Source organism: Pseudomonas sp. NFACC04-2 (assembly GCF_900119265.1).
Classification (GTDB): domain Bacteria; phylum Pseudomonadota; class Gammaproteobacteria; order Pseudomonadales; family Pseudomonadaceae; genus Aquipseudomonas; species Aquipseudomonas fluorescens_AA.
Map to the genome: position 1 here is coordinate 55,374 of NZ_FPJC01000014.1, position 109,227 is coordinate 164,600.

91 protein-coding genes and 1 pseudogene are annotated in these 109,227 nt (G+C 61.8%); 45 read left to right on the forward strand and 47 right to left on the reverse strand.

The annotated features are described in order from the left end of the window. The first annotated feature begins 254 nt into the window (after positions 1-254). Positions 255-734 (forward strand): glycine zipper domain-containing protein, encoded by a 480-nt coding sequence (locus tag BT125_RS18775; protein ID WP_072409178.1) that lies wholly within the window; start codon positions 255-257, stop codon positions 732-734. Positions 735-812: 78 nt separating this feature from the next. Here the strand turns inward: BT125_RS18775 and BT125_RS18780 are convergent, their stop codons facing one another. The 3 genes from BT125_RS18780 to BT125_RS18790 all read right to left on the reverse strand — a co-directional run bounded on the left by BT125_RS18780 (position 813) and on the right by BT125_RS18790 (position 4,540). Then, positions 813-1,232 (reverse strand): acyl-CoA thioesterase, encoded by a 420-nt coding sequence (locus BT125_RS18780; RefSeq protein WP_072409180.1) that lies wholly within the window; start codon positions 1,230-1,232, stop codon positions 813-815. Between the two features lie 45 nt (positions 1,233-1,277). Then, on the reverse strand, positions 1,278-2,504 hold the full coding sequence (locus tag BT125_RS18785; RefSeq protein ID WP_072409182.1) for a 3-hydroxyacyl-CoA dehydrogenase: 1,227 nt from the start codon (positions 2,502-2,504) through the stop codon (positions 1,278-1,280). Between the two features lie 107 nt (positions 2,505-2,611). After that, entirely contained in the window at positions 2,612-4,540 is a 1,929-nt protein-coding gene (locus BT125_RS18790; protein WP_072409184.1) for a RecQ family ATP-dependent DNA helicase, read from the reverse strand. Positions 4,541-4,797: 257 nt separating this feature from the next. Here BT125_RS18790 and BT125_RS18795 point away from each other — a divergent pair, with 257 nt between their 5' ends. From BT125_RS18795 to BT125_RS18800, 3 genes are read left to right on the forward strand one after another with little or no spacing between them, the layout of a single operon-like run. Then, positions 4,798-5,862 carry a S8 family peptidase gene (locus BT125_RS18795; protein WP_072409186.1) on the forward strand — a complete coding sequence of 355 codons (1,065 nt, stop codon included), beginning with the start codon at positions 4,798-4,800 and terminating at the stop codon, positions 5,860-5,862. A gap of 51 nt (positions 5,863-5,913) precedes the next feature. Next, positions 5,914-6,159, forward strand: coding sequence for a hypothetical protein (locus BT125_RS28970; RefSeq protein WP_139271758.1), 246 nt, complete (start codon positions 5,914-5,916; stop codon positions 6,157-6,159). A gap of 47 nt (positions 6,160-6,206) precedes the next feature. Then, on the forward strand, positions 6,207-6,560 hold the full coding sequence (locus BT125_RS18800; RefSeq protein ID WP_072409188.1) for a DUF1493 family protein: 354 nt from the start codon (positions 6,207-6,209) through the stop codon (positions 6,558-6,560). 76 nt (positions 6,561-6,636) lie between these two features. Here the strand turns inward: BT125_RS18800 and BT125_RS18805 are convergent, their stop codons facing one another. The 3 genes from BT125_RS18805 to BT125_RS18820 form a co-directional block, all read right to left on the reverse strand. Continuing rightward, complete coding sequence (locus BT125_RS18805; protein ID WP_060739668.1) at positions 6,637-8,181, reverse strand: phosphoenolpyruvate carboxykinase; 1,545 nt, start codon at positions 8,179-8,181, stop codon at positions 6,637-6,639. Positions 8,182-8,359: 178 nt separating this feature from the next. Continuing rightward, positions 8,360-9,262, reverse strand: a complete 903-nt coding sequence (gene hslO, locus BT125_RS18815) for an Hsp33 family molecular chaperone HslO (protein WP_072409190.1) — start codon at positions 9,260-9,262, stop codon at positions 8,360-8,362. A 236-nt stretch (positions 9,263-9,498) separates the two neighbouring features. Then, on the reverse strand, positions 9,499-9,903 hold the full coding sequence (locus BT125_RS18820; RefSeq protein WP_060739670.1) for an RNA-binding S4 domain-containing protein: 405 nt from the start codon (positions 9,901-9,903) through the stop codon (positions 9,499-9,501). Positions 9,904-10,157: 254 nt separating this feature from the next. Between BT125_RS18820 and BT125_RS18825 the strand changes: the two genes are divergently transcribed. Both BT125_RS18825 and rimK read left to right on the forward strand, forming a co-directional pair. Further along, complete coding sequence (locus tag BT125_RS18825; RefSeq protein ID WP_170847591.1) at positions 10,158-10,622, forward strand: retropepsin-like aspartic endopeptidase RimB; 465 nt, start codon at positions 10,158-10,160, stop codon at positions 10,620-10,622. Further along, on the forward strand, positions 10,619-11,524 hold the full coding sequence (gene rimK, locus BT125_RS18830) for a 30S ribosomal protein S6--L-glutamate ligase (protein WP_003196697.1): 906 nt from the start codon (positions 10,619-10,621) through the stop codon (positions 11,522-11,524). The genes BT125_RS18825 and rimK overlap by 4 nt, the downstream gene beginning before the upstream one ends. A gap of 125 nt (positions 11,525-11,649) precedes the next feature. Here rimK and BT125_RS18835 read toward each other — a convergent pair whose 3' ends face one another. Together BT125_RS18835 and ompR are read right to left on the reverse strand one after the other, a co-directional pair. Continuing rightward, on the reverse strand, positions 11,650-12,963 hold the full coding sequence (locus tag BT125_RS18835) for an ATP-binding protein (RefSeq protein WP_060739672.1): 1,314 nt from the start codon (positions 12,961-12,963) through the stop codon (positions 11,650-11,652). Positions 12,964-13,080: 117 nt separating this feature from the next. Beyond that, a complete protein-coding gene (gene ompR, locus BT125_RS18840) occupies positions 13,081-13,821 on the reverse strand; it encodes an osmolarity response regulator transcription factor OmpR (protein WP_003196691.1) in 741 nt (246 codons plus the stop codon). Positions 13,822-14,177: 356 nt separating this feature from the next. On the opposite strand from ompR, the gene BT125_RS18845 reads away from it, so the two are divergent. From BT125_RS18845 to tauD, 7 genes are all read left to right on the forward strand, one after another. Beyond that, a complete protein-coding gene (locus BT125_RS18845) occupies positions 14,178-16,502 on the forward strand; it encodes a Tex family protein (protein WP_072409192.1) in 2,325 nt (774 codons plus the stop codon). Beyond that, positions 16,502-16,885 carry a PaaI family thioesterase gene (locus BT125_RS18850; protein WP_060739674.1) on the forward strand — a complete coding sequence of 128 codons (384 nt, stop codon included), beginning with the start codon at positions 16,502-16,504 and terminating at the stop codon, positions 16,883-16,885. Before BT125_RS18845 ends, BT125_RS18850 begins: the two co-directional genes overlap by 1 nt. Before the next feature lie 270 nt (positions 16,886-17,155). Further along, entirely contained in the window at positions 17,156-18,739 is a 1,584-nt protein-coding gene (gene gshA, locus BT125_RS18855) for a glutamate--cysteine ligase (protein ID WP_072409194.1), read from the forward strand. A 300-nt stretch (positions 18,740-19,039) separates the two neighbouring features. Further along, on the forward strand, positions 19,040-20,017 hold the full coding sequence (tauA, locus tag BT125_RS18860; protein ID WP_072409196.1) for a taurine ABC transporter substrate-binding protein: 978 nt from the start codon (positions 19,040-19,042) through the stop codon (positions 20,015-20,017). 20 nt (positions 20,018-20,037) lie between these two features. After that, the gene (gene tauB / locus BT125_RS18865; protein WP_072409198.1) at positions 20,038-20,832 is read left to right on the forward strand and encodes a taurine ABC transporter ATP-binding subunit; all 795 of its coding nucleotides are present in this window, start codon (positions 20,038-20,040) and stop codon (positions 20,830-20,832) included. Then, the gene (tauC, locus tag BT125_RS18870; protein ID WP_072409200.1) at positions 20,829-21,668 is read left to right on the forward strand and encodes a taurine ABC transporter permease TauC; all 840 of its coding nucleotides are present in this window, start codon (positions 20,829-20,831) and stop codon (positions 21,666-21,668) included. The genes tauB and tauC overlap by 4 nt, the downstream gene beginning before the upstream one ends. Positions 21,669-21,718: 50 nt before the next feature. Next, positions 21,719-22,561 carry a taurine dioxygenase gene (gene tauD / locus BT125_RS18875; RefSeq protein ID WP_072409202.1) on the forward strand — a complete coding sequence of 281 codons (843 nt, stop codon included), beginning with the start codon at positions 21,719-21,721 and terminating at the stop codon, positions 22,559-22,561. Between the two features lie 161 nt (positions 22,562-22,722). Here tauD and mgrA read toward each other — a convergent pair whose 3' ends face one another. Both mgrA and BT125_RS18885 read right to left on the reverse strand, forming a co-directional pair. Then, positions 22,723-23,760 (reverse strand): L-glyceraldehyde 3-phosphate reductase, encoded by a 1,038-nt coding sequence (mgrA, locus tag BT125_RS18880; RefSeq protein ID WP_072409204.1) that lies wholly within the window; start codon positions 23,758-23,760, stop codon positions 22,723-22,725. 197 nt (positions 23,761-23,957) lie between these two features. Further along, positions 23,958-24,848 carry a LysR family transcriptional regulator gene (locus BT125_RS18885; RefSeq protein ID WP_072409206.1) on the reverse strand — a complete coding sequence of 297 codons (891 nt, stop codon included), beginning with the start codon at positions 24,846-24,848 and terminating at the stop codon, positions 23,958-23,960. Between the two features lie 130 nt (positions 24,849-24,978). Between BT125_RS18885 and BT125_RS18890 the strand changes: the two genes are divergently transcribed. Then, complete coding sequence (locus BT125_RS18890; RefSeq protein WP_072409208.1) at positions 24,979-25,719, forward strand: SDR family oxidoreductase; 741 nt, start codon at positions 24,979-24,981, stop codon at positions 25,717-25,719. Positions 25,720-25,870: 151 nt separating this feature from the next. On the opposite strand, the gene betT is transcribed toward BT125_RS18890, so the two are convergent. Continuing rightward, positions 25,871-27,832, reverse strand: a complete 1,962-nt coding sequence (gene betT / locus BT125_RS18895) for a choline transporter BetT (protein WP_170866853.1) — start codon at positions 27,830-27,832, stop codon at positions 25,871-25,873. 505 nt (positions 27,833-28,337) lie between these two features. Between betT and BT125_RS18900 the strand changes: the two genes are divergently transcribed. The 12 genes from BT125_RS18900 to BT125_RS18955 all read left to right on the forward strand — a co-directional run bounded on the left by BT125_RS18900 (position 28,338) and on the right by BT125_RS18955 (position 40,707). After that, positions 28,338-29,330: a D-cysteine desulfhydrase gene (locus tag BT125_RS18900; RefSeq protein ID WP_072409212.1), complete on the forward strand. Its 993-nt coding sequence runs from the start codon at positions 28,338-28,340 to the stop codon at positions 29,328-29,330. A gap of 307 nt (positions 29,331-29,637) precedes the next feature. Further along, positions 29,638-30,438 (forward strand): cystine ABC transporter substrate-binding protein, encoded by an 801-nt coding sequence (tcyJ, locus tag BT125_RS18905; RefSeq protein WP_060739685.1) that lies wholly within the window; start codon positions 29,638-29,640, stop codon positions 30,436-30,438. Then, on the forward strand, positions 30,438-31,103 hold the full coding sequence (gene tcyL, locus BT125_RS18910; RefSeq protein WP_072409214.1) for a cystine ABC transporter permease: 666 nt from the start codon (positions 30,438-30,440) through the stop codon (positions 31,101-31,103). The genes tcyJ and tcyL overlap by 1 nt, the downstream gene beginning before the upstream one ends. Positions 31,104-31,106: 3 nt before the next feature. Further along, a complete protein-coding gene (tcyN, locus tag BT125_RS18915) occupies positions 31,107-31,868 on the forward strand; it encodes an L-cystine ABC transporter ATP-binding protein TcyN (protein ID WP_072409216.1) in 762 nt (253 codons plus the stop codon). A gap of 502 nt (positions 31,869-32,370) precedes the next feature. Next, the gene (locus BT125_RS18920; protein WP_072409218.1) at positions 32,371-33,141 is read left to right on the forward strand and encodes a hypothetical protein; all 771 of its coding nucleotides are present in this window, start codon (positions 32,371-32,373) and stop codon (positions 33,139-33,141) included. Between the two features lie 429 nt (positions 33,142-33,570). Further along, a complete protein-coding gene (locus BT125_RS18925; RefSeq protein WP_072409220.1) occupies positions 33,571-34,812 on the forward strand; it encodes an SfnB family sulfur acquisition oxidoreductase in 1,242 nt (413 codons plus the stop codon). A 23-nt stretch (positions 34,813-34,835) separates the two neighbouring features. After that, positions 34,836-36,029 (forward strand): SfnB family sulfur acquisition oxidoreductase, encoded by a 1,194-nt coding sequence (locus BT125_RS18930; protein ID WP_072409222.1) that lies wholly within the window; start codon positions 34,836-34,838, stop codon positions 36,027-36,029. Further along, positions 36,029-37,411: an LLM class flavin-dependent oxidoreductase gene (locus BT125_RS18935; protein WP_072409223.1), complete on the forward strand. Its 1,383-nt coding sequence runs from the start codon at positions 36,029-36,031 to the stop codon at positions 37,409-37,411. Before BT125_RS18930 ends, BT125_RS18935 begins: the two co-directional genes overlap by 1 nt. A gap of 14 nt (positions 37,412-37,425) precedes the next feature. Beyond that, on the forward strand, positions 37,426-38,235 hold the full coding sequence (locus BT125_RS18940; protein ID WP_072409225.1) for a MetQ/NlpA family ABC transporter substrate-binding protein: 810 nt from the start codon (positions 37,426-37,428) through the stop codon (positions 38,233-38,235). A 2-nt stretch (positions 38,236-38,237) separates the two neighbouring features. Beyond that, positions 38,238-39,362 (forward strand): methionine ABC transporter ATP-binding protein, encoded by a 1,125-nt coding sequence (locus BT125_RS18945; RefSeq protein WP_072409227.1) that lies wholly within the window; start codon positions 38,238-38,240, stop codon positions 39,360-39,362. Beyond that, a complete protein-coding gene (locus BT125_RS18950) occupies positions 39,352-39,996 on the forward strand; it encodes a methionine ABC transporter permease (protein WP_025211262.1) in 645 nt (214 codons plus the stop codon). Before BT125_RS18945 ends, BT125_RS18950 begins: the two co-directional genes overlap by 11 nt. An 81-nt stretch (positions 39,997-40,077) precedes the next feature. After that, positions 40,078-40,707, forward strand: a complete 630-nt coding sequence (locus tag BT125_RS18955) for a class I SAM-dependent methyltransferase (RefSeq protein ID WP_072409229.1) — start codon at positions 40,078-40,080, stop codon at positions 40,705-40,707. 160 nt (positions 40,708-40,867) lie between these two features. On the opposite strand, the gene BT125_RS18960 is transcribed toward BT125_RS18955, so the two are convergent. Beyond that, complete coding sequence (locus BT125_RS18960) at positions 40,868-41,434, reverse strand: transporter substrate-binding domain-containing protein (protein WP_072409231.1); 567 nt, start codon at positions 41,432-41,434, stop codon at positions 40,868-40,870. A 133-nt stretch (positions 41,435-41,567) separates the two neighbouring features. Here BT125_RS18960 and BT125_RS18965 point away from each other — a divergent pair, with 133 nt between their 5' ends. Continuing rightward, positions 41,568-41,993, forward strand: coding sequence for a DUF4399 domain-containing protein (locus BT125_RS18965; protein ID WP_072409324.1), 426 nt, complete (start codon positions 41,568-41,570; stop codon positions 41,991-41,993). 91 nt (positions 41,994-42,084) lie between these two features. Here the strand turns inward: BT125_RS18965 and serA are convergent, their stop codons facing one another. Then, a complete protein-coding gene (gene serA / locus BT125_RS18970; RefSeq protein WP_072409233.1) occupies positions 42,085-43,314 on the reverse strand; it encodes a phosphoglycerate dehydrogenase in 1,230 nt (409 codons plus the stop codon). Positions 43,315-43,519: 205 nt separating this feature from the next. On the opposite strand from serA, the gene BT125_RS18980 reads away from it, so the two are divergent. The 4 genes from BT125_RS18980 to BT125_RS18995 all read left to right on the forward strand — a co-directional run bounded on the left by BT125_RS18980 (position 43,520) and on the right by BT125_RS18995 (position 47,821). Next, positions 43,520-44,914 (forward strand): FAD-binding oxidoreductase, encoded by a 1,395-nt coding sequence (locus BT125_RS18980; protein WP_072409237.1) that lies wholly within the window; start codon positions 43,520-43,522, stop codon positions 44,912-44,914. A 41-nt stretch (positions 44,915-44,955) separates the two neighbouring features. Continuing rightward, on the forward strand, positions 44,956-45,621 hold the full coding sequence (locus BT125_RS18985) for a fumarylacetoacetate hydrolase family protein (RefSeq protein WP_060739697.1): 666 nt from the start codon (positions 44,956-44,958) through the stop codon (positions 45,619-45,621). Positions 45,622-45,852: 231 nt separating this feature from the next. Beyond that, complete coding sequence (locus BT125_RS18990; protein WP_072409239.1) at positions 45,853-46,785, forward strand: SdiA-regulated domain-containing protein; 933 nt, start codon at positions 45,853-45,855, stop codon at positions 46,783-46,785. A gap of 121 nt (positions 46,786-46,906) precedes the next feature. Further along, on the forward strand, positions 46,907-47,821 hold the full coding sequence (locus BT125_RS18995; protein WP_072409241.1) for an SdiA-regulated domain-containing protein: 915 nt from the start codon (positions 46,907-46,909) through the stop codon (positions 47,819-47,821). 141 nt (positions 47,822-47,962) lie between these two features. Here the strand turns inward: BT125_RS18995 and rpiA are convergent, their stop codons facing one another. Further along, on the reverse strand, positions 47,963-48,637 hold the full coding sequence (gene rpiA / locus BT125_RS19000) for a ribose-5-phosphate isomerase RpiA (protein WP_060739700.1): 675 nt from the start codon (positions 48,635-48,637) through the stop codon (positions 47,963-47,965). A gap of 159 nt (positions 48,638-48,796) precedes the next feature. Here rpiA and ilvA point away from each other — a divergent pair, with 159 nt between their 5' ends. Together ilvA and BT125_RS19010 are read left to right on the forward strand one after the other, a co-directional pair. Continuing rightward, entirely contained in the window at positions 48,797-50,311 is a 1,515-nt protein-coding gene (gene ilvA, locus BT125_RS19005; RefSeq protein WP_072409243.1) for a threonine ammonia-lyase, biosynthetic, read from the forward strand. 48 nt (positions 50,312-50,359) lie between these two features. Continuing rightward, positions 50,360-50,785: a DUF2269 family protein gene (locus tag BT125_RS19010; protein ID WP_072409245.1), complete on the forward strand. Its 426-nt coding sequence runs from the start codon at positions 50,360-50,362 to the stop codon at positions 50,783-50,785. A gap of 98 nt (positions 50,786-50,883) precedes the next feature. Here BT125_RS19010 and BT125_RS19015 read toward each other — a convergent pair whose 3' ends face one another. Next, positions 50,884-51,540: a histidinol-phosphatase gene (locus BT125_RS19015; protein WP_072409247.1), complete on the reverse strand. Its 657-nt coding sequence runs from the start codon at positions 51,538-51,540 to the stop codon at positions 50,884-50,886. A gap of 143 nt (positions 51,541-51,683) precedes the next feature. On the opposite strand from BT125_RS19015, the gene BT125_RS19020 reads away from it, so the two are divergent. Continuing rightward, the gene (locus BT125_RS19020) at positions 51,684-52,163 is read left to right on the forward strand and encodes an RNA pyrophosphohydrolase (protein WP_003186867.1); all 480 of its coding nucleotides are present in this window, start codon (positions 51,684-51,686) and stop codon (positions 52,161-52,163) included. 22 nt (positions 52,164-52,185) lie between these two features. Further along, entirely contained in the window at positions 52,186-54,465 is a 2,280-nt protein-coding gene (gene ptsP / locus BT125_RS19025; RefSeq protein ID WP_053180992.1) for a phosphoenolpyruvate--protein phosphotransferase, read from the forward strand. Positions 54,466-54,620: 155 nt separating this feature from the next. Here the strand turns inward: ptsP and BT125_RS19030 are convergent, their stop codons facing one another. Next, the gene (locus BT125_RS19030; RefSeq protein ID WP_072409249.1) at positions 54,621-55,367 is read right to left on the reverse strand and encodes an NRDE family protein; all 747 of its coding nucleotides are present in this window, start codon (positions 55,365-55,367) and stop codon (positions 54,621-54,623) included. A gap of 307 nt (positions 55,368-55,674) precedes the next feature. On the opposite strand from BT125_RS19030, the gene BT125_RS19035 reads away from it, so the two are divergent. From BT125_RS19035 to BT125_RS19045, 3 genes are all read left to right on the forward strand, one after another. Then, positions 55,675-56,457 (forward strand): sulfite exporter TauE/SafE family protein, encoded by a 783-nt coding sequence (locus BT125_RS19035; protein WP_072409325.1) that lies wholly within the window; start codon positions 55,675-55,677, stop codon positions 56,455-56,457. Between the two features lie 68 nt (positions 56,458-56,525). Continuing rightward, positions 56,526-57,335 carry a prolipoprotein diacylglyceryl transferase gene (lgt, locus tag BT125_RS19040; protein WP_039592606.1) on the forward strand — a complete coding sequence of 270 codons (810 nt, stop codon included), beginning with the start codon at positions 56,526-56,528 and terminating at the stop codon, positions 57,333-57,335. 49 nt (positions 57,336-57,384) lie between these two features. Further along, the gene (locus BT125_RS19045; protein WP_072409251.1) at positions 57,385-58,356 is read left to right on the forward strand and encodes a thymidylate synthase; all 972 of its coding nucleotides are present in this window, start codon (positions 57,385-57,387) and stop codon (positions 58,354-58,356) included. 133 nt (positions 58,357-58,489) lie between these two features. Here the strand turns inward: BT125_RS19045 and cadR are convergent, their stop codons facing one another. Then, on the reverse strand, positions 58,490-58,936 hold the full coding sequence (gene cadR / locus BT125_RS19050) for a Cd(II)/Pb(II)-responsive transcriptional regulator (RefSeq protein WP_072409253.1): 447 nt from the start codon (positions 58,934-58,936) through the stop codon (positions 58,490-58,492). 86 nt (positions 58,937-59,022) lie between these two features. Here cadR and BT125_RS19055 point away from each other — a divergent pair, with 86 nt between their 5' ends. Further along, complete coding sequence (locus BT125_RS19055) at positions 59,023-61,242, forward strand: heavy metal translocating P-type ATPase (RefSeq protein ID WP_072409255.1); 2,220 nt, start codon at positions 59,023-59,025, stop codon at positions 61,240-61,242. Between the two features lie 124 nt (positions 61,243-61,366). On the opposite strand, the gene BT125_RS19060 is transcribed toward BT125_RS19055, so the two are convergent. Genes BT125_RS19060 through BT125_RS19070 form a run of 3 tightly spaced genes read right to left on the reverse strand, consistent with a single transcriptional unit; the run spans position 61,367 to position 66,575 of the window. Further along, a complete protein-coding gene (locus BT125_RS19060) occupies positions 61,367-64,414 on the reverse strand; it encodes an efflux RND transporter permease subunit (RefSeq protein WP_072409257.1) in 3,048 nt (1,015 codons plus the stop codon). Further along, positions 64,411-65,475, reverse strand: coding sequence for an efflux RND transporter periplasmic adaptor subunit (locus BT125_RS19065; protein ID WP_072409259.1), 1,065 nt, complete (start codon positions 65,473-65,475; stop codon positions 64,411-64,413). The genes BT125_RS19060 and BT125_RS19065 overlap by 4 nt, the downstream gene beginning before the upstream one ends. Further along, positions 65,472-66,575, reverse strand: a complete 1,104-nt coding sequence (locus BT125_RS19070; protein WP_072409261.1) for an efflux RND transporter periplasmic adaptor subunit — start codon at positions 66,573-66,575, stop codon at positions 65,472-65,474. The genes BT125_RS19065 and BT125_RS19070 overlap by 4 nt, the downstream gene beginning before the upstream one ends. A gap of 123 nt (positions 66,576-66,698) precedes the next feature. On the opposite strand from BT125_RS19070, the gene BT125_RS19075 reads away from it, so the two are divergent. Continuing rightward, entirely contained in the window at positions 66,699-67,859 is a 1,161-nt protein-coding gene (locus BT125_RS19075) for an AAA family ATPase (protein ID WP_072409263.1), read from the forward strand. A 110-nt stretch (positions 67,860-67,969) separates the two neighbouring features. On the opposite strand, the gene BT125_RS19080 is transcribed toward BT125_RS19075, so the two are convergent. From BT125_RS19080 to BT125_RS19140, 13 genes are all read right to left on the reverse strand, one after another. Continuing rightward, positions 67,970-68,851 carry a transporter substrate-binding domain-containing protein gene (locus BT125_RS19080; protein WP_072409265.1) on the reverse strand — a complete coding sequence of 294 codons (882 nt, stop codon included), beginning with the start codon at positions 68,849-68,851 and terminating at the stop codon, positions 67,970-67,972. Further along, a complete protein-coding gene (locus BT125_RS19085) occupies positions 68,848-69,630 on the reverse strand; it encodes an amino acid ABC transporter ATP-binding protein (RefSeq protein ID WP_072409267.1) in 783 nt (260 codons plus the stop codon). Before BT125_RS19085 ends, BT125_RS19080 begins: the two co-directional genes overlap by 4 nt. After that, entirely contained in the window at positions 69,627-70,286 is a 660-nt protein-coding gene (locus BT125_RS19090; protein ID WP_072409268.1) for an amino acid ABC transporter permease, read from the reverse strand. Before BT125_RS19090 ends, BT125_RS19085 begins: the two co-directional genes overlap by 4 nt. Next, positions 70,267-70,932 (reverse strand): amino acid ABC transporter permease, encoded by a 666-nt coding sequence (locus tag BT125_RS19095; protein WP_072409270.1) that lies wholly within the window; start codon positions 70,930-70,932, stop codon positions 70,267-70,269. Before BT125_RS19095 ends, BT125_RS19090 begins: the two co-directional genes overlap by 20 nt. Positions 70,933-71,427: 495 nt before the next feature. Next, positions 71,428-72,210, reverse strand: a complete 783-nt coding sequence (locus tag BT125_RS19100; RefSeq protein WP_072409272.1) for a MetQ/NlpA family ABC transporter substrate-binding protein — start codon at positions 72,208-72,210, stop codon at positions 71,428-71,430. A 281-nt stretch (positions 72,211-72,491) separates the two neighbouring features. Then, the gene (locus BT125_RS19105) at positions 72,492-73,427 is read right to left on the reverse strand and encodes a sigma 54-interacting transcriptional regulator (protein WP_072409273.1); all 936 of its coding nucleotides are present in this window, start codon (positions 73,425-73,427) and stop codon (positions 72,492-72,494) included. Positions 73,428-73,474: 47 nt separating this feature from the next. Then, positions 73,475-74,056, reverse strand: a complete 582-nt coding sequence (locus BT125_RS19110; RefSeq protein ID WP_072409275.1) for an alpha/beta hydrolase — start codon at positions 74,054-74,056, stop codon at positions 73,475-73,477. A gap of 210 nt (positions 74,057-74,266) precedes the next feature. Further along, positions 74,267-74,512 (reverse strand): DUF2789 domain-containing protein, encoded by a 246-nt coding sequence (locus BT125_RS19115; protein ID WP_072409277.1) that lies wholly within the window; start codon positions 74,510-74,512, stop codon positions 74,267-74,269. Positions 74,513-74,789: 277 nt separating this feature from the next. Further along, positions 74,790-75,731, reverse strand: coding sequence for a sulfotransferase family protein (locus tag BT125_RS19120; protein ID WP_072409279.1), 942 nt, complete (start codon positions 75,729-75,731; stop codon positions 74,790-74,792). Beyond that, entirely contained in the window at positions 75,719-76,504 is a 786-nt protein-coding gene (locus tag BT125_RS19125) for an aspartyl/asparaginyl beta-hydroxylase domain-containing protein (RefSeq protein ID WP_072409281.1), read from the reverse strand. Before BT125_RS19125 ends, BT125_RS19120 begins: the two co-directional genes overlap by 13 nt. 12 nt (positions 76,505-76,516) lie before the next feature. Then, positions 76,517-78,031 (reverse strand): TolC family protein, encoded by a 1,515-nt coding sequence (locus BT125_RS19130; RefSeq protein WP_072409283.1) that lies wholly within the window; start codon positions 78,029-78,031, stop codon positions 76,517-76,519. Positions 78,032-78,071: 40 nt separating this feature from the next. Next, positions 78,072-85,247 carry an Ig-like domain-containing protein gene (locus tag BT125_RS19135; protein ID WP_072409327.1) on the reverse strand — a complete coding sequence of 2,392 codons (7,176 nt, stop codon included), beginning with the start codon at positions 85,245-85,247 and terminating at the stop codon, positions 78,072-78,074. A 106-nt stretch (positions 85,248-85,353) separates the two neighbouring features. After that, positions 85,354-86,199 (reverse strand): sulfotransferase family protein, encoded by an 846-nt coding sequence (locus tag BT125_RS19140; protein WP_072409285.1) that lies wholly within the window; start codon positions 86,197-86,199, stop codon positions 85,354-85,356. Between the two features lie 304 nt (positions 86,200-86,503). Between BT125_RS19140 and BT125_RS19145 the strand changes: the two genes are divergently transcribed. Further along, positions 86,504-87,091: a phage tail protein gene (locus BT125_RS19145; RefSeq protein WP_072409287.1), complete on the forward strand. Its 588-nt coding sequence runs from the start codon at positions 86,504-86,506 to the stop codon at positions 87,089-87,091. 46 nt (positions 87,092-87,137) lie between these two features. Next, positions 87,138-87,449, forward strand: coding sequence for a DUF6916 family protein (locus BT125_RS19150; RefSeq protein WP_072409289.1), 312 nt, complete (start codon positions 87,138-87,140; stop codon positions 87,447-87,449). 149 nt (positions 87,450-87,598) lie between these two features. Here BT125_RS19150 and BT125_RS19155 read toward each other — a convergent pair whose 3' ends face one another. The 4 genes from BT125_RS19155 to BT125_RS19170 are packed head-to-tail and all read right to left on the reverse strand — an operon-like array spanning position 87,599 to position 92,299. Further along, positions 87,599-88,090 carry a GNAT family N-acetyltransferase gene (locus BT125_RS19155; RefSeq protein ID WP_072409291.1) on the reverse strand — a complete coding sequence of 164 codons (492 nt, stop codon included), beginning with the start codon at positions 88,088-88,090 and terminating at the stop codon, positions 87,599-87,601. 15 nt (positions 88,091-88,105) lie between these two features. After that, positions 88,106-90,202, reverse strand: coding sequence for a site-2 protease family protein (locus tag BT125_RS19160; RefSeq protein ID WP_072409293.1), 2,097 nt, complete (start codon positions 90,200-90,202; stop codon positions 88,106-88,108). Position 90,203: 1 nt separating this feature from the next. Beyond that, positions 90,204-91,523 carry an efflux RND transporter periplasmic adaptor subunit gene (locus tag BT125_RS19165; protein WP_072409295.1) on the reverse strand — a complete coding sequence of 440 codons (1,320 nt, stop codon included), beginning with the start codon at positions 91,521-91,523 and terminating at the stop codon, positions 90,204-90,206. Continuing rightward, entirely contained in the window at positions 91,520-92,299 is a 780-nt protein-coding gene (locus tag BT125_RS19170; protein ID WP_072409297.1) for an efflux RND transporter periplasmic adaptor subunit, read from the reverse strand. Before BT125_RS19170 ends, BT125_RS19165 begins: the two co-directional genes overlap by 4 nt. A gap of 466 nt (positions 92,300-92,765) precedes the next feature. On the opposite strand from BT125_RS19170, the pseudogene BT125_RS19175 reads away from it, so the two are divergent. Next, positions 92,766-93,454, forward strand: a pseudogene (locus BT125_RS19175) (NYN domain-containing protein). Here the strand turns inward: BT125_RS19175 and BT125_RS19180 are convergent. The 3 genes from BT125_RS19180 to BT125_RS19190 are packed head-to-tail and all read right to left on the reverse strand — an operon-like array spanning position 93,435 to position 97,818. After that, positions 93,435-95,885, reverse strand: coding sequence for an alpha/beta hydrolase (locus BT125_RS19180; protein ID WP_072409299.1), 2,451 nt, complete (start codon positions 95,883-95,885; stop codon positions 93,435-93,437). The pseudogene BT125_RS19175 and the gene BT125_RS19180 overlap by 20 nt on opposite strands. Positions 95,886-95,894: 9 nt before the next feature. Next, on the reverse strand, positions 95,895-97,337 hold the full coding sequence (locus BT125_RS19185; RefSeq protein ID WP_072409300.1) for a TIGR01777 family oxidoreductase: 1,443 nt from the start codon (positions 97,335-97,337) through the stop codon (positions 95,895-95,897). After that, positions 97,330-97,818: a cell division protein gene (locus BT125_RS19190; RefSeq protein ID WP_072409302.1), complete on the reverse strand. Its 489-nt coding sequence runs from the start codon at positions 97,816-97,818 to the stop codon at positions 97,330-97,332. Before BT125_RS19190 ends, BT125_RS19185 begins: the two co-directional genes overlap by 8 nt. Positions 97,819-98,231: 413 nt before the next feature. On the opposite strand from BT125_RS19190, the gene BT125_RS19195 reads away from it, so the two are divergent. Further along, positions 98,232-98,603 (forward strand): DUF6124 family protein, encoded by a 372-nt coding sequence (locus BT125_RS19195; protein ID WP_072409304.1) that lies wholly within the window; start codon positions 98,232-98,234, stop codon positions 98,601-98,603. Positions 98,604-98,769: 166 nt separating this feature from the next. Here the strand turns inward: BT125_RS19195 and BT125_RS19200 are convergent, their stop codons facing one another. The 7 genes from BT125_RS19200 to BT125_RS19230 all read right to left on the reverse strand — a co-directional run bounded on the left by BT125_RS19200 (position 98,770) and on the right by BT125_RS19230 (position 107,744). Then, positions 98,770-99,636, reverse strand: a complete 867-nt coding sequence (locus BT125_RS19200) for an ABC transporter permease (protein ID WP_072409306.1) — start codon at positions 99,634-99,636, stop codon at positions 98,770-98,772. Positions 99,637-99,648: 12 nt separating this feature from the next. Then, on the reverse strand, positions 99,649-100,509 hold the full coding sequence (locus BT125_RS19205; protein ID WP_072409308.1) for an ABC transporter ATP-binding protein: 861 nt from the start codon (positions 100,507-100,509) through the stop codon (positions 99,649-99,651). A gap of 5 nt (positions 100,510-100,514) precedes the next feature. Beyond that, entirely contained in the window at positions 100,515-101,540 is a 1,026-nt protein-coding gene (locus BT125_RS19210; RefSeq protein ID WP_072409310.1) for an ABC transporter substrate-binding protein, read from the reverse strand. 37 nt (positions 101,541-101,577) lie between these two features. Then, on the reverse strand, positions 101,578-102,480 hold the full coding sequence (locus tag BT125_RS19215; protein ID WP_072409312.1) for a TauD/TfdA dioxygenase family protein: 903 nt from the start codon (positions 102,478-102,480) through the stop codon (positions 101,578-101,580). A gap of 363 nt (positions 102,481-102,843) precedes the next feature. Then, a complete protein-coding gene (locus tag BT125_RS19220) occupies positions 102,844-104,211 on the reverse strand; it encodes an HlyD family type I secretion periplasmic adaptor subunit (RefSeq protein WP_072409314.1) in 1,368 nt (455 codons plus the stop codon). Then, entirely contained in the window at positions 104,201-106,357 is a 2,157-nt protein-coding gene (locus tag BT125_RS19225) for a type I secretion system permease/ATPase (protein ID WP_072409329.1), read from the reverse strand. The genes BT125_RS19220 and BT125_RS19225 overlap by 11 nt, the downstream gene beginning before the upstream one ends. A gap of 37 nt (positions 106,358-106,394) precedes the next feature. Beyond that, positions 106,395-107,744 carry a TolC family outer membrane protein gene (locus BT125_RS19230; RefSeq protein ID WP_072409316.1) on the reverse strand — a complete coding sequence of 450 codons (1,350 nt, stop codon included), beginning with the start codon at positions 107,742-107,744 and terminating at the stop codon, positions 106,395-106,397. A gap of 359 nt (positions 107,745-108,103) precedes the next feature. Here BT125_RS19230 and BT125_RS19235 point away from each other — a divergent pair. Next, the coding region (locus BT125_RS19235) for a retention module-containing protein (RefSeq protein WP_139271760.1) at positions 108,104-109,227 on the forward strand (1,124 nt) is incomplete at its 3' end.

Sequence of the window (109,227 nt, forward strand, 5' to 3'; positions counted from 1 at the left end):
GTTGTGCAGCAAAGGGAGTCGCAGCCCAGCGATACCCCCTCGCTACAGAGTACTTTCCAGCGCCCACAAAAAAGGCCGTTTTCCCTAGAAACGGCCTGTCCGAAGTAGCTAAAGACCGGCCAATTCCCGTTAAGTTCCGACCGTAAAACAATAACTTAGAGAATTGTGCACAAGTCGTGTTACTCGTCGGATTTCGATTGTAAGCAAGCGAAGCGAGCCTCAGGATCGCGCCGTCATCCCTTTGAGGCTCCTCTATGAAGTTCTCCTCCATTCTCTTGTTGTCCCTTAGCCTGGCCAGTGGCATCGCTTGCGCCGGTGGTACTGCCGAAGCAGGTGTGGGCGGCGCATTGGGCGGGGTTTTGGGTTCGGTCGTCGGCCAGTCCCTGGGCGGCAACACCGGTTCCACTATCGGCGCGGCGCTGGGCGGTGCGGGCGGTAGTGCGGTCGGCGCAGACAAACACAGTCGCGGCGAAGCGGCGATCGGCGGCGCACTGGGCGCGGCCGGCGGTAACGTGGTCGGCCGAAGCGTCGGTGGCAGCACCGGCAGCCTGATCGGTGCGGCGGCGGGCGGTGGCGCGGGTGGCGCCCTGGGTAACTACATGGGCAAGGACGATGACGATGACCGTCGTTATGACGATCGCCGTGGTGATCGCCGCTACTACCGTGACGGCCACCCAGGTCGCGGCCATGCCTACGGGCACCGCAAAAAACATCATCGCCACTACCGCGACTAACGGTTGATCGATACTAGCCGTTGAAGATCGCAGCCTCCGACAGCGCCCAGCGCTGGCAGGAGGCTGCGATTTTTTGCTTCAAACCACCAACCGCTCCAACGCCCCACGTAACCGATCCGGAATCGCCACCGGCCGATTCGATGCCCGATCCACGAATACGTGAACAAAACGCCCCGCCGCACAAGCCTCCTCCTCGCCCGCCTTGAACACCGCCAGCTCATACTGCACTGAACTGCTGCCCAACTTGCCAACCCGCAGGCCGATTTCAATCCGGTCTGGAAAGGCAATCGAGGCGAAGTAGTCGCAGGCCGAACTCACCACGAATCCCACCACGTCTCCATCATGGATATCCAGGCCGCCGACTTCGATCAGGTAGGCATTCACAGCGGTATCGAAAAAGCTGTAGTAGGTGACGTTGTTGACGTGACCGTACACATCGTTGTCGTGCCAGCGCGTGGTGATGGGCTGCAAGTGTGGGTACTCGTTGCGTTGGGGCATCAGCTGTCCTTTACGGTTGTTCAATGGTCTTGAGTGGCATGGAGCTCAGGCCTGCGCGAATCCCTTGCCCTGCGCCGCCAGCTCGCCAATCACACGCGCGGGCTTCCACTGGTCGCCCTGCTTCGTTTCGAGTTCCAGCAGGCGTGCGTGGATGGCTTCCAGCCCCTGCCCGTCAGCCCAGGCCATCGGCCCGCCCTTGTCCACAGGGAAGCCGTAGCCGTTGAGGTAGACCAGGTCGATAGCGTGGGCCGACTCGGCAATGCCTTCCTGCAGGATCTTCGCCCCCTCGTTGACCAGCGCCAGCAAGCAGCGCTCGAGGATTTCCTCCGGGCCGATCTCGCGACGCTGGAAACCCAGCGCCTCACTGACCCGCAACACCAGCGCATCGACCTCGACATCATGCTCGGCCTGCCGACTGCCCGGCTCGTAGTGATAATACCCATTGCCGCTTTTCTGGCCGAACCGCCCCAGCTCGCACAGACGATTGTCCACCTGCACCTCGGGCGCATCCTGGCCCTTGCCCGCCAGCTCACGGGCGCGCCACTCCAGGTCGATGCCAACGACGTCGTACATGCGAAACGGCCCCATGGCGAAACCGAAGCCTTGCAACGCCGCATCCACCTGATGAGGGAACGCCCCCTCCAGCAACATCTTGCGCGCTTCCAGCACATAAGGATGGAGCATCCGGTTGCCGATGAAGCCATGGCAGTTGCCCGATATCACGCTGACCTTGGCCATGCGCTGGCCCAGCACCAGGGCCGCATCCAGCACCGCTTTGGAGGTTTGTGCGCCGCGAACGATCTCCAGCAGCTTCATGATGTGCGCCGGACTGAAGAAATGCAGGCCCAGGACCTGGGCTGGCCTGCGGGTGACGGCGGCGATGGCATCGATGTCCAGCGCTGACGTGTTGCTCGCCAGGATGGCCTCTGGCTTGAGCAGGCCGTCCAGCTCGCGAAAGATGGTCTGTTTGAGCGCCAGGTTTTCGTAGACCGCTTCGATCACCAGATCCACCTCACGGATCGCCGCGTAACCATCCGCCCGTGTCACCCGGGCGATCCGCGCATCTGCCTCACCCTGGTCGATACGGCCCTGGCGCACACCATGGGCATAGGTCTCGGCCACGGCAACCAGTGCCTGCTCGAGCATCTGCGGATTGTTGTCGACCCACTGCACCGCTACGCCGGCGTTGGCCAGGCACATCACGATGCCCCGCCCCATGGTGCCGGCACCGACTACCGCGGCGCGCTGAATATCGAAAGGTGTCTGGCTCATGTTGGCTCTCTTGTTGGCGATCCGAAGACAGCCTTCACCTTAGTCAGCCACCGAATGTTTTTGAAATTTATTCGTGTGATGAAGGGCATTCAGCGGATGGATGCAGCTCACAGGTGCGCTTGAGTCCACTGGCGAACCTCCGCGTATGGATACGCTTCCAGTGCCGCATAGCCAGGGATCTGTCGCGCCTTCAATCGGGTAAACAGCGGCACGCTGATCCCGCACAGGAAGCGGGTGAGGCGCTCGGCAGACGGCACGCTGCCGCTGTGCTGCTCATGCTTGTGGATAAACTCGCCACACAGCGCCTCGAAGTTTTTATCCACAAGCGCCGGCAGCGCAGGCGGCTCCGGCAGGCGAGCGATATGCCCATGGCACACCGAACAATGGCCACACGGGTGGGGCGCACTGTCGTCGCCGAAATACTGCGCCAAGCGATGGCCCAGGCAACGGTCGGTGGCGAACAATTCGAGCATGGCGTGGATCCGCGCGATTTCACCGTGTTCGTGCCGGGTGAAATAGGCATGCAACTCGGCACTTAAGGCGTGCACATCCAGATCCGCTTCCAGCGCGCTGTACACCTCGGTCATCTGCTTGCTTTCCAGCTCGATCCAGCCCTTCTCCTGGAAATAATCCAGCGCCTTGACCACCCGATTACGCTCAGCCTGGTACTGCCGGTGCATCCCGTCGAAATCCACCGTGGCCCAGCTCCGGGCGCGACTGGATGTCTGGATGATGGCCGCGACGAAGTCCCTGCGCTCACCTTCGAAGCGCTCCAGCAGCTCGTGCGGCTCGGTCAGGAACTTGAAGCGATACTCCGCGAAATAGGCATAGCGCGACGCGATCAGCCGGCGCAGCTCCAACTGGACCAACAACGTCTTGAGTGGCAGTTGCCGGATGTTGCTCTGGTCCGCCAGCGGGCCCAGCAAGAACTCCCATTGCCCATCGGGGGCGGCGGCCTTCAGTTCGTCGAGCACGCAACGAATACCTGCGAGCTCCGGCGTATCGCCATACACAAAGTTCTCCAGCACGTTGAGGCTGTCGCGGTTGGCCAACACCAGGCAATCCGATGGCTGTCCGTCCCGTCCGGCACGGCCGATTTCCTGGCTGTAGTTTTCGATGGACTTGGGCAGGTCGAAATGCACGACGTTGCGAATGTCGCTCTTGTCGATGCCCATGCCGAAAGCGATGGTGGCGACGATGCAATTGGATTGCCCCCCCATGAATCGCCGCTGGATGGCTTCGCGTTGCTCATGGGGCAAACCGGCGTGATAGGCCTCGGCCTCGATACCGTTCCAGCCCAGGTGTTCGGCGATCTGCTCGGCGGTTCGCTGCAAGGTGACGTAGACGATGCTCGGCTGCCCGGCACGCTCGCCCAACCACTGCACCAAACGTGCGCGTTTGTGAGCACCCGGCACGGGCTCGACCAGCAGATTGAGGTTCGGCCGGTAGAAACCGGTCGTCACCACATCGGCGGCGGCAATGGCGAATTTCGCCTGCATGTCGGCGATGACCTTGGGTGTGGCGGTGGCCGTCAGCAGCAATACCTGGGGAATATTGAACTGGTGCTGATAATCGGGAAGCTTGAGGTAGTCAGGTCGAAAGTTATGCCCCCATTCCGAAATACAGTGGGCCTCGTCCACCACCAGCAACGAGATCGGCACCTGCTGCAGGAAGTTGCGAAAGCGCTCGTTCTTCAGGCGCTCCACGGAAATCATCAGGATCTTCAACTCGCCCGAACGGGCCCGCGCCATGGTGTCGTTGGCTTCCTCACGGCTCTGGGCCGAATCGATACTGGCCGCCGCGATGCCGTGGCGCTTGAGGAACGCCAACTGGTCCTGCATCAACGCCAGCAGTGGCGAAACCACCAGGGTCAGGTGCGGCAAGAGCAGGGCCGGCAATTGATAACACAGGGACTTGCCCGAGCCGGTGGGGAAGATAGCCGCCGCCGACCGACCGGCCAGTACGGCACCGATGGCCGCCTCCTGACCGGGACGAAACTGTGGGTAACCGAAAACCTGTTCCAGGGTGCTGTGCATAAGCGGTCGCTCCTTTGACTGCTGCGATGCCCAAAGCCTAGCGCGGCAACGCGGCGAGTCGAGAAAAGGTCGGGGGTAAAAACGATACTGGATGATACAGCGTCGAACGCCTTTGCCTTGCCACGAGCAGATACAAATCCGGGCAATTTGATGTCTCGTCCCGACTTCGCTACCACGGTAAGGTGCGCCGACAACTCATGCTGTACGTCAAGGCCAGGAAGGCTGACGCTCGATTTCAATTCTTCAAGGAACGAACCATGCCACACCCATTTTCCGCTCTACGCGCGCTGACGATCGCGTCGGCCTCATTGCTCGCCGGTTGCTTGACCATCCCCGATCCACCCGGCGTGGATCCTACCCAGTTCGAAACCCCGGAGTATCACGCTCAACAAGGCTTGGCCGTGGTCAAGGCATCAGCGCTCTACGCTCGTGGCGGGACTGGCCAGGATGTTGTCGTGGCGTTGATCGACTCGGGGCTCAACGCCAGCCTCAAGGAGTTCGAGGGCAGACTGGGTGATCCTGGATTCGACCATGTCGAAGACCGTCCGGGCACCGTTGACCGCATCGGTCATGGCACGCAGATGGCCGGTATTCTCGCCGCCAACAAGGACGACCGGGGCATGCACGGCATCGCGTTCAATGCGCGGTTGATCCCCTTTCGCTTTGGCGACGACAACGAGCCGTTTTTCTTCGACAGCGAAATCGCCCGGTCCTGGCAAAGTGGTTTTGACAAGGGTGCCCGGCTGTTCAACAACTCGTGGGCCAACGCCATTCCCGCCACCGAGATCAATGAGGCGCGCTACAACCAGGTGATGCCCGACTCCCTGGCCGTCGCTCGAAAACTGGTCGCGGACGGCGCCGTGTTGGTCTTCCCCACCGGTAACGAACTCAAGCGCGAGCCCCTGGCCGAGCCAGGACTGCCAGTCGCATTGCCAGAACTGGAAAAAGGCTGGATCGCAGTGGTGGCGTTGAAGAACGACGGCAGCGCCATCAATGGCAAATCCAACTATTGCGGCGTCGCGGCCGCCTGGTGTATCGCCGTTCCCGGCGGCGACGCCGGTGCACAGGCCGGCCTGCTCACCGTTGGCAAGGATGGCCGCTACGTGCAGACTGCTGGCACATCTCCCGCCGCCGCGTTGGTCAGTGGCGCACTGGCGGCGCTACAAAGCCTTCATCCGCAACTCAGCCCGCAGCAGATACGCGAACATCTGCTGGCGACAGCCAACCGCACAGGTATCTACGCCAACAGCGAAGCCTATGGCAGAGGACTGATGGACCTTGAGGCCGCCGCACTACGCATGCCTGAACAGATGGCTGACTGAACCCAAACCCTTATCGCTCGCGAGCCTGGCAGCAATCGACTCGCGATACCCATGAACACTTTGCGCCAGGCCCACCAACGGCAGGACGCCCGCGGTTCGCAGCTTGAAAAAGGAAATAACCATGTCGCACAAACTGAACCTACCTACCGTCCTGATGCTGTCCCTACTACTGGGCGGATGCATGAAATTCCCCGACGACCCGCCAATCCTCGCGACGGTCAAAACCGCAATCGCGACGCCTGCGATTTCTTGATTGCAGCGTTCTTCTTTTTCCAACGGACAACGATTTCCCCCTAAACTTTCCACCGGTACAGACGCACCTCTTTTATTCTGGACATTTCATCATGCACCTCGCTCCAGACTTCCCCGACGATCACACCATGCGCCAGCTCATGGAACTGCTCCATGAAGAAATCGGCCTGCCTGAACGCAAGACGATTCGCCTGGGCACTGCGATCAATCTCGACCTGGGTTGCGATGGCGCGGACGCCCGACACCTGATGGAGGCATTAGAGGAGCGGTTCGCCATCGAGCTCATCGACTACGACGCCTACCGCTATTTCCAGCCTGAAGGGTTCGATGTGTTTCAAAAGCGCAGGGCCAAGGGCCGGGGGAACAAACTGCCACTGACCATCGGCATGCTTTATAAGGCGATCAAGGCACAGCGATGGGATACGCGGGAAGTGGAGGAGGCCTAGCTGATCGGCGCGCCTCAAATAGCCGTTCATAAAAAACCGCCCATGAAGGGCGGTTTTTTCATTCACCAACCAAGCCTTACAGCTGAGGACCTGCAGCTTTGATCGCGTCGCTCACGTCGAACTTCTTGAAGTTCTCGGTGAACAGACCGGCCAATGCCTTGGCCGCTTCGTCGTAGGCGGCTTTGTCGGCCCAGGTGTTGCGTGGGTTCAACAGGCCAGTCTCGACGCCCGGCACGGCCAGCGGCACGTCCAGGTTGATGATGTCCAGGTGTTCGGTTTCAGCACCGATCAGCGCGCCGCTCTGGATCGCCGCGATCACCGCACGGGTGGTCGGAATGTTGAAACGCTTGCCGACGCCGTAGCCGCCACCGGTCCAGCCGGTGTTGACCAGGTAGACCTTGGAGCCGAAGCCACGGATGCGCTTGATCAGCAGCTCAGCGTACTCACCGGCTGGACGCGGGAAGAACGGGGCGCCGAAGCAGGTGGAGAAGGTCGACTTGATGCCACTGCCCGAACCCATTTCGGTCGAGCCCACCAGTGCGGTGTAGCCGGACAGGAAGTGGTAGGCGGCTTGCTCTTCGCTGAGGATCGACACCGGCGGCAGTACGCCGGTCAGGTCGCAGGTCAGGAAGATCACGGCGTTTGGCTCGCCACCGAGGTTTTTCGGTGCGCGTTTTTCGATCAGCTCACGGGGGTACGCAGCGCGGCTGTTCTGGGTCAGGCTGTCGTCGGCGTAGTCGGCTTTCTTGGTGACCGGGTCAAGGACGACGTTTTCCAGTACGGCGCCGTGCTGGATGGCTTTCCAGATCACCGGCTCGTTCTTCTCGGACAGGTCGATGCACTTGGCGTAGCAGCCGCCTTCGATGTTGAAGACCACGCCCACGCCCCAGCCGTGTTCGTCGTCACCGATCAGGTAACGGCTTTCATCGGCGGACAGGGTGGTCTTGCCGGTGCCCGACAGACCGAAGAAGAGGGTCACATCGCCCTCTTCGCCCATGTTGGCGGCGCAGTGCATCGGCAGCACGTCAACGGCTGGCAGCAGGAAGTTCTGCACGGAGAACAGGGCTTTTTTCATCTCACCGGCGTAGCGCATGCCGGCGATCAGCACTTTCTTGGCCGCGAAATTGATGATCACGGTGCCGTCGGAGTTGGTGCCGTCGCGCTCAGGCTCGCAAACGAAATTCGGCGCGTTGAGGATCTGCCATTCGTCCTTGCCGCCGGCGTTGTATTGCTCGGGGTTGATGAACAGGCAACGGCCGAACAGGTTGTGCCACGCCGTCTCGGTGGTCATCTTGACTGGCAGGTAGTGCGCAGGATCGGAACCTACATGCACGTGGGAGACAAAACGTTCGCGCTCGCCCAGGTAGGCTTCGACGCGGTTCCACAGGGCATCGAACTTGTCGGCCGGGAACTTGCGGTTGATCGGGCCCCAGGCGATGGCGTCCTGGGTGGTTGGCTCTTCCACAATGAAACGGTCGACTGGCGAGCGACCGGTACGATGACCGGTACGGACAACCAGCGCGCCAGTATCGGCAAGCTCGCCTTCACCGCGATTCAGGGCTTCTTTGACCAGATCATCGACACTCAGATCGGTATACACGGCGTTATTGGCTTGCGTCATGAGATTCCCCGTCGGCCCGTGGCCGAGTGCTCCAAACGTTTTGTAGTAGGAAGTCGCGCACTACTACCCGAAAAAAGTGGGCCGGATTATGCCAGAAAAGCCCAAAAAAAGTAGGGCCCTCCCGTCAGTACGGCGTAAATCCGGCGTTTGCCAGGAGATTTACCTGCGCTGAACCGTTTTAGTGTCGAGTATCTGACGGTGTGTCGACACCCGCACCGGCGAACAATTGAGCGATGTCCGCCGCGTCGAACAGGTAGCGCTCGTTGCAAAACTGGCAGTCGATCTCGATGGCACCGCCATGTTCGATCACCAGTTGCTGCGCATCTTCCAGACCCAGACTGACCAGCGCATTGCCGGAACGTTCACGAGAGCAACTGCATTGGAAGCGCAATGACTGGCCGTCGAACAAGCGTACCTGCTCCTCGTGATAGAGGCGATGCAGCACGGTTTCGTTGTCCAGGCTCAGCAGTTCATCGGCGCTCAGGGTGCTGGCCAGAGCGGTGATGTGCTGCCAGCTGGCGTCGCGTTCCTCCGGGTCGCGAAGGCGATCGGCAGGCAGTTGTTGCAGCAGCAAACCTCGCGCGCGCCGCCCGTCGGCGTAGAGCCAGAACCGGGTATTGGTCTGCTGGGACATGACGAAGTAGTTGGTGAAGCACTCGGCCAGGGTCGCACCGTCGAGATCGACGATGCCCTGGTAGCGCTTGCCATGGGTGGGGTCCACCGTCAGGGCCAGCACGCCGTTGGGCATCATGTCGGCCAGGGTCGCGTCGGGCGCGATCTGCTCGGCGTGATAACGGGCCAGGCCGCGGATCTCGCGCTCGCTGGAACACTCGATCATCAGCAGCGGGACCGGACCTTCGGAACGCGCCTGGAGAATCAGCAAGCCATCGAACTTCAAGGTGCCCACCAGCAACGCCGCAGCCGCCATCAGCTCGCCGAGCAGTTGTGCGACCGGCTCCGGATAGGGGTGCTTGGCGAGGACTTCGGCGTAGCTACGCTCCAACGCCACCAGCTCGCCACGGGCGTCGCTGTCATCGAAGATGAAACGTTGGGTGTAGTCGGTATCCGGTAAATCAGTCATAGGATCTGGTATCTGAGGTGATGACAAATGATGGCGGGCATTTTATGGGCATTCAGGGTGGGTTCCAAGCAAGGCTTGGGTTTGCCTGACGGGAAGAGACCGATGACTCAATCCGAATTGTCATTGTGGCGAGGGAGCTTGCTCCCGCTGGGTTGCGCAGCGACCGTCAGATTTTGGGGCCGCTACGCAGCCCAGCGGGAGCAAGCTCCCTCGCCACAGGCCTTGCGCCAGCCTTTTTATTCGTTATTGCTGCCATGAAACTTGAACAGGTCCCGGCGCTGCTTCTTGCTCGGCTTGCCATCGGTGCTGACACCCAGGGCGCCGGCCTTGCGTTGCGCGGCGGCGGCTTCGCGCTTGGCGATGCTGGCTTCGGTCTCACGATACAGCGCCTGCGCTTCAGGTGCGCCGCGACGCACGATCGACAGGGCCTCGACCACCACGGTCTTTTCATCGAACCCGGTGCGGATCACAAACTCATCGCCGATGCGGGGCTCCTTGCCCGGCTTGCAGCGCTCCCCCCGGTGATGGACCTTGCCGCTTTCGATGGCGGTCTTGGCCAGGGCCCGCGTCTTGTAGAAGCGCGCCGCCCACAACCATTTATCGAGACGGACCTTGTCGTCTTCTTCCTTTTTTTGTGCCACTGCAATTCCTCTTTCTGCCATTAGCCGGAACTGTACTACCGTTTTTGTCGAGCGCACGAATCAGGCCCGACGGATAGAATGCCCGCCAAACCGACGCCACACACATCGCTTCGGCCGGAATCGGTTACAAGCACATACAAGTGCGTAGATAACTGTCGCCATTTTGTGATTATTCTGCGTGAATACCGCGATTCGCGGAGTCCACGATCCGATGCACTGATCGCAGGTTTTTTTTATTGAAGACTTTTGACCATTTGACCGTTGTCGGTCTGCGCGAGTGGGTGGCGCTCCCGGATCTGGGAGTCGTGGGCCTGCGGGCAAAAATCGACACCGGGGCCAGCACCTCCAGCCTGCATGCCACTGACATCGAGCCGTTCGAGCGCGATGGCGAAAAGTGGGTGCGCTTCACGGCTCACCTTGGCACGGTGGTGCAGTTACGCCATCGCCGCTGCGAAGCCCCGCTGGTGGCGCGCAAGACCATAAAGAGTTCCAACGGCCACGCTCAGGTCCGCTACGTGATCAGCACCACGTTGGCGCTGGGTGACCGGGTCTGGCGGGTCGAGTTCACCCTCGCCTGCCGCAAATCCATGCGATATCGCCTGTTACTGGGTTCCAAAGCCTTGATCGACGGCCAACTGGTGGTCAATCCGGGCACCAAATATGTTCAAGAAAAGCCGGCATTCCCGGTGTCCACTACCTCTGCCACAGGTGTTGCATGAAGATCGCTGTGCTGTCGCGTAATCCGCGTCTGTATTCCACTCGTCGCCTGGTTGAAGCCGGGACCGAACGTGGCCATGAAATGGTGGTGATCGATACCCTGCGCGCCTACATGAACATCGCCAGCCACAAGCCGCAGATCCACTACCGTGGCAAGCCGCTGGAAGGGTTCGACGCGGTGATCCCGCGCATTGGTGCATCGGTGACGTTCTACGGCTGCGCCGTGTTGCGCCAGTTCGAAATGATGGGGGTGTTTCCCCTCAACGAGTCGGTCGCCATCGCCCGTTCCCGGGACAAGCTGCGCTCGCTGCAACTGCTGTCACGGCGCGGGATCGGCTTGCCGGTGACCGGTTTTGCCCACTCCCCCGACGACATTCCCGACCTGATCGCGATGGTCAACGGCGCACCGCTGGTGATCAAGGTGCTGGAAGGCACCCAGGGCATCGGCGTGGTCCTGTGTGAAACCGCGACGGCGGCGGAGTCGGTGATCGAGGCATTCATGGGCCTGAAGCAGAACATCATGGTCCAGGAATACATCAAGGAAGCCGGTGGCGCCGACATTCGCTGCTTCGTGGTCGGCGACAAAGTGATTGCCTCGATGAAACGCCAGGCCAAGCCCGGTGAGTTCCGCTCCAACCTGCATCGCGGTGGTAGCGCCAGCCTGATCAAAATCACCCCGGAAGAGCGCATGACCGCCCTGCGTGCGGCAAAAGTCATGGGCCTGGCCGTGGCGGGCGTGGATATCCTGCGCTCCAATCACGGGCCACTGGTGATGGAGGTGAACTCCTCGCCGGGCCTGGAAGGCATCGAGACCACCACCAGCAAGAACGTGGCAGGGATCATCATCGAGCACCTGGAAAAGAATGGCGGGCCGAACATGACCCGGACTAAAGGAAAAGGCTAAGCCAACATATAACCCGGTGGGAGCGAGCTTGCTCGCGAAAGCGGTACATCAGTGACGAACAGGTTGACTGACACACCGTCATCGCGAGCAAGCTCGCTCCCACAGGTGGCCCGCATTCGGATCGGTTATACCGCATCTCTTGGCAGCATCAACCCCAACGGCAACCGCACCCGAGCCTCCAGCCCACCACCGGCGCGGTTGCGCAACTCGACGTTGCCACCGTGCATCGAAGCGATACGCTTGACGATGGCCAGGCCCAGCCCCGTGCCTTTCCCACCCCGGGCACGATCTCCCCGGGTGAAGGGGTTGAAAATGGCTTCCAGCTCCGAGGGATCAATGCCAGCGCCACGGTCCATGACGCTCAGCACCACGTAAGGAGCGCTGGTGTCGCCGGAGACATAGGCCGCGACTTCGACGCCGGCGCCGGCATGGTTCAGGGCATTGCCGATCAAGTTGTTCAACAGCCGCTTCATCGACACCCGGCGCAACGGGAACGGCTGAATCGGCTCCAGGCGCAGGTGCACTTTCTCGTCGTTCTGGTTATAGGGCGCGACCACCTCCCGCACCAACTCGCTGAGGTCCACCTCTTCCACGGACTCATCACGGCCGTCGCGTATGAACGCCAGAAACTGATCAAGAATCGCGTCCATGTCCTCGATGTCGCGGACCATCTCGTCGGTCAGGTCGGTGTGCTCGCCCATCAACTCCAGCGACAACCGCAGCCGAGTCAAGGGCGTGCGCAGATCGTGGGAGACACCCGCCAGCATCAGCTCGCGTTCGCGCCCGGCTTGTTCCACATCTTCGGCCATCTGGTTGAAGGCACGGTAGACCTCGGTCATCTCGCTGGGCGTATCGCTGATGGGCAGCCGCACGCTGCGCCCCTGGCCCAGTTGGCGGGCGGCGTAGACCAGGCGTTTCAACGGTTGGTTGAGCTGGCTGACGAAGATCCACGCCGATGCCGTCGACAGCAGGCCGATGGCCAGGAACCAGCCGAGCACGTTCCAGATTTTCTGGCCGCGCAACGGATGCGGGTACAACGGCACTTTCAGCCAGCCATCGCCCAGGCTTGGAGCCCGTACCCAAAGCGCCGGCGGCGAGTGCATGCGCAATCGCACCTCGGTATCGGCGCCCAGTTCGGCTTGCATCTGGCGTTGATAGATCTCGCTGTAGGGCCAATGCTGCTCGCCCTCCGGCACGCCGGCACCGACGACACGGATCAGCGTCGCCGCCTCGGCAATTTTCGCCCGGTTGGTTTCGTCCGCCGCCCAATAGGCCCGCAGGGTCAAGGCAACGCCGTGGCTGTACTGTCGATCCACGAGCACGTCTTCGTTCATCAGCAGGTACACCAACGTCAGCGCCTTGGAAAAGAGCACGACGATCAGCACCAGCCAGAGGGTGCGGGAGAAGAAACTCTGGGGGAACCAAACGGGGGTTTTCATGAATAACCGCTACACACTTGCAGGAGCGAGCGATGCTCGCACAATGACAGACCGCGAGTCGCCTGGAAGAAGAAGACATTTCAACCGGCCAGGCCACCCGCTCCTACAAATCGCCGATCACTTGCTGGCGGCGCCATCCGGCACGAACACGTAACCCACGCCCCAGACGGTCTGGATATATCGCGGCTTGGAAGGATCAGGCTCGATCATCCGGCGCAGGCGGGAAATCTGCACGTCGATGGAGCGCTCCAGCGCATCCCATTCACGACCACGGGCCAGGTTCATCAGCTTGTCGCGGGTCAGCGGCTGGCGGGCATTCATCACCAGGGCCTTGAGCACGGCGAACTCACCGGTAGTGAGCATGTGGACCTCATCGCCGCGCTTGAGCTCACGGGTGGCCAGGGACAGTTCGTAGTCGCCAAAGGTCACGCTTTCATCTTCGCTGCCCGGCGCACCAGGCACGGGTGCCGACTGACGGCGCAGCACCGCCTTGACGCGGGCCATCAGCTCGTCGGGGTTGAACGGCTTGGCCAGGTAATCGTCGGCGCCCAGTTCAAGGCCCTTGATACGGCTCAACTCGTCGCCCTTGGCGGTGAGCATGATGATCGGAATCTGGTTGTTGGCGCCGCGCAGGCGGCGGCAGGCGGTCAGACCATCTTCACCGGGCAGCATCAGGTCGAGTACGACCAGGTTGAACACTTCACGGGCCAGCAACCGATCCATTTGCTCGGTGTTCGGTACGGTGCGGGCGCGGTAGCCCTTGCTGACGAAAAAGCGTTCCAGCAGGCTGCTCAGCCCTGGATCGTCGTCAACAATAAGAATTTTTTCGCCTTCAGCAGTTTGTGCAGTGCTGCTCATAGGAAGCTCCTTTGATCTCGGCGCGCATTATGGCCTAGCTGCCGTTATACGCACCGTGTGCATTGTTAGCAGATTTTTCCTCTATCTCCACAAATCCGGGTATCAAGCCTACAGACCCTGTCCCCCCCTCGGGACGGAACGCTGGTTATAATGCGCGGCCTTTTGTGCCAGGGAATACCGGATCGTGATCCCGGCGTACCATTTTTTTAGCCTTGGCAAGGCAACTTTTTGAATTTCGCGGGTCAACAGGCAGCCTTTTGACCCAGGCAGCGGCGCATGCCAGGCCGCTCAACCAGTCTCGCCGAGCCCGGTTTCTGTGGTGGCGAGCCTGATTTCACAATTTGTCAGGTGGTTTTATGGACAGCATCAACAGCCGCATCGCCGAGGAACTCGGTGTACGCCCACAACAGGTCGAAGCGGCCGTCGCGCTACTCGATGAAGGTTCCACGGTGCCTTTCATCGCCCGTTACCGGAAAGAAGTGACCGGCAGCCTCGATGACACCCAACTGCGGCATCTGGAAGAACGCCTGCGCTATCTGCGAGAACTCGACGAACGGCGCATCAGCATCCTGGCCAGCATCCAGGAGCAGGGCAAGCTGACCCCGCAACTCGAGCGCGACATCAAGCTGGCCGACACCAAGACTCGTCTCGAAGACTTGTACCTGCCCTACAAGCAAAAGCGCCGCACCAAGGGCCAGATCGCCCTGGAAGCCGGCCTCGGCGAGCTGGCCGACGGCCTGTTCAACGACCCGACCCTGGCCCCGGAAACCGAAGCCGCGCGCTTCGTCGATGCCGAAAAAGGCGTGGCGGACGTGAAAGCGGCGCTGGAAGGTGCCAAGTACATCCTCATGGAGCGTTTCGCCGAAGACGCCAACCTGTTGGAAAAGCTGCGCAACTTCCTCAAACAGGAAGCCATCCTCAGCGCCCGAGTGATCGCCGGCAAGGAAGAGGAAGGCGCGAAGTTCCGCGACTACTTCGAACACGACGAACCGCTCAAAAGCATGCCGTCCCACCGCGCTCTGGCAATTTTCCGGGGGCGCAACGAAGGCATCCTCAGCTCCGCCCTTAAGGTCGGTGAAGAATTGCCGGGAACCATGCACCCGTGCGAAGGCATGATCGGCCAGCAGTTCGGCATCCAGAACCAGAACCGCGCCGCCGACAAATGGCTGGCCGAAGTGGTGCGCTGGACCTGGAAGGTCAAGCTCTACACCCACCTGGAAACCGACCTGCTGGGCGAGTTGCGCGACAACGCCGAGACCGAGGCGATCAACGTGTTCGCCCACAACCTGCACGACCTGCTGCTGGCCGCGCCGGCCGGCCCCCGCGCCACCCTGGGCCTGGACCCGGGCCTGCGCACCGGCTGCAAGGTGGCGGTGGTGGACTCCACAGGCAAATTGCTGGATCACGCCACGGTCTACCCGCACGTGCCGCACAACAAGTGGGACCAGACCCTCGCCGTGCTCGCCGCCCTGTGCGCCAAGCATTCGGTAGACCTGATCGCCATCGGCAACGGCACCGCCAGCCGCGAGACCGACAAACTGGCCGCCGAGCTGATCAAGAAATACCCAGCCATGAAAATGACCAAGGTCATGGTCTCCGAGGCCGGCGCTTCCGTTTACTCGGCGTCGGAACTGGCTTCCAAGGAATTCCCCGACCTGGATGTGTCGATCCGTGGCGCAGTGTCCATCGCCCGTCGCCTGCAGGATCCACTGGCGGAGCTGGTGAAGATCGACCCCAAATCCATCGGTGTCGGCCAGTACCAGCACGATGTTTCCCAACTGAAACTGGCCCGTGGCCTGGACGCGGTGGTGGAAGATTGCGTGAACGCCGTCGGCGTGGACGTGAACACCGCTTCGGTGGCGCTGCTGGCGCGGATCTCCGGCCTGAACGCCACGCTGGCACAGAACATCGTCACCCACCGTGACGAACATGGCGCGTTCAAGACCCGCGCCGCGTTGAAGAAAGTCCCACGCCTGGGTGAAAAAACCTTCGAACAGGCCGCCGGCTTCCTGCGGGTCATGAACGGCGACAACCCCCTGGATTCGTCGGCCGTCCACCCTGAAGCCTACCCGCTGGTGCAACGCATCGCCGCCCAGACCGACCGTGACATCCGCTCGCTGATCGGTGATGCCGCGTTCCTCAAGCGCCTGGACCCTAAGAAATTCACCGACGAAACCTTCGGCCTGCCCACCGTCACCGACATTCTCCAGGAGTTGGAAAAACCGGGCCGCGACCCGCGTCCCGAGTTCAAGACCGCCGAGTTCCAGGACGGCGTCGAGGACCTCAAGGACCTGCAACCGGGCATGATCCTCGAAGGCGTGGTGACCAACGTCACCAACTTCGGTGCCTTTGTCGACATCGGCGTGCACCAGGACGGCCTGGTGCACATCTCGGCATTGTCCGAGAAGTTCATCAAGGATCCGCGCGAAGCGGTGAAGGCGGGCGATGTGGTGAAAGTGAAGGTCATGGAAGTCGACATCCCGCGCAAACGCGTCGGCCTGTCGATGCGCATGAGCGACACGCCCGGCGAGAAAGTCGATGGCGCCCGTGGTGCTCGCCCTGGCTCGACGCCCCGTCAGTCGCAGAACACCGCGCCGCGCAAGGAAACCGCCACCGCGGCCCCGGCGAACAACGCCATGGCCTCGCTGTTCGCCAACGCCAAGCAGTTGAAGAAGCGCTGATGGACGTGCCGGCCGGGTTGGTGGAAAGCGCTTTTTTCAAGCTGCTCGGCTGCCGCTTGCAGAGCCTGGGGGACGGGGTGGCGCAAGTCGCCCTGGGCCTTGAGCCGCCGTTACGCAACCGCGGCGGCAAGCTGCACGGCGGGGCACTGTTCAGCCTGGTGGACATCGCCATGGGCCTGGCCTGCTCCAGTGTCCATGGCTTTGACCAGCAAAGCGCGACCATCGAATGCAAGATCAACTACATTCGCGCCGTGTCCGACGGCGAAGTGCTGTGCACCGCCCGGGTCATCCACCCGGGCCGGCGCACGCTGGTGGTCGAAGCCGAGGTGATGCAAGGCGACAAACTGGTCGCAAAAGCGCAAGGCACGTTCGCTGTCCTATAGCTCCCTGTCATCGATTTGGGTTAATTTCGACGCTGCGGATGCGGTGTCGAGATTTTCTGTGGGAGCGGGCTTGCTCGCGAAAGCGGCGGGCCAGGCGACTTCAATGCTGGCTGATAAGGCCTCTTCGCGAGCAAGCCCGCTCCCACAGGGAGTGCGGCGATCAGTCTTTACCCGCATAAAACCAGGCGAAAACGCCAGTTTTAACTTCACCCTTGTAGACCGTCTTGCCCACCCCCATATTGGGGCGACTGACGCGTGAAGGAATTCAACTTGAGCGACCTTTTAAACCGCCGCCTGGCCCTGCTCGGCGAGCGCGCCAACCTCTCCCTGCTCGAACAGTGCCTGCACGGCATCGAGCGTGAATGCCTGCGTGTCACGGACGATGGGCGCCTGGCGCAGACTCCGCACCCCAAGGCCCTGGGTTCGGCGCTGACCAACGAACAGATCACTACCGACTATTCCGAGTCGCTGCTGGAGTTCATCACGCCGGCCCTGGCCAACCCGGCCGATACCTTGCGCAGCCTCGACAAGATCCACCGGTTTGCCTACAGCAAACTGGGCGACGAGTACTTGTGGAGTCCGTCGATGCCGTGCCCACTGCCGGCCGAAGAAGAGATTCCGATCGCCTTTTACGGCACCTCGAATATCGGTCGACTCAAGTACGTCTATCGCAAGGGCCTGGCCCTGCGCTACGGCAAGACCATGCAGTGTATCGCAGGTATCCACTACAACTTCTCCTTGCCGGAAAAGCTCTGGCCGCTATTGCGCCAGGACGAAGCCGCCGAGGTGAGCGACCGGGACTTCCAGTCGTCGGCCTACATCGCGCTGATCCGTAATTTCCGCCGCTACAGCTGGTTGCTGATGTACCTGTTCGGTGCCTCGCCGGCCCTGGACGTCGGTTTCCTGCGGGGCCGTCCGCACCAGTTGGAACAACTGGACCCGGACACCTTGTACCTGCCCTACGCCACCAGCCTGCGCATGAGCGACCTGGGTTACCAGAGCAACGCCCAGGCCGGCCTCACGCCATGCTACAACGACCTGGCGAGCTACACCGACAGCCTGCGCAAAGCGGTGGCGACGCCCTACGCGCCGTACGTCGAAGTCGGCACTCACCAGAACGGCGAGTGGGTGCAGCTCAATACCAACATCTTGCAGATCGAAAACGAGTACTACTCCAACATCCGTCCCAAGCGTGTGACCTACACCGGCGAGCGGCCGATCCAGGCCTTGATGGCCCGGGGGATCCAGTACGTCGAAGTGCGCTGCCTGGACATCAACCCGTTCCTGCCGATGGGTATCGACCTCACCGAAGCGCGGTTCCTCGATGCGTTCCTACTGTATTGTGGCCTCAATGACAGCCCGCAGCTGGAAAACAACGAATGCGGCAACGCCACGAGCAACTTCCTGACCGTGGTCAAGGAAGGTCGCAAGCCAGGCCTGCAATTGCAGCGCCAGGGTCAAGCGGTGGACATGCAGGCCTGGGCCGTGGAATTGCTGGAAAACATCGCTCCGCTGGCCGCGCTGCTCGACCAGAGCCACGGTGGCGATGCCCATCGCCAGGCACTGGACGCGCAATTGGCGAAAGTTCGCGATCCGTCCCTGACGCCTTCAGCCCAGGTGCTGGCCGCCATGGCCGAACACCAGGAAAGCTTCGCCCAGTTCTCCCTGCGCCAAAGCAAGGCCCACGCCGAATTCTTCCGCGCCGAGCCGTTGCCTGCCCAGGAACAAGCGACATTCGAAGAGACCGCGCGCGAGTCGCTGGTCCAGCAAGCTGAGCTGGAGCAGAACGAGGTGGGGGATTTCGATGTGTTCGTGGGTTCGTATCAAGCGAGCATTTTGGCGATCAGTAACTGATCCCCTCGTGCATCATTCCCATGTCTTACATGGGAATGATTTTGTGGCGAGGGGATTTATCCCCGTTGGCTGCAAAGCAGCCCTCGACGGTACACCTCGGTGTCTGGGTCAACTCTCATTCGACTGATTTGGGGTCGCTTCGCAACCCAGCGGCGATAAATCCCCTCGCCACAAAAGCTGATGCTCGAATAGATTTTTTCGCAAATAAGCTAATTCGAAAAAGTTATTTATTTTTGAATTCTTAGATCATCTAGTCTCCTCAAACGCCGAACATCCGGCGGCCTGTTGAGGAGCCTTTCCATGTCTTTGCGTTTACCCCTTCGCCTTCTCGCGGCCGCCTCCCTGGCCGTCACCAGCTTTTTTGCCCAGGCAACCGACCTGACCGTCGCCTACCAGACCACCGTCGACCCGGCCAAAGTCGCCCAGGCCGACGGCGCCTATGAAAAAGCCACCCAAGCCAAGATTGACTGGCGCAAGTTCGACAATGGTGCCGACGTCATCACCGCTATTGCCTCGGGCGATGTGCAGATTGGCTACCTCGGCTCCAGCCCGTTGACCGCGGCCATCACCCGCAAGGTCCCGGTGGAAACCTTCCTCATCGCCACCCAGATCGGCGCCGCCGAGGCCTTGGTGGCTCGTGATGGCTCCGGTATCAATTCCCCGCAAGACCTGATCGGCAAGAAGATCGCCGTGCCATTCGTTTCCACCGGCCACTACAGCCTGCTCGCCGCGTTGAAGCACTGGAACATTGACCCATCGAAAGTCACCATCCTCAACCTGGCACCACCGGCCATCATCGCCGCCTGGAAGCGCGGCGACATCGATGCCACCTACGTCTGGGACCCGGCCCTGGGCGTGGCCAAGGAAAACGGCAAGGTACTGATCACCTCTGCGGAACTGGCCCAGTTCGGCGCGCCGACCTTCGACGCCTGGATCGTGCGCAAGGACTTCGCCCAGAAGCACCCTGAAATCGTCACCGCCTTCGCCAAAGTCACCCTGGATGCCTATGCCCAGTACCGCAAGGACCCACAAGCCTGGCTGGCCGATGTGTCCAACGTCGACAAACTGGTGAAACTCTCCGGTGCCAAGGCCAGTGATATCCCGCTGCTGTTGCAAGGCAACGTCTTCCCCCTGGCGGCCGATCAGGTCGTAAGCCTCGGCGCTCCGACCACCCAAGCCATCACCGATACCGCCGCCTTCCTCAAGGAGCAAGGCAAGGTCGAAGCCGTGCTGCCGGACTATGCGCCTTTTGTCAGCGCCAAATACATCACTCGCTGATCAAAGAAAGGAGACATGCGATGGCCTTGCTACAGCTGGAGCGCATCAGCGCACAGTACCCCGGCGCGGCGGAACCGGTGCTGGCGGATATTTCCCTGACCCTGGGGCCGAAGCAGTTGCTGGTTGCCCTCGGTCCGTCCGGCAGTGGCAAGACATCGCTGTTGAACCTGATTGCCGGGTTCGTCGAGCCCAGCGCCGGGCAGATCACCCTCGACGGCACGCCGGTCAAGGGCCCAAGCGCCGAACGCGGCGTGGTGTTCCAGGACGATGCGCTGCTGCCGTGGCAAGACGTGCTGGCAAACGTTGGGTTCGGCCTGGAACTGGCCGGCATCCCAAAGGAAAAACGCGAGGCTCGCGCCCGGGAAATGCTTGCCCTGGTGGACCTGGCCGGTTTCGAGCGACGCCGCGTCTGGCAGCTCTCCGGCGGCCAGAAGCAGCGCGTCGGCCTGGCCCGGGCATTGGCGGCCGAGCCACGCGTGCTGTTGATGGACGAACCGTTCGGTGCGCTGGACGCCTTCACCCGCGAGCAGATGCAGGAGCTGTTGCTGCAGGTCTGGCAGCGCACCGCCAAGCCGGTGTTCCTGATCACCCATGACATTGAAGAAGCCGTGTTCCTCGCCACTGACTTGATTCTGCTGGCACCGAACCCGGGGCAGATCGTCGAGCGCCTGAGCCTGGATTTCGGCCAGCGCTACGGGGCCGGGGAATCGGCACGGTCGATCAAGTCCGACCCACGCTTCATCGAAACCCGCGAGCATGTGCTCGCCAAAGTATTTTCCCAACGCAGCGCCACTCGACCCCAGGAGCGCGCATGAGCAGCTACGAAATTCCAGCCGTGGTCCGTGACGCGACGAGCCGGCCTACGGCCAGCGGTTTGAGGGCCCACCTGAGTACCCGTTGGATCAGCGGCTTGACCCTGGTCGCGTTGCTGGCAACCTGGTGGGCCGTCACCGCCAGCGGCCTGATCGAACCGCTGTTCCTCCCCCCGCCCTCGGCCGTGCTGCAAAAAGGCTGGCTGCTGGCGACCCACGGCTACATGGACTCCACCCTCTGGCAACACTTGGCCGCCAGCCTTGAACGCATCGGCCTGGGCCTGTTGTTCGCGGTGCTGACGGCGGTGCCGGTGGGTATCGCCATCGGCGCCAACCGCATCGCGCGCGGCGTGCTCGATCCGTTGATCGAGTTCTACCGGCCGATTCCACCGTTGGCGTACCTGCCATTGATCGTGATCTGGTGCGGCATTGGCGAGTTGTCGAAGGTGCTGCTGATCTACCTGGCGATCTTCGCCCCGATTGCCATTGCCACCGCCACCGGCGTGCGCACCGTCGACCGGGCCAAGCTGCGCGCGGCGCAATCGTTGGGCGCCACGCGGGCACAGTTGATTCGCCATGTGATCCTGCCCAGTGCCCTGCCGGACATTCTCACCGGTATTCGCATCGGTCTGGGCGTGGGCTGGTCGACACTGGTGGCCGCCGAACTGATCGCCGCCACCAGCGGCCTGGGGTTCATGGTGCAGTCAGCGGCGCAGTTCCTGGTCACCGACGTGGTGGTGCTGGGAATCCTGGTGATCGCCCTGATTGCCTTCGCCATGGAGATGGGCCTGCGCGCCCTGCAACGCAAACTGGTGCCGTGGCACGGCCAGGCCCATTGATACCCCAATGACCACGCCGACCATTCGGCGCCCAGAACGAGAACACTGCGATGAACCGCCCGACCATTACGCCTTTGAGCACCGCCCTCGGCGCGCAGATCGAAGGACTCGATATCCGCCAGCCGCTGAGCCAGGCCGACCGCGACACCCTCGAACAGGCGCTGCTCGAACATCAGGTGCTGTTTTTCCGCGACCAGCCGATCGAACCCTCACAGCAGGCGCGTTTCGCCGCGTATTTTGGCGACCTGCACATTCATCCGATCTATCCCAACGTACCGGAGCAGCCCGAAGTATTGGTGCTCGATACCGCCGTCACCGATGTCCGCGACAACGCTGTATGGCACACCGACGTGACCTTTCTCCCGACTCCAGCCCTGGGCGCGGTGCTCAGCGCCAAGCTGCTGCCGGCGTTTGGCGGCGATACGTTGTGGGCCAGTGGCATCGCCGCCTACGAAGCCTTGTCGACACCGTTGAAACGCTTGCTGGAAGGCCTGACGGCGACTCACGACTTTACCCGCTCCTTTCCCTTGGAGCGGTTTGGCAACACCGCCGCAGACCTGGCGCGCTGGGAAGAGGCACGGCGGAAAAACCCGCCACTGTCTCATCCGGTGATCCGCACTCATCCGGTGAGCGGACGTCGGTCTCTGTTCGTCAATGAAGGCTTTACCACGCGGATCAACGAGCTGTCGGAGACTGAAAGCGAGGTGATCCTGAAACTGCTGTTCGCCCACGCCACCCGTCCGGAGTTCACCCTGCGCTGGCGCTGGCAGGTCAACGACGTGGCGTTCTGGGATAACCGTGTGACCCAGCATTTCGCCGTGGACGACTACCGCCCGGCCCGGCGAGTGATGCACCGGGCGACGGTGTTGGGGGATGTGCCGTTTTTTCGCTGAATAGCTATGGAATCGCCTTTGTGGCGAGGGGATTTATCCCCGCTGGGCCGCGTAGCGGCCCTAAACCCTTCATGCTTGATCTGGCAGGTAGACCGTGTCCATCTGCTTTTGGTCTGCTTCGCAGCCCAGCGGGGATAAATCCCTCGCCACAAGGTTGTGTGTTATTCAGCTGACGAAGGCTTTTCCCAAAGATTGATCCCGCCTTCCTGGGCAAATCGGTCGATCTCGGCCAGTTCTTCGGCGCTGAAGTTCAGGTTCTGCAAGGCTCCGACGTTCTCGATGATCTGCTCCGGCCGGCTGGCGCCGATCAGGGCCGAGGTGACCCGGGGATCGCGCAAGGTCCAGGCCAGGGCCATTTGCGCCAGGCTCTGGCCACGACGCTGGGCGATCTCATTGAGGGCGCGCACGTGGGCAAGGTTCTCCTGCGACAAATGCGCAGCCTGCAACGAGCCACCCCCCGGACGGTTGACTCGTGCATCCGCCGGAATGCCCTTCAGGTATTTGTCAGTCAGCAGGCCTTGGGCCAGTGGGGTGAAGGCAATCACACCGGTACCCAATTCGTCGGTGGCGTCCAGCAGGTCTTTTTCCACCCAGCGGTTTAGCAGGTTGTAGGCCGGCTGGTGGATCAGCAGCGGGACTTTCCATTCCTTGAGCAGCGCTGCCATTTCCCGGGTCTTCACCCCGGAATACGAGGAAATGCCGATGTACAACGCCTTGCCCTGCTGCACCGCAGTGGCCAGTGCACTGGCGGTTTCATCCAGTGGCGTATCGGGGTCGAAGCGGTGGGAATAGAAGATATCCACATAGTCCAGCCCCAGGCGTTGCAGGCTCTGGTCGAGGCTGGCCAGCACGTATTTGCGCGAACCGCCGCCCTGGCCGTAAGGCCCTGGCCACATGTCCCAACCGGCCTTGCTGGAGATGATCAGCTCATCGCGATACTGCTGGAAATCTTCGCGCAGCAGCCGGCCGAAATTGATCTCGGCGCTGCCATAGGGCGGGCCGTAGTTGTTGGCCAGGTCGAAGTGGTTGATACCCAGGTCGAACGCCGTGCGCAGCAAGGCACGCTGGGTGTCGATGGGCGTACTGTCGCCAAAGTTGTGCCACAACCCCAGCGACAACGCCGGCAGCACCAGCCCGCTGCGACCGACGCGGCGGTAGGGAATGGACTCGTAGCGGTTTTGCGCAGCGGTGTAGGTCATCGAAAAAGCTCTCTGTTCGGACGGCTGATGGCAGAAGCTAACATTTCACAGACGCCTCGGTCAGGCCGAAAGTTCGCAATAGGGTGGGAGCGAGCTTGCTCGCGATAGCGGTGGATCAGCCAACGAAAATATCAATGGCAAAGGCCTCATCGTGAGCAAGCTCGCTCCCACAGGGCCAACGATAACCACCGCCCCCATTAACGCGCCTGCGCAAACACCTCCGCCACCCAATCCACGAATACGCGAACCCGTGGCGACATGTGTCGGTTGTGGGGATAGAGCACCGACACCGGCATGGAGGGCGGTGGGGTGGCGGTGAGGACTTCCTGGATCAGGCCCTGCCGGATCGGTTCTTCCATTCGGTAATACGGGCATTGGATCAGGCCCAGGCCGGCGATGGCCGAGGCGGCGTAGATCTCGGCGCCGGACACCGACAACGAGCCCCCGATCGGCACCTCCTTGAGTTCGCCATCGACCATGAACTCGAACGGATAGAGTTTGGCGGTGGTCCTCGAGACGTAATTCACCGCCCTGTGGTGCTTCAAGTCATCGAGGCTCTTCGGTTCGCCATACTGGCGCACGTAACCGGGGCTGGCACAGGTGATCTGCCGAAGATTGGCGACACGCCGGCCGATCAATGATGAATCGGCCAGCGTACCGGAGCGCAGCACGCAATCGACGCCCTCGGCAATCAGGTCGACGAAGCGATCCGCTTCGCTGATGAACAGTTCTACTTCGGGATAGCGGGCCATGAATTGTGGCAACGCCGGAATCACGAAGTACCGGGCCTGGGTGCCATGCAGGTCCACCCTCAACTTGCCTTTGGGCGCCACACCGCGAAACGCCAATTCGGCCTCTTCAAGCTCCGCCAGCAAATGCACGCAGCGCGGGTAGTAGGCTTCGCCGTCAAGGGTCGGGCGCACCTTGCGGGTGCTGCGCTCCAGCAAACGAATGCCCAGCCAGGCTTCGAATTGATTGAGCGTATGGGTCAGCGTGGCCCGTGGCATATTCAAGTCTTCAGCGGCCAGGGTGAAGCTGCTGCGCTCGTATATGCGGACAAATACCCTCATCGCCTTGACCTGGTCCATCTGAATCCTGCCCGCCGATTGTTGGAAAATATTGAACAGTCAAGGCAACTCTCGGGCATTTATCGCCAAGAGTAAACATGTGAATCTGGCCTCAACGAATCGCGACACTACAACCTCAAAGGAACCTCACATGACTGTTCAGAATTCGAAAGTTGCCATCGTGACCGGCGCATCCCGCGGCATCGGAGCAGAGATTGCCAAGCAATTGGCCAGCGAAGGTTTCGCCGTCGCCATCAACTACGCCAACAGCGCCACCGAAGCCTCGAAACTGGTGGTTCAACTGCGCCAGGCCGGCCACCAAGCCATAGCGGTCAAGGCAGACGTGTCCTCTTCCGCCGATGTGCGGCGGATGTTCGATGAAACCGAAGCAAAACTGGGCAAGGTCGATGTGTTGATCAACAACGCCGGCATCCTCCAGGTAATGCCCTTGGCGCAACACAGCGACGAGCTGTTCGAGCAGACGTTCGCCATCAACACCCGTGGCACCTTCAACACCTTGCGCGAAGCCGCGACCCGCCTGAACGACGGAGGCCGGATCGTGAATTTTTCCAGCAGCACCGTAGGCCTGAACCTGCCCGGCTACTCGGTATACATCGCCAGCAAGGCGGCGGTGGAATCCCTGACCCAGGTGTTCGCCAAGGAACTGCGCGGTCGGCAGATCACGGTCAATGCCGTGGCCCCCGGCCCGGTCGCCACCGAACTGTTCATGCACGGCAAGAGCGAAGAACAGGTGCAGCACTACGCCAAGATGCCGCCCCTGGAACGCCTCGGCCAGCCGCAGGACATTGCCAGCATCATCGCGTTCCTGGTGAGCCCGGCCGCTGGCTGGGTGAATGGGCAGGTCCTGCGGGCCAATGGCGGGCTTGTCTGAAGCTTCGCCCGGCGGCGTCCGCCAAACCGCTAGCGCGAGCAAGCTCGCTCCCACAAGGAAGTCAGCGGCCCTCCAAGAAGGAATCACTTGCCCTGTGGGAGCGAGCTTGCTCGCGATGAGGTCGGTGAAGATGGAAAACCTAGGGTCTCGGTCAGCGCACCAGATGCAGGAACTGCAGGTGCCGCTCGTACTGGTCGAGGATGTCGTTGATGATTTGCTCCTTGGTGTAGCCCACCAGGTCGTAATCCTGGCTGCCTTCGCTCAAGTGCACCTCGGCACGGTAGTAGCGCCGGTTGTTGAGCTCCTTCGAGCCCATGCCGCCGCGGGCGAAGGACGGCGTAAAGTAGCCACGCATCTGCACCTGGTAAATGAACGGATGCTGCTCGCCGTGACCGATCTCCAGGCTGACGCTGTCGTTGGCCGGGTCGGGCTGGGTCACCACCGTCAGCCCCTTCTCGACGAACACCGCGGTCACTTCTTCAATGGCCGGGCGCACCGTGGTGTCGAGGAAACGGTACACCTCGTCACGGGACGGAAAATGCACCGCCTGGCTCAAGCGCTGACGCCAGCCGCCCGTGCCCCGGCGCGATCCCGACACCGGTGCCAGGGAATGCAATTGCGCGATCTGCTTCTGGGATTCCAGGTAAAACGCCTTGTGCAGGCCCCACATCATCAACAGCAGAATCAGTGAGAACGGCAAGGACGTCAGCACCACCGCCGACTTCAAGGCATCGATACTGCCGGAGAACAACAACGCACTGGTCACCAGGGCCGTCATCGCACCCCAGAACACCCGCAGCCATTTCGGCCCATCCTCATCGGGATTGCCGCCCTTGGCTGACAGCGTCGAAAGCACCACGGTGCCCGAGTCAGCGGACGTGACGAAAAACACGAAGCTGATGAACACGGTGACCGCGATGACAGTCTTGCTCCAGGGGTAGGTTTCCAGCAGCAGGTAAAGGCTCATCGATGGGTTTTCCAGGGCGGACATGCCCAGGGCGCTCATGCCGTGGTTCAGCACCTGGTCGATGGCGCTGTTGCCAAAGATGGACATCCACGCCAGGGTGAAACCCAGGGGGATCAGCAGCACACCGAACACGAACTCACGAATGGTCCGTCCACGGGAAATCCGCGCGATGAACAGGCCCACGAACGGCGACCACGCGATCCACCAGGCCCAGTAGAACACCGTCCAGCCGCCCAGCCAGTCACTGGGTTTGTTGTAGGCGTACAGGTCGAAACTCTTCATCGGCAGGGCACCGAGGTAATCGCCGATGTTCTGGATCAACGTATTGAGCAAATGCTGGGTGGGCCCGGCGAACAGCACGAACAGCAGCAACGCACAGGCCAGCAGCATGTTGATGTCGGACATGACCCGCACGCCCTTGTCGACACCGGCCACCGCGACGACGATTGCCGCGCCCATCATCAGCACGATCAAACCAACTTGAATCCACTGGGTGTGAGCAATGCCGAACAGGTAGTCGAGCCCGGAATTGAGGTGCAGCACACCAAAACCCATGTCCGCGCCAAGGCCGAACACCGTCGCGATAATGCCGAAGCCGTCCACCGCATAGCCGATGGGGCCGTTGATGCGCTTGCCGATCAGCGGGTACAGCGCCGAGCGCAGGGCCAGCGGCAAATTGTGCCGGTAGGCGAAGTACGCCAGGGCCATGCCGACGAACGCGAAGACGCCCCAGCCGTGCAGGCCCCAGTGCAGGAACAGGATCTGCATGGCCTGGCGCGCCGCCTCGGCGGTACCGGCGTCGCCCTGGGGCGGCTGCACCAAATGGGTCAGCGGCTCGGAGACGCAAAAGAAAAACAGCGTGATGCTGATGCCTGCGGCAAACAGCATGCCGGCCCAGGACAGATAGCTGAATTCGGGCTCGTCGTGGTCGGCACCGAGCTTGATCTTGCCGTAGCCAGACAAGGCGGTGACCACCACGAAGACCAGATACAGCGTCATCGCGAGCATGTAGTACCAGCCGACCGTATTGGCCGCCCAGTTCTGCGCAGCCAACAACCAGGCGCCGGCCTGCTCCGGCACGGCAATCACTACCAGGCCGAACAGCAGGATAAAGGTCGCGGCGAAGTAAAACACCGGCGGATTCATGCGGACCAGGCCGCTGGGTGGCAGGGACGAAGCACTCATGGGCGAAGGCCCCCGGGCAGCGAAACAGCGAGGGTCGAAAACGGACTCGGCAAAAGCAAGCCTCCTTATTGTGAGCGGGCAGCAAACCGACGGTTTAACTTGAATGAACGTTCAAGTTAAACATGAATAGGCAGCTAAGGACTAATCGCAGGGCTCAACGGCATGCTTCCTACGCTAGCCTACGGGAGGGTATGACGTTGCCTGGTGAGCATTCGTTCAGTGACTAAGCCATATACACAGCCCCCTGTGGGAGCGAGCTTGCTCGCGATGGCGGTATGTCAGTAATACAGAGGCGAACTGAACCTCCGCTATCGTGAGCAAGCTCGCTCCCACAGGTTTCTCGGCGCTCACATATCATTCGTGCCCCCAATCCCGCGCCGGTTCACTTCCAAACCAATGATTGCCGGTTGCCCACGAATATCCGCGTGCCTATAGTCCAGACATCGCCTACAACCAGTACGGACTCATGATCAAAGAACAGCTGTCTCGCTTTAACCGTCTCGACCTGCTCAGCCATCCGACACCGCTGGAAAAACTCGACCGCCTCTCCACCTGGCTTGGCCGGGACATCTACATCAAGCGCGACGACCTGACGCCCCTGGCCTTGGGCGGCAACAAACTGCGCAAGCTCGAATACCTGGCCGCCGATGCCGTCGCCCAAGGTGCCGATACCCTCATCACCGCCGGGGCGATCCAGTCCAACCATGTACGCCAAACTGCCGCCCTGGCCGCGAAGCTGGGCCTGGGTTGCGTGGCCTTGCTGGAAAATCCCATCGGCACTGAAGACAGCAATTACCTGGGCAACGGCAACCGATTGCTGCTGGAGCTGTTCGACGCCAAGGTCGAGCTAGTGGAAAACCTGGACAACGCCGATGAGCAATTGCAAGCCCTCGCCGGGCGTCTGCGCAGCAATGGAAAAAAGCCCTACCTGGTGCCGATTGGCGGTTCGAACGCCTTGGGCGCGCTGGGGTATGTGCGCGCCGGCCTTGAACTGACCGAGCAGATCAAGGACAGCGGAATCGAGTTCGCTGCCGTGGTACTGGCCTCGGGCAGTGCTGGGACCCACAGCGGCCTGGCGCTGGCGTTGAGTGAAAGCCTGCCGGCGCTTCCGGTCATTGGCGTCACGGTTTCGCGTAGCGAGGAGGACCAGTTTCCGAAGGTCCAGGGCCTGGCCGAGCGCACGGCAGCGTTACTCGAAGTCGCCCTTCCGGAAGCGTTCAAAGTGAACCTGTGGGACGAATATTTCGCCCCCCGCTACGGCGAACCGAACGCCGGGACACTGGCGGCGGTCAAGCTGCTGGCCAGCCTGGAAGGCCTGTTGCTCGATCCGGTCTACACCGGCAAGGCCATGGCCGGCCTGCTCGATGGCATTGGCCGCGACCGTTTCGACCAAGGCCCGATCATCTTCCTGCACACCGGCGGCGCGCCGGCGTTGTTTGCCTATAACGCAGCGTTTTAGGATTATTGAAGGTCCCTTGTGGGAGCGGGCTTGCTCGCGAAGGCGGTGTATCAGCCAGAAATATATCGACTGACACGCCGCCTTCGCGAGCAAGCCCGCTCCCACAGGAACTCATTCCAAATAGATATATTTGCTGTATTTAATATTATTTTCCAATCTATAAAAGCCAACTCATAGTCTCGCCGCAGGCGCATTTGCCGCGAGACGCCCAGCCTGCTTTAAGGCAGGATGTGGCAATCTTTTCGGATCGCGGCTACGCCTTATCTCAGCCAAAATATCTCTTCATAAGAAAACACAGGGGCTTGTCATGAATTTTTCCGCATTACGTCGCAACCTGTTGGTGGGTTCGCTGGGCCTGGCATTGAGCGCCGGGCTGTTGGGGCAAGCGGTTGCCGGTGAGCAACTGCAGAAAATCAAGGATGCCGGTGAAATCAAGATCGGCCTGGAAGGCACTTATCCACCGTTCAGCTTCGTTGATGACAGCGGCAAACTGACCGGCTTCGAAGTGGAGTTCTCCGAAGCCCTGGCCAAGGAACTGGGTGTGAAGGTCAAGCTGCAGACGACCCCATGGGCCGGCATCCTCGCGGCGCTGGAATCCAAGCGCCTGGACGCAGTGGTCAATCAGGTGACCATCTCCGAGGAACGTAAGAAAAAGTACGACTTCTCCGAGCCGTACACCGTTTCCGGGATTCAAGCACTGGTACTGACCAAGAAAGCCGACGAGTTGAACATCAAGAAGGCCGCTGACCTGGACGGTAAGAAAGTCGGCGTGGGCTTGGGCACCAACTACGAGCAATGGGTAAAAGCTGAAGTACCGGGCGCCCAAGTCAAAACCTACGATGACGACCCCACCAAGTTCCAGGACCTGCGCGTCGGCCGTATCGATACCATCCTGATCGACCGTCTGGCCGCACTGGAATACGCCAAGAAAGCCAAGGACACCACCGTCACCAGCGAAGCCTTCTCCCGCCAGGAAGCCGGTATTGCCCTGCGCAAGGGCGAGCCCGAGCTGCTGGCAGCCGTGAACAAGGCCATCGAGAAACTGCGCGCCGACGGTACGCTGAAGAAGCTTTCGGAAAAATACTTCAGCGCTGACGTTACCCAATAATGGAAGCAGCTTTCCAACTCGCACTGGACTCCGCGCCCTTCCTGCTCAAGGGCGCGTATTACACGGTTATCCTCAGCCTGGGCGGCATGTTTTTCGGCTTGCTGCTGGGGTTCGGCCTGGCGCTGATGCGCCTGTCGCGCTTCAAGCTGGTGAGCTGGATCGCCCGCATCTACGTGTCGTTCTTTCGCGGCACGCCGTTGCTGGTGCAGTTGTTCGTGATCTATTACGGGTTGCCGCAACTGGGCATCGAGCTGGATCCGCTGCCAGCGGCCCTGATCGGCTTCTCGCTGAACATGGCTGCTTATGCGTGTGAAATCCTGCGGGCCGCCATCAGTTCCATCGAGCGCGGCCAGTGGGAAGCGGCGGCGAGTATCGGCATGACCCGCGCCCAGACCCTGCGCCGGGCCATCCTGCCGCAAGCCGCACGCACGGCCCTGCCACCGTTGGGCAACAGCTTCATTTCCCTGGTCAAGGACACCGCGCTGGCGGCGACCATCCAGGTGCCGGAGCTGTTCCGCCAGGCGCAGTTGATCACCGCGCGAACCTTCGAAATCTTCACCATGTACCTTGCCGCCGCGCTGATCTATTGGGTTCTTGCCACCGTGCTCTCGCACCTGCAGAACGTCCTGGAAGCCCGGGTCAATCGGCATGACCAGGAGTCCTGACCCATGATTGTCGTGGAAAAACTGACAAAGCAGTTCAAGGGTCAGGTGGTGCTCAATGGCATCGACCTGAAGATCGAAGAAGGCGAGGTGGTTGCGATCATCGGCCCCAGCGGCTCGGGCAAGACAACGTTCCTGCGCTGCCTGAACTTCCTTGAAGAGCCTACCAGTGGCCGGATCAAGGTCGGCGACATCGAGATCGATGGCAGCCGCCCACTGAACCAGCAACAGGGCCTGGTGCGCCGTTTGCGCCAGCAGGTGGGCTTCGTGTTCCAGAACTTCAACCTGTTTCCCCATCGCACCGCCTTGGAAAATGTCACCGAAGGCCCACAAGTGGTGAAGAAAATTCCCCGCGCCGACGCCGAAGCCCTGGGACGCAAGCTGTTGGCCAAGGTAGGGCTGGCCGGCAAGGAAAACGCCTACCCACGGCGCCTTTCCGGCGGCCAGCAGCAGCGTGTGGCGATTGCCCGGGCGCTGGCGATGGAACCGGCGGTGATCCTGTTCGACGAGCCGACCTCGGCCCTCGATCCGGAGCTGGTGGGCGAAGTCTTGGCAACCATTCGCGGCCTGGCCGAAGAAAAGCGCACCATGGTCATCGTGACCCACGAAATGGGCTTCGCCCGGGACGTGGCCAACCGTGTGGTGTTTTTCGACAAAGGCGTGATCGTCGAACAAGGCGAAGCCAAGGCCTTGTTTGCGGCACCCAAGGAAGAACGCACGCGCCAGTTCCTCAGCAAGTTCCTCTCTGCCGGACACGGCGACCAGTAAGTCAGTGTTATCACTTCCAGGGATGGAAGTGAGACCGCTGCACAACTAACACGACATCGCGTTCTTTTATCCGAACGACATAACTTGCAACTTACACCTACTAAAATCCTCCGACTCCCATATCGCAAGTAACCCATATAACTCTCGCAACACTTATCCTCCGCGCGCCTCATAAACTTAGTTGTCAGACGCGGCTTCTAGCCTTTTTCAAAAAAACCAAAGAGCCTAGGAAATTGGCCTGCAGCGATGCGCATTCTTAACATACATACGTAGGATGTTTCTGAAGCCTTTCACAACGAGTTATTAAGCTACCGGCTCTATTGACACTGAAACTGTAGAGCCCTTATCTAGTGCCCGGCAGGCGACGCACCGTGTTTTAGTTTGCGCAGTGACTAAGTGCAGACAGCCCCTATGGCTATACCCATAACAAATATATCGCGATATCCATCGCTTTTTGATCTTCCCGAAACGGACTTAGTTTTCAAGCATCAAGGAGAACACCATGACATGTAAGTCGAAGAGTCCTGAATTGGCCGCCCCCACACTGGCCAACGCCCACCCTACTGGCATCAATATCGCCAACGCCGCTCACTTGGAAGTAGCCATTGCCCCTTACCCCGGCATGGACGCCGGTGACCTGATCGAACTGTTCTGGGACAACTGCTACGTCGGCTCACGCGTGTTGTCGCAGGCCGATGTACTGGGCAACATCACGATGCGGGTCCCGGAGAGCTTCATCGTCAATGGGACCTCGCGCATCCATTATCGGGTGATGCAGGTCGGACGCGGGCCGGCGCTGTCGGCCACGCAACAGGTGCGGGTGAAGCTCGATTGTCCCGGCGGCCAGCCGTTGGCCCTGAGCGGCGATGAAAACCAGGGCTTGGCGCCAGTGCGCATTCCCACCACCATCCGGCGCCAAGGGGTGAACCCAAACCAGATCAAGCGCGGCGTACCGCTGACCATCGAGCCCTACCTGAACATGGCCGTCGGCGATGCCGTGACCCTGCGCTGGGGCGATGTGCGCATGGACCTGCCTGCCCTCACCGCCAGCGAGGTCGGCCAGCCGATCAATATCTGGGTCCCGCCGCAGATCATCCTGGAGGCGGGAGAAGACCTGCGCCTGGAAGTGACCTACTGCATTCTCGACCTCGTGGGCAACAACTCCCACTGGGCACCGCCACGGACGTTGAAGATCGGTTGCGTCAACCCGTACCTGAGCACTTCACCGAAACCGGCGCTCATGGCTGCCGAAGCGCGCCGCCGACAGCCTTGATGCAAACAGTTATGCGGCAAGCCTGCTTCTGTGGCGAGGGGGCCTGGGCCTGTAGGAGCTGTCGAGCGGAGCGAGGCTGCGATCTTTCCCCTGACGCTTGAGTCCCAAGCGAAAGATCAAAAGATCGCAGCCTTTGGCAGCTCCTACAGCGCAGCCCAAGCGGGAGCAGGCACCTCGTCACAAAAAGCGGCTTCATCCAGGGGAGCATACGGGCGTCAATTTAAAACCAACCTATCCATATTCCTAAAAGTTAGTTCAAAAATAATTTACACACGCTTAGGGTATATAAACCGGACCACCGGACATTCTTGATTTTTGCTCGTCGCCTTCATTGCGGCGTTTCTTGAGATGTGAGGTGGGTATGGAACGGAACACAATCGCCCCAGTGCAGTATGCCAAGGCACTGCCCGCAGCCACGGAGTGGCTGTAATGTCGGATCTGGCGCAAGCAAAGGTCCAGAGCGACCTGGACATCGCCCCCCTGCTGTTGCCCGCACAGGTGCTGCGCAATGATGCCGAGGCGATCAAAGCCGCCCATGAACTGGCACAGGTCGCCCGTCAGCAAGCCGCGCGTCGTGACCAGCAACGCAAGCTGCCTTGGGCGGAAATCGAGCAATTCACCCGCAGCGGACTGGGCAGCATCGCCGTTCCCCGGGCCTACGGCGGCCCGCAGGTTTCGTTCGTCACCCTGGCCGACGTGTTCGCAATCATTTCCGCCGCCGACCCGGCCCTGGGACAGATCCCCCAGAACCAGTTCGGCGTGCTCCAGCTGATTCTCGGCACCGGTACAGAGCGGCAGAAAAAAATCCTGCTGCAGAGCGTGCTCGAAGGCTGGCGCATCGGCAATGCCGGACCCGAACGTGGCACTCGCAACACCCTTGAACTCAAGGCGCGGATCACCGCCGACGGTGACGGCTTCGTCATCAATGGCCAGAAGTTCTATTCCACTGGCGCACTGTTCGCCCACTGGGTCGCGGTCAAGGCGCTGAATGACGAGGGCCGGCAAGTGCTGGCGTTCGTGCGGCGCGGCACCCCTGGCCTGCGGATCGTCGACGATTGGTCGGGCTTCGGCCAACGCACCACGGCCAGCGGCACCGTGCTGCTGAACAACGTGCGAGTGGATGCCGAACTGGTATTGGAAAACTGGCGCATCAACGAAACGCCCGGCGTGCAAGGGGCGATTTCCCAACTGATCCAGGCAGCCATCGATGCGGGCATTGCTCGTGGCGCCATCGACGATGCCATCGCCTTCGTGCGCGAACGGGCCCGGCCCTGGATCGACGCCAAGGTCGACCGGGCCAGTGATGACCTCTACGTGATCGCCGACATCGGCAAGCTGAAAATCGAGTTGCACGCCGCCGAAGCATTGCTGCGCAAGGCCGGACAAGTATTGGACCAAGTCAGTGCCGCCCCCATCACCGCGCAATCGTCCGCCCGCGCCTCGATTGCCGTGGCCGAAGCCAAGGCACTCACCACCGAGATCGCCCTGCAAGCCAGCGAAAAACTGTTCGAGCTGGCCGGCAGCCGCGCCACCCTCGCCGAATTCAATCTTGATCGCCACTGGCGCAACGCACGGGTCCACACCCTGCACGACCCGGTGCGCTGGAAGTATCACGCGGTAGGCGCCTACCACCTGAACGGCACCTTGCCGGCCCGGCATTCCTGGATCTGACGACCCGACCTCTGGAGCAGTACATGACGTTTTCTCAACACGTCGCGGTGATCACCAGCGATGAACAAGCCCTGATCGTGGCCAGTGACCTGGCCGATGACTTCAAGCGCGACAGTGCCCTGCGCGATCGCGAGCGGCGCTTGCCCTACCCGGAACTGGAGGCCTTCTCCCGTTCTGGCCTGTGGGGCATCAGTGTACCCAAGGCCTATGGCGGCGCCGGTGTGTCCAACGTCACCCTGGCCAAAGTCATTGCGCTGATTTCCCAGGCCGACGGTTCGCTGGGGCAGATCCCGCAAAATCATTTCTACGCCCTGGAGGTATTGCGGGTAAACGGCACTGAAGCGCAAAAACAACGCCTGTACGCAGAGGTGCTCGCCGGGCAGCGTTTTGGTAACGCCCTGGCAGAACTTGGCACCAAGACCGCCCATGACCGCACCACCCAACTGTGCCGCGACGGCGAGGGTTATCGCATCAACGGCCGCAAGTTCTACGCCACGGGGGCGATCTACGCCCAGCGCATCCCCACCTCGGTGGTGGATGAAAACGGCGTGCAACAACTGGCGTTCGTCCCTCGCGACAGCAAAGGCCTGACGGTGATCGACGACTGGAGCGGTTTCGGCCAGCGCACCACGGGCAGTGGTTCGGTGGTGTTTGAAAACGTGCATGTCCCCGCCGACGACATCGTGCCCTTCCAAAGTGCTTTCGAACGCCCTACACCGGTGGGGCCACTGGCGCAGATTCTTCACGCCGCCATCGACACCGGCATCGCCCGCGCCGCCTATGAAGACGCCTTGCATTTTGTCCGCACTAAAACCCGTCCCTGGATCGATGCCACCAGCGACGTCGCCACCGAAGACCCGCACACCCTCAAGAGTTTCGGCCAACTGAGCATCCGCCTGCATGCCGCCGAAGCCCTGTTGGAACGTGCCGGTGAATTCCTCGACCGGGCCCAGGCCGACACCGGGGCCGACACAGTCGCCGCCGCCTCGATTGCCGTGGCCGAAGCTCGCGCCATCAGCACCGAAATATCCCTGGCCGCCAGCAGCACGTTGTTCGAATTGGCCGGCAGCCAGGCGACCCTGGCCGAACATGGCCTCGACCGTCACTGGCGCAACGCACGGGTGCACACCCTGCATGACCCGGTGCGCTGGAAATACCACGCCGTGGGCAACTTCTACCTCAACGACGAAAAACCGCCGCTGCGGGGGACCATCTGATGGCGGCCGGCAAGAAAAAGATCCTGCTCAATGCGTTCAACATGAACTGCATCGGGCACATCAACCATGGCCTGTGGACTCATCCCCAGGACACCTCGACTCAGTTCAACACCCTCGAATACTGGACCGCCCTGGCGCAATTGCTCGAGCGCGGGTTGTTCGACGGGCTGTTCATCGCCGACATCGTCGGGGTCTATGACGTGTATCAACAGTCGGTGGACGTCACGCTCAAGGAGTCGATCCAACTGCCGGTCAATGACCCATTGCTGCTGGTCTCCGCGATGGCTGCCGTGACGAAGAACCTGGGTTTCGGCCTCACCGCCAACCTGACCTACGAACCGCCCTACCTGTTCGCCCGACGCATGAGCACCCTCGACCACCTGAGTCGTGGCCGGGTCGGCTGGAACATTGTCACCGGCTACCTGGACAGCGCCGCCAAGGCCATGGGCCTGACGGCGCAAGTCGAGCATGACCGCCGCTACGACCAGGCCGATGAATACCTGCAAGTACTCTACAAACTGTGGGAGGGCAGCTGGGAAAACGACGCTGTGCTCAATGACCGCGAGCAGCGGATCTATGCCCAACCGGAGAAAGTGCACAAGGTCCGCCACCAAGGCGAGTTCTACCAGGTCGAGGGCTATCACCTGTGCGAACCGTCGCCCCAACGCACCCCGGTGCTGTTCCAGGCCGGCAGTTCCGAGCGCGGCTTGCTGTTCGCCGGTCGGCACGCCGAGTGCGTGTTCATCAGTGGCCAGAACAAACCGGCGACCAAGGCCCAGGTGGACAAGGTCCGCGCCAGCGCCGTCGAGGCCGGGCGCAACCCTGAGGACATCAAGGTATTCATGGGTCTGAACGTGATCGTCGGCGAGACCGAGGCGGCCGCCTGGGCCAAGCATGCCGAATACCTGGGCTACGCCAGCGCCGAGGCCGGGGTGGCGCATTTTTCCGCGTCGACGGGGATCGATTTTTCCCAGTACGAACTGGACGAGCCGATCCAGTACGTCAAGAGCAACGCCATCCAGTCGGCCACCAAGACCCTGCAGAACAACGACTGGACTCGACGCAAATTGCTGGAGCAACACGCCCTGGGCGGTCGCTACATCACCTTGGTCGGCTCGTCTGAACAGGTGGCCGATGAGCTGGAGTCGTGGATCGCCGAAACCGGCCTCGATGGCTTCAACCTGACCCGCATCGTGACGCCACAAAGCTATGTGGACTTCATCGACCTGGTGATCCCCGAGTTGCAGCGACGCGGTTCGTACAAGACCGGATACGACACCGGCACCCTGCGGGAAAAGCTGTTCCGCGCGGGGGCCCATCTACCCGAACAACACACCGGTTCGACCTACCGCCAAAAAGCCCATGGCTCAATTAATCAATGACTGGAATATTCGACATGACCCAGCAACGCCTGACCCTGCCAGTCAAAGCACTGGCCCTGGCCCTCGGCCTGTTCAGCTCGGCGCTATTTGCCGCCGACGCACCGTTGAAGATCGGCACCACCGCCGCGTTCGCCATTCCCCTGGAGGCAGCGGTCGAAGAAGCCGGCAAGCAAGGCCTGAAGGTCGAACTGGTGGAGTTCAGCGACTGGATCGCGCCCAACGTCAGCCTGGCTTCCGGTGACATCGACGTGAATTACTTCCAGCACATCCCGTTCCTGGAAAACGCCAAGGCCGCCGCCGGGTTCGACCTGGTGCCGTTTGCGCCGGGGATCATCAACAACGTCGGCCTCTATTCGAAAAAATACAAAAGCTTCGACGAACTGCCCGAAGGCGCCAGCGTCGCCATTGCCAACGACCCGATCAACAGCGGTCGCGGCCTGCAGCTGCTGGCCAAGGCCGGGCTGATCAGCCTCAAGCCGGGCGTCGGCTACAAGGCCACCGAAGACGACATCGTCGCCAATCCCAAGCAGCTCAAGATCCTGCAAGTCGAAGCGGTGCAACTGGTGCGCGCCTATGAAGACGCCGATCTGGTGCAGGGCTATCCGGCCTACATCCGCCTGGCCAAGACCTTCGATGCCAGCTCGGCCTTGCTGTTCGACGGCCTCGATCACAAGGAATACGTGATTCAGTTCGTGATCCAGCCCAAGAGCCAGAACGATCCACGGCTGATCAAGTTCGTCGACATCTATCAGCACTCGCCAGTCGTGCGCGCCGCCCTGGACAAGGCCCACGGCAAGCTCTACCAGGCCGGCTGGGAAGGTTGATCATGAACGCCGTCAACGCTCGACTCAGATATGAAGCCCCCGCGCCCCAGCGTGCCGAACACACCGAACTGCATCCGGAGCTGAACCGTGCCCATGTGCGGTTTATCGGCCTGGGCAAGACCTACAACGGCAGCCAGGGCCCGGTGGCCGCACTGCAAGGCATCGACCTGGCGATCCAGCGCGGCGAAGTGTTCGGCATCATCGGCCGCAGCGGTGCCGGCAAATCATCATTGATCCGCACTATCAACCGGCTCGAACAACCCACCAGCGGCCGGGTGTTGATCGACCGGGTGGACATCGGCGAGTTCGATGAGGATCGCCTGGTGGAGCTGCGTCGGCGCATCGGCATGATCTTCCAGCACTTCAACCTGATGTCGGCCAAGACCGTGTGGCAGAACGTCGAACTGCCGCTCAAAGTCGCCGGCGTGCCCAAGGAGCAGCGCCAGCGCAAAGTCCGCGAGCTGTTGGAGCTGGTGGGTCTGCACGGCAAGCACAAGGCCTACCCGGCGCAGCTTTCGGGTGGGCAGAAGCAGCGGGTCGGGATTGCCCGGGCGCTGGTGCATGACCCGCAGATCCTGCTGTGCGACGAGGCCACCTCGGCCTTGGACCCGGAGACCACCCAGTCGATCCTCGGCCTGCTGCGCGAGATCAACCAGCGGCTGGGCCTGACCATCGTCTTGATCACCCATGAAATGGCGGTGATTCGCGAAGTCTGCGACCGGGTGGTGGTGCTTGAGCAGGGACGGATCGTCGAGCAGGGGCCGGTCTGGGAAGTCTTCGGCAACCCGCAACACGAGGTCAGTCGGACACTGCTGGCACCGTTGCAACACGCCATCCCGGAAGAACTGCAAAGTCGCTTGCAGACGCTGCCGGCCTCGGCGGACGCGGCTACGGTGCTGCGCCTGCAATTCACCGGCATAGATCGCGAGGAACCGGATCTTGCCGCCTTGTTCAGCGCTCTCGGTGGGCGGGTGCGCTTGCTGCACGGCGGCATCGAACGGATTCAGGGTCACGGGCTGGGACAATTGCTGCTGGCCGTGAGCGGTTCGTCGTGGGGCGCCGAGGAACTGCGTCAACGGGCGGGCAATTGGGCGCAACGGGTGGAGGTGCTGGGTTATGTGGTTTGATCGGTTGTTGCAGGGTTTCATCGACACGTTCCTGATGGTCGGCGTGTCGTCGTTGATCGCGTTGCTGGCGGGCATACCGCTGGCGGTGATCCTGGTCACCAGTGGCAAGGGCGGGATCTATGAAGCGCCGGCCTTGAACCGAGCCCTGGGCGCGTTCGTGAACCTGTTCCGCTCGATACCGTTTCTGATTCTGATGGTGGCGCTGATTCCGTTCACCCGGCTGATCGTCGGCACCACCTATGGCGTGTGGGCAGCGGTCGTACCGCTGACCATCGCCGCCACGCCGTTCTTCGCCCGTATCGCCGAAGTCAGCCTGCGGGAGGTCGACCATGGCCTGATCGAAGCGGCCCAGGCCATGGGTTGCCGCCGCTGGCATATCGTCTGGCATGTGCTGCTGCCCGAAGCCCTGCCCGGCATCGTCGGTGGCTTTACGATCACCTTGGTGACCATGATCAACTCCTCGGCCATGGCCGGGGCAATCGGTGCCGGTGGCCTGGGCGACATTGCCTACCGCTATGGCTACCAGCGTTTCGACAGCCAGATCATGCTCACGGTGATCGTATTGCTGGTGGCGTTGGTGGCGGTGATTCAACTGGGTGGGGACCGATTGGCGCGGGGCTTGAACAAGCGTTAGGCCGCGTTGGCTAATGCCAATGGGGGCGTGAGTCTGCTTGCGGTATAGTCGGCTGACGCTCCTTACCCAAGTCCCCGAACCATGAAACACACGCCCGAAGACCTGCAGACCATCACCGCCACGACCCTGGGCCATTACAACGCGGTCGCCGACAGCTTCCGCGAAGGCACTCGCGATCACGACGTCAGTCAGAATATCGACGCGTTGCTGCGGCACATTCAGGCCAAGGCACCCCTGCACATCCTGGACTTAGGCTGCGGCCCCGGACGAGACCTGCGAACGTTCACCGCCATGGGCCACGTGGCGGTGGGCCTCGATGGCTCGGCGGAATTTGCCCGGATGGCGCGCCAGGACAGCGGATGCGAAGTGTGGCAGCAGGACTTTTTGAAACTCGACCTGCCGGCTGAACGCTTTGACGGGATCTTCGCCAACGCCGTGCTGTTTCATATCCCGGTCCAGGAACTGCCTCGGGTGCTGAAACAACTGCATGCCACGCTCAAGCCCGGGGGGGTGCTGTTCAGCTCCAACCCTCGGGGCGAAAATCAGGAAGGCTGGAACGGCCAGCGCTTTGGCGCTTATCACGACCTCGCGGCCTGGCGCACGCTGCTCAGCGAGGCAGGTTTTGTGGAGCTGGAGCATTACTACCGGCCGGCGGGACTGCCACGGGAGCAACAACCCTGGTTGGCGAGTGTCTGGCGTAGGCCTGCTTAGGATTTCAGGGCGCCATCGTGAGCAAGCTCGCTCCCACACTCGATCAGTTGTGAACTCATGCTCGGTGAACACCGCAGCTCCATTGCGGGAGCGAGCTTGCCCGCGATAGCGGTCCAACAGTCAATGAAGCTTGATGGCTTGCCTCATCGCCTGGAAGCTTTCATTCCTGTTTCTTCAGCCACTTCTGCGACAACTGCTCCAGCCTCCCGTCATCCTTGATACGCGTCAGGGCGTTATCCAGGCTGGCCTTGAACGCCGGATTGCCCTTCTGGAACGGAATCACCAGGCTCGGTGGCGGGCCGCTCTTCTCTTCCGGCTGGAACGACTGCACCATGACCAACGGACGCTGCGGCTCCTCCTTGCTCGCCAGCAGTTGTGCATCCGGACGGCTGTAAGCGGCACTGAGGTCGAAACGTTCCGCCAGTTCCGGGGTCAGTGCTATGTGGTTGATGGCAACGTCGTACTTGCCGCTTTCCACACCGGGCAGCAGGTCCGCCGCATCGGTGACCACGAAATCGGGCCGTACATCGAGTTCCGCCGCGAGCATTTCACCCAGTTCCACTTCGAAGCCGGTGAGTTTGCCGTCTTCCTTGAAGTTGAAGGGCGCGGTGTTGGCCTCGAGGGCAATGCGCAGTTCGCCACGGTCATTGATGTCATCGATCAGTTCGGCATGAGCCAGGGGGCTCAAAAGGGGTAGCAGGCAAATCAGGCCAGGCAGAAAACGCATGGTCACTCCTTTGTATTTATACAAGCGACGCTCGTTTCAGGCTCGCTTTGCTATGGTTGTTGCAGGCTTCGACAACGATTGGTCATGAAGTTGTGATGGCCAGGCGGATTTCATGGAAAAACTGGAGAAAAAAATGAAAAGCTTTATGTCTCGTGCCGCGTTGGCCGGTCTGTTATTGGGTGCATCGATGCTGGCAAGCGCCGCGACACCGGCACCTAAAGGTGCTGAAGTGTTCATCGTTTCCCCGAAAGACGGCGCGACGGTCGCCCAGGAATTCAAGGTCAAGTTCGGCGTCAAGGACATCGCCCTGGCCCCCGCCGGCGATGTGACCAAGAACACAGGCCATCACCATTTGCTGATCGATGTCGACAAGCTGCCTGCGGCCGGCGCGCCGATTCCGACCGACGCCAATCACATGCACTTCGGCAAGGCACAGACCGAGGCCACCATCAAACTGGCCCCGGGCAAGCACACCTTGCAATTGATCCTGGGCGATAGCGGCCACATGCCATTCGAGCCATCGATCGTGTCCAAGAAAATCACTGTCAACGTGAAATAAACGCAGGACTGGCTCCCACAGGTTACGTGCTCGACAAAAAAACGGGAGCCCCTTGCGAGGCTCCCGTTTTTTTACTGCAAGGCCAGCCTGCTTAGAACAACACGCGGCAACGAATCGTGCCCTTGATGTGCTGCAACTTCTCTTGCGCCAGATCCGAGTATTCGGCGTCGACGTCGATCACGACGTAGCCGACTTTCTCGTTGGTCTGCAGGAACTGACCGGAAATGTTGATGCCGTTTTCGGCGAAGACCTTGTTGATCTCGCTCATCACACCCGGGATGTTCTCGTGGATGTGCAGCAGGCGATGCTTGCCAGGGTGTGCCGGCAGGGCCACTTCCGGGAAGTTCACCGACGATACCGACGTACCGTTGTCGCTGTACTTGACCAGTTTCTCCGCCACTTCCAAGCCGATGTTGGCTTGGGCTTCGGCGGTGGAACCGCCGATGTGCGGGGTCAGGATCACGTTGTCCAGGCCACGCAGCGGGCTTTCGAAGATGTCGTCGTTGGAGCGTGGCTCCACCGGGAACACGTCGATGGCCGCGCCGATCAGGTGCTTGTCCTTGATCGCGTCGGCCAGGGCGTCGAGCTTGACCACGGTGCCACGCGCGGCGTTGATCAGGATCCCGCCCTTCTTGATGGCACGGATTTCCTTCTCGCCGATCATCCACTGGGTGGCGGCGGTTTCCGGCACGTGCAGGGTCACGATGTCGGACATGCCCAGCAGCTCGTGCAAGTCGTTGACCTGGGTGGCGTTGCCCAGGGGCAGCTTGGTCACGGTATCGTAGAAGAACACCTGCATGCCCAGGCCTTCAGCCAGTACCGACAACTGCGTGCCGATCGAGCCGTAGCCGACGATACCCAGCTTTTTGCCGCGGATTTCGAAGGAGTTGGCCGCGCTCTTGATCCAGCCACCACGGTGGCAGGAAGCGTTCTTCTCAGGGATGCCACGCAGCAGCAGGATCGCTTCGGCCAGTACCAGTTCGGCGACGGAACGGGTGTTGGAGTACGGCGCGTTGAACACCGCGATACCGCGCTCGCGAGCCGCGTTGAGGTCAACCTGGTTGGTGCCGATGCAGAAGCAGCCGACCGCCACCAGTTTCTTGGCGTGGTCGAAGATCTCTTCGGTCAGTTGAGTACGGGAGCGAATGCCGATGAAGTGAGCATCGGCGATCTTTTCCTTGAGCTGGGCTTCCGGCAGAGAACTGGTGATGTACTCGATGCTGGTGTAACCCGCCGACTTGAGGACGTCGACAGCCGATTGGTGGACGCCTTCGAGAAGAAGGAACTTGATCTTGCTCTTATCGAGAGAAGTCTTGCTCATCTGCGTAAACCTGTGTCCCGGAGAAAAATGGCAGGGAATCGGACAGCGCATGCTGACCCGACCGGCGTGACAGCCGTCGCCGCAGAACAGCCGTTGGGCACTACGCTGCGGGGTCGGTATGCTAGCATACGCACCCCGCTAAACACTCATTCCTGCGACGTGAAGCGTTCTCAGGATGACCATGAATTGTTCGAGAGTTCTGTCGATGACCCATCCTGCCGTGATAGATGAGCTGAAGACCCTGGTTGAGCCTGGCAAGGTCCTGACCGATGCCGACTCCCTGAACGCTTACGGCAAGGATTGGACCAAGCACTTCGCCCCGGCGCCTTCGGCCATTGTCTTTCCCAAGACCACCGAACAGGTCCAGGCCATCGTTCGCTGGGCCAATGCGCACAAAATCGCGCTGGTGCCATCGGGCGGGCGTACGGGGCTGTCCGCCGCGGCCGTGGCGGCCAACGGCGAAGTCGTGGTGTCGTTCGACTATATGAACCAGATTCTCGACGTGAACCTGACCGATCGTACTGCCGTGTGCCAGCCTGGCGTGGTCACCGAACAGCTGCAGAATAAGGCCGAGGAACACGGCTTGTACTACCCGGTGGACTTCGCCTCGGCAGGTTCCAGCCAGATTGGCGGCAATATCGGCACCAATGCCGGCGGTATCAAGGTCATTCGCTACGGCATGACCCGGAACTGGGTGGCGGGCATGAAGGTCGTCACCGGCAAGGGCGACCTGCTGGAGCTGAACAAGGACCTGATCAAGAACGCCACCGGCTACGACTTGCGACAGCTGTTCATCGGCGCCGAGGGCACCCTGGGCTTCGTGGTCGAGGCCACCATGCGCCTGGACCGTGCGCCGAAAAACCTCACCGCCATGGTGCTCGGCACCCCGGACTTCGACTCGATCATGCCGGTGCTGCACGCTTTCCAACGCAAGCTGGACCTGACCGCCTTCGAATTCTTCTCCGACAAGGCCCTGGCCAAGGTCCTCGGTCGTGGCGACGTTCCGGCGCCATTCGAAACCGACTGCCCGTTCTACGCCCTGCTGGAATTCGAAGCCACCACCGAAGAAGTCGCCAACCACGCCCTGGAAACCTTCGAGCACTGCGTGGAGCAGGGCTGGGTGCTGGACGGCGTGATGAGCCAGAGCGAAACCCAACTGCAGAATCTGTGGAAGCTGCGCGAGTACATCTCCGAAACCATTTCCCACTGGACGCCGTACAAGAACGACATTTCGGTGACCGTCTCGAAAGTCCCGGCGTTCTTGCGGGAAATCGACGCGATCGTCGGCGAGCACTACCCGGATTTCGAAATCGTCTGGTTCGGTCACATCGGCGACGGCAACCTGCACTTGAACATCCTCAAGCCGGAAAACCTCGACAAGGATGAGTTCTTCGCCAAGTGCGCGACCGTGAACAAATGGGTCTTTGAAACCGTCGAGAAGTACAACGGCTCGATTTCCGCCGAACACGGCGTGGGCATGACCAAGCGCGACTACCTGACCTATAGTCGTTCGCCGGTGGAAATCGAATACATGAAAGCCGTGAAAGCTGTCTTCGACCCGAACGGCATCATGAACCCGGGCAAGATTTTCGCGATTTGATACCTAAAACACCTGATGAACCCCAGAAGCAGGAGTCGGTAATGAGCTATCAGCACCAGTATGTCGACGGTACACGTATTCATTTCCCGGTGGGGAAAGTGGTGTGCATTGGCCGTAACTACGCCGAACATGCAAAGGAACTGGACAACCCGGTGCCCACCGAACCCTTGCTGTTCATCAAGCCGGGCAGTTGCGTGGTGCCGCTGGAAGGCGGTTTCAGCATTCCCGCCGACCGTGGTTCGGTGCACTACGAGGCGGAAATCGCCGTACTGATCGGCAAACCGCTGTCCACCAAGCCCAGCGCTGAAGAAGTACTGGACGCGATCTCCGGCTTCGCCCCGGCCCTGGACCTGACCCTGCGGGACAAACAGGCCGAGCTCAAGGCCAAGGGCCTGCCTTGGGAGGTCGCAAAGTCCTTTGACGGCGCGGCGGTGATTGCCCCATTTGTTTCGAACGCCACGTTCGCCGACCTGACCGACATTCCCGTGCGCCTGACCATCAACGGTGAAGTGCGCCAGGACGGCAACAGCAGCCTGATGCTCAATCCCATCGTGCCGATGATCCAATACATGGCCGGTTGCTTCTCGCTGCAGGCCGGCGACGTGATCCTCACCGGCACCCCGGCGGGCGTCGGGCCGCTGAATGCGGGCGATGAGCTGATCCTGGAACTGCCAGGGACGAGCCGCTTCGAAAGCAGCGTTCGCTAACGGCCAACCTTTGCCCCAGCGTGGGAGCGAGCTTGCTCGCGATAGCGGTGTGTCAGCCAACATCATGTTGAAGGTGACGGCCTCATCGCGAGCAAGCTCGCTCCCACAGGGTATACATGGCGCCTATCCGATCATTTACCGATTTTTTCACATGCCATCCGGATAATTCCGGGGAATGCGGCATCTGAGCCAGCCACTCCCCTAGCCGAATTTTCTGGAACGCATTCCCCGATGGCCAAAACCCAAGCACAGCCTGCCGCCAAACCTGCCCGTCGCTCGCGCTTCGCCCTGCCCTGGTATGCCTGGTCGCTGCTGGCGGTGGCCGTAGCCTATGGCCTGGCGGTTGCGATGCATTGGGACGACCGCGGCCTGCTTTGGCTATCTGAGCACTTCCAGAGCCCGGCCCAGCGCCAGGAAAGCATCTGGTTGCCGGACTACCACGCCGTGATCGACGCCAAGCCGCTACCGGGCATGGAGAAGGACGAGGCGTCCGATGTGGCCTACAACCCACAAACCAAGACCTTGTTCGCGGTCATGGGCAAGAACCCGTTCCTGGTGGAACTGACCCTGCAAGGCGACGTGCTGCGCAAGATGCCTTTGGTGGGCTGGAACAACCCCGAAGGCGTGACCTACATGACCAATGGCCTGTTGGCGATTACCGACGAGCGCAATCACATGCTGTCGATCGTCCAGGTGGATGCCAACACCCGGGAACTGAACAGCACTGACTTTCCTCACTATGATCTGGGCACCTCGCAGAACCAGAACAAAGGGTTCGAAGCGATTGCCTGGGACCCGCGCAACCAGCAACTGGTGCTCGGCGAAGAACGCCCGCCGGCATTGTTCACCTGGAAAAGCGATGGCAGCCAACTGCTCAAGGGCGACAAGCAGATTCATGTCAGCAATGAATTGGACCTGCGCAACCTCTCGGCATTGGCGATCGACCCGCGCACCGGCCATACGCTGGTCCTTTCGGCCGACTCCCATCTGCTGCTGGAACTGGACGAAAAAGGCGAGCAAGTCAGCTTCATGACCTTGCTGGGTGGCTTCAACGGCCTGAAAGACACGATCCCTCGCGCCGAGGGCGTCACCGTCGACGAAGCCGGCAACCTGTACATAGTCAGCGAGCCGAATCTGTTCTATCGTCTCGAAAAACAGCGCTGACAGGACTCACTCTGTAAGGTAAGTTCCCTTTCGTTGTAGGGTGTGGCACACCGCCATTAAGCTTCAGTTCAGGCAGCCGTGGTATTTCCACTCACCTGTTCTCATCCGAGCCCACCCCAACATGCGTCGACTCGCCCGTCCCAAACCCTTGATTCTGATATTGCTGACACTGACGCTGATCTGCCTGATCGCCGCCGGCCAGTATCTGCGCCTGTTCGAACGCGCCTGGTTCAACCTCCACACCTATTGGAAACCCGTCAGCGAAGAGACCATCGCCCTGGACCAATACCGCGTCACGGTCGAAGCCCAGGTGATCGACGGGCTGGACGATGACGTTTCCGCGCTGACGTTCGATCCGGTCCGCAAGAGCCTGTTCACCGTGACCAATAAAAACGCAGAGCTGATCGAGCTGTCCCTGGACGGCAAGATTTTGCGGCGCATCGCCCTGATCGGCTTTGGCGATCCGGAGGCGGTGGAATTCATCAGCGAAGACACTTACGTCATCACCGATGAGCGCCAGCAGCGCCTGATCAAGATTCACCTGGAGGACGACACCCAATTCCTCGACGCCGCCGATGCCGAGCAAATGACCCTCGGCGTGCACATGAGCGGCAACAAGGGGTTCGAAGGGCTGGCGTACGATTCGGTGGGCAAACGCCTGTTCGTGGCCAAGGAACGCGACCCGATGCTGATTTATGAAGTGCATGGGTTTCCCCATCACAATCCGGAAAAGTCCTACGCGGTCCATGTGATCAACAACCCCAAGCGCGATGCCGGGCTGTTCGTGCGCGACCTTTCAAGCCTGCAATACGATGAACGCAGCGGCCACTTGCTGGCGCTGTCCGATGAATCGCGGTTGATTATCGAATTGGATATCGACGGCCGGCCGTTGAGCACGCTGTCGTTGAGCAAGGGTGGCCAGGGCCTGCAAAAAACCGTGCCCCAGGCCGAAGGCTTGGCCATGGACGACGATGGCAACCTGTACCTGGTGAGCGAGCCGAATCTGTTCTATGTGTTCAAGAAGCCACAGCCTTGATGCATCACAAAACCTAATGTGGGAGCGAGCTTGCTCGCGATGGCGGTGTGTCTGCCAACATGAGTGTGTCGGATAGACCGCTATCGCGAGCAAGCTCGCTCCCACAGGAACTACTTCACTCAAAAGAGCTATTTCGCCAGCTTACTCGGCCCGCAGGGTCTTCACCCCTTCAGCGGTGCCCAGCAACAACACATCCGCCGGACGCGCCGCGAACAGGCCGTTGGTGACGACACCAACGATGGCGTTGATCTGGCTTTCCAGCTCCACCGGGTTGGTGATCTGCAGGTTGTGAACGTCCAGGATGATATTGCCGTTATCGGTCAGCACACCTTCGCGGTACACCGGGTCGCCGCCCAGCTTCACCAGTTGCCGGGCCACGTGGCTGCGGGCCATGGGAATGACTTCCACCGGCAATGGGAACGCGCCGAGCACGGGCACCAGTTTGCTGGCATCGGCAATGCAGATGAAGGTCTTGGCCACCGCCGCGACGATCTTCTCGCGGGTCAAGGCCGCGCCGCCGCCCTTGATCAGGTTCAGGTGCGCGTCGCTTTCGTCGGCGCCGTCGATGTAGAACTCCAGGTCGCTGACGGTGTTGAGCTCGTAGACCGGGATCCCGTGCCCCTTGAGCCGCGCGGCAGTCGCTTCGGAGCTGGCGACCGCGCCGTCGAACGCGCCCTTGTGTTGCGCCAGCGCATCGATGAAGCAATTGGCCGTGGAGCCGGTGCCGACCCCGACGACGCTCTTGTCATCCAGTTTCGGGAGGATGAGGTCGACGGCGGCCTGGGCCACGGCCTGTTTGAGTTGATCCTGGGTCATGCGGGCTCCGAAGGTGCCGAGAGGGAACGAAAGGTCGGCATTATAGGCGCCGCAAGGGCCTCGGTCATTGCTTGATTGAACGCAGATCCCTGTGGTCGCCCGGCCAAAAGCCGGGTTAGACTCCTTGGCCCTGCCCAACCCGCTCAGTGATGCTTTCCGATGCTTGAACAGTACGTCAAAAAGATCCTCACCTCGCGCGTTTACGACGTTGCCGTAGAAACCCCGCTGCAGACCGCTCGCCAGCTCTCCGAGCGGCTGGGCAACAGCATCTTGCTCAAGCGTGAAGACTTGCAGCCGGTGTTCTCGTTCAAGATTCGCGGGGCCTACAACAAGCTGACCCAGCTCAGCGACGAAGAACGCGCCCGCGGCGTGGTCACGGCTTCGGCGGGCAACCACGCCCAGGGCCTGGCCCTGGCGGCCAAGGTGCTGGGGGTCAAGGCCACCATCGTGATGCCCAAGACCACGCCGGAAATCAAGGTCGAAGGCGTGCGTTCCCGTGGCGGCAAAGTGGTGCTGCACGGCGATTCGTTCCCCGAAGCCCTGGCCTATTCGCTGAAACTGGTGGACGAAAAGGGCTACGTCTACATCCACCCGTATGACGACCCACACACCATTGCCGGGCAGGGCACGGTGGCGATGGAGATTCTGCGCCAGCACCCTGGGCGCCTGGATGCGATTTTCGTCCCGGTGGGCGGGGGCGGGCTGATTGCCGGGATCGCGGCCTACGTGAAATACCTGCGCCCGGACATCAAGATCATCGGCGTCGAACCGGACGACTCCAATTGCCTGCAAGCGGCCATGGCCGCCGGCGAGCGCGTGGTGCTGCCGACCGTGGGGCTGTTTGCCGACGGCGTCGCCGTGGCGCAGATCGGCCAGCACACCTTTGATATCTGCAAGCATCACGTGGACGAAGTGATCACCGTCAGTACCGACGAGATCTGCGCCGCCATCAAGGATATCTACGACGATACCCGCTCGATCACCGAACCTGCCGGCGCCCTGGGCGTGGCCGGGATCAAGAAATACGTCGAGTCGCGCGGCATCAGCGGCCAGACCCTGGTGGCCATCGACTCCGGCGCCAACGTCAACTTCGACCGCTTGCGCCACGTCGCCGAGCGCGCCGAGCTGGGCGAAGGCCGCGAAGCGATCATCGCCGTGACCATCCCCGAGAAGCCGGGCAGCTTCAAGGCGTTCTGCGAAGCCGTCGGCAAACGCCAGATCACCGAATTCAACTATCGCTACAACACCGGCAGTGAAGCGCACATTTTCGTCGGCGTGCAGACCCACCCGGAAAACGACCCGCGCAGCGCGCTGATCGCCAGCCTGACCGAACAAGGCTTCCCGGTGCTGGACCTGACCGACAATGAGCTGGCCAAGCTGCACATCCGCCACATGGTCGGCGGGCATGCGGCCCATGTCATCGATGAAGTGGTGCTGCGCTTCGAATTCCCCGAGCGCCCGGGCGCGCTGTTCAACTTTCTCAACAAGCTGGGTGGGCGCTGGAATATCTCGATGTTCCACTACCGCAACCATGGCGCGGCGGACGGCCGCGTGGTCGCGGGGCTGCAAGTGCCTCACGATGAACGCCACCTGGTGCCGGCGGCCCTGGAGGAAATCGGCTATCCGTACTGGGACGAAAGTGACAACCCGGCGTATCAGCTGTTCCTGGGGTGAACCCTACAGAGGCTAAGCTGTAGAACAAGCCCATAAGGAAATCGAACGATGGAAACGTTAACCGCGCTAAAAATCGCTCATGTCGTCGCCACGGTGTTGCTGTTGGCTGGCGCCCTGGGGCTGGCCGTCTGGGTCTGGCGCACGCGACGCAACGGCGATACCACGGCGGCCGCGCGCACGCTGCAACGGCCGCGACTGTTCATCTGGCTGGTGATGATCCTGGCACTGGCGAGCCTGCCCTTCACCGGCTGGTGGATGGTTCATCAAGTCGGCTGGCCACTGGGTCAGACCTGGCTGCTGGCTTCCAGCGTGCTCTACACCTTGGCGGCGCTGGCGGGGTTCTGGCTGGTGGTGCGGCTGAACACATTGCGCAAGGCGCCGGGAGGCAGCGGGAAGTTCACCTTTGCCCTGGCACTGTTCAGTGTTGTCTGCTTGATCGCCATTGCGGGGTTGATGGGGGCCAAGCCGGTTTAAGGTTTTGGACCGGGTCGCTTTCATCGCGAGCAAGCCACAGGGGATTTGCGTCGATCATGCAACCTCTGTGGGAGCGAGCTTGCTCGCGATAGCCTGTTTCAGCCGCGCAACGAAATCACCGGCCAACCCCGCTTCTCGGCCTCGGCCCGAAGATTCGGATCTGGATCCACCGCCACCGGGTGCGTCACCACCTCCAGCAACGGCAAGTCGTTCATCGAATCGCTATAGAAATAGCTGCCCTCCAACGAATGCCCGGTTTCTTCCAGCCAACGGTTGAGGCGCGTCACCTTGCCTTCGCGAAAGCAGGGTATGTCGGTGCTGCGGCCGCTGTAGCGCCCGTCGATCATCTCGCACTCGGTGGCGATCAGGGTTTCGACGCCCAGGCGCTCGGCAATCGGCGCAGTGACGAAGCGATTGGTGGCGGTAATGATCACCAGCTTGTCGCCAGCGTCACGGTGCTTTTTCAGCAGTTCGATGGCCTGGGGCAATACGATCGGCTCGATGCAGTCGCGCATGTAGTCCAGGTGCCACTGGGCCAGCACGTGCATTTCGGTACGGCCGAGGATTTCCAGGCAAAAATTCAGGTACTCGGCGTTGTCGAGCTTGCCGGCCAGGTAATCCTGGTAGAACGCGTCGTTGCGTGCCTTGTACGTGACAGCATCCAGAAAACCGCGCTCACACAGGTAATCGCCCCACGCATGGTCGCTGTCGCCGCCCAGCAATGTGTTATCCAAGTCGAATAAAGCCAGCCGCATTGCAGTTACTCGCTGAAAAATCTGAAGAAAGGCGTCCAGAATACGGACTTTTCACAAGAGTGCACATAAGCTAGGGGCGCTCGTTGCTGCTTTCACAACCTTTGTGGAACAATGCGGCGACATGCGTTTGCGAGGTTGTTGCCGTGATCGATCCCGATGGTTTCCGCCCCAATGTGGGGATCATTCTTACGAATGATGCTGGGCAGGTGCTATGGGCTCGCCGTATCAATCAAGACGCCTGGCAGTTTCCCCAGGGTGGGATCAACCCCCAGGAGACGCCGGAAGAGGCCTTGTACCGCGAGTTGAACGAAGAAGTGGGGCTTGAGCGAGAAGATGTCGAAATACTCGCCTGCACCCGAGGCTGGTTGCGCTATCGTTTGCCGCAACGCCTGGTCCGCACGCACAGCCAACCGCTGTGCATCGGCCAGAAGCAGAAATGGTTTCTCCTGCGCCTGATCTCCAACGAGCAGCGGGTGCGGATGGATTTGACCGGTAAACCGGAGTTCGATGGCTGGCGCTGGGTCAGCTATTGGTATCCGTTGGGCCAGGTGGTGACATTCAAGCGCGAAGTGTATCGACGCGCTCTCAAAGAGCTTGCCCCGCGCCTGCTGACGCGCGACTGACGACGGAGTTCGACCCCGAGCCATGCTCAATACGCTGCGCAAGATCGTCCAGGAAGTTAACTCCGCCAAGGATCTCAAGGCGGCGTTGGGGATTATTGTATTGCGCGTCAAAGAGGCCATGGGCAGCCAGGTCTGCTCGGTCTACCTGCTGGACCCCGAGACCAACCGTTTCGTGCTGATGGCCACCGAGGGCTTGAACAAGCGCTCCATTGGCAAGGTCAGCATGGCCCCCAATGAAGGCCTGGTCGGCCTGGTCGGCACGCGCGAAGAACCCCTGAACCTCGAAAACGCCGCGGATCACCCGCGCTACCGCTACTTTGCCGAAACGGGCGAAGAGCGTTATGCCTCGTTCCTCGGCGCACCGATCATCCACCACCGCCGCGTCGTCGGCGTGTTGGTCATCCAGCAAAAAGAGCGCCGCCAGTTCGACGAAGGTGAAGAAGCCTTCCTCGTGACCATGAGCGCGCAACTGGCCGGCGTTATCGCCCACGCCGAGGCCACCGGCTCGATCAGCGGCCTGGGTCGCCAGGGCAAGGGCATCCAGGAGGCCAAGTTCGTCGGCGTGCCGGGTTCGCCGGGCGCGGCGGTGGGCACGGCCGTGGTCATGTTGCCGCCCGCCGACCTCGACGTGGTGCCGGACAAGACCATCACCGACATCAACGCCGAGCTGGGCCTGTTCAAGACCGCCATCGAAGGCGTGCGGGCCGACATGCGGGCCCTGTCGGCCAAGCTGGCGACGCAGCTGCGCCCTGAAGAGCGCGCGTTGTTCGACGTTTACCTGATGATGCTCGACGATGCCTCCCTGGGCAGCGAAGTGACCACCGTCATCAAGACCGGCCAGTGGGCCCAGGGCGCGCTGCGCCAGGTGGTGACCGATCACGTCAACCGCTTCGAACTGATGGACGACGCCTACCTGCGCGAGCGCGCCTCGGACGTCAAGGACCTTGGCCGCCGCTTGCTGGCCTACTTGCAGCAGGAGCGCCAGCAGACCCTGGTCTACCCGGACAACACCATCCTGGTCAGCGAAGAGCTGACCCCGGCCATGCTCGGCGAAGTGCCCGAAGGCAAGCTGGCGGGGCTGGTCTCGGTATTGGGCTCGGGCAACTCCCACGTGGCGATCCTGGCCCGGGCCATGGGTATCCCGACGGTGATGGGCCTGGTGGACCTGCCATACTCCAAGGTCGACGGCATCCAGATGATCGTCGATGGCTACCACGGCGAGGTCTACACCAACCCCAGCGACGTCCTGCGCAAGCAGTTTGCCGATGTGGTGGAGGAAGAGAAGCAACTGTCCCTGGGACTGGATGCGCTGCGGGACCTGCCGTGCGTGACCCTCGACGGCCACCGCATGCCGCTGTGGGTCAACACCGGCCTGCTGGCCGACGTGGCCCGGGCACAGAAGCGTGGGGCCGAGGGTGTGGGCCTGTACCGCACCGAAGTGCCGTTCATGATCAACCAGCGCTTCCCCAGCGAAAAGGAACAGCTGGCGATCTACCGTGAGCAACTGGCCGCGTTCCACCCGCAACCGGTGACCATGCGCAGCCTGGACATCGGCGGCGACAAGTCCCTGTCCTACTTCCCGATCAAGGAAGACAACCCGTTCCTCGGCTGGCGCGGCATCCGCGTGACGCTCGACCACCCGGAAATCTTCCTGGTCCAGGCCCGCGCCATGCTCAAGGCCAGCGAGGGCCTGAACAACCTGCGCATCCTGTTGCCGATGATCTCCGGCACCCATGAACTGGAAGAAGCCCTGCACCTGATCCACCGGGCCTGGGGCGAAGTGCGCGACGAAGGCACCGACGTGCCGATGCCACCGGTGGGGGTGATGATCGAGATCCCGGCCGCGGTGTACCAGACCAAGGAACTGGCACGGCAGGTGGACTTCCTCTCGGTAGGTTCCAACGACCTGACCCAGTACCTGCTGGCCGTGGACCGCAACAACCCACGGGTCGCCGACCTGTATGACTACCTGCACCCGGCGGTGCTGCAAGCCCTGCAGAACGTGGTACGTGACGCCCATGCCGAAGGCAAGCCGGTGAGCATCTGCGGCGAGATGGCCGGCGACCCGGCGGCCGCGGTGCTGCTGATGGCAATGGGGTTCGACAGCCTGTCGATGAACGCCACCAACCTGCCGAAAGTGAAGTGGATGCTGCGCCAGATCAACCTCAGCAAGGCCCAGGAATTGCTGGCGGAAGTGATGACCATCGACAACCCGCAAGTGATCCACAGCTCCCTGCAACTGGCGCTGAAGAACCTTGGGTTGGCGCGGATGATCAATCCGGCTTCGAACAAGACGCTCTAGGCCGTCCAACGAGCATTTGTGGCGAGGGAGCTTGCTCCCGCTGGAGTGCGAAGCACTCCTGATTGCAATCTTGCATAGAATTGCGTCAGCAGGTTTGCGACTGCTTCGCAGCCGAGCGGGAGCAAGCTCCCTCGCCACAGGTCCTCGCTAATCCCTCAAACTCGCAGCTCCACCTCCCCCAAATGCCCCCCGTGGGGCCCGAAACTGCGCTCGACCATGTGCCGTGTCCCATCGGCATGGACAATCAGCGCCGTACTCGCCCGCGTCCCGTAGGCCGGGCTGGCAATGAACACACTCGATAGCAGCATCTCGGTCGCCAGGCCCACGCCCGTGTCTGGCAGTTCCGCCACCGGCGCGGGTTGTGGGTCGTTCAGCAGCGCCAACAAGGCCTGGGGCTGCGGATCGTCCAGTACCTCGCCCAGGGCCGCCCGAGCCTTGAGCAATTTGGGCCATGGCGTGTTCAGCCCAGCGTTCGACAAACCATAGACGCCCTCGGCCAGCCGCTGGGGCTGGGTATCGCGGGCGTTGTAGTGCCACAGCTCGTTGCCATCGCCAAGCAGCAGGTTGAAACCACCATACTCGTTGGCGCGGGGCACGATTTCGCCGAGGTAATCGGCAATCGACAGCTTCCCGGTCAGGAACCGCGCTACCAGCTCACCGCGCGACTTGAAGGCCGGCAATTGGCCCGGGTCGCGGATGTTAGTCAGGGCGGCAAAACGACCTTCGGCACCAATGCCGAGCCAGGTGCCACCGGCTTCGAGATCGCGCCCGGCATGGACATGGGGCGCGTCAGGCCATTGGGCCAGGGGCAAGGTCGGCCGGGCGTAGAATTCGTCGCGGTTGGCCGCCACGATCAGCGGTTGGGCGTGGCCGGGTCGCCAAGCCAATACGATCAGGCACATCAGGTCGTCCTGTTAAAAAATGAACCGAACACTCCGCTTTTGTGGCGAGGGGATTTATCCCCGCTGGGCTGCGAAGCAGCCCCAGAACGGCTAACTCAACCAACCTGACGCACCGAGATGCCGGGTTTTCAGGGCTGCTTCGCAGCCCAACGGGGATAAATCCCCCCGCCACAGAGGTTCCGCTGCGAGTCAGCTATAGATCACTCTACCCATCCATCGCCCGCACATCCATCGCCTTCAGTGGAGCCTGGAGCCCTGGATCCGTTACCATGCCGCTCTTATTTCGGGGATGGGCGGGGAGCGTCTGGTGGAATTTGTGCTCTATCTGCTGCTTGGCGCCTGCGCGGGCGTGCTGGCCGGGCTGTTCGGCGTGGGGGGCGGGATCATCATCGTCCCGGTGCTGGTGTTCAGTTTCACCCTGCAGGGTTTCGATCCGCAGGTGTTGACGCACCTGGCCGTCGGCACGTCCCTGGCATCGATCATCTTCACCTCGGTCAACGCCGTGCGCGAGCATCAGCGCAAGGGCGCGGTGCGCTGGCCGATCTTCGCCTGGATGACCGTCGGGATCCTGATCGGCGCCGGTTTCGGCGCGATCACCGCCGAAGCGATTTCCGGCCCGCACCTGCAGAAGATCATCGGCGTGTTCGCCCTGATCGTTGCCGTGCAACTGGCCCTGGATGTCAAGCCCAAGGCCAGCCGCACCGTACCGGGCAAGGCCGGGCTGACCGTGGCCGGCAGCGTGATCGGCTGGGCCTCGGCGATTTTCGGCATCGGCGGCGGTTCGCTGACCGTGCCGTTCCTGACCTGGCGCAGCGTGCCGATGCAGCAAGCGGTCGCGACGTCATCGGCCTGCGGACTGCCCATCGCCGTGGTCAGTGCGTTAAGTTTCATGATTCTGGGCTGGCACGATCCGCTGCTGCCGGCCCATAGTCTCGGTTTTGTGTATTTGCCGGCGCTTCTGGGCATCGCCTTGACCAGCATGGTCTTCGCCCGTTTCGGCGCGCGGCTGGCCCATCGCCTGTCTCCGCGCTTGCTCAAGCGGCTGTTCGCCGCCTTGCTATTCTGCGTGGGCTTGAGTTTTCTGTTCTGACGCAATCCTGGCTTAATCCCGAGGTGGCAGCGTCGCCCGGGCATTTTTGACGTTTACGAGGAATATCAATGCTGCCTTACCCGCAGATCGATCCGGTAGCCTTGGCCATCGGCCCGCTGAAAATCCACTGGTACGGCCTGATGTACCTGATCGGCATCGGCGGCGCCTGGCTGCTGGCGTCGCGCCGGCTCAACCGCTTCGACCCGACCTGGAACAAGGAAAAGCTCTCCGACCTGGTGTTCTGGTTGTCCATGGGCGTGATCGTCGGCGGACGCCTGGGCTACGTGCTGTTCTACGACCTGAGCGCATACCTGGCCAACCCGACGCTGATCTTCGAAGTCTGGAAGGGCGGCATGTCGTTCCACGGCGGGTTCATCGGCGTGATGCTGGCGGCGTTGTGGTTCGGCAAGCGCAACAACAAGTCGTTTTTCGAGCTGATGGACTTCGTCGCACCGATGGTGCCGATCGGCCTGGGCGCCGGGCGCATCGGCAACTTCATCAATGCCGAATTGTGGGGCAAGCCGACCGACGTGCCGTGGGCGATGATCTTCCCGCCGTTCAGCGACCCGGCGCAGCTGCCGCGCCACCCGTCGCAGCTGTACCAGTTCGCCCTCGAAGGCGTGGCGTTGTTCCTGATCCTCTGGCTGTTCTCGCGCAAGCCACGGCCGACCATGGCGGTGTCGGGCATGTTCGCGCTGTTCTACGGGATCTTCCGCTTCATCGTTGAATTCGTCCGTGTACCGGATGCCCAGCTCGGCTACCTGGCCTGGAACTGGCTGACCATGGGCCAGGTGCTGTGCCTGCCGATGATCATCGGTGGCCTGGCGCTGATCTGGCTGGCTTATCATCGAGCGCCGGCTGCGGCGGCCAAGGTTTAAAATTCGAACCCCGGGGCGCTGGCCCCGGGTTCAAGGACACAGGTAACCCATGAAGCAATATCTCGATCTGGTGGCCCACGTCATCAAGAACGGCACCAAGCAAGCCAACCGCACTGGTGTGAACACCATCAGCTTCCCCGGCGCCATGCTGCGCTATGACTTGCAGGACGGCTTCCCGGCCATCACCACCCGCAAGATGGCCTTCAAGTCGGCCATCGGCGAAATGTGCGGTTTTCTCCGTGGCGTGAACAATGCCGCCGAGTTCCGCGCCCTGGGCTGCAAGGTCTGGGACCAGAACGCCAACGAAAACGCCCAATGGCTGGCCAACCCGTTCCGCCAGGGCGACGACGACCTGGGCGAGATCTACGGCGTGCAATGGCGCAAATGGCCGGCCTACAAACAGATCCCCCTGAGCAACCCGGCGGCCATCGAGCAGACGCTGGCCCAGGGTTACCGGCAGATCGCCGAAGGCGAAGAAAACGACCAGGCCTACGTGGTGCTGTACAAGGCCATCGACCAGGTTCGCCAGTGCGTCGACACCATCATCAAGGACCCGGGCAGCCGGCGTATCCTGTTCCACGGCTGGAACTGCGCCCAGCTCGATGAGATGGCCCTGCCGCCGTGCCATCTGCTGTACCAGTTCCACCCGAATGTCGAGACCCGGGAAATTTCCCTGACCCTCTACATCCGTTCCAACGACCTGGGCCTGGGCACGCCGTTCAACCTCACCGAAGGCGCCGCGCTGCTGAGCCTGATCGGTCGCCTGACCGGCTACACGCCGCGCTGGTTCACCTATTTCATCGGTGACGCCCACGTCTACGAAAACCACTTGGACATGCTCAACGAACAGCTCAAGCGCGAGCCGTTCCCGATGCCGAAACTGGTGATTTCCGAGCGCGTGCCAGAGTTTGCCAAGACCGGTGTGTACCAGCCGGAATGGCTGGAGTTGGTGGAGCCGGGCGACTTCTCCCTTGAAGGCTACCAGCACCACGCGCCGATGACCGCGCCAATGGCCGTCTAAGCCACACCCCCCTCCCCAGTGGGAGCGGGCTTGCTCGCGAAAGCGGTGTGTCAACTAGCGAATGTACAACCTGACACACCGCATTCGCGAGCAAGCCCGCTCACACATTGGGTTTCCTGAGGGTTCAAGGCACTCAATGCCCATGACTGCGCCCCACATGCGAATGCTCCACCTCCGGCGCCACCGCCCCGCTCACCTCCAACCGCTGCAAGATCCCGCATTGATCCGGGTCCGGCCCTTCGCCACAGCGATGGCGCAAGTCGATCAGTTGTGTCTGCAGGGCCAGTAGGCCATCGATACGGGCCTTGACGTGCTGGATGTGTTCGTCGATCAGCGCATTGACGCTTTCGCATTGGTCCTGGGGGCTGTCGCGCAGGGCCAGGAGGCTGCGGATTTCTTCCAGGGTCATGTCCAGGGTGCGGCAGTTGCGGATGAACGTCAGCCGCTCGGCATGGGCCTGGGTGTAGACGCGGTAATTGCCGTCGCTGCGGGCCGGTTCCGGCAGCAGGCCTTCGCGCTCGTAATAGCGGATGGTTTCGACCTGGCAGTCGGTGATTTTCGCCAGTTCTCCGATCTTCATGAGGCGGCCTCCGAAATAGGTGCTTGACCCTATAGTGGCTACAGGGTCTTTACTGCGCAACAGGCACTTTTCACGGACGTCACCCGATGAGCGATTCCCTTCACACTCACAAATCCGACCACGGCCATGACCATGGGCATTCCTGCTGCGCCTCGAAAGCGGCGCCAGCGGTGGTCAACCTCGGCAAAACACCGACGGACGGTGCACGGCTGAGCAGTTTCCGCATCGAAGCCATGGACTGCCCCACCGAACAGACACTGATCCAGAACAAGCTCGGCAAGCTCGAGGGTGTGCAGCGACTGGAATTCAACCTGATCAACCGTGTGCTGGGCGTGACTCACAATTTGCCCAGCGACGCGCCGATCATCCAGGCCATCGAGTCCTTAGGGATGCAGGCCGACCCGCTGACCCCGGGCCAGAAACCGCAAACCAACGACCTGCCCGCCCCGGCCAAACCCTGGTGGCCGTTGGCGCTGTCCGGCGTGACGGCCGTGGGCGCCGAGGTGATCCATTTCACCAATGCCGCGCCAAACTGGGTGGTCGCGCTGGTGGCGTTGGTGTCGATCCTCAGCGGGGGCCTGGGCACGTACAAGAAGGGCTGGATCGCCCTGAAGAACCGCAACCTGAACATCAATGCGCTGATGAGCATCGCCGTGACCGGTGCCGTGCTGATCGGCCAATGGCCCGAAGCGGCGATGGTGATGTTCCTGTTCACCGTGGCCGAGCTGATCGAAGCCAAATCCCTGGACCGGGCGCGTAACGCCATCAGTGGTCTGATGCAGATGGCCCCGGAACAGGCCACCGTGCAACAGGCCGATGGCAGCTGGCAGGTACAGGAGGTCAAGGCCATAGCCCTCGGCGCGCGGGTGCGGGTGCGCCCCGGCGAACGCGTGGGCCTGGACGGTGACGTGGTCGCCGGCCGCTCCACCATCGACCAGGCACCGATCACCGGCGAAAGCCTGCCGGTGGAAAAAACCGTCGGCGACAAAGTGTTCGCCGGCACCATCAACCAGGCCGGCGAACTGGAATACAGTGTGACCGCGGCGGCCGACCAATCCACCCTGGCGCGGATCATCCACGCCGTGGAGCAAGCCCAGGGCTCCCGCGCACCGACCCAGCGTTTCGTCGATCAGTTCTCGAAAATCTACACCCCGGCGGTGTTCGCCCTGGCTTTGGCCGTGGCCGTCATCCCGCCGCTGTTCATGGGCGCGGCGTGGTTCGACTGGATCTACCGGGCGCTGGTGCTGCTGGTGGTCGCCTGCCCCTGCGCACTGGTGATTTCCACGCCCGTGACCATCGTCAGCGGCCTCGCCGCCGCGGCGCGCAAAGGCATCCTGGTCAAGGGCGGCGTGTACCTGGAGGGCGGCTACAAGCTCGACTACCTGGCCTTGGACAAGACCGGTACGATCACCCACGGCAAACCGGTGCAAACCGACTACGTGGCCCTGGACCCGACGGTGGAAAGCACCGCCCCGACCCTGGCCGCCAGCCTCGCCGCCCGCTCCGACCACCCGGTGTCCCGGGCGATTGCCAATGCGGCGGTGGAAAAGCAACTGGCCCCGCAGGTTGTGGATAACTTTGAGGCGCTTGCCGGGCGCGGCGTGCGCGGCGACATCGGCGGCCAGACCTATCACTTGGGCAATCACCGCCTGGTGGAAGACCTCGGCCTGTGCTCTCCCGAACTGGAAGAAAAACTCTTCGCCCTGGAAAAACAAGGCAAGTCGGTGGTGCTGCTGCTCGACGTTACAGGCCCATTGGCGCTGTTTGCCGTGGCGGACACCGTAAAGGACTCCAGCCGCGAAGCCATCCGGCAATTGCACGACCTTGGCATCAAGACCCTGATGCTCACCGGCGACAACGCCCACACCGCCGAAGCGATTGCCGCGCAGGTGGGCATGGATCAGGCGCGGGGGGACTTGTTGCCGGAAGACAAGCTGCAAGCCATTGAAGCGCTGTATGCCCAGGGTCACCGCGTCGGCATGGTCGGCGACGGCATCAACGACGCCCCGGCTCTGGCCCGTTCGGAAATCGGTTTCGCCATGGCGGCGGCTGGCACCGACACCGCCATCGAGACCGCCGACGTCGCGCTGATGGACGATGATCTGCGCAAGATTCCGGCGTTCATTCGCCTGTCGCGGCAGACGTCCAGCATCCTCAAGCAGAACATTGCCCTGGCATTGGTGATCAAGGCGATTTTCCTTGGGGTCACCTTCGCCGGACTTGCCACCATGTGGATGGCGGTGTTCGCCGACATGGGGGTGAGTTTGTTGGTGGTGTTCAATGGGTTGCGGTTGTTGCGCAAGTAAAAGGCCAGGGTGACCGGGCTGGCCTCATCGCGAGCAAGCTCGCGATAGGGCTGCGCAGCAGCCCAGCGGGAGCAAGCTCCCTCGCCACAGAAGCAGTGCATGGCAGTTCTCGTTGCAATGACGATCAATCGCGCTTGGGCTCGCGGATCTTGTACCAGGCTACATACAGCGCCGGCAGGAACAGCAGTGTCAGCAGCGTGGCGATGATGATCCCGCCGATCATCGCGTAGGCCATCGGCCCCCAGAACACTTCCCGGGCAATCGGGATCATCCCCAGGCTCGCCGCGGCGGCCGTGAGCAGGATCGGCCGGCGCCGATGTTCGGTGGCCTCCACCACCGCGTCCCAGGGCTCGTAGCCGTCACGTTCGTATTCGTCGATCTGGGTCACCAGGATCACCGAGTTACGGATGATGATGCCGATCAAGGCGAGGATCCCGAGGATCGCCACGAAGCCCATGGGCGTGCCCGTCGGCACCAGCGCCAGCACCACGCCGATCAACCCCAGGGGCGCGACGCTCGCCACCAGGAACAGTTTCTGCACGCTGTGCAACTGGATCATCAGGAAGGTCGCCATCAGAAACAGCATCAGCGGCACGACACTGGCGATCGGCCCTTGGGCCTTGCTGCTTTCTTCCACCGTACCGCCCGTGGCGACCTTGTAACCCACCGGCAGGCCGGCGGCGAACTTGTCGATGTCCGGTTGCAATTGCTTGACCAGGTCGGTGGGCTGGATCTCGTCGCGCACTGCGGCCTTGATGGTGATGGTCGGCTTGCGGTCGCGACGCCATACCAGCGGCTGTTCCAGTTCATAACGCACCGTGGCGAACGCCAGCAGCGGAATCGAGGTGCCGCTCGGCGTGACGATTTGCAAGTTCTGCAGGGTTTCCGGCGAACCGCGCTCGGCATCCTCTGCGCGACCGACCACGTCGATCAGGTAAATATCGTCGTTGACCTGGGTCACTGGCGAGCCGCTGACGATGCTGTTCATCAGCCTGGCCACATCATCGGAAGACAAGCCCAATTGCCGCGCCTTGTCCTGGGCGATATCAATGCGCAGGACCTTGCCCGGCTCGTTCCAGTCGTAAATGATTTCGCCGATGTGCGAGTTCTTGTCCAGCTCGGTGGCCAGCTCGATGGCGTGCTTGCGCACCTGGTCTACGTCCTTGCCACTGACCCGGTACTGGATCGGCCGGCCCACCGGCGGGCCCATTTCCAGGGCCTGCACGTAACTGCCAATGCCGACGAAATCCTCGCGCAGACGCTTTTGCAGGCGCTCGGTCAGGGCGTTGCGCGACTCCAGGCCCTTGCTGACGATCACCAGCTGCGCGTAGTAGGGGTTCTGCAATTGCTGGTCCAGCGGCAGGTAGAAGCGAATCGCGCCTTCGCCGATGTAGGTGCTCCACCGCGCGATGTCCGGGTCACCCTTGAGGGTCGCTTCCAGGCGGTCGACGGCTTTGCGGGTCTCGTCCATCGAGGCGTTTTGCGGCAGGTTGAGGTCCACCAGAATTTCCGGTCGGTCCGACGATGGAAAAAACTGGTTCTGCACGAAGCGCATGCAAAACACCGCCAGCACAAACAGCAATATCGTGATGCCGATGGCCCACCAGCGATTGCGCATCGCCCACAGCAGACCGCCGTTGAAGGCTCGGCCGATCCGCCCCGGCTCGGCGCTGTGGGGTTTGACGTTGGTGCTGAGAATATGCACGCCGATCACCGGGGCAAACAGCACCGCGACGATCCACGACACCAGCATCGCTACCGCGATCACCGCGAACAGGGTAAAGGTGTACTCACCGGCAGAGCTGGCATTCAGGCCGATGGGCACGAAACCGGCGACGGTCACCAGGGTCCCGGTAAGCATCGGGAACGCCGTCGAGGTATAGGCAAAGGTCGCGGCCTGTTCCTTGCTGTCACCTTTTTCCAGGCGCGTGACCATCATCTCCACGGTGATCATCGCGTCGTCCACCAGCAGTCCGAGGGCGATGATCAACGCGCCAAGGGAAATCCGCTGCATGGTGATACCGCTGTATTCCATGAACAGGAAGACCATCGCCAGCACCAGTGGAATCGAACAGGCCACCACCAGCCCGGCCCGTACGCCAAGGCTGATGAAGCTGACGACCAGTACAATGATCACCGCCTCGAACAAGGCGCTGGTAAAGCCGCCGACGGCCTCTTCCACCACCTCGGCCTGGTCTGAAACGGTGTGCACGCCAACGCCCACCGGCAGGTCGGCGGTCAGTTCGTTCATGCGCGCATGCAGCGCCTTGCCGAAATCCTGGATGTTGCCACCCTTCTTCATCGCGATGGCCAGGCCAATGGCCGGCGTGCCGTTGAAGCGGAACATCGGTGTGGCGGGGTCGACATAACCCCGGCTGATATCAGCGATGTCGGCCAGTCGATAGAACCGGTCATTGAGCCGCAGGTTGACATTGGCCAGGTCTTTTTCCGACTGGAACTGCCCGGACGTACGCACGGAAATCCGCTCCGGCCCCGCGTCGATCACCCCGGCCGGCGTCACGGCATTCTGCGATTGCAGACTCTGCACCACCTGGCGCTGATCGATGCCCAGCGCAGCGAGTTTGCGCGTGGAGAAGTTCAGGTACAGCACTTCATCCTGCTCGCCGAGCATTTCCACCTTGCCCAGCCCGGGCACGTCGCGAATCTCGGCACGCACCTGCTCCACGTAGTCGCGCAACTGACGCATCGACAGACCGTCACCGGTGAAGGCGTACACCGAACCGTACACGTCACCGAACTCGTCGTTGAAACCCGGGCCTTGCAGCCCTTGGGGGAAGTCGCCACGAATGTCGTCGATCTTCTTGCGCACCTGGTACCAGATCTCGGGGATGTCCTTGGCCCCGGTGGTGTCGAGCAGGTACACGAACACCGTGGATTCGCCCGGACGGGTGTAGCTTTTGACGTAGTCGAGGGAATCGAGCTCTTCGAGTTTCTTCTCGATGCGGTCAGTGACCTGCTTGAGGGTTTCTTCCTGGGTCGCGCCCGGCCAGCGGGTCTGGATAATCATGGTCTTGATGGTGAACGAGGGGTCTTCCTCCCGCCCCAGGTTCATGTACGAGAACACGCCCATCAACAGCGCCACGAACATCAGGTACCAGACGAACGACTGATGCCGCAGGGCCCATTCGGATAAGTTGAAAGGCCCTTTCATCGTGCGTCCTCGTCGAGTTTCACTTTCTGCCCCGGCTTGAGGCTGTTCACGCCGGCGCTGACCACGCGGTCGCCGACCTTGATGCCGTTGGCCACCAGCACCGAATCGTTGGAGCGTTCGAGAATCCGTACTTCGCGGGGGGAGACGGTCTGGCTCTGCGGGTCGATGAGCCAGATGCGCGCCTTGCCGTCGATCTCTTGCACTGCGCTGAGCGGCAGCTCGATGCGCGGTTCGATGGTCGAGCTCAGGGTCACACTGATGGCCGTGCCCAGGCGAAAACCTGGCGGTGTGTCGGTCAGCGTCAGGCGCGCGCGGCGGGTACGAGTAGCGCTCTGGGCCTGGGGTTCGATCTCGCGCACGATGGCGCTGGTGTGGATAGTGGGGTCCATTTGCGCCGCAACCTCGAACACCACGTCCGTGGGCAGGCGTTCGACCAGCCCGGCCGGCAGGTCGATCACCGCTTCCTTGACGTCCGGGCGGGCCAGGGTCACCACTTGTTGGCCGGCGGTGACCACCTGCCCGGCTTCGGCATTCCAGGCAGTGACGATGGCGTCGTGGTCGGTACGCAGTTCGCTGTAGTTGAGCTGGTCGCGGGCCTGCTCCACCGAGGCTCGGGCCTGCTCGAGAGAGGCGCCGGTGGTTTTCAGATCGGTCTGGGCGATGTCCAGTTGCGCCTGGGCCCCAACGCCACGGTCGAACAATTGCTGCTGGCGACGGGCATTGGCCTGGGCATTGATGTACTGCGCCTCGATCCGCGCCAGGTCGCCCTGGGCGGCGCGCAACTGGTTCTGCTGGTCGGTGGGGTCGAGCGTGGCGAGCAAGTCGCCCTTCTTCACTTCAGCACCGACATCGACATTGCGGCTGGCGATGCGGCCTGGCACGCGGAAACCCACGTTGCTCTCGTATCGCGCCTGGATATTCCCGGCGAATCGCCCGAGTGCCTGCTGGTCAAGGGCCTGGACCTCAACGGACAACACCGGGCGCACCGGTTCGGGCGGTGCTTCTTCCTTGGAGCAGGCGGCCAGCAACAGGCCGGCCAAAACCATCCATAAACGCTTCATGGCTGGGCTCCCGGCGTGGATTTTCCATAGGTGTTTTCAGCGATCTCGACGCGTACACCGGGGTGCAGCAACTGCCCGCCTGCGGTGACGACTTTCTCACCGCCCTTGAGGCCGTCGCTGATGATGACCTTGCCGGTCAGATAGCGGCCGACCGTCACCGTTTGCAACTGCGCCTTGCCCTCACTATCCACCAGCCACACGGCCGGCTCACTGAGGTTCTTGGTCAGGGCCGACCAAGGCAGCTCGAAGGCGGTCTTGCCGGCGGACTTGGCCGTGGCGCTGACCACCGACCCAAGGCGCATGCCTTCGGGCAAATCATTGAGGGTGACCTTGACCTGCACGGTGCCGGTCTGGGCGGACACCGCCGGGGTGATTTCGCGCACCGTGCCGGTGGTCTTGATGGCAGGGTCATCCAGCAGACTGATGGTGATTGCAGGGTCCGACGGTGGTTCGCTCAACAGCGATTCGTAGATGTTGAACACCGCGTCGCGTTCGCCGTCCCGGGCCAGGCTGAAGATCGGCTCCGTGGCCTGCACCACCTGGCCGACTTCCGCCTGGCGCGCGGTGATGATGCCCGGGGCCTCGGCAATCAGCGCGGTGTAGCTCAGTTGCTCACGGGCGTTGGCCAACTGGGCTTGGGCAGCGGTCAGCGCACTCTGGCTGCTGCGCAGTTGAGCCTGGGCCGCGTCGTATTCGCTCTGGCTGGTGTAGCCCTTGGGCAGGAGTTTCTGCTGGCGTACAAACGCCGCCGCACTCTGCTTGACCCGCGCCTGCTCGGCGGCCACCTGCGCCTCGGCGGAGTCGACGTTGGTCTGCAGATCCCGGGGATCGAGCCGAGCCAGCACTTGCCGGGCCGAGACCCGGTCACCGACATCGGCCTTGCGCTCGATGATCTTGCCGCCCACACGAAACGACAGATCGGCCTGCACCCGCGCCTGGACGTCGCCGGTCAGGGTCACCGAGGCTGCGTATTCACTGGGCACGGCTTGCTGCACGAAAACCCGCGGCAGGGCTTTTTCTTCGGGCTTCTTATCACCGCACCCCGTCAACAATGCACACACGCCCAAACCAATAACCCATTTGATTCCGGGACCAGTCATGCAGACTCCTTTGCGTTGTACGGACGTACCAGTGACGATACGACTGTGAGCTTAGAACAGGGTTCACTGAAAGCACAGCAATCGGGCAGACTTGCTCCTGACGCCCGTGCAAAGGAAACAGGCATGCTCAAGATATTGGCGGTGGCCAACTACCGTTCGATCAATAAATTGGTCATCCCCCTGGGCCGGCTGAACCTGATCACCGGCCCCAACGGCAGCGGCAAATCCAATCTGTACCGCGCCCTGCGCCTGCTGGCCGAGACGGCCCAGGGTGGGGTGGTCAACGCCCTGGCCCGTGAAGGCGGACTCGACTCGACCTTCTGGGCCGGCCCGGAGGAAATCAGCCGCCGCATGCGTAACGGCGAGGTGCCGGTCCAGGCGATTGTGCGCCAGGGCACCAAGCGCCTGCGCCTGGGCTTCGCCGGGGAAGACTTCAGCTATTCGATCGCCCTGGGCTTGCCGGAGCCTAGCAGTTCAGCGTTCTCGCTGGACCCTGAAATCAAGCGCGAATGCATCTGGGCCGGCCCGGTGTTTCGGCCCGCCAGCCTGCTGGTGGACCGCAACGGGCCGATGATCCGTGCCCGCGAAGGCCGTTCCTGGGATGTGCTGGCCCAGCACACACCCACCTTCGACAGCCTGTTCGACCAGGTCGGCAGTCTGCGCACTTCGCCGGAGGTCCTGCAGATGCGCGAGTTCATTCGTCGCTGGCGCTTCTATGACCATTTTCGCAGCGACGCCGACGCCCCGGTGCGCCAACCGCAACTGGGCACCCGCACGCCGGTGCTGCACCACGACGGACGCGACCTGGCCGCCGCCCTGCAGACCATCCTTGAAATCGGTGACGACGAAGCCCTGCATGCCGCCATCGGCGACGCGTTCCCCGGTGCCCGCCTGAACATCGAGAAACTGCAAGGCGGACGTTTCGCCATCGCGTTTCAACAACATGGCCTGTTGCGGCCGCTGTCCGCCGCCGAACTGTCGGACGGGACCCTGCGCTATTTGTTGCTGGTGGCCGCCCTGCTCACCCCACGACCACCTTCGCTGATGGTGCTCAACGAACCGGAAACCAGCCTGCACCCGGACCTGCTGCCGGCCCTGGCGCGGTTGATCATCCGCGCCTCGGCAAATTGCCAGGTCTGGGTCGTGTCCCACGCCACACGCCTGATCGCCGCCCTGGAACAGGATGAGCAGTGCAATTGCATCGTGCTGGAGAAAGACCTTGGACAGACCGGGATCGTCGGGCAGCGGGCGCTGGATGAGCCTGCGTGGCACTGGCCGGATTGAATGGCGCCTGTAAACCGGATCGCGAGCAAGCTCGCCCCCACACACAATTTCCCTGTGGGAGCGAGCTTGCTCGCGAAGGCGCGCTGAAGGTCTACACAACCCTCAGAGAATCACCCCTGCCATTTGCCACCCTCGACAATCACACTCTCCGGCTTGGTGTCATCGCTCAGTTCCTTGCGCACGTATTGGTCGTACAGCTTGAGCAGGTACTTCTCTTCACCCAACTTCGCCAACTCGGCATTGACCCAATCACGCAGCTCGATGTTGCCCTTCTTCACCGCCGGCGCAATCGGCGCTTCGGCGCCCAGTGTCTGCTCCAGCACGCGATAGCCGGGGTTCTGCTTGGCCCAACTGAATAGCACCAGATTGTCCTGGGCATAGGCATCGCCACGCCCGTTGGCCAGGGCTTGCAAAGACTCGGAATTTTTCTCGAACTTGAGCAGCTTCCAGTCCGGATGATTTTTGGTCAGCCAGATGTCCGCCGTGGTGCCGGTGGTGACGATGGTGGTGCGGCTCGCCAGGTCATCGAGGCTTTTCACCGCGCTGGCTTGTGGCACCAGCGCCTGTACCGCGACTTTCAGGTTCGGGTTGGTGAACTCCACCGCTTCCTTGCGCTCCGGGGTCACGGTCATGTTGGCCAGGATCAGGTCGACCTTGTCACTTTGCAGGAACGGAATCCGACTCGCCGGTTCGACCGCGACGAACTCGACCTTGTTTTCATCGCCGAGCAGGTCCTTGGCGAATCGACGACCGATGTCGGTATCGAAGCCGACATAACGCCCCGCCTCATCGACGAAGCCAAACGGTGGTTTGTCGGTGAAGACGCCGACAATCAATTTGTCCCGCGCCTTGATTTTGTCCAGGTAGCTGGTCGACGCAGCGCTTGGGCTGGCAACGTTCGGCTTCGGCGGTTCTTCGGTTTTATTGCAGCCGGCCAGTAAAGCGGCGGCGAGCAACGGCAGTAGCAGCAGAGAAGACTTGGCAGTTTTCATGACAGTTCCAGTTCCTTTGTTTGAGTCGTTTTGGGTAGTGCGGCGACGTAGGAGAACTTCTCCAGAAACTGCTGCGCTCGTGCGGTTTGCGGGTTCGTAAAGAAAATCTCGGGAAGGTTTTGTTCAAGGATCCGCCCGGCGTCCATGAACACGATGCGGTCAGCCACGGCGCGGGCGAAGGCCATTTCGTGGGTGACGATCAACAGCGTCATGCCTTCGCGGGCCAGGCCCTGGATGACGTCCAACACTTCCTTGACCATTTCCGGATCAAGGGCGGCGGTGACCTCATCGAACAACATGACCTTGGGGTTCATGCACAGCGAACGCACGATGGCAATGCGTTGCTGCTGGCCGCCGGAGAGTTGGCGGGGAAAGGCATCGCGCTTGTCCAGCAGCCCCACCCGCGCCAGCAAGGCTTCGGCCTGTGCGCGCGCTTCGCGGCGGTCGCGTTTTTGCACTTTGAGCGGGCCGAGCAGCAGGTTATCGAGCACGCTCATGTGCGGGAACAGGTGATAGCTCTGGAATACCATGCCGATCTGCTGCCGTACTTCGCGCCAGTCGGTGCCCTTGTCCAGCAACTCGCGACCGGCGAATGCCAAGCTGCCGCTGTGGGCCACTTCCAGCCCATTGAGACAACGCAGCAAAGTACTTTTGCCGCAACCACTGGGGCCGAGGATGACGATCACTTCGCCCGACTGCACTTGCAGATCGATACCATCCAGCACCTGCTGCTCACCGAAAAACTTGTTGAAATCCTTGAACTCGATCAATGCGCTCATGCTTGCGTCCAGCGCCGTTCCAGCACGCGGGAGGCGGCCGAAAGCGGGTAGCAGATAAAAAAGAAAAACAGGAACAGCGCGCCGTAGATCAGCACGGACTCGTAGGTGCGCTCGATGATCTGCTGGCCGACCTTGATCACGTCCACCACGCCGATCAGCACGGCCAGGGAGCTGGTCTTGATGATGCGTGTGTAGACGTTGATGGTTGGCGGAGTCATGCGTCTGAGCGCTTGCGGCAACAGCACCTGGCCGTAGAGTTGCGGACCGTTCAGGCCAATGGACAAGCCCGCCTCGCGCTGGCCGCGCGGCAGCGAATGCAATGCACCGCGTACCACTTCACCCACCTCACTGGCGCCCCACAACGACAACACCAGGACCGCGCACCAAAAACTTGGAAGGCTCAGGCCGAAAAAGATCGGCAGGCCGAAGAACAGCAAGTACAACCAGACCAGCACCGGAATCGCTCGGAACAACTCCAGGTAGACCCGCAGAACGACATCCACGCCCTTCACGCCCAGCGTCCGCAACACTCCATAAAGCACGCCGCCCACGGTGCTGAGGGCGATGCTCAGGAAGGAAATCGACAAGGTTTGCGCGGCGCCCTTGCCCAGTTGCGGCAACGACACCCACAGCAACTCAAGACCCGAACTGGCCATGCTGGAGCCTCCTTTCCAGGCGGCTGAGCAGCAGCGACAGCGGCAAGAACAGCAGCACGCAAATCAGCGTCAGCACGGCGAGCATTTCGTAGGTCTTGTAGTAGAGCGCGATGTAGCTTTTGGTGGTGTAGAGAATCTCCGGCACCGCCACGGCCGAGACCACGGTGGTCTCCTTGAGCAGGAAAATGAAGTTGGCGAACAGCGACGGCAGGCTGAGGATCCCGGCCTGCGGCAGGATCACGTAGCGCAGCAACTGCCCGTGGGACAGGCCGATGGAACGACCGGACTCCAATTGCGCCTGGGGCACCGCGTCCACGCCCGCACGCAGCACTTCCGTGAGATAGGCACCGCCCAGGAACGTCATGGTGATGATCGCAGCGGCAAACCCCGACACCTTAATGCCCAGCGCCGGCAAGGCGAAGTAGACGAAAAACAACTGGATAAGCAGCGGCGTGTTGCGGGCCAGCTCCACGTACAGCCCTACCAGGCGTTGCAGGTAAGGTGTGCGTAACACCAGGATCGCCGCATTCACCAGCGCCACCAGCAGCGAGGTGGCGATGGCGATAAGGCCGACTTGCAGCGTCACGCCCACGGCCCTGAGAAACGCCGGGAGGGTACTGAGGATAAAAGCGTAATCGAAGTTCATTGAACATCCTGGACGCCACTCGGTAAGCGGCGGTCGTGCAATCCATGCGCAGCGGATAGCTGCTCGGCAGACACTGACTTTAATGGCATAAGAACTGTAATTTAAATACCGTTAAAGCATATTGATATCACGCAAAAAACTATCCCCTGGATTTGCCGCGAAGAGCAAAGACGACTATTTTCCTTGCGCCGCAGGGAGGATCTTTTTTCGTCATCCCCCCACCATTACAAGGAAGAAAACATGGCTGACGTAAAAGTGCCGCAGCGACTGGAACCGCAGGACATATTGAAATTGTTGATGGCGTTGCGCAGGGCGTTGAAGAGCGGGGTAGCCTGATTTACCCCCTGTGGGAGCGAGCTTGCTCGCGATAGCGGCCTGTCAGTCACATCAGTGTTTATTGATGAACCGCCATCGCGAGCAAATTCCCACAGTAAAAAACGCCGACGCTGTATCAGCCGTCGGCGTTTGAAACCATCAAAGGGTTTACTGCGCGAATCAGAACGCCGGCAGTACTGCGCCGCTATATTTCTTCTCGATGAACGCCTTCACTTCAGGGCTGGTCAGAGCCTTGGCCAGTTTCTGGATGGCCGGGCTGTCCTTGTTGTCCGGACGGGCCACCAGGAAGTTGACGTAAGGCGAATCCGAACCTTCGATCACCAGGGCGTCCTTGGCCGGGTTAAGACCCGCTTCCAGGGCATAGTTGGTGTTGATCAAGTCCAGGTCGACTTGGTCCAGGACCCGCGGCAGCATGGCCGATTCCAGTTCCTTGAACTTGAAGTTGCGCGGGTTCTTGGCGATGTCTTTCGGCGTCGCCAAAGCGTTTTTCGGGTCTTTCAACTCGATCAGGCCAGCCTTCTGCAACAGGATCAGCGCACGGCCGCTGTTGCTGCCTTCGTTGGGCAGCGCGATGGTCGCGCCGTCTGGCAGGTCAGCCAGCGTCTTGTGCTTCTTCGAGTAGCCACCGAACGGTTCGACGTGAACACCGATCACAGTTACCAGGTTCGTGCCTTTGCCTTCGTTGAAGTTCTTCAAGTACGGCAGGGTCTGGAAGTAGTTGGCGTCCAGGCGTTTCTGGTCAACCTGCACGTTGGGTTGGACGTAGTCGGTGAAGACTTTGATTTCCAGGTCCACGCCTTCCTTGGCCAGGGCTGGCTTGATCAGCTCGAGGATTTCAGCGTGGGGCACCGGGGTGGCGGCCACGACCAGTTTTTCCGCGGCCTGGGCCAGACCCGACGCCAGGGCTGCCGCCAATGCGGTGAACAACAGAACCTTTTTCATGCAGTGTCCTTATCGAAAATCACAGTCGTCATGGACGACGGCTAAATGTGGGTGTGCCAGTGAAGTGCTATCGCTGGCGTGATGCGGACAATACCGATATTTTTTATTCCTTAACAATATCTTTTGTTCAAGTTCATATTCATTTTGCTCATATAGCTAACACCGCTTTTGTGGCGAGGGCGCTTGCTCCCGCTCGGCTGCGCAGGAACCACAAGATCTTGGGGCCGCTACGCAGCCCAGCGGGAGCAAGCTCCCTCGCCACAAGAGCGGGTCAGCCACACTTACAGCGTCGAGCCCAATCGACTGAGCAGCACCTTGAGTGCGGCACGCTCACCTTCCGATCCCCCTGCGATGACCTGCGCCACTTGCTGCTCGATCAGTTCCGGCACTGAAGGCTGGAGCGGCAAATTCAGGTGCTCGGGTAAAATCTCGTCACCGGTGCTGACCAGCAACGCGAAGTGAATGACATTTTCCAGCTCGCGGGTGTTGCCCGGCCAACTGTGCCGCTCAAGGGCGGACTGCGCCGCTTCACTGATCAGTGGCACGGCCAGGCCGAGTCGCTGGCTGTAGATGCCCAGAAAGTATTCGGCCAGGGACAGAATATCGCCCACCCGTTCACGCAGGGCCGGCAGTTCCAGCTGGCCTTCGCTCAGGTAGTGGTAGAGCCGTTCGTGGAATTTCCCGGCCGCCACCGCTTGCGCCAGGTCGATGCTGGTGGCCGCGACCAGGCGGACATCCACCGGACTGGGCTGGTGGGCGCCGACACGGGTGACTTCGTGGTTCTCCAGGGCCGCCAGTAACTTGATCTGGATCGGCAGCGGCAAATCGCCGATTTCATCCAGGTAAAGGGTGCCGCCGTTGGCCGAACCGAACCAACCGGCCCGGCTACTGGCCGAGCCGCTGTAGCTGCCGGCGGCATACCCGAACAGTTCGGCGTCGGCGTAGGTCGGGCTGATGGCGCCGCAGTTGACCGACACAAATAATCCGCCGCGATCACTTTCGCGATGGATATGCCGGGCCAGCAGTTCCTTGCCGCTACCGGTTTCGCCGCGTATCAGCACCGATATCCCACGGGGCGCCAGTTGCTCCAACTCCTGGCGCAACTGCCGTGAACGAGGGTCGACGAACACCAGCGCCTTGGCGCGAATGCTCAGGGGGCTTTTTTCCGCGTCGGGAAAGGTCAGCAAGGGCTGACCGAAGGTTTCATGCAAACTCATGGCAGGCTCCCGCCCCAGACCGCCGGGAGACGGGGGGCGCTAAAAATTCAGGCACGACGCAGGGCGTGATGCTCCATGCGGTTTTGCAGACGATAGAGATAAGCGAAACCCTGCTCCCAACGCTGGTGGCCGGACTTCACGTTGATATGCCCCGCCCCCGCCAGGATCCCGGCCTCGGCCCCCCAGTTGCGCGCCAGTTCCAGGGCTCGCGGGGCACTCACGGCGTCGTCGTTGTCGGAACCGACCACCTGGCTTGGGAACGGCAACAGATCGCTGGGAATCGGCGCGAAGTTGCGCAGCGCCGGGACGCAGGCTGGCCGCTCGACATCCGCCGGCGCCACCAGCAACGCTCCATGCACCTGCCGCAAAAACTGCACCGGCGCGGTGGCGGCCCAATGGGCCACCGTGACGCAACCCAGGCTATGGGCAATCAGGATCACCGGGGTGCTGTCGGCGGCCACGGCCTCGGCCAGCGCCGCGACCCAGTCTTCACGTCGGGGCGTCACCCAGTCGGCCTGCTCGACCCTGGCACTGTTGGGCAGGCTGTTCTGCCAGTGGGTTTGCCAATGATTTTCCGGCGATCCTTGCCAGCCCGGCACAATCAGGTAGCGAATCGATTCGTTGCGCATGGGAGCTCTCCTGCGTGTCTGTTCCCGGACGAGTATAGGGAGGAGAGGTATATTACTTAAGGAATAAGAAGCTATTTGTTAATAACAATAAAGAATAATCGTTTATTCCTGTGGGAGCGGGCTTGCTCGCGAAAGCGGTGGGTCAGTTGACACTGATGTTGCCTGACACGACGCATTCGCGAGCAAGCCCGCTCCCACAGGTTTTGTGCATCATTCGCCACGCCCCTTGCGCAACAACACATCCAACTGGTCTATCACTTCCGCCCAGTCCGCATCCTCGAGGATTTCCTCGCGCAGCATTTGCCGCTGGCCCTCATTCCAGAAAAACGCATCGGCCAAGTGCAACCCGGGCTTGAGAGGTGAATGCGTGGCGATGAACTGGTCAATGCCAATGGCGTCATCGGGCAAGCCCAGTTGCTTGAACAATGCGCGAAGGGTGTGGATCGGCGGTTCCATAGGGGCTCCTGGACATGAATGGATGGCGGGTTCGTTCCTGGGCAGTCTAGCCCCTCGCCGACCGCCAGACCGCTCAAAATCCAATCAACTCCCGACTCGACTGGGCTTTGAATAAACATCCCGATGGGCTCGGGGGTTGTCTTTGTGGCGAGGGGATTTATCCCCGCTGGGCTGCGAAGCAGCCCCCAAAACCAGCCGACTCGGTGTGCCAGGAAGATTGAGTTCACTGCTTTAGGGCTGCTACGCAACCAGCGGGGATAGATCCCCTCGCCCCCCCCTACAGGGGCAGTGACTTCAACGCCTCATAAGGCTCCTGCGCCCAGCGCAGGACCCGCTCACGCAACAGCGCCGAAGCCTCCCGGCGCTTGTCCTCGCTGTCGCCGACAAACGTCTGCGCCGGCTGCTTGGCATGCTGCCCCACCGTCGCGAACACGTGCCCGCATTGCTCATCATTGAGCCCGAAAAACGCCGCCAACCTGCCCGTCATCGCCTCGGGCAATTCGGTGTAGTTGACCGCCATCCCTGCCAATGCCCGGCAGTGTTCCAGGCCTGTTCCCAGCAACCGACCCACCCGACGGGGGATGAAATCTTCCTGACTGCCGAACGGCAATCCATCGTCCAGAACCGTCGCTCCGATCATCCCCGGCACCATATGCACGCCAGGACGCCGCAGGTGTGAGACTGAAATTTCCAAGGGGTCGCGGTACACGAATAGCCAGGGTGTGTCGGGAAAGCACTCACGCAGCAGTGGCAGTTCACCAATGTTCCAGGCGTCGAGCTTGACCACCAGGCGTTGCTCCACACCTCGGCGGCGCTGCCCGTAGGCCGACATCAAACCCTTGAGTGCCACACACCGCTCGACCGGTGGCAAATCACCGCGCAGCAGCGTATCCAGAGGTGGCGGTTCCGAGATAACGATATGGTCGTCCAACTGAGCAAGCATCTGGCTGATCAATGTCGAGCCGCAACGGGAGGCATGGAAAATGAATGCGCTGGGCTCAAGTCCCGGGGTTTGTCGTTGCCACTGACCAAGTGCATCCAAGGGAGTCCGGCGGCGGAACGCCTGGTTGAAGGGCAGGCGCAGGGCGTCTTCCACCGCATCGCCAAAGAACGGCTGTGACAGATGCGCGTCGCCGAACCAGCACCAATCGACCCACCACTGCCCGGCCTCTTGCCATAGGCGGATCGGCAACCAACCGTGCAGGTTCAGGTCTTCCAAGGGTTTCTCCACTGCTGACGACCGTTGCGCATGGCGGCACGCACTTCTTCCAGAGTGAAATGAAGCCCTCGTTCGGCCCCCAGCGCCAGGGTGGATTCAATAAAAGCGTCGAGGTCGTGCAGGCTCCGCAAGGTGCGGGCGAGGTCAGGATCGCTTTCCACGCGCTGCTGAAAACGGGCGAAATCGCTTTGTCTGATGCACGCAGCGGGTGTGGTGCGCAGCCCATCGGCAATCTGCTGGACCAGCCACGGTCCGGGGCGACAATCGAGCACCAGATGAACCCGCGAATGAGCACTTCGGTTAACTACCCGATGAGGCCGCACCAAGTCGAGAAACCAGCACTCGCCGGCCGTCAGCGGAATGATTTGTCCATCCAGGAAAAAGTCCACATCAGGTGGGCTGAGCAACGGAACGTGCAGGCGCAGGTCGGCGTCCGGCCCGCCCAGATCATAGTCGCGATGCTCGTGGATACAACCACCGGGACCCAGCCGCAGCAGCCGGGCCGAGACGATCTCCAGGGGCCAGTCGCGCAACGCCTCATTCCAACGACCGTCCGCTAGCCAAGGCTCACGCTGGCTTGGCTGACCGCGCCCAGGCGACAGCTCGGTGACGGCATCCGCCGCCGAAATCAGCGCCACCCCGCTCCAGTCACCGCTGTAATAGGCACGGTTGAAATGCCCTTGCCAGCGTGCGTCTTCAATGGCGTCCAGTGCCTGCAACAGCAACGGCAGGTCCACCGCCACCGGCAGCCGGGAAAACGCCGGGCGCGTCATGCCAGCACCCGGTTATTGAGTCACCGCGGCCGTCTTCGGCACGGTGATATCGCCCTGGGCCCAGGCCGCTTCGCGGTTAGCCAGCGCCGTGGCGATCGATTGCACCGCGGTCGATTGCACTTCGTTCGGCATTGGATCTAGGCCGGCGCTGGCGAAGATCTGACCGTAAGCGTTGCGCAGGTCGGCATAGGCCAGGTCTCGGCGCAGATCAGCCTGCAAGGTGTTCAGTTCGCCCTGGATCAGGTCCAGCTCGCCAATGCCGGCGGCCTGGTGACGGCTGCGCAACTGGCCAACGATTTGCCCGTCGATGTCCGACAGTTGCTGGCTGGTCTTGAACTGGCGCAGAGCTTCGCGATAGTTGGCGTTGGCCACGTACAGCTGCGCCAGCACGGCAATCGACATCGCCTGGCGCCGCGCCGATGCGACTTCTTCACCGGCCTTGGCCACGTCGATGGCCGCCGGGGCGGAGATCACGTTGAACAGGTTCCAGGTGACTTTCACGCCATAGTCAGCCCAGCCCTGCTCCACCAGGAACGAGTTGCTGTCGTAGTGTCCGCCAGCGGAAAACTCCAACCCCGGCAGCAGGCGCAACATGGCCTTGCGGGTTTCGGCGGCGGTGATGCGGGTCTGGTAATCCTGCTCGCGCAGTTCCGGGCGGCTGGCCAGGGCTTCCTGTTCGAGACGGGCCAGGTCGACCTTGAGTTCCGGGATGGTGTATTCATCCTGGGTCGCCAGGGTCAGCTCGGTGCCCAAGGGCAAGTTGATCAGGGTCGCCAGTTCGGTCTTGGCCAGGGACAGCGCCCGGCGCTGTTCTTCCAGCTGGCGGGTGGCCTGGATCAGCGAGCGCTGGTAACCCAGGGCCTGCACCGGGTCGCCGATGCGCTGCTCGCTCATGCTCTGGCTGTTGCCCCGCGCCGCGTCGACCCGGACCATCAGGTTGTCGATCTGCTTGAGCAGGCGCTCGGCGGCCATGGCGCGCCAGTAGGCCGAACGCACGTCCTGGACGATGGTGTTGATCACCTTGCGTCGGCGTTCCTGCACGATCAGGCGCTGGTCCCCGGCCTGCTTGGCACTGATGTAGCTCACACCGAAATCGAGCACGTTCCAGACCATGGTCAGGTCCGCCACTTCGCGGTCACGGTCCTGGGAGGTCGACGGTTCCAGGGACTGGGTACCGGTTTCCACGCTCTGGCTGCTGGAGGCATTGACGTTGTTACGACCCACATACCCGGCGTCCAGGGCCATGCGTGGCAGCATGTCGAAACTGGCCAGGTCCAGCTGACGCTTGGCCAGGGCCTCCTCCATGATCTTCAAGCGACCTTCGAGGTTGTATTTCACCGCCCGGGCCATGGCCTGGTGCAGGGTCAGGGGGCCGCTCAGCGGCTCCTGATCCTTGTACATATTCTGCAGGTCAGTTCGAGCGCGCTGTTCGCTGACGCTGCGCTCGATCGGTTCGCTGGTGACCGCACATCCACTCACCACCAGCGCCAGCAAACTCATACCGAATAACTTCTGACTTCTATTCATTCCCTGGATTGCCCCTGGCTGCCCCAATATTTTTTAGAATTCAGGCCTGCGCCTGGCTGATGCCGACCTGTCGTAACGCCGTTGCCAGGCTGTCGACCTGACGTTGTTCAGTGTCCTTGAGCTGTTGCAGTTGCTGGCCCAAGGTCGGCGCGCCGAACATCCCGCGCAGCCCTTGGGACACATCGCCACCCTGCATCGACTGGTTGCCGAAAGCATCCATCGAGTCACCCTCGGAAGCGGAGTCCTGGGTGAACAGGGTCGAAAGCGTGCTGCTGCCGAACACCCCGCCATCGCCCCCACCAAAGCCCAGGAACCCCTGGCCAGAACCATCGCCAGAGGCATCGTTGCCGAACACCTGGGCGATATAGCTCGGCGCCAGTTGGCCCCGGTTGATGAAAATATCCCCAATCGGTTTGAGGCCACCGCCCACGTCCCGTTGTTCGAACAGCGGCGGGAAGCCCAGCGGCGAACCGAGGTTGCCGGTCGGCGGGGTAAAGACGATTGGCTGCAGCGGCGCCTCGGACGGCGGGATAACCGTGACCGGGTCGGACGTCAGGAACTCCGGCGGCGGCTTCACATCGTTGGGTACCACGGTGTTGATCGCGTAGTTGTTGGACACCGCCACGCTGGCCCCGGCGTTGCCGGTCAGGTCGCTGACGTTGCTGGTGTCCAGGGCGATGAAATTGCTCGGGTCAGTAAGGTTCACCGTGGGCGTGAACGTCGCGGTCCAGGTCCTGCCGCCGTCGCTGCTGGTCAGGTTGGTCAGCTCGCCATTGGTGACGCTGAGGTCCGACAGATCGAAATTGCTCACCGCCTCGCTGAAGGTGATGGTGACCTGGGTTGTCTCCCCCACAGTCAGGTTCGGATCGGCCACCACGATGGTCGCTGTCGGCCGGGAGGCATCGAGCGCGTAGTTGCTGGAGATCGCAATGCCTGCTCCGACGTTGCCGGCGAGGTCCTGTACGTTGCCGGTGTCCAGCAGGATCAGGTTGGTGGCATCGCTGATGCCTGCGGTGGGCGTCAGGGTCGCCGTCCAGGTCAGGCCGCCGTCGCTGCTGGCGAGGTTGGACAGCACGCCATTGGCCACGCTCAGGTCCGACAAGTCGAAACCGGACACCGCCTCGGTGAAGGTGATGGTCACGGTGGTGCTCTGGCCGATGCCCAGGGTGGTATCGCCCAGGGAGATGGTCGCGCCAGGACGAGCCGTATCGATCGCGTAGTTGTTGGAGTTCACCACGCCGACACCGCTGTTGCCCGAGGCGTTGACCACGCCGCCGGTGTCCAGGGTGATCAGGTTACTGGTGTCGGTAATGTTCGCGCTCGGGGTGAACGTCGCCGTCCAGGTCACGCCGCCATCGGAGGACGAGACGTTGCTCAGCGTGCCGTTGCTCACACTCAGGTCGGCGTTATCGAAACCGCTGACCGCTTCCGAGAAGGTGATGGTGACCTGTGAGGTTTCCCCTATCTGCAATGCACTGTCAGCCACCACGATCGTGGCAGTCGGTACCTGCGTCTCGACCGCATAGTTGGCTGAGTCGGTGGTACCTGCCCCGGTGTTGCCGGCCGCATCGCTTACGCCGGTGTTATCCAGGCTGATCAGGTTGGTGGCGTCGGTCACGCCCAGGGTTGGCGTGAAGGTCGCGGTCCAGGTCAAGCCGCCATCGCTGCTGCTGACGGCGCTCAGGGTGCCGTTGGCCACTGTCAGGTCAGCGTTGCTGAAGCCGGTCACCGCCTCGCTGAAGGTGATGGTCACCTGGGCGGTTTCACCCGGTTTCAACACCGAATCGCTCAATACGATGGTGGCGGTCGGGCGCTGGCTGTCGACACTGTAGTTGTTCGAATCGGTGGTGCCGCTGCCGACATTGCCCGCCAGGTCGGCGACGCCGCCATTGGCGAGGGTAATGACATTGCTGGTGTCAGTGATGCCAGCGGCAGGCGTGAGGGTTGCGGTCCAGGTAATGCCGCCGTCGTTGCTGCTCAACCCGCTGAGGGTCCCGTTGGCGATGGTCAGGTCGGCGGCGGTGAAGCCCGTCACGGCCTCGCTGAAAGTGATGGTCACCAGCGAGGTCTCGCCCGCGGCGATAGCTGTGTCGGCGACGACGATGGTCGCAGTCGGGCGCACGGTGTCGATGACGTAGTTATTGGAATCGGTGGTGCCGACCCCGGCGTTGTTCGCACCGTTGCGCACGCCGGTGTTGTCCAGACTGATCAGGTTGCTGGTGTCGGAGATGCTCGCGCTCGGGGTGAACGTCGCCGTCCAGGTCACGCCGCCATCGGAGGAGGAAACGTTGCTCAGCGTACCGTTGCTGACCGTCAGGTCGCTGTTGTCGAAACCGTTCACCGCCTCATTGAAGGTGATGGTCACCAGGGAGGTTTCACCGATGCTCAGGGATGCATCGGCCACCACGATGGTCGCCGTCGGCACCTGGGTATCGACGGTGTAGTTGGCGGAGTTGCTGGTGCCGGTACCGGCGTTGCCGGCCGCGTCGCTCACGCCGCTGTTGTTCAGGACGATCAGGTTGGTGGCGTCCCGCGTGCCGGTGGCCGGAGTGAAGATCGCCGTCCAGGTGATGCCGCCATCGCTGCTGCTCACGGCGCTCAGGGTGCCGTTGGCCACGCTCAGGTCCGAGTTGTCGAAACCGCTGACCGCCTCGCTGAAGGTGATGGTCACCAATGAAGTCTCGCCGACGCTGAGGTTGCTATCGGCCATCACGATGGTCGCGGTCGGACGCAGGGTATCGACAGCGTAGTTGTTCGAATCCGCAGTACCCGTGTTGATGTTGCCCGCCACATCGGCAATCGATCCACTGTTGAGGCTGATCAGGTTGGTGCTGTCGCTGATACCCGCACTCGGGGTGAAGGTCGCGGTGAAGGTAATGTTGTCGCTGGTACTCAGCCCGCTCAGGGAACCATTGGCCACGGTCAGGTCAGCCAGAGTGAAGCTCGTCACGGCCTCGCTGAAGGTAATGGTCACCAGGGAGGTTTCGCCAATGGCAACGGTTGGGTCGGCCACGACGATGGTCGCGGTGGGGCGCACGGTGTCGACCACGTAGTTGTTGGAATCGGTGGTGCCGACGCCCGCATTGCCCGCGCCGTTGATCAAGCCGGTGTTGTCCAGGGTGATCACGTTGCTGGTATCGGAAATGCTCGCGCTCGGCGTGAACGTGGCCGTCCAGGTGACGCCGCCGTCGGTGCTGCTCATGGTGCTGAGCGTGCCGTTGCTGATAGTCAGGTCCGAATTGTCGAAACCGCTGACCGCCGAGTTGAACGTCACAGTGACCAATGTCGTCTCGCCGATGCTCAGCGTGCTGTCGGCAATGACGATGGTCGCCGTCGGCACGTTGGTGTCGACTTGGTAGTTGTTGGAGTTGGTGGTGCCGGTGCCCGTATTACCCGCCGCATCGCTGACGCCGGTGTTGTTCAGGGTGATGACGTTGGAGGTGTCGCTGACACCGAGCGCAGGCGTGAACGTCGCCGTCCAAGTGATGCCACCGTCGCTGCTGCTGACCGCACTCAGCGTGCCATTGGCCACGCTCAGGTCCGAATTGTCGAAACCACTGACCGCCTCGGAGAACGTAATGGTGACTAGAGAGGTTTCGCCGACGCTCAGCGCGTTGTCGGCCACCACGATGGTCGCGGTGGGGCGCAGCGTATCGACGACGTAGTTGTTGGAGTTGGTGGTACCGCTGCCAGCGTTGCCCGCCCCGTCCGTGACGCCGGAGTTGCCCAGGGAGATCAGGTTGCTGGCATCACTGGTGCCGACGCTCGGGGTGAAGGTCGCGGTGTAGGTGATGTTGTCGCTGGTGCTCAGCCCGCTCAGGCTACCGTTGGCGACCGTCAGGTCAGCCAGGGTGAAGCCGGTCACCGCCTCGTTGAAGGTGATGGTCACCACCGAGGTTTCGCCCAGGGTGACGGTCGTATCGGCGACGACGATGGTGGCGGTGGGGCGCACGGTGTCGATGGCGTAGTTGTTGGAGTCGGTGGTGCCGCTGCCAGCGTTGCCGGCGGCGTCCGCCACGCCGGTGTTATCCAGGGTGATCAGGTTGGTGGTGTCGCTGATGCTGGTGCTCGGGGTCAGTGTCGCGGTCCAGGTGATACCGCCGTCGCCGCTGCTCAACCCGACAAGAGTGCCGTTGGTGACCGTCAGGTCGGCAGTGGTGAAGCCGGTCACTGCTTCGCTGAAGGTAATGGTCACCAGCGAGGTTTCGCCGATTCGCAAGGCGTTATCGGCAACGACGATGGTCGCGGTCGGGCGGGCGGTGTCAACGGCGTAGTTGTTGGAACTGGTGGTGCCGGTGCCAGCGTTACCGGCCGCGTCCAATACGCCGGTATTGGCCAGGACAATCAGGTTGGTGGCATCCGTGATGCTGGCGCTTGGTGTCAGCGTCGCGGTCCAGGTGATACCGCCGTCGCTGCTGCTTAGCCCGCTCAGAGAACCGTTGGCGACGGTCAGGTCGGCCAGGGTGAAACCCGTCACCGCCTCGCTGAAGGTAATCGTCACCAGGGAAGTTTCACCGATGTTCAGGGCGTTGTCGGCCACCACGATCGTGGCGGTCGGGCGCAGGGTGTCGATGGCGTAGTTGTTCGAGTTGGTGGTGCCGGTACCGACGTTGCCGGACAGGTCGGCAACGCCGCTGTTGCTCAACGTGATCAGGTTGGTGGTATCGCTCACGCTGGCGGTCGGGGTCAGCGTTGCGGTCCAGGTGATACCTCCGTCGCTGGTGCTCAGCCCGGTGACCGTACCGTTGGCCACCGTCAGGTCCGCGGCGGTGAAACCACTGACCGCCTCGTTGAACGTGATCGTCACCAAGGACGTTTCACCGGCGCTCAGCGCCGTGTCGGCCACCACGATGGTGGCGGTCGGCAGCACGGTGTCGATGGCATAGTTGTTGGAGTTGGTGGTGCCGACACCGGCATTGCCACTCAGGTCCGCGACACCGGTATTGTTCAGCACCACCAGATTGGTGGTGTCGGTGACAGCGGCGTCGGGTGTCAAGGTTGCTGTCCAGGTGATACCGCCGTCACTGCTGCTCAGGCCGCTGAGGGTGCCATTGGCCACTGTCAGGTCAGCCGTGGTCAATCCGCTGACCGCCTCGGAGAAAGTGATGGTCACCAACGAGGTTTCACCGTTCCTGAGGGCCGTGTCGGATACCACGATGGACGCCGTCGGCGCCACGGTGTCGTTGACCACGTAATTGTTCGAATCGGTGGTGCCCACCCCGGCGTTACCGGCCAGGTCCGCCACACCGGTGTTGTTCAAGGTGATGATGTTGGTGGTATCGGCGATATTGCTTGCCGCCGTCAGCGTGCCAGTCCAGGTGATGCCGCCGTCGCCGCTGGTCAGCGTGCCGATGGTGCCGTTCTGTACGGTCAGGTCCGCCGCGGTCAGCCCGGTCACCGCCTCGGAGAAGGTGATGGTCACCTGCGACGTGCCGCCAGAGTTCAGGTTGGTGTTGGCCACCACGACAGTCGCGGTGGGCGGCGTTTCGTCCGGCACGTAGTTGGTATTGATGGTGCCGCCGTCGCCATAGACGTTGGCCACCGACGCCGGCGTAACGCCCGCGGTGCCGGCACTCGTTCCTCCGACGCCGCTGCCACCGACGTTGCCGGCCAGGGCCGCGAAGTTGGCCGCGGTCATCAGGATCGAACCCTTGTTCCAGATCGCACCGACACCCACGCCACCGGCGCCGCCCGCCTGGGTGTAGCCGCCGCCAGCACCGCCGCCACCGCCACCACCGCCCGCTCCGATGTTGTTGGAGATGACCGAGTTGCCGATGATCCGCAGGGTTGCGCCCGTGTCGTTGTAGATGCCGCCAACCGCGCCACCACCGGCACCGCCAATATCGTTATAACCGTCGCCACCGCCGCCACCGCCGATGGACAAGCCACCGCTGCTGGCCGTGCCGCCGGCGGAACCGGTGCTGTAACCGGCATAGACAGCGCCGCCGGCACCGCCGGTCGTGGAGCCGCCACGGCCACCGATGTTGAAAAAGCCGCCACCGGCACCGCCCTGGTTGGTAGAGCCCAAGGAACCCGAGGAGTTGAGCGTATCGCCGCCACGCCCGCCGATCCCGCCGCCGAGCGCACCACCGCCACCGCCACCGCCACCTGCGTATTCCGGCGTCACACCACCGCCGCCGCCACCGCCCGCCGCCACGTTAGCCGTGACCGTGACGTTACGCAGGGTCAAGGTACCCGCGTTGTTGATCCCGCCGCCCTTGGCCACCAGCGCATCGTCACCACCGTTACCGCCGTTGCCCGACACAACGCCACGGGTAATCACCAGGCCATCGAGGGTGGCCGTGGTGCCGGCCGTCACGTTGATCACCTGGGTGCGGAACTGCCCGTCCAGGGTGACATCGGCGACGTTGTCGTTGTTGAGGTCACCGTCGATCGTGACGTTCTTGTTCACCACCAGCACCTGAGTCAAGGCGACGGTCATGCTGTTGTTGAAGGTGACGATATCGCCGTTCTGGGCAGAAGCCAGGGCGGCGCGCAGGGAGCCCACGCCGGAATTGGCATTGTTGGTGGCGGTCCAGGTGGCCAGGCCCCATTGGTACTCGCTCATGGCATTGGCCGAGAGCACGTTGGCGCTTTCGATGTTGCCGGTGGCAATCTCAAGGTCCCAGTCGCCGCCGACGCCAGTACGATCATCGGAAGCCGCCACGTCGCGGCCGGTCAACTGTGCCAACGAATTCACCAGGCTAAGGCCACGGGCACCTTCGGCGGTGTAACAGCCGTAGATGAGGATATCGCCGCCGGCAGTCATGTCCTGGCCGATCTGCGCCAGCACTTCGCTGCGGGCCTGGACGTTGTCCGCCGACAGGTAACTGTTGCCCAGCCACAAATCACCGGCGTTGCCGTGGGCGATGATCTGCACCGAGCTGATGCCCTGGTGGGTGTCCAGGTAATCGGCGATCTGTTGCAGGCCGTCCTTGGCGGCATCCAGTTGCACCACCTGGGTCCCGGGCGCCACGCCTTCGAGCAGGTTGGCAGCGTCCTTGACCCGGGAATCGACAAACACCACGGATTTGCCCGGAACGGCAGCCTGGGTGGCATCGACCTGGCCCTGGGGCGCATGGGTGTCGGCTGGTTGGTCAGCTGTGGGCGTCTTGGCCGCCTCGGCAGTGGGTTGCGCGTCCGCTTGCGCGGCATCGGCCACGGTGGCGGCCACCGCGCCGTCGAACAGCATTCGCGGCTCCAGGGACATGATCATTGGCGATGCCAGGGCCTGTGCGCCCTCGATTACCCGCGATTTGCCTTTGCTCCACATGACGATCACCTGGACTCGAACTTCTTGAACGCAAATGAAAAAACCGCAGTCAGCTGACGGCGGCGTCGGATTTCATACGAATGACATTGGCGGCGCTTGCGGACCCATCGCGCCAGAACGACAACTCGGCATACTTTTCAAACAGATCCGGCGGCAACAAGGTCCGCCGGGCTTGCGGAGCGACCTTGGGCTTGACCTTGTGCAGGCCGGCAACGCCCAGGGCCTGGTCGAAGGCCGGTGCGTCGTAGGTCAAGTGATTGAAATCGTGTTCGAACCAGGGCTCGCCGATGAACTCGTACACCAGGCGCATGACCCGTTCGGGGGCCTGGCTCAGCAGGTCGTAGTCAACGACCAGCAGCGACTCGGCGTTCTCGCCGTAATAGGCCTCTTTGAGCGCCGTCCAGGCAAGCCCCACCAGGCGATTGCGCTGGGCCAGAGTTTCGCAGCGGCTGTAGACGGTGTTGCGCTCGTCATCGTCATTGAACAGTTTGGTGTTCTCGAACGGATTGGCGCGATAAAGGCGCTCCAGGCTGTCGAGGATCCAGGCGACGTTGCGCACGCAAGCGATGGTCTTGGCCTGGGGGAACAGGTCCTGCAGGGCAGGCAAGCGGGCACACCATTGGCGATTGGTGTCGAAGATGACCGGTTTATTGGCTTTGTCGGCGTAGTAGGAGTCGAAGAGACCGCGCAACAGGCGGCGGCGCAGGTCGGTGTCGATCACCGAACCGAACTCGCTGCCGGCGCTGCATTGCTGCAGGACGCTGCTGAACAGCGAACCGACGGGACTGGTCATGCCGGCATGAAAGCGCGGGTTCTGCAACAAAATGGCAGAAAGCAGGGTCGAGCCTGAGCGCGGTAAACCGGAAATAAAGTGAAACTGCGGCAATCCCTTCACCTGTTTTGTAGTCCCTTCGTATCGCCCAAGCGTAGCCGAGGAAACAAGCTTCGCCTAGTAGTACTTTGATATCAGATTCACCCCAGGCTGTAAAAAAGATGGACGGTAGAAACGCTCGGTAAACCTGAAACGATTAAGCCATTTCGCGACACTTTCCACCCGTTTCGCTCGGCAAAATCAAACATCCCGGTCTACGCTCAGCCGTGCGTGACCAGGCCAGGGAATGAAGGAGTCGGGCTGATCGCACTCTTGTCCTTTACGCGCCGGGCATTGCGAAACCAATCACCTGAAGGATGAGGAATCTATGGAAGTATTCATCGGCACGATCCAGTCATTCGCCTTTAACTTTGCACCCAGGGACTGGGCCCTGTGCAACGGGCAGACGCTTTCCCTTTCTCAATACCAGACCTTGTTCGCCTTGATCGGCGTGACGTACGGAGGCAATGGCCAGACCACCTTCATGCTTCCCAATCTGCAAGGCCGCCTACCCTTGGGCCAAGGCAACGGCCTGGGCCTGACCCCGCGCGTCATCGGCGAGGTCTCCGGCACTGAAAACGTCACCCCGACGCTGAACAACCTGCCCAGCCACACCCACACCCTCACGGGCGTCACCGCCTCGACCACCCTGCAACTGGCGAACCCGGCCAGCAATCCAGTGAACACTCCCACGGCCACCAACTCATTCATCGGCACCTCGGGCACCGGGCCAGGCTCGGCGGCGATCTATTCCGACCAGATCGGTGCCTCGCCCGTACCGCTGCAAGGTGTAAGTACGACCGTCAGCGGCACGATTTCCCCCGCGGGCAACGGAATGCCTTTGGCCGTCATGAACCCCTTCCTGGCCATCAACTTCAGCATCGCCCTTCAAGGCTACTTCCCGTCCCGTAACTGATGAACCGCCGGAGGGCTGCGGTCCTCCGGCCTTTTGGAGTATCGACATGCTGCAACAGGTTCATAGCCGCCATTTCCAACCGCTGCTGGGCCAGACCGGCAGCCTGACCCTGCCTGACGGCAGTTGCCTGCCGGTACGCTTCGAAACCCTTGAAGAAACACCTCGGGCGAAGATGCCGAGCACCGAGCGCATGCCCTTCAGCGTCGAGTTCAACAGCCTGGAAAGCACTGCGTTCGTGGACGGTCTCTGCGGGCTGGAGGTGCCGGAACTGGGCAAGATCGAGGGGGTGTTCGTGTCACGGATACCGCCCATGGGACGGGATCCGGCGTTGGGATATTTCTACATCGCGTTTAACTAATCGCCCAAAACTTGAATCCACAACAAATCCATTGTGGGAGCGGGCTTGCTCGCGAAGGCGGTGCGGCAGTAACAAATTTGTCTACTGACACGCCGCCTTCGCGAGCAAGCCCGCTCCCACAGGGGATGTGATGTGTTCTGAAAGACCGCTCAGTTGCCTTTCGGATACCAGACCAACCGCTCCGCCGCCGGGTTGCGCTCTTGCACTTCGAAACCCAGCGCCAGGTAGTGCCGGCGTGCATGGGGGTTGCTGGCCCAGACCACCGTCGCCACCGGGCAGCGGATCTGTTGCGCGGCTTTCTGCACCCCTTGCAACACCGCCCGGCCGTACCCCTGCCCACGCGCCTGGGGAATGAAGGCCAGGTACAGCACGCGAATTTCATTGGGGCCGAAATCCGTGCTCAAGGCGCCGATCGCGGTGCCGAGCTTTTCCACGACGTAATGCATGGCGTCGGGGAAGTTCTCGCCCAACCCTCGCTCCTGCACCTGGTACTGCTGGGCAATCACCTGCTGCACCTGTTCGGGGTCGCCGTCGATCCATTGCAGGTCCGGCCGCGCCGCCTGGTACAGGCCCTGCAGGAACGGACCATCGCTGACCCGCGATGGACGCACCACCAACCCCTCTGCCGCCACTGAATCCATGCTTGCTCCCTAGGATTAGAACCCGCTTTCCCTGACACCCAACGCCGCCAACCGTCGCCAGGCCGCTCCCAACACCGACTCGCCCTTGCCCTGCAACACCGCCACGCCACGCAGCGGCTGCACCGGAGCGGACGTGTCGTCCACCGCACTCAGGCGCACACCGTATTGGGCCTGCACCGGCTCGGCCCGTTGCTGCGAATCGCGACGCACCGCAATCGGCCCATGGTGGTCGGACGTCAACGCTTGTTGTTCGACCCAGGCCACGCCGTTGGTATCGATTTCATTCAACTGCACGGCAATCGACGTGTGCATCGGATCGTCCGCGATGAACCGTCCCGTGGCGCCCGGCCCGACCCGCCAAAGCTCGGCTTCGGTGAGGTAGCCGCGCAACCGCGAATCGGTCTGCACCACCCGCGCCAGCACCTGCGTCGGCGACAGCCAGCGCCCTACCGACAGTTGCGGCAACAAATCGCGCACCTGGCCGGCATGGGGCGCACGCAACAACAGGCGTTCGCGCTGGGCCACCAGGCCCCGGTACTCGGCCACCGCTTCGGCCAGTTGCTGTTCGACGATGCCGGCATCGGCGGCGGTTTCGCTGCGCCCGGCCTGACGGCGCATCTGCAACTGCTGGATCTGGATTTCCCGGCGCACGATGGCCAGGCGCGAGGCCATGTCCGGCGATTCCAGTTCAATCAATACTTCGCCCTGGGCCACGGTTTGGCCGTCGTGCACATTCACCTGCTTGACCCTTGCCGCCACTGGCGCATGCAAGGCACTGGCCCGCCCGGCCTCAAGCATGGCCGGCACTTCCACCGCGCTGCGCCAGGGCAACAGCAACAGCAAAAGCAACGCCAGCAACACCAGGCCGCTCAGGAGCATCCGTCCACCGCGGGCTTGCTCACGGCGACTCCACCATTGCCGCCACTCACTCACGATGGGCATAAAAATGAACCACACCAATTCCACCATCATCAGAAAAATGCCCAGCACCTTGAAGAACAGGTGATAGACCGCCAGGGCAATCCCGAAAAACAACAGCGCCCGCCACAGCCAGGAGCCGTATCCCCAGACCAGCAAACGCCGGCGCATCTTCGGCGACCAGGGTTCCGGCGCCGCCGCGCCATAACCGAACAAGGCTTCGCGCAGGCGCCAGCGGCACAGGGCGAACGCACGCCCCTGAAGGTTATCCACCGCCCAGAAATCACTGAGCAGGAAATACCCGTCAAAACGCATGAAAGGGTTCAAGTTGATGATCAGCGTGGTGATCCAGGTGGCGCTGGCCAGCATGAACGCCGCGGTGCGTGCCGGCCCGTCGGGCAGCAGCGACCAGGCCAGCAGCGCGATGCACGCCAGCAGCAATTCGGCCAGGACCCCGCCGGCACCGATCAGCAACCGTGCGCGACGATCGTTGATCCGCCAGGCGTCGCTGACGTCGGTGTAGAACATCGGCAACAGCACCATGAACGCCACGCCCATGCTTTGCACACGACAGCCAGCGCGCTTGGCCATGAAGGCATGGCCGAACTCATGACACAGCTTGGCGAAGAGCAACGCCGTCCCGAAGGCCAGCGCACCGCCCAGGCTGAACAGGTGCGGAAACGTCGCGATGAAGCGCTGCCAATCCCGCGATACCAGAAAGATGCCGAGGCCCAGGGTCAGCGGCAGGCCATAGCGCAGGATCCCGGGGCCGAACCGCGCCAACCAGGGCCAGGCCCGATTGAGAAAGGCGTCCGGGCGCCACAGCGGTATGCGAAAAAACAGGTATTGATGCAGCAGGATCTGCCACAGGCTCTGGCGTTGCGCGGCGGTCTTGAAGAGGTAACTGTCGCGCTGCTGTGGGTCCATCGCGCTGATCAGATCATGGCCGCGCAAGAAGCCCAGCAGTTGCTCCAGCGACTCGCCATTGAGCGGCAGGCCCGGCTCGCGGTTTGCGGCTTGCAGCACCTGCTCCGGATCGCCCAGTGACCAGTGCCGCAACATGCGCATTGCTGCCGCGCCAAGCTTGAAATAGCGCCCACGCACCGGATCGGCCAAGGTCCATTGCGGCGAGCCGTCCGGGTCCGGTGCCGCCACGGACAATTGCAGGTCCGGCCGCAGGCTCGGTAAGTCCATGCTACAAGCCTACGCTCTGGCGCAGGCCGGCCAGTGGCCGACGCAGCAGGTACAACGCCAGCGGCGCGCGCTCGCCAAAGACCTTCGCCGTGCCCCGCAGGCCGATGCGCGGCGCCGTGGCATCGAAACGCGCGTCCAACCGATACGCCAACTGTCCGGCGGCGGTAGGCTGCGCTTCATAGGCCGAGCGCTCGAGCCAGGCCAGGTGCCGCTGCAAGGGATCGCTGTCGAGGAACAACGCCACTTGCGCACCGGGCTCCAGGGCTATCGCGTCGCCCACCGCCAATTCAATACGCAACTCGGCCTGGTTCGGATCGGCGATTTCCATCAGTCGCTCGCCGGTCTGCACCGGCTTGCCGAGCCAGCGCTCGGCGTCGGCGAACACCGCGATGCCGTCGCGCTCGGCGCGTACTTCGCTGCGCTTGAGCAGTTCAAGTGCGTAGTTGCGCTCGGCGCGTTTCTGTTCGACGCGGGCGGCCAGCAGGTCAATCTTCGAACTGGATTCAGCGTCGGCAAACGAACGCTGGGAATTGGCCTTGAGTTCGGCCTCGGCCACGCCCAACGCACGCTCGGCCACATCGGCCTGGGCCTTGAGGCTGGTGCTTTCGAAACGCAGCAGCAGGTCGCCGTTCTTGACGGTCTGGTTGGGCTTGACCAGGAACTCGGCGATCACCCCATCCAACGGCGCCGCCACCACTTGCCCGCCTAATGGCACCACTTCGGCCGGGGCCAACACGGACTGGCGCACCGGGATCAGCAATCCCAGCAACAGCAACGCCAGCAGCGCGACCTGGCGTTTGCGGGTCCAGCGCAAGCGCCACGGTTTGCGCGGTTGCAAGGCCAACCAGGCATGACTGTAAGTGTCGCCCAGTTGCGATAACAGTACTTGCTCGGCAGCGGTCCAGGGCAGGTCGCGGGCCAGCCACAAACCGCCAAATACCTGACCCTGATGATCGATCAACGGCAGCCAGAACACTTGCCCGGCGGACAGACTTTGCCAGTCCGCCCGGATGGATTCGCTCACCCCATCGGCGGCGATCACCCGAGCCTGATTCAACAGGCCCTGTTTGAATAGCTGCGCCACCGCCTGCTCGACAAATGCCACGAATGGCGCATTCGGCTCCACGGTACTGACGCCGGTCACCGCCTGGACCTTGCCGGCGATCAACAACGCGGCATGACGAAAGCCGAACAGGGCCTGGCCGTCGTTGACCAGACTGTAGCTCAGTTGTGCCGGCGTTCGTGCGGCCCGGGTCTGGCGTTCAAGGTCAAGGAAGCGGGCAAACACCTGCTCGGCGTTGCCCGATACCGGCGCGTTCACTTGGGCTCCGCGAAACGCGCCGTACCGCTCATGCCCGACAGCAGGCCGCTGGCATCCGGCACGCTCGCCACCAGCAACAGGGTCTGGCTGCCCTCGTCGATACGCGCGCCCAGGCGCTTGACCGTCGCTTGCAATGGCTTGCCGGTTTCATCGGGGATGAAGGTAAAGGGCTGGCCAGGCTTGAGCCGGTCCATCCAGCGCGACGGCACCAACAGGTGAATCTCCAGGGTACGGTTGTCCACCACATCGAGCAACGGCGCGCCGGCCGCCACGCTTTCATAGCGCTGGACCTTGCGCGCCACCACTTGCCCGTCGAAGGGTGCAACGACACTGCAACGCTTGACCTGAACCTGGTACACCTGGGATTGAGCCTGGGTTTCATTGAGCCGGGCTTCGGCCCGTGACACTTCAAAACGTCCGACCGACTTCAGGGCCGCCAGTTGCCGGTTATGCGCCAGCTCTTCACTGGCCCCCCGGCTTGCCGCCTGGGCCGCGTTGAGCTGGGCCTGATAGGCCGAGCAATCGAACCGCGCCAAGGTATCGCCCTTCTTGAACGACTCGCCCTCGCTGAACGGCAACTCGACGATGCGCCCGGCCAACTCGCTGGCCAGCACCGCCTGGTCTCGCGCCCGAAGCACCCCACGTGCCTCGTTGCCACTCGGTGCACTGGCCGTGACGCCGCTTTCCAGCAGAGGATCGTCCGCGACAGGCGTTTGCGCCTGCACGCCGCACGTTACAAAGGTCAATCCCACAACCCAACTACTCAAACGTCCCATGCCGTTACTCCCTGACGGATGGGCGGAGTCTACGACAGCGGTGGGGGGCGTCAAGGGAGTAGCCGTCAGGAGTGAGAAAACTCTTGTTTCAAAAAGGTCGAAGAGGGGACAAAAAAACGCTCAGTTTTTTCCTGATATGTACGGACATCAAATCCTACAAAGTATTGAGAATTTCCATTCGTTGGAAAATGGTTTTCGGTGATGGATTTCTACCGTTGCTCTAAGAGAGGCTCTATTTCGTAACAAACGCTGACAGATCAAGCAAAGAATGGATTTGACCTTCCACCATGCATACGCTCAACACTGTTGCGCCGGTGACGAGAGAGAATCCAGCCAACGGTTGACGTTATGACACGCTCAACTTAGGATGGCCCTACTCAACCCCGTACGCAGAGATTCAGTTCTCTGGCTGTTGGGGTGAAAAAACCGGCTTAGGCCGGTTTTTTCGTTTATGGGGATCAAGTTTGTGCGCACCGCATTTTTTGTTGACGGCTATAACCTGTTCTATGGACTGCTCGCAGACACACCTTACAAATGGCTGGATTTGCGAAGCCTGTTGTCACACATCGCGCATATCGAAAACCCGCACAGCACAACTGCCTCAGTTGATTACTTCACCTCCTTGGTCAAACCATCACTGGCCACCCGGGGTCGAGTATCAAAAGGAGCGCAAGATTCTTATATCCGCGCCCTGAAGACCACCCATATCCGTGTCCATTACGGTCATCATCAACTTGAACCTGCCAAAGCCCCTCGTTTCGTTGACAGAAAGACAAAAGCCTCTCGAGAGGACAAAGTCGCATCTGGAAGCTGGAGGAAAAAGAGACGGACGTTCACATAGCAATCAGCATGTACCGAGCCGCTGCAAAGCAAACGACGCTGGAGAATCATGAACGGGTGGAGCAATTGGTCCTTGTATCCAGCGACACCGATATGACTCCCGCTTTGAGAGCGTTGCGGGAGGATTTTCCCGAAACAACCGTTGGCGTTATTCTTCCTCATCGAGCTGAGCTGAATCGTCCGTCTCCAGGTTCGTTAAAGCAGCACGCCCACTGGATACGCCGCGTTGTCACTTGCGACGAACTCCAATCCCACCAATTCCCCAACCGAGTGCCCACGCACAAAGCCCCCGCCATCAAGCCGGATTATTGGTAGTAACCAACCTCAGCTCCCCATCGCAATACACCACCTCACGCCCCAACCAACCCACATCCACCTGCGGCAACACCGCCGAGGGTTTGCGCAACTCACGCAGCAACGTCGAACCGTGGGACAAACGCCCACCCATTCGCGCAATCACGGCCCGGGCGCTTTGATAGTGTGCATGGCGACCAGGGTCCAACGTGTCCTCAAGCAGAATGTCCTCACCCAGAATTCCCTGGGCCTGCCCCGGATAAATCATGAAGCCGCTGGCCTGCTCGGTGCCTTCACGACCGTCCTGCCAGAAGCTGCCATCGCGGGTGCGGATGTCCGGGTGCGGCGCGAACCAATGTGCTCGGTCAGCCATCGGCATGGCGTGGTGCAGGCGAAAGAACATCCGCATCAGGTTATCGCGATACCATTCGCGCACTTGCAGGTAGTAGCCACGCAAGCCCGGCAGGCCGGCCGCATGAGCCAGGCGAATCGCCAGGGGCCATTCTGGGAAGGCCTGCAACGGCAACTCGGTCAGTGCTGGGCGTGGCGTCGCCGGATCGGTCTCCCATGGCAGGCGATGGGGGCTGTGTTCAAGGTCGTCATAGGCGGTCGGAGGGCGACCCAACAGGTCGCCGCCGCTGCTGGCCAAGGCGCTGGCGATGCACAGGTTGCCCTGCACCACGAACACGTAGAAGCGGGTGAACCAGTCGGCCAATTGCTGGCCGTCGGCACCTTGTCCGCTCAGGTCGTGCAGCTCTCGGTCAAAACGCCGCAAGCCGTTTTCCAACGTCAGCAAATGCCCGCGGGCGATGCGTTGCATGCGCAGAAACAACGGCAGCGAGCGCAACAGGCGCAGTGGCCGCCAAGGCAGATGCGGTGTCGCGCCGCCGACCTCGCCGGCATAGCTGCTGGCGCTGATGCCCCAGTCGGCCAGCCGGGCGAGAAACAGGTCATTGTTGATATACGAAGCACCGCCAAACACCGCCGTGAACGGCTCATTGTCCTGCAGCACCCGCGAATCCCAACGCGCCATGATCGCCGGGATGCTCGCCGCCGCACGGCGCTGGGCGTACTCCACCAAGGCGCTGGGTTGCGGCGGCAGGATCTCGGCGATGTTGGCAGCGGTCAGGTGGCGGCGCCAGCCGTAGTCGCTGATCGGTCGGTATTGCAGCAGCCACAGCTGGGTGCCGTCCCAGGCCCATTCAACGTCGCCGGGCACGTAGTGGAAGACCCGCAGCACGCCTTGCAGGAAACGCCACAGCACGTCTTCGGCCAGGTCATGGGCGGGGTTGAATGTGCCGCCGCTCCACGACCCACCGAGGCGGGAAATGATCGCCCGCTCGGGGCTCGCCTGACCATCGGCCAACGACTCCAGGTGACCTTCGACCCACTCCAGTTCTACCGCCAAATGGCGCACGAAGGCGATCCCCGACAGCCGTGGCGTGATGAAACGCTGGACCACCACTTCCTCGACACCCGCAGCCGTCAACTCGGCAATGCGCACTGGCACGTTGTGCGTCGGTTCACGCAGGAACGTGGTGCTCAGGCCGGCATTCGCCGCGTCGGCCTGATCTTCGCCATAACTGGAGGAACGCACGGCCCAGATAGCGTCCGCCTGGCTCTTCAGAAAGTTCGGCAAGCGCGGATCATTGCAGTCGTTGAGCGTCAGCGCCGCAGGCACCGGCTGCCCAGCCAATGCCGCCAGACGCAAACGACCGCCCTTGGTGTGCGCGACGAACCCACGCTCGCCCGACTCCAGCCATGCGGCGAACTCGGCCGGCGCGTCGATCCATGGGTAGTGACCCCAGCCGGGTTTCAGGCTGATGGTCAGATCGGCACGGGCCAGAATGGCCGACCAGGCCGCCGCTTGGGCGACACCTAGCACTTTGTCCTGATCGCCCCACACCAGCTCGACCGGGTCGGTGATCCATTCCAGCAGTGGCAACGCAGTGTCCGCACGCAGCTGATCCCAGAGCGGCACAAAGGCGCGGCAACGGGCATAGCCGGCGCCCATGCGCTGGTAGTGCGCGGGCGTCCAGGTCTGGCGGGAGAATTTGTGGGCGAACAGCGTCGGCTTGTTCGAGAGCAGCCAATGGATGGTCTTGCGAATCGGCAGCGGCGACATCAACGCCGGCAATCGTCGCTGCCACAAAAACGCGCCCACCGGCGCCAGCAACACGCTGCGGCAGAAGTGCCCCGGCTGGCGTTGCAGCGCATGCAGCACCAGCAACGCACTCACCCCCACCGCCATGATCGCGCTGCCCTTGACCGTCGCCGCCAGCAACGCTTGCGCGTAGGCCGCCAGGTCCTCGCAGGGGGCCTGAGGGTTGTTGCCGAAGCCGGGCAGTTCCAGCGGCACCACGTCGTGGTGTTGAAAATGCGGCACCGCGTCGTCCCACCAATCGGCGGCGCTACCGTTGCCGGCCAACAGGTACATCCGGGGCTTGCTCATGGACGGTCCTCAGGCCAGGTCGCGCAGGGCTGCGTCGAGGGTCGGGTAACGGAAGGTATAACCGGCCTCGACGAGACGATTGGGCACCACGCGCTGGCCGTCGAAAAACAACTGGGCCATCTCGCCTGCCAAGGCGCGCACCGGCGCGGCAGGAATGTGGAACCACACCGGACGCTTGAGTACCTTGCCCACGCGCTCGGCGAACAGCGCCTGACTGACGGTTTCCGGTGCCACCAGGTTGTAGGTGCCGCTCAGGCTTTCGTCATCGAAAGCACGGGCGATCACTTGGATGACATCGTCGCGGTGCACCCAACTCATGATTTGCCGACCGTCGCCCATCCGCCCGCCGAACCCCAGGCGAAACGGAATCAGCAGCGGCAGCAATGCACCACCCGGGCCGAACACCACGCCCAGGCGCATCACCACCTGGCGCACGCCCAACTCCGTGGCGGGCCGGGCCGAGGCCTCCCAACGCACACAGAGCTCAGCCATGAAACCATCGCCCCGGGTGGCGCTTTCATCGAGGCTTTCGCTGGCGTCGCGCACGCCATAAAAACCGACGGCCGAGGCCTGTATCCACAACGCCGGTTTGTGTCGGGCGTTTTTCAACCAGGTCATCAAGGCTTCGGTGGTATTGACCCGGCTGGCAATGAGTTGCGCCTGACGTGTAGGGCTCCAGCGCGGCCCGGCCACCGGGGCGCCCGCCAGGTTGATCACGACGTCGAAGGTTTCGTCATGGCCCAGTTGGCCCAGCGAACGCAGGCACCGGGCGCGGCCGTCGAACAAATAGGCCGCTTTCAACGGATCGCGAGCCAGCACGCTGACCGTGTGCCCGGCATCGAGCAGTTGATTGACCAAGGCTTCGCCGATAAACCCGGTCCCCCCCGTCACCAGCACGCGCTTATAGGCACCGCCCGCGAATGGGTTGGCCGGTTTGCCTTGACGTTGCATGCGTAGCGCCGCCAACCCGTCACGAATACCCGAGGCAGTCACGCCGACGGCGAACAAGGTCAGCAGCCAGCCTCGCCAACCCAGATCGATCCCGCTCAGGCCGGTGGGCAAACTCGCCCACTGCGCCAGTTGCACCCCGTACAGCGCGAAGAACGCCCCGCCGTTGACCGCCAACACCGTGTGCATGATGCGCTCGATGGCGGGCAGCTTGCGGCTGCGGTCCTCGACCACAAAATCCCAGAGCGTCAGGCCGATCTCCAGCGCGAACAGCAAGCCAATGACAATCGCCCACGCCCCCTGGAAAGCCAGGTGCGCCATGCCCAGGAACAGGATCCCGTAGAAGCACGAGCGCAGGGCGTGGATGGAGAGTTCCAGGCGGGCGCTGTGACGATAGGGCAAGGCGACGGTGAGTTCGTGGTGATACAGGGTATCCAGCGCGCCCAGGATCGCCTGGGCGATCAACAGCGTGATGGCCCAGTCCAGCAGGGAAAAGTCAGGCATGGTTTGCATCACTCGGCGCGTGGTCAGTCAGGGAGGTACGGCGGTCGTGGCGATAGAGCCAGAACAGCGGCGGCAGTAACAGCAGCAGCGCGAGACTGTCGAGCCACAAGTGCGACCAGACCCGCGCCTGGGCGGAAATCAGCATGTCCTGGGGCGCCCAGAGCAGAATGCCGGCGATCATCCAGCCCCAGGGCATGGCGCCCTTCAATCGATTGCCGATGTGCACAAGGGCGAGCATGTACAGCGCGTAGCTTTGCAACGTGGCGCCGAACAAGGCCAGCCACCAGACCTGCTGCGCGCTGGCCGTCGCGGGTGCCACGGCGGCGCCCCAGAAGGTTTGTTCGATGTTTTGCAGGTAGCCATCGAGCAAGCCCGAATGGCCTGCCCAACTCAGGGTGATGCCGGCAAGCAGATGCATCAGGGCGGCGGCGTACAGCCAATTGACCAAGGCTTTGCGAAGGGTGCTTTGAGGGACTGGCATTCCGTGTCCTGAAGGCTTGCTGGAGGGTCGCAAGTCTAATGGAAAAGGAGGAGGCTTTATCTGGCTATTTGGATTGGGTGCACTCGTACAGCCAGGTCCTAGAAGATTTCCTTCAAGTTGTAGCGATGTTGGTGAACTTGTCCGGCTTGGGGCTCACCGCTAGTCTGGGTTTGTCACTGAAAAAACGGTGACACGGACGTGCAAGTCCGTTAAAAAACGCCCAAGAAATGCCACCAGCCATTTATCGAGCACTCGTGCTCGTATTTTATGGCGGCTGTGTGGGGGGAGACCTTCGGGTCTACCGAGTTTTTGGGCGTTGTTTACTCGGTCTTGCACACCCTCACATAGCTGCCACCCTTACATCGCGTGCAAGCGAGCCAGGGCGGTTCATAATTGAATAGGAAGCCCAAACTATGTTCAAACCCACGCCCAACCCTCCACAATCCTCACCTGAAACCCGCACCGAAACCCCGGATTCCAGCACACTCGACGAAGCCGCCCAACGCGCCCTCGACTACTACCTCAACCCCAAACCAACCGACGAAGCCTCGGGCAAAACCCAAGCATCCCACCTCTTCATGGTCACCCCGGACATCGACACCGAAACCCTGCTGGCCAATGCCTCCGAAGACCTGCTGTCCATCAGCGCCATCGCCGCCGACCTGGCGGATGACGTTGAAGGTAGTCGTCGCAGTGTCATCCTGGCGATCAGCCGCATGGCTGATGGCGTGCATTTATTGGTGGAGCGGGCGATGGATCGGCTTGAGGTTCAGGCTTCGGGCTGACATTCCTGTGGTGGATTGAAAACCGCTTTCGCGAGCAAGCCCGCTCCCACACTGGATCTTTGTCGACCCGAAATATTGAGATCAACATCGATCAACTGGGAACGGGCTTGCTCGCGAAGGCGTCAGCCCAGACACCTAAAGCCACAGACTGCATTCACCCCACCGATTAGCGCTGCATCCCCCAACGCTTCACCGTCACCCGTTCCAAACTGTCGAACACCAGGTTCTCCACCAACAACCCAATCAAAATCACCACCGCCAACCCGGCAAACACCTTGTCGGTGTACAGCTCGTTGCGGTTCTGGAAGATGTACCAGCCCAGGCCGCCCTTGCCGCTGGTGGCGCCGAAGACCAGTTCGGCGGCGATCAGGGTGCGCCAGGCGAAGGCCCAGCCGATTTTCAGCCCGGCGAGAATCGACGGCAGCGCCGCCGGGATCAGGATGAACAGCACAAAACGCAGGCCCCGCAGCCCGTAGTTGCGCCCGGCCATGCGCAGCGTTTCCGACACACCGAGAAACCCCGCGTACATGTTCAACGCCAGCGCCCACAGTACCGAATGCACCAGCACGAAAATCAGGCTGTTCTGCCCCAGGCCAAACCACAGCAGCGCCAACGGCAACAGGGCGATGGCCGGCAGCGGGTTGAACATCGACGTCAACGTGCTGAGCAGGTCGCGGCCCAACTGCGTCGACACCGCCAAGGTGGTCAGGCCGAACGCCAGGACGATGCCCAGTAGATAGCCCTTGAGCAGCACCACCAGGGAAATCCACACCTTGCCCAACAGCTCGCCGGTGAGCAAACCGTCGTACAAAGCGCTGGCGGTCTGCAAGAAGCTCGGCAGCAGCAGGTCGTTGTTCTGGTAACGCGCCACGCCCTCCCACACCACTGCCAACAACAACAGGATCAAACTTTTGCGCAGCCACCCCTGTTGCCAAAGGCGCTGGCCCAAGGGCAACTCCCGCTCCAATGGCACGTGGGTCAGGGGTTGCAGGTCGACTTCGTACTCTTCGCGCGCAGGCGATAACTGGCTCATGAAAGGCTCCCCTTAATACGCGATACGGACGTCAGTGAAATCCAGCTCACGCTCGATTTCAGGCGGCTGACCTTCATTGAACAGCAAGCCATGAATCCGCCGCGCCGTGTGCTGGAATCCCACGCCGCCGAGGCTGTGCAGATCGTATTGATGACTGTGGATTTCCGCCCGGACCCTTCCTGGATGCGGCGATAACAGCAGGATGCGATTGCCCACCACCAACGCTTCCTCGATGGAGTGGGTGACGAACAACAGCGTGAAACGCACCTCTTCCCAGAGCAGCAGCAGTTCTTCCTGCATCTTGCGTCGGGTCAGGGCATCGAGGGCGGCGAAGGGCTCGTCCATCAAGAGGATTTTCGGCTGCATCGCCAACGCCCGGGCAATCGCGACGCGCGCTTTCATGCCACCGGACAACGTGTGAGGGTAGGCATCGGCAAACGCCGCCAGGCCAACCTTGTCCAGGTAATGCAGCGCCCGCTCCTCAGCCTCGCGACGCTTGAGGGTGCCAGACGCCAGCAGCGCGAACATCACGTTTTGCTTGACGGTTTTCCACGGTGGCAGTTGATCGAACTCCTGGAATACTACGATCCGGTCCGGTCCCGGCGCGTTGACGGTTTGGCCTTGCAAGCGAATCTCGCCTTCGCACGGCGTGATGAAGCCACCAATGGCCTTGAGCAAGGTGGACTTGCCGCACCCGGACGGGCCAAGCAAAACAAAACGGTCCCCAGGGTCGACCTCGAAACTCACTTGGTGGGTGGCCCGCACCACCCGCTGTGGGGTGCGGTATTCCAGGCTGACGTTATCCACCGACAACAATGCCGTGTCGGTGCGGGTGGGGTTGCTGGCCGCGTGGCCTTGCAAAAGCGCGTTCATGACAATCAGCTCCCCTGCAACGGTTTGGCGTCCTGAAAGAAATAGTCTTCCCATGACGCTGGCTTGTTCTTGATCGCGCCGACGCGGTAAAGGAACTCGGCCAGCGGGTAGGTGTTTTTCGGGGTGACGGTGAATTCGATCTGCGGGTTGTCGATGATTTTCAGCAAGGTCGCCCGGTCGATCTTGGCCTTGGTCACCCGCAGGTAGGTGTCCGCCGCCGCACCTTTATCGTTTTGGGCGAACTCGGCCGCTTCGGTCAGCGCCTCGACGAACGCCTTGTAGGTCTTCGGGTTTTCATCGCGGAATTTCTCAGTGGCGAACAGCACCGTGGGTGAGTTCGGCCCGAGCACGTCATAGGAGTTGAGCACCACGTGCACGTTGGGGTTTTGCAAGGCCTGATCCTGGAACGGCGGGTTGGAGAAATGCCCGGTCAACTCGGTGCCGCCGGCAATCAAAGCCGAGGTGGCGTCCGGGTGCGGGACGGCCAAGGTGTACTTGTCGAGACGATTGAAGTCCTTGTCACCCCACTGCTTCGCGGCGGCGTATTGCAGGAAACGCGACTGCACCGAAACGCCCACCGCGGGCACCGCGATGCGGTCCTTCTCGGTGAAATCGGCAATGGTCTTGACGTTGGGGTTGTTGCTCAACAGGTAATAGGGAAAGTTGCCCAAGGAGGCCACGGCCTTGACGTTCTGCTTGCCACGGGTGCGGTCCCAGATCGTCAGCAACGGCCCGACGCCGGCTCCGGCAATGTCGATGGAACCCGACAGCAATGCATCGTTGACAGCCGCCCCGCCGGACAGTTGGGTCCAATCGACCTTGATGTCGATGCCCTCCTCCTTGCCGTGCTTCTCGATCAATTGCTGGTCGCGGACCACGTTCAGCAACAGGTAAACGATGCCGAACTGCTCGGCGATCCGAATCTCGCCCTCGGCGTGGGCGCTGGCCGGCGCGATCAGACTGCCGGCCAGCAAACTGAAGCCCAGGCCGATGGCAGCGGCCAGCGGTGCAAAAGCAATGCGTTTGGACATGGTGATTCTCCGGGCTCTTGGCGCGAGGCGCAGCCGATCAGAAAGGGGCGTCGCCCTGGATGGTGGTGCGATACAGCTTGCGGCGCAGATGGCTCGGGCAACCGGCGGCCAAGTGGATCAGCGAGCGGTTGTCCCAGAACACCAAGTCATGGGGCTGCCATTGATGGCGATAGATGTTTTGAGGCAACACGCTGTGGGCATACAGCTCCGTCAGGATGGCTTTGCTTTCGTCCTCCGGCAGGCCGACGATGCGGGTGGTGAACCCCTCGCTGACGAACAACGCCTTGCGCCCGGTTTCCGGGTGGGTGCGGACGATGGGGTGCACGACTTCGGCCACTTGGGCCAGTTGCTCCGGCGTCAACGTCGGGCGCCAGTTGCCTTCGAATTTGGTTTCGCTGTAGCGCGCAGTGTAGGAATGCGCCGCCGAACGGCCCTCGACCGCTTTACGCAGCGTTTCGGGCAAACCGTCCCAGGCCTTGTGCATGTCGGCGAACAATGTATCGCCGCCTTCGCTCGGCAGTTCCTGGGCGTGGAGCATCGAGCCGAGGCTGGGCAGTTCCTTATAGGAAAGGTCCGAATGCCAGAACTTGCCTGCATCGCCCAGGCCGATGGATTGGCCGTTTTCGATGATGTTGGAAACGATGAGGATTTCCGGATGCCCGGCCAGCAGGAACTGCTTGAGCACATGGATTTGCAGCACGCCAAAACGGCGGCTGAAGGCGATGTGCTGTTCGGGGGTGATGCGCTGGTCGCGGAACACCACGACGTGATAGTCCAGGTGTGCGCGATGGATGCGGGCGAAATCCTGGTCGTTGATGGGCCGGGACAGGTCCAGCCCGACGATCTCGGCGCCGACGGCATCGCGAAACGGGAGGATTGCGAACGACTGCGGCGCGATGGTCGCGGCATTTGAATCTGGAGAAAAAGAGACGGCTGGCATACATCACTCCCACGCACGGCGCGCTTCAATGGGCGCGCAGTCGATCAAAAACTCACGGGGGTTACCGTGTTGGTTTGTGTCGTGCGGCGCGCCGATTGGTCGGCAGGTACGCAGGGAGATGACTTTAAAGCTATAAGAATTTAAATTTAAATACCGTTAACGAATAACGATATGGCGTTTAACTCAGGTGGTAGAAACTGTGGGAGCGAGCTGGCTCGCGATGACACCTGGTCAGACACCTATTTGTCGCTGACCCACCGCCATCGCGAGCAAGCTCGCTCCCACAGGGGGTTAGCTGAAGAGCTAGCATCACAAAGCTATCCAGCCACCGATGGGCGGTTATGGAGGACACAGGCTTGAACACTACCGCTCGTGCAACGCCTCGGACCGGGCCTTGATGATGGGCTTGAGCAGGTAGCTGAGCACGGTTTTCTTGCCGGTGATGATGTCCACCGACGCCACCATCCCCGGGATGATCAGCAGCGGTTTTTCATCGGTGCCCAGGTGGCTGCGTTCGGTGCGCAGCTTGATGATGTAGTAAGTGGTTTTCTTGTCTTCATCGGTGATGGTGTCGGCGCCGATCTGTTCCAGCTTGGCTTTCATCCCGCCGTAGATGGTGTAGTCGTACGCGGTGAATTTCACCGTGGCGTCCTGGCCGGGGTGCAGGAAGGCGATGTCCTGGGGACGGATTTTCGCTTCCACCAGAATGGTGTCGTCCAGCGGCACGATTTCCACCAGGTCGCTGCCGGGCTGGATCACGCCGCCGATAGTGTTCACCAGCAATTTATTGACAATGCCGCGTACCGGCGACGTCACCAGGGTCCGGCTCACCCGGTCTTCCAGGGCCTTGCCGGTGGCCTGGGCCTTGTTCAGGTCGGTGCGGGCTTCGTTGAGCTGGGTCAGGGCTTCGCTGCGGAACTTGCCGCGGGTCTCGTCGATCTTGCGCTGCACTTCCTTGATCGCCGATTCGGCGCGGGGGATCGCCAGCGTCGTGGCGTCCAGTTGCCCACGGGTCTCGACTTCGGCGCGCTTGAGCCGCAGCACTTCCACCGGCGACACCGCACCCTGGGCCACCAGCGGCTCGGACATGTTGATTTCCTGGCGTTGCAGCGCCAGGCCGGAGCGGTACTGCGCCTGCTTGGACACGAACTCGCGCAGTTCCTGCTGGCGCTGGATCAACTGCTCCTGCAAGCCGCCGATTTCATCGTGCAGCTGCTGGCGGCGGCTGATGTACAACGACTCTTCGCTGGCCGCCTGGCCCGGCACCGCCTTGAGCACATCGGCCGGGAAGTTCAGCGGCCGGTCATCGACCTCGGCGCTCAAGCGCTCGACCCGCAACAACATGGACAGCCGATCAGCCTCGGTTTCGCCGACGTTGGAGACAAACCGCGTGTCGTCCAGACGAATCAACGACGCGCCGGCTTCAACAATCTGCCCTTCCTTGACGAACAGCTCAGCGACGATGCCGCCTTCCAGGTTTTGGATTTTCTGGATCTTGGACGATGGGATCGCCTTGCCGTCGCCCTTGGTCACTTCGTCGATCTCGGCGAAGTTGGCCCACAGCATCAGGAATACAAAGAAGCCGATGATGCCCCAGATCGTCAAACGCACCACCCGGGGAGCGTCTTCGATCAGGGCTTTGTTGACCTCGGGCAGCGGTTGACCGTGCAGCGAGTCGGAACCTTTGAAATAGCGGCCCACCCCGCCCTTTAAACCTGACTTAAGCAACACTGATCTGCCCCTTCTTCAACGCTTCCATGACAGCGGCTTTCGGGCCATCGGCGAGGATCTGTCCACGGTCGATCACCAGCAGGCGATCCACCAGCGACAGCAAGGATGCCCGGTGCGTCACCAACAACACGGTCTTGTTTTCCACCACGGCGGCCAGGCGCTGTTTCAAGCGTTCTTCACCGGTGTTGTCCATGGCGCTGGTGGGTTCGTCCAGCAGCAGGATGGGCGGGTTGAGCAACAGCGCGCGGGCCAGTGCGACGTTCTGGCGCTGGCCACCGGACAGGTTCTGCCCGCGCTCGCCGACTTGCAGTTCATAGCCTTGGGGATGCAGGCGAGCGAATTCGTGCACGCCCGCCAACTCGGCGGCCTGGAGCACCAGTTCGTCTTCGACGTAACGGGCGCCGGAGGTCAGGTTGTCCCGCAGGGTGCCGGCCAGCAGTTGGATGTCCTGGGGCACGTAGCCAATGTTGTAGCGCAACTCGCTGACGTCGATCTGGCGGATGTCCACGCCGTCCACCAGCAAGGCACCGTCGTCAGGCTGATACAGGCCCACCAGCAATTTGGCGAGCGAGCTTTTACCCGAACCGCTGCGACCGATGATGCCGATTTTCTCGCCGGGCTTGATCACCAGGTTGATGTTTTTCAGCGCGGCGTTCTGCTGGTTCGGGTAGGTGAAGTTCAACTGACGGCATTCAATGGCGCCCTGCAGTACCTTGCGGCTCAGCGGACGCTCTTCGAAATTGCGCTCTTGCGGCAACTCCATCATCTGGTCGACCGAGGTCATGGTCACCCGCGCCTGCTGGTAACGGGTCAACAGGCCCGACAGCGACGCCAGCGGGCTGAGGGCGCGGCCGCTGAGCATGTAGCAGGCGATCAACCCGCCCATGCTCAGGTTACCGGCGATGATCTGGTAGACGCCGAAGATAATCATGATCACGCCAGCCAATTGCTGGATCAGCAAGGTGATGTTCATCGCCAGGCCGGACAGCATCTTCACCCGCAACTCGAGGCGGCTGAGGGTGCCGATGGTCTGTTCCCACTGGTACTGGCGCTCGCTCTCGGCGTTGTTGACCTTCACCGCATCGAGGCCCGCCAGGGTTTCGATCAGGCTGGACTGACGTTCGGCGCCCAGGGCCATGGTGCGCTCCATCGTCGCCACCAGGGGCTTCTGCAACGCGTAGCCGATCAACAGGGCAATGGGGAAGGCCAGCACCGGGATCCACACCAGGTGCCCGCCGAGGATTGCAATGACCAGGAAAATCAGCAACGTGAACGGCAGGTCGATCAGGCTGGTGAGGGTCAACGAGGCGAGGAAGTCTCGCAGGCTCTGGAACTCATGGATATTCTGGGCAAAGCTGCCGACCCGGGCCGGGCGGTACTTCATGGACATGCCGACGATGCGCTCGAACAACGTCGCCGAGATGATCAGGTCGGTTTTCTTGCCCGCCAGGTCCAGGCACAGGCTGCGCAGCATCTTGAGGATCAGGTCGAACACATAGGCGCCGGTGATGCCCACGGCCAGCACCCACAGGGTCGATTCGGCCTGGTTCGGCACGACGCGGTCGTAGACGTTCATCACGAACAATGGCGCGGCCATGGCGATGATGTTGATCAGCAGGCTCGCGGCGATGGCATCGGCGTACAGCCAGCGGGACCGCTTGAGGGTGTCGCGAAACCACGAACGCGCCCGGGGAATGAGCGTGCCATGGTTGACGTCAAATTTATGCTGCGGTTGGGCGAAGAACACCTTGCCACTGTAGTCATCGGCCAGCAGTTCGCGGCTGACGGTCACCTCACCGCCGTCGCTTTCGCTGAGCAGCAGCCGCGCCTGGTCGTCACCGACCCAGCCCAGCAGCACGGCGCTGCGGCCGTCTTTGAGCAGCAACAGGGCCGGCATGGCGATGGTCGGAATCTGCTCGAGCTTGCGTTGCAGCACCCGGCCTTGCAGACCGGCACGAGCCGCCGCGCGCGACAATAATTCGACGCTCAGCCGTTGCTTGGGCAGTGGCAGGCCCGTGGTGAGCATCGCTGCGCTGGCCGGCTTCTGGTGCAGCATGCAGAGCGCCAGCAGACCGTCCAGCAGCGGGTCGTCGTGCAGCGTGCGCGGGTCATGAACTAGTTCGACTGGACTGACTTCTGATTCCACGCTCGGCACTCTGACTGATTAAAACGGGTGGTAGGACTCAATTCATCCCAGGCAACTGAACCTTGGGTTTCACGTCGTTCTGCACAACCGATGCCAACGGTGCGACCACACCCTGGCTTTTCAACAGTTGGCCCATGGTTGCCTTGATCCGGTACTGGGTGAACAACTGCACATTCTTGATTTCCGCCAGGCGACGGGAAGCGCTGAACAGCTCGTTTTCGCTGTCGAGCAAGTCGAGCAGGGTCCGCTCGCCAAGGCTGAACTGCTTCTGGTAGGCGGTGCGCACGCTGGTGCTGCGATCCACATATTGCTGAGCGATCGGGACTTGAGCGTTGGCGTTGTTCAAGGCGTTCCAGGCCAGGCCCAGCTCTTCGTTCAACTGGCGCAGCGCGTTATTGCGGATGTCCAGGGCCTGGTTGGACAGGTACGACTTGGATTCCAGGTCGGCCTTGTTGCTGCCACCGGCATACAGGTTGAAACGCATGCGCAGCATGGCCTGCCACTCGTTGTTGTGGCCGTTCTGGCCGTCCAGGTCGTTGTCGGCCGTGCGGCCCAGTTCGGCGTCGAAGCGTGGGTAGAAACTCGATTTGGCGGCTTCGTACTGTTGCTCGGCGGCCGCGATGTCGGCTTCGGCCGAACGCAGTACCGGGCTGTTTTCCAGCATCTGAGCGCGGGCTTCGGTCAGGTTGGCCGGCAATAGCGCCAGAAAATCGGCAGGACGCTCCAGTTGATCAGGCAGTTGGCCCACAGCGCTGAGGTAGTTGGTCTCGGCATCAGCCAGGTTGGTCTGTTCGGTGATCAGGTTGTTGCGGGCCTGGGCCATGCGCGCTTCGGCCTGGTCCAGGTCGGCGCCGCTGCCCACGCCACGGGAGGTGCGCAGCTTGATCTGGTCGAAGATGCGCTCGTGGCTCTTGAGGTTTTCCTCGGCCAGGCGCACGAACTCACGACGGGTCAACACGTCCAGATAGACCTGGGCCACCGTCAAACCGGTGCGCTCGGAGGCATCCAGTAATGAGTAGGCACGGGCATTGACGGTGGCTTGTTGACGCCCCACTTCGCTGGACGTCGCAAAACCGTCAAAAACCATTTGTGACAGGCGCAGGCTCGACTCGCTGCGGTTCAGGGTTTCCCAATGGTTGTTGCTGCCCGACCGGGTAGTGACGCTGTCGGTGCCTTCACGGCCATACCCGGCTGCAAGGTCCACCCTAGGCAGGTAGCCGCCCTTGGCCGCCTTGAGTTGGTAATCAGCCGCCAACCGGCTGTTCACTCCGGCCTGGATTTCCGGATGGACATCCAAGGCCTGTTGCATGGCTTGCGGCAAGGTTTGTGCTTGTACGAAATTTGCGGCGAGGGCGAAGGGCAAAGCCATGAACAAGTGCGAACGCATGGTGGTTTTTTTCCTGAAACTCTTGTCTTGAATCACAGCGAAACGTGGCGCTGCATCGGATGATGGCAACCGGAATGACCGTATGTCGGAAAGTTCGAAACAAGAACTGGATCAAGCACCGAAAGGACAGGTCGCCGCTTAAATATCAATGTGACATTACTGAAGCGATTGTTTAGGATGGCCGACATAAGGTCAATAGTTTGGCATCAACAAATAAATCGAAATTCAACAGCCAAATTATTGACACAGCAAAACGTCAAAACAACCTTACTTAGTTAAAGAGAACGTCCAGACCGCCGAGGCTCAGAGGCCCCCGGGTCCATGGAAGTCTACTGAACGTGGCACCCGGAGAGTCTTCAATGAGCAGTGTTATTGCCGTCGTCAAAAGCATTGTTGGTCAGGTTTTCGTCGTATCCCCAGAGGGCATCCGTCGCGTACTCATTGAAGGCGATCGCCTCTACACAGGCGACCAGTTGGACACCGGGCCGGCCGGCGCCGTCACATTGGAATTGGCCGATGGCCGCACTCTGGACCTGGGTCGCGATACCCAATGGAGCGCCAATGCCCCGGACTCGTCCACAGACCTGGCACAAGCCACTGCACAGGCCGCGCCGTCCGTAGAAGAGCTGCAACAAGCCATCGCCGCGGGCGCCGACCCGACTACCGCCTTGGAAGCCACCGCTGCCGGCGCCACTGCCGCAGGTACCGGGGGTGCCGCTGGTGGCGGCCACAGCTTTGTGGTGCTGGATGCCACCGCCGGCAGCGTCGACCCTACCGTCGGTTTCCCAACGGAAGGTCTCGCTGCGGCAGCCGCCACCGACAACAACATCCTGGGTGGCGATACCACGAATACGTCCGCCAACGCCGTGCTCAATGCGACGATGACACTGAGCGCCACGCCGACCCTGACCGAGGCCGGCGGCGTGCTGGTGTACACCGCCACTGTCACCCAAGCGCCTCAGACCGCGCTGACCGTGACCCTGTCCAATGGCGCCGTCATCGTCATTCCCGCCGGACAAACGACCGGCAGCGTCAACGTACCGCTGGCGCCGAATGACACCGTCTATAACGACGCCACCCAAATCAGCGTGACCGTCACTGGCACCACCGGCGGCACCGGCATCGCCGTGACCGTGCCCACCACGCCGGCCGTGACCCAGATCACCGACACCGTCGACACCACCACCGTCACCCTGAGCGCGGGCAACACCGTCACCGAAGGCGGTCAGATCACCTACACCGCCACCTTGACCAATCCGGCCCAGACGCCGGTGACCGTGACCTTGAGCAATGGCTCGGTCATCACCATCGCTGCCGGCCAGACTAGCGGCACCGTGGCTGTGGATACCCCGGCCAACGACGTCTACAACAACGGCAGCACTGTCAGCACCACCATTACTGGTGCAACCGGCGGCAACTTCGAAAACCTGGTACCGAGCACTGCGCCTGCGGTCACTACGATTACCGATTCGGCGGATACCAC

Coding starts and splice junctions, on each gene's coding strand:
- BT125_RS18775 (WP_072409178.1), top strand. CDS start 255: ATGAAGTTCTCCTCCATTCTCTTGTTGTCCCTTAGCCTGGCCAGTGGC.
- BT125_RS18780 (WP_072409180.1), bottom strand. CDS start 1,232: ATGCCCCAACGCAACGAGTACCCACACTTGCAGCCCATCACCACGCGC.
- BT125_RS18785 (WP_072409182.1), bottom strand. CDS start 2,504: ATGAGCCAGACACCTTTCGATATTCAGCGCGCCGCGGTAGTCGGTGCC.
- BT125_RS18790 (WP_072409184.1), bottom strand. CDS start 4,540: ATGCACAGCACCCTGGAACAGGTTTTCGGTTACCCACAGTTTCGTCCC.
- BT125_RS18795 (WP_072409186.1), top strand. CDS start 4,798: ATGCCACACCCATTTTCCGCTCTACGCGCGCTGACGATCGCGTCGGCC.
- BT125_RS28970 (WP_139271758.1), top strand. CDS start 5,914: ATGAACACTTTGCGCCAGGCCCACCAACGGCAGGACGCCCGCGGTTCG.
- BT125_RS18800 (WP_072409188.1), top strand. CDS start 6,207: ATGCACCTCGCTCCAGACTTCCCCGACGATCACACCATGCGCCAGCTC.
- BT125_RS18805 (WP_060739668.1), bottom strand. CDS start 8,181: ATGACGCAAGCCAATAACGCCGTGTATACCGATCTGAGTGTCGATGAT.
- hslO (WP_072409190.1), bottom strand. CDS start 9,262: ATGACTGATTTACCGGATACCGACTACACCCAACGTTTCATCTTCGAT.
- rimK (WP_003196697.1), top strand. CDS start 10,619: ATGAAGATCGCTGTGCTGTCGCGTAATCCGCGTCTGTATTCCACTCGT.
- BT125_RS18835 (WP_060739672.1), bottom strand. CDS start 12,963: ATGAAAACCCCCGTTTGGTTCCCCCAGAGTTTCTTCTCCCGCACCCTC.
- ompR (WP_003196691.1), bottom strand. CDS start 13,821: ATGAGCAGCACTGCACAAACTGCTGAAGGCGAAAAAATTCTTATTGTT.
- BT125_RS18845 (WP_072409192.1), top strand. CDS start 14,178: ATGGACAGCATCAACAGCCGCATCGCCGAGGAACTCGGTGTACGCCCA.
- BT125_RS18850 (WP_060739674.1), top strand. CDS start 16,502: ATGGACGTGCCGGCCGGGTTGGTGGAAAGCGCTTTTTTCAAGCTGCTC.
- tauA (WP_072409196.1), top strand. CDS start 19,040: ATGTCTTTGCGTTTACCCCTTCGCCTTCTCGCGGCCGCCTCCCTGGCC.
- tauB (WP_072409198.1), top strand. CDS start 20,038: ATGGCCTTGCTACAGCTGGAGCGCATCAGCGCACAGTACCCCGGCGCG.
- tauC (WP_072409200.1), top strand. CDS start 20,829: ATGAGCAGCTACGAAATTCCAGCCGTGGTCCGTGACGCGACGAGCCGG.
- tauD (WP_072409202.1), top strand. CDS start 21,719: ATGAACCGCCCGACCATTACGCCTTTGAGCACCGCCCTCGGCGCGCAG.
- mgrA (WP_072409204.1), bottom strand. CDS start 23,760: ATGACCTACACCGCTGCGCAAAACCGCTACGAGTCCATTCCCTACCGC.
- BT125_RS18885 (WP_072409206.1), bottom strand. CDS start 24,848: ATGGACCAGGTCAAGGCGATGAGGGTATTTGTCCGCATATACGAGCGC.
- BT125_RS18890 (WP_072409208.1), top strand. CDS start 24,979: ATGACTGTTCAGAATTCGAAAGTTGCCATCGTGACCGGCGCATCCCGC.
- betT (WP_170866853.1), bottom strand. CDS start 27,832: ATGAATCCGCCGGTGTTTTACTTCGCCGCGACCTTTATCCTGCTGTTC.
- BT125_RS18900 (WP_072409212.1), top strand. CDS start 28,338: ATGATCAAAGAACAGCTGTCTCGCTTTAACCGTCTCGACCTGCTCAGC.
- tcyJ (WP_060739685.1), top strand. CDS start 29,638: ATGAATTTTTCCGCATTACGTCGCAACCTGTTGGTGGGTTCGCTGGGC.
- tcyL (WP_072409214.1), top strand. CDS start 30,438: ATGGAAGCAGCTTTCCAACTCGCACTGGACTCCGCGCCCTTCCTGCTC.
- tcyN (WP_072409216.1), top strand. CDS start 31,107: ATGATTGTCGTGGAAAAACTGACAAAGCAGTTCAAGGGTCAGGTGGTG.
- BT125_RS18920 (WP_072409218.1), top strand. CDS start 32,371: ATGACATGTAAGTCGAAGAGTCCTGAATTGGCCGCCCCCACACTGGCC.
- BT125_RS18925 (WP_072409220.1), top strand. CDS start 33,571: ATGTCGGATCTGGCGCAAGCAAAGGTCCAGAGCGACCTGGACATCGCC.
- BT125_RS18930 (WP_072409222.1), top strand. CDS start 34,836: ATGACGTTTTCTCAACACGTCGCGGTGATCACCAGCGATGAACAAGCC.
- BT125_RS18935 (WP_072409223.1), top strand. CDS start 36,029: ATGGCGGCCGGCAAGAAAAAGATCCTGCTCAATGCGTTCAACATGAAC.
- BT125_RS18940 (WP_072409225.1), top strand. CDS start 37,426: ATGACCCAGCAACGCCTGACCCTGCCAGTCAAAGCACTGGCCCTGGCC.
- BT125_RS18945 (WP_072409227.1), top strand. CDS start 38,238: ATGAACGCCGTCAACGCTCGACTCAGATATGAAGCCCCCGCGCCCCAG.
- BT125_RS18950 (WP_025211262.1), top strand. CDS start 39,352: ATGTGGTTTGATCGGTTGTTGCAGGGTTTCATCGACACGTTCCTGATG.
- BT125_RS18955 (WP_072409229.1), top strand. CDS start 40,078: ATGAAACACACGCCCGAAGACCTGCAGACCATCACCGCCACGACCCTG.
- BT125_RS18960 (WP_072409231.1), bottom strand. CDS start 41,434: ATGCGTTTTCTGCCTGGCCTGATTTGCCTGCTACCCCTTTTGAGCCCC.
- BT125_RS18965 (WP_072409324.1), top strand. CDS start 41,568: ATGAAAAGCTTTATGTCTCGTGCCGCGTTGGCCGGTCTGTTATTGGGT.
- serA (WP_072409233.1), bottom strand. CDS start 43,314: ATGAGCAAGACTTCTCTCGATAAGAGCAAGATCAAGTTCCTTCTTCTC.
- BT125_RS18980 (WP_072409237.1), top strand. CDS start 43,520: ATGACCCATCCTGCCGTGATAGATGAGCTGAAGACCCTGGTTGAGCCT.
- BT125_RS18985 (WP_060739697.1), top strand. CDS start 44,956: ATGAGCTATCAGCACCAGTATGTCGACGGTACACGTATTCATTTCCCG.
- BT125_RS18990 (WP_072409239.1), top strand. CDS start 45,853: ATGGCCAAAACCCAAGCACAGCCTGCCGCCAAACCTGCCCGTCGCTCG.
- BT125_RS18995 (WP_072409241.1), top strand. CDS start 46,907: ATGCGTCGACTCGCCCGTCCCAAACCCTTGATTCTGATATTGCTGACA.
- rpiA (WP_060739700.1), bottom strand. CDS start 48,637: ATGACCCAGGATCAACTCAAACAGGCCGTGGCCCAGGCCGCCGTCGAC.
- ilvA (WP_072409243.1), top strand. CDS start 48,797: ATGCTTGAACAGTACGTCAAAAAGATCCTCACCTCGCGCGTTTACGAC.
- BT125_RS19010 (WP_072409245.1), top strand. CDS start 50,360: ATGGAAACGTTAACCGCGCTAAAAATCGCTCATGTCGTCGCCACGGTG.
- BT125_RS19015 (WP_072409247.1), bottom strand. CDS start 51,540: ATGCGGCTGGCTTTATTCGACTTGGATAACACATTGCTGGGCGGCGAC.
- ptsP (WP_053180992.1), top strand. CDS start 52,186: ATGCTCAATACGCTGCGCAAGATCGTCCAGGAAGTTAACTCCGCCAAG.
- BT125_RS19030 (WP_072409249.1), bottom strand. CDS start 55,367: ATGTGCCTGATCGTATTGGCTTGGCGACCCGGCCACGCCCAACCGCTG.
- lgt (WP_039592606.1), top strand. CDS start 56,526: ATGCTGCCTTACCCGCAGATCGATCCGGTAGCCTTGGCCATCGGCCCG.
- BT125_RS19045 (WP_072409251.1), top strand. CDS start 57,385: ATGAAGCAATATCTCGATCTGGTGGCCCACGTCATCAAGAACGGCACC.
- cadR (WP_072409253.1), bottom strand. CDS start 58,936: ATGAAGATCGGAGAACTGGCGAAAATCACCGACTGCCAGGTCGAAACC.
- BT125_RS19055 (WP_072409255.1), top strand. CDS start 59,023: ATGAGCGATTCCCTTCACACTCACAAATCCGACCACGGCCATGACCAT.
- BT125_RS19060 (WP_072409257.1), bottom strand. CDS start 64,414: ATGAAAGGGCCTTTCAACTTATCCGAATGGGCCCTGCGGCATCAGTCG.
- BT125_RS19065 (WP_072409259.1), bottom strand. CDS start 65,475: ATGAAGCGTTTATGGATGGTTTTGGCCGGCCTGTTGCTGGCCGCCTGC.
- BT125_RS19070 (WP_072409261.1), bottom strand. CDS start 66,575: ATGACTGGTCCCGGAATCAAATGGGTTATTGGTTTGGGCGTGTGTGCA.
- BT125_RS19075 (WP_072409263.1), top strand. CDS start 66,699: ATGCTCAAGATATTGGCGGTGGCCAACTACCGTTCGATCAATAAATTG.
- BT125_RS19080 (WP_072409265.1), bottom strand. CDS start 68,851: ATGAAAACTGCCAAGTCTTCTCTGCTGCTACTGCCGTTGCTCGCCGCC.
- BT125_RS19085 (WP_072409267.1), bottom strand. CDS start 69,630: ATGAGCGCATTGATCGAGTTCAAGGATTTCAACAAGTTTTTCGGTGAG.
- BT125_RS19090 (WP_072409268.1), bottom strand. CDS start 70,286: ATGGCCAGTTCGGGTCTTGAGTTGCTGTGGGTGTCGTTGCCGCAACTG.
- BT125_RS19095 (WP_072409270.1), bottom strand. CDS start 70,932: ATGAACTTCGATTACGCTTTTATCCTCAGTACCCTCCCGGCGTTTCTC.
- BT125_RS19100 (WP_072409272.1), bottom strand. CDS start 72,210: ATGAAAAAGGTTCTGTTGTTCACCGCATTGGCGGCAGCCCTGGCGTCG.
- BT125_RS19105 (WP_072409273.1), bottom strand. CDS start 73,427: ATGAGTTTGCATGAAACCTTCGGTCAGCCCTTGCTGACCTTTCCCGAC.
- BT125_RS19110 (WP_072409275.1), bottom strand. CDS start 74,056: ATGCGCAACGAATCGATTCGCTACCTGATTGTGCCGGGCTGGCAAGGA.
- BT125_RS19115 (WP_072409277.1), bottom strand. CDS start 74,512: ATGGAACCGCCGATCCACACCCTTCGCGCATTGTTCAAGCAACTGGGC.
- BT125_RS19125 (WP_072409281.1), bottom strand. CDS start 76,504: ATGACGCGCCCGGCGTTTTCCCGGCTGCCGGTGGCGGTGGACCTGCCG.
- BT125_RS19130 (WP_072409283.1), bottom strand. CDS start 78,031: ATGAATAGAAGTCAGAAGTTATTCGGTATGAGTTTGCTGGCGCTGGTG.
- BT125_RS19135 (WP_072409327.1), bottom strand. CDS start 85,247: ATGATCATGTCCCTGGAGCCGCGAATGCTGTTCGACGGCGCGGTGGCC.
- BT125_RS19145 (WP_072409287.1), top strand. CDS start 86,504: ATGGAAGTATTCATCGGCACGATCCAGTCATTCGCCTTTAACTTTGCA.
- BT125_RS19150 (WP_072409289.1), top strand. CDS start 87,138: ATGCTGCAACAGGTTCATAGCCGCCATTTCCAACCGCTGCTGGGCCAG.
- BT125_RS19155 (WP_072409291.1), bottom strand. CDS start 88,090: ATGGATTCAGTGGCGGCAGAGGGGTTGGTGGTGCGTCCATCGCGGGTC.
- BT125_RS19160 (WP_072409293.1), bottom strand. CDS start 90,202: ATGGACTTACCGAGCCTGCGGCCGGACCTGCAATTGTCCGTGGCGGCA.
- BT125_RS19170 (WP_072409297.1), bottom strand. CDS start 92,299: ATGGGACGTTTGAGTAGTTGGGTTGTGGGATTGACCTTTGTAACGTGC.
- BT125_RS19180 (WP_072409299.1), bottom strand. CDS start 95,885: ATGAGCAAGCCCCGGATGTACCTGTTGGCCGGCAACGGTAGCGCCGCC.
- BT125_RS19185 (WP_072409300.1), bottom strand. CDS start 97,337: ATGCCTGACTTTTCCCTGCTGGACTGGGCCATCACGCTGTTGATCGCC.
- BT125_RS19190 (WP_072409302.1), bottom strand. CDS start 97,818: ATGCCAGTCCCTCAAAGCACCCTTCGCAAAGCCTTGGTCAATTGGCTG.
- BT125_RS19195 (WP_072409304.1), top strand. CDS start 98,232: ATGTTCAAACCCACGCCCAACCCTCCACAATCCTCACCTGAAACCCGC.
- BT125_RS19200 (WP_072409306.1), bottom strand. CDS start 99,636: ATGAGCCAGTTATCGCCTGCGCGCGAAGAGTACGAAGTCGACCTGCAA.
- BT125_RS19205 (WP_072409308.1), bottom strand. CDS start 100,509: ATGAACGCGCTTTTGCAAGGCCACGCGGCCAGCAACCCCACCCGCACC.
- BT125_RS19210 (WP_072409310.1), bottom strand. CDS start 101,540: ATGTCCAAACGCATTGCTTTTGCACCGCTGGCCGCTGCCATCGGCCTG.
- BT125_RS19215 (WP_072409312.1), bottom strand. CDS start 102,480: ATGCCAGCCGTCTCTTTTTCTCCAGATTCAAATGCCGCGACCATCGCG.
- BT125_RS19230 (WP_072409316.1), bottom strand. CDS start 107,744: ATGCGTTCGCACTTGTTCATGGCTTTGCCCTTCGCCCTCGCCGCAAAT.